The organism is Aquabacter spiritensis, from assembly GCF_004346185.1.
Taxonomy (GTDB): Bacteria; Pseudomonadota; Alphaproteobacteria; order Rhizobiales; family Xanthobacteraceae; genus Aquabacter; species Aquabacter spiritensis.
This window is the reverse complement of sequence record NZ_SMAI01000001.1, coordinates 1-113,848: the sequence shown is the minus strand read 5'-3', so window position 1 is coordinate 113,848 and position 113,848 is coordinate 1. Positions and strand designations below refer to the sequence as shown.

Annotated in this window: 104 protein-coding genes and 4 tRNA genes (1 of these 108 cut by a window edge); 46 read left to right on the top strand and 62 right to left on the bottom strand. The window is 67.2% G+C overall.

Translation table 11 applies throughout. From position 1 onward, the window contains the following. The 3 genes from pepN to EDC64_RS00525 form a co-directional block, all read right to left on the bottom strand. Positions 1–672, bottom strand: the 5' end (the start) of a protein-coding gene (gene pepN, locus EDC64_RS00535; protein ID WP_132028488.1) for an aminopeptidase N. 1,956 nt of this gene lie to the left of the window's left edge; 672 of the gene's 2,628 nt are visible here — the first part of the coding sequence; it begins with the start codon at positions 670–672; the stop codon falls past the left edge of the window. A 130-nt stretch (positions 673–802) separates the two neighbouring features. Continuing rightward, complete coding sequence (gene hisG / locus EDC64_RS00530; RefSeq protein ID WP_132028485.1) at positions 803–1,783, bottom strand: ATP phosphoribosyltransferase; 981 nt, start codon at positions 1,781–1,783, stop codon at positions 803–805. Then, positions 1,783–2,931 (bottom strand): ATP phosphoribosyltransferase regulatory subunit, encoded by a 1,149-nt coding sequence (locus EDC64_RS00525; RefSeq protein WP_132028482.1) that lies wholly within the window; start codon positions 2,929–2,931, stop codon positions 1,783–1,785. Before EDC64_RS00525 ends, hisG begins: the two co-directional genes overlap by 1 nt. 158 nt (positions 2,932–3,089) lie before the next feature. Here EDC64_RS00525 and EDC64_RS00520 point away from each other — a divergent pair, with 158 nt between their 5' ends. Beyond that, positions 3,090–3,386, top strand: coding sequence for an exodeoxyribonuclease VII small subunit (locus tag EDC64_RS00520; protein WP_132028479.1), 297 nt, complete (start codon positions 3,090–3,092; stop codon positions 3,384–3,386). Positions 3,387–3,914: 528 nt separating this feature from the next. Here EDC64_RS00520 and EDC64_RS00515 read toward each other — a convergent pair. Beyond that, positions 3,915–4,505 (bottom strand): protein-S-isoprenylcysteine O-methyltransferase, encoded by a 591-nt coding sequence (locus EDC64_RS00515; RefSeq protein ID WP_132028476.1) that lies wholly within the window; start codon positions 4,503–4,505, stop codon positions 3,915–3,917. Further along, complete coding sequence (locus EDC64_RS00510; protein ID WP_132028473.1) at positions 4,502–5,734, bottom strand: hypothetical protein; 1,233 nt, start codon at positions 5,732–5,734, stop codon at positions 4,502–4,504. Before EDC64_RS00510 ends, EDC64_RS00515 begins: the two co-directional genes overlap by 4 nt. 141 nt (positions 5,735–5,875) lie before the next feature. Here EDC64_RS00510 and EDC64_RS00505 point away from each other — a divergent pair, with 141 nt between their 5' ends. Both EDC64_RS00505 and dxs read left to right on the top strand, forming a co-directional pair. Further along, positions 5,876–6,778: a glycosyltransferase family 2 protein gene (locus tag EDC64_RS00505; protein ID WP_132028470.1), complete on the top strand. Its 903-nt coding sequence runs from the start codon at positions 5,876–5,878 to the stop codon at positions 6,776–6,778. Between the two features lie 79 nt (positions 6,779–6,857). Continuing rightward, positions 6,858–8,780 carry a 1-deoxy-D-xylulose-5-phosphate synthase gene (dxs, locus tag EDC64_RS00500; protein ID WP_132028467.1) on the top strand — a complete coding sequence of 641 codons (1,923 nt, stop codon included), beginning with the start codon at positions 6,858–6,860 and terminating at the stop codon, positions 8,778–8,780. A 30-nt stretch (positions 8,781–8,810) separates the two neighbouring features. Here the strand turns inward: dxs and EDC64_RS00495 are convergent, their stop codons facing one another. Next, on the bottom strand, positions 8,811–9,296 hold the full coding sequence (locus tag EDC64_RS00495) for a hypothetical protein (RefSeq protein ID WP_132028464.1): 486 nt from the start codon (positions 9,294–9,296) through the stop codon (positions 8,811–8,813). A gap of 157 nt (positions 9,297–9,453) precedes the next feature. After that, complete coding sequence (locus tag EDC64_RS00490; protein ID WP_132028461.1) at positions 9,454–9,978, bottom strand: hypothetical protein; 525 nt, start codon at positions 9,976–9,978, stop codon at positions 9,454–9,456. Between the two features lie 241 nt (positions 9,979–10,219). Here EDC64_RS00490 and EDC64_RS00485 point away from each other — a divergent pair, with 241 nt between their 5' ends. Both EDC64_RS00485 and EDC64_RS00480 read left to right on the top strand, forming a co-directional pair. Beyond that, entirely contained in the window at positions 10,220–10,948 is a 729-nt protein-coding gene (locus EDC64_RS00485) for a TlyA family RNA methyltransferase (protein WP_132028458.1), read from the top strand. After that, entirely contained in the window at positions 10,945–12,168 is a 1,224-nt protein-coding gene (locus tag EDC64_RS00480; protein ID WP_132028455.1) for a class I SAM-dependent RNA methyltransferase, read from the top strand. Before EDC64_RS00485 ends, EDC64_RS00480 begins: the two co-directional genes overlap by 4 nt. 53 nt (positions 12,169–12,221) lie before the next feature. Here EDC64_RS00480 and EDC64_RS00475 read toward each other — a convergent pair whose 3' ends face one another. The 3 genes from EDC64_RS00475 to aroC all read right to left on the bottom strand — a co-directional run bounded on the left by EDC64_RS00475 (position 12,222) and on the right by aroC (position 15,783). Next, positions 12,222–13,040: a DUF1194 domain-containing protein gene (locus EDC64_RS00475; protein WP_132028452.1), complete on the bottom strand. Its 819-nt coding sequence runs from the start codon at positions 13,038–13,040 to the stop codon at positions 12,222–12,224. A 251-nt stretch (positions 13,041–13,291) separates the two neighbouring features. Further along, the gene (ribB, locus tag EDC64_RS00470; protein ID WP_132028449.1) at positions 13,292–14,602 is read right to left on the bottom strand and encodes a 3,4-dihydroxy-2-butanone-4-phosphate synthase; all 1,311 of its coding nucleotides are present in this window, start codon (positions 14,600–14,602) and stop codon (positions 13,292–13,294) included. 68 nt (positions 14,603–14,670) lie between these two features. Beyond that, a complete protein-coding gene (gene aroC / locus EDC64_RS00465; protein WP_132028446.1) occupies positions 14,671–15,783 on the bottom strand; it encodes a chorismate synthase in 1,113 nt (370 codons plus the stop codon). Between the two features lie 144 nt (positions 15,784–15,927). Between aroC and EDC64_RS00460 the strand changes: the two genes are divergently transcribed. Next, positions 15,928–17,241 (top strand): hemolysin family protein, encoded by a 1,314-nt coding sequence (locus tag EDC64_RS00460; protein WP_132028443.1) that lies wholly within the window; start codon positions 15,928–15,930, stop codon positions 17,239–17,241. Positions 17,242–17,248: 7 nt separating this feature from the next. On the opposite strand, the gene EDC64_RS00455 is transcribed toward EDC64_RS00460, so the two are convergent. Genes EDC64_RS00455 through fabI form a run of 4 tightly spaced genes read right to left on the bottom strand, consistent with a single transcriptional unit; the run spans position 17,249 to position 19,686 of the window. Then, positions 17,249–17,830: a histidine phosphatase family protein gene (locus tag EDC64_RS00455; RefSeq protein ID WP_132028440.1), complete on the bottom strand. Its 582-nt coding sequence runs from the start codon at positions 17,828–17,830 to the stop codon at positions 17,249–17,251. Then, a complete protein-coding gene (locus EDC64_RS00450; RefSeq protein ID WP_132028437.1) occupies positions 17,827–18,270 on the bottom strand; it encodes a hypothetical protein in 444 nt (147 codons plus the stop codon). The genes EDC64_RS00455 and EDC64_RS00450 overlap by 4 nt, the downstream gene beginning before the upstream one ends. 28 nt (positions 18,271–18,298) lie before the next feature. After that, complete coding sequence (locus tag EDC64_RS00445; RefSeq protein ID WP_132028434.1) at positions 18,299–18,847, bottom strand: hypothetical protein; 549 nt, start codon at positions 18,845–18,847, stop codon at positions 18,299–18,301. A gap of 11 nt (positions 18,848–18,858) precedes the next feature. Continuing rightward, positions 18,859–19,686: an enoyl-ACP reductase FabI gene (gene fabI / locus EDC64_RS00440; protein ID WP_207915850.1), complete on the bottom strand. Its 828-nt coding sequence runs from the start codon at positions 19,684–19,686 to the stop codon at positions 18,859–18,861. Positions 19,687–19,827: 141 nt separating this feature from the next. Between fabI and EDC64_RS00435 the strand changes: the two genes are divergently transcribed. Beyond that, positions 19,828–19,904: transfer RNA gene (locus EDC64_RS00435), tRNA-Pro, on the top strand. A 486-nt stretch (positions 19,905–20,390) separates the two neighbouring features. Here EDC64_RS00435 and EDC64_RS00430 read toward each other — a convergent pair. The 4 genes from EDC64_RS00430 to EDC64_RS00415 form a co-directional block, all read right to left on the bottom strand. Then, the gene (locus tag EDC64_RS00430; RefSeq protein ID WP_132028431.1) at positions 20,391–20,744 is read right to left on the bottom strand and encodes a hypothetical protein; all 354 of its coding nucleotides are present in this window, start codon (positions 20,742–20,744) and stop codon (positions 20,391–20,393) included. 96 nt (positions 20,745–20,840) lie between these two features. Then, entirely contained in the window at positions 20,841–21,353 is a 513-nt protein-coding gene (locus tag EDC64_RS00425; RefSeq protein WP_132028428.1) for a hypothetical protein, read from the bottom strand. A 104-nt stretch (positions 21,354–21,457) separates the two neighbouring features. Beyond that, positions 21,458–22,606, bottom strand: a complete 1,149-nt coding sequence (locus EDC64_RS00420) for an MFS transporter (protein WP_132028425.1) — start codon at positions 22,604–22,606, stop codon at positions 21,458–21,460. Further along, the gene (locus EDC64_RS00415) at positions 22,603–23,961 is read right to left on the bottom strand and encodes an HdeD family acid-resistance protein (RefSeq protein ID WP_207915848.1); all 1,359 of its coding nucleotides are present in this window, start codon (positions 23,959–23,961) and stop codon (positions 22,603–22,605) included. Before EDC64_RS00415 ends, EDC64_RS00420 begins: the two co-directional genes overlap by 4 nt. 199 nt (positions 23,962–24,160) lie before the next feature. Here EDC64_RS00415 and EDC64_RS00410 point away from each other — a divergent pair, with 199 nt between their 5' ends. Then, complete coding sequence (locus tag EDC64_RS00410) at positions 24,161–24,412, top strand: hypothetical protein (protein ID WP_132028422.1); 252 nt, start codon at positions 24,161–24,163, stop codon at positions 24,410–24,412. A 36-nt stretch (positions 24,413–24,448) separates the two neighbouring features. On the opposite strand, the gene mgtE is transcribed toward EDC64_RS00410, so the two are convergent. Together mgtE and EDC64_RS00400 are read right to left on the bottom strand one after the other, a co-directional pair. Continuing rightward, positions 24,449–25,813 (bottom strand): magnesium transporter, encoded by a 1,365-nt coding sequence (gene mgtE, locus EDC64_RS00405; RefSeq protein ID WP_132028419.1) that lies wholly within the window; start codon positions 25,811–25,813, stop codon positions 24,449–24,451. 182 nt (positions 25,814–25,995) lie between these two features. Beyond that, a complete protein-coding gene (locus EDC64_RS00400; RefSeq protein WP_132028416.1) occupies positions 25,996–26,607 on the bottom strand; it encodes a carbonic anhydrase in 612 nt (203 codons plus the stop codon). Between the two features lie 481 nt (positions 26,608–27,088). On the opposite strand from EDC64_RS00400, the gene urtA reads away from it, so the two are divergent. The 11 genes from urtA to ureG all read left to right on the top strand — a co-directional run bounded on the left by urtA (position 27,089) and on the right by ureG (position 38,621). Beyond that, positions 27,089–28,390 carry an urea ABC transporter substrate-binding protein gene (gene urtA / locus EDC64_RS00395; RefSeq protein WP_165933590.1) on the top strand — a complete coding sequence of 434 codons (1,302 nt, stop codon included), beginning with the start codon at positions 27,089–27,091 and terminating at the stop codon, positions 28,388–28,390. A 383-nt stretch (positions 28,391–28,773) separates the two neighbouring features. Next, entirely contained in the window at positions 28,774–30,381 is a 1,608-nt protein-coding gene (gene urtB, locus EDC64_RS00390; protein WP_420808940.1) for an urea ABC transporter permease subunit UrtB, read from the top strand. Next, the gene (urtC, locus tag EDC64_RS00385) at positions 30,378–31,514 is read left to right on the top strand and encodes an urea ABC transporter permease subunit UrtC (RefSeq protein ID WP_132028409.1); all 1,137 of its coding nucleotides are present in this window, start codon (positions 30,378–30,380) and stop codon (positions 31,512–31,514) included. The genes urtB and urtC overlap by 4 nt, the downstream gene beginning before the upstream one ends. A 5-nt stretch (positions 31,515–31,519) precedes the next feature. Further along, entirely contained in the window at positions 31,520–32,281 is a 762-nt protein-coding gene (gene urtD / locus EDC64_RS00380; protein WP_132028406.1) for an urea ABC transporter ATP-binding protein UrtD, read from the top strand. 3 nt (positions 32,282–32,284) lie between these two features. After that, positions 32,285–32,980: an urea ABC transporter ATP-binding subunit UrtE gene (gene urtE, locus EDC64_RS00375; protein WP_132028403.1), complete on the top strand. Its 696-nt coding sequence runs from the start codon at positions 32,285–32,287 to the stop codon at positions 32,978–32,980. 37 nt (positions 32,981–33,017) lie between these two features. Further along, the gene (locus tag EDC64_RS00370) at positions 33,018–33,788 is read left to right on the top strand and encodes an urease accessory protein UreD (RefSeq protein ID WP_338023376.1); all 771 of its coding nucleotides are present in this window, start codon (positions 33,018–33,020) and stop codon (positions 33,786–33,788) included. Between the two features lie 10 nt (positions 33,789–33,798). Then, a complete protein-coding gene (locus EDC64_RS00365; RefSeq protein ID WP_132028397.1) occupies positions 33,799–34,419 on the top strand; it encodes an urease subunit gamma in 621 nt (206 codons plus the stop codon). Between the two features lie 115 nt (positions 34,420–34,534). Beyond that, positions 34,535–36,250, top strand: a complete 1,716-nt coding sequence (gene ureC / locus EDC64_RS00360) for an urease subunit alpha (RefSeq protein ID WP_132028394.1) — start codon at positions 34,535–34,537, stop codon at positions 36,248–36,250. Between the two features lie 160 nt (positions 36,251–36,410). Next, complete coding sequence (locus EDC64_RS00355) at positions 36,411–37,127, top strand: urease accessory protein UreE (protein ID WP_132028391.1); 717 nt, start codon at positions 36,411–36,413, stop codon at positions 37,125–37,127. Beyond that, positions 37,120–38,001 (top strand): urease accessory protein UreF, encoded by an 882-nt coding sequence (locus tag EDC64_RS00350; RefSeq protein ID WP_338023375.1) that lies wholly within the window; start codon positions 37,120–37,122, stop codon positions 37,999–38,001. Before EDC64_RS00355 ends, EDC64_RS00350 begins: the two co-directional genes overlap by 8 nt. Further along, positions 37,998–38,621: an urease accessory protein UreG gene (ureG, locus tag EDC64_RS00345; RefSeq protein ID WP_132028388.1), complete on the top strand. Its 624-nt coding sequence runs from the start codon at positions 37,998–38,000 to the stop codon at positions 38,619–38,621. The genes EDC64_RS00350 and ureG overlap by 4 nt, the downstream gene beginning before the upstream one ends. Before the next feature lie 20 nt (positions 38,622–38,641). Here ureG and cydB read toward each other — a convergent pair whose 3' ends face one another. From cydB to efp, 4 genes are all read right to left on the bottom strand, one after another. Further along, positions 38,642–39,646: a cytochrome d ubiquinol oxidase subunit II gene (gene cydB, locus EDC64_RS00340; RefSeq protein ID WP_132028385.1), complete on the bottom strand. Its 1,005-nt coding sequence runs from the start codon at positions 39,644–39,646 to the stop codon at positions 38,642–38,644. Positions 39,647–39,658: 12 nt separating this feature from the next. Then, entirely contained in the window at positions 39,659–41,059 is a 1,401-nt protein-coding gene (locus EDC64_RS00335; protein WP_132028382.1) for a cytochrome ubiquinol oxidase subunit I, read from the bottom strand. Between the two features lie 184 nt (positions 41,060–41,243). Then, positions 41,244–41,663, bottom strand: coding sequence for a response regulator (locus EDC64_RS00330; protein ID WP_165933589.1), 420 nt, complete (start codon positions 41,661–41,663; stop codon positions 41,244–41,246). A 129-nt stretch (positions 41,664–41,792) separates the two neighbouring features. Beyond that, entirely contained in the window at positions 41,793–42,362 is a 570-nt protein-coding gene (gene efp, locus EDC64_RS00325; protein WP_132028376.1) for an elongation factor P, read from the bottom strand. A gap of 117 nt (positions 42,363–42,479) precedes the next feature. Here efp and epmA point away from each other — a divergent pair, with 117 nt between their 5' ends. Next, positions 42,480–43,532, top strand: coding sequence for an EF-P lysine aminoacylase EpmA (gene epmA, locus EDC64_RS00320; RefSeq protein ID WP_132028373.1), 1,053 nt, complete (start codon positions 42,480–42,482; stop codon positions 43,530–43,532). Positions 43,533–43,538: 6 nt separating this feature from the next. On the opposite strand, the gene EDC64_RS00315 is transcribed toward epmA, so the two are convergent. Continuing rightward, positions 43,539–44,759, bottom strand: a complete 1,221-nt coding sequence (locus EDC64_RS00315) for an alpha/beta hydrolase (protein ID WP_245504470.1) — start codon at positions 44,757–44,759, stop codon at positions 43,539–43,541. A 95-nt stretch (positions 44,760–44,854) separates the two neighbouring features. After that, positions 44,855–45,979: an aminomethyl transferase family protein gene (locus EDC64_RS00310; protein WP_132028370.1), complete on the bottom strand. Its 1,125-nt coding sequence runs from the start codon at positions 45,977–45,979 to the stop codon at positions 44,855–44,857. 254 nt (positions 45,980–46,233) lie between these two features. On the opposite strand from EDC64_RS00310, the gene EDC64_RS00305 reads away from it, so the two are divergent. From EDC64_RS00305 to EDC64_RS00285, 5 genes are read left to right on the top strand one after another with little or no spacing between them, the layout of a single operon-like run. After that, a complete protein-coding gene (locus EDC64_RS00305; RefSeq protein WP_132028367.1) occupies positions 46,234–47,637 on the top strand; it encodes an acyl-CoA dehydrogenase family protein in 1,404 nt (467 codons plus the stop codon). 46 nt (positions 47,638–47,683) lie between these two features. Further along, a complete protein-coding gene (locus EDC64_RS00300) occupies positions 47,684–49,993 on the top strand; it encodes a trimethylamine N-oxide demethylase (protein WP_132028364.1) in 2,310 nt (769 codons plus the stop codon). A gap of 31 nt (positions 49,994–50,024) precedes the next feature. Then, on the top strand, positions 50,025–50,612 hold the full coding sequence (locus EDC64_RS00295) for a dimethylamine monooxygenase subunit DmmA family protein (protein WP_132028361.1): 588 nt from the start codon (positions 50,025–50,027) through the stop codon (positions 50,610–50,612). After that, complete coding sequence (locus EDC64_RS00290; RefSeq protein ID WP_132028358.1) at positions 50,609–51,565, top strand: PDR/VanB family oxidoreductase; 957 nt, start codon at positions 50,609–50,611, stop codon at positions 51,563–51,565. Before EDC64_RS00295 ends, EDC64_RS00290 begins: the two co-directional genes overlap by 4 nt. A gap of 40 nt (positions 51,566–51,605) precedes the next feature. After that, entirely contained in the window at positions 51,606–52,661 is a 1,056-nt protein-coding gene (locus EDC64_RS00285) for a heme-dependent oxidative N-demethylase family protein (protein WP_132028355.1), read from the top strand. Positions 52,662–52,663: 2 nt separating this feature from the next. Here the strand turns inward: EDC64_RS00285 and EDC64_RS00280 are convergent, their stop codons facing one another. Further along, positions 52,664–53,947, bottom strand: a complete 1,284-nt coding sequence (locus EDC64_RS00280) for an MFS transporter (RefSeq protein WP_165933588.1) — start codon at positions 53,945–53,947, stop codon at positions 52,664–52,666. Between the two features lie 379 nt (positions 53,948–54,326). Here EDC64_RS00280 and EDC64_RS00275 point away from each other — a divergent pair, with 379 nt between their 5' ends. Next, complete coding sequence (locus EDC64_RS00275) at positions 54,327–54,821, top strand: NUDIX hydrolase (RefSeq protein WP_245504469.1); 495 nt, start codon at positions 54,327–54,329, stop codon at positions 54,819–54,821. A gap of 58 nt (positions 54,822–54,879) precedes the next feature. Here EDC64_RS00275 and EDC64_RS00270 read toward each other — a convergent pair whose 3' ends face one another. Further along, positions 54,880–56,133 (bottom strand): hypothetical protein, encoded by a 1,254-nt coding sequence (locus EDC64_RS00270; RefSeq protein WP_132028349.1) that lies wholly within the window; start codon positions 56,131–56,133, stop codon positions 54,880–54,882. 881 nt (positions 56,134–57,014) lie between these two features. Between EDC64_RS00270 and EDC64_RS00265 the strand changes: the two genes are divergently transcribed. Further along, on the top strand, positions 57,015–58,910 hold the full coding sequence (locus EDC64_RS00265) for an asparagine synthetase B family protein (protein ID WP_165933586.1): 1,896 nt from the start codon (positions 57,015–57,017) through the stop codon (positions 58,908–58,910). Positions 58,911–58,962: 52 nt separating this feature from the next. Here EDC64_RS00265 and gpmI read toward each other — a convergent pair whose 3' ends face one another. The 3 genes from gpmI to EDC64_RS00250 form a co-directional block, all read right to left on the bottom strand. Then, positions 58,963–60,486, bottom strand: coding sequence for a 2,3-bisphosphoglycerate-independent phosphoglycerate mutase (gpmI, locus tag EDC64_RS00260; protein ID WP_132028341.1), 1,524 nt, complete (start codon positions 60,484–60,486; stop codon positions 58,963–58,965). A 157-nt stretch (positions 60,487–60,643) separates the two neighbouring features. After that, positions 60,644–61,480: a factor-independent urate hydroxylase gene (pucL, locus tag EDC64_RS00255; protein ID WP_132028338.1), complete on the bottom strand. Its 837-nt coding sequence runs from the start codon at positions 61,478–61,480 to the stop codon at positions 60,644–60,646. 80 nt (positions 61,481–61,560) lie between these two features. After that, on the bottom strand, positions 61,561–62,790 hold the full coding sequence (locus tag EDC64_RS00250; RefSeq protein ID WP_132028335.1) for a M20/M25/M40 family metallo-hydrolase: 1,230 nt from the start codon (positions 62,788–62,790) through the stop codon (positions 61,561–61,563). Positions 62,791–63,154: 364 nt separating this feature from the next. Between EDC64_RS00250 and uraH the strand changes: the two genes are divergently transcribed. From uraH to EDC64_RS00235, 3 genes are read left to right on the top strand one after another with little or no spacing between them, the layout of a single operon-like run. Beyond that, positions 63,155–63,508 (top strand): hydroxyisourate hydrolase, encoded by a 354-nt coding sequence (gene uraH / locus EDC64_RS00245; RefSeq protein ID WP_132028332.1) that lies wholly within the window; start codon positions 63,155–63,157, stop codon positions 63,506–63,508. Between the two features lie 21 nt (positions 63,509–63,529). Beyond that, on the top strand, positions 63,530–64,951 hold the full coding sequence (puuE, locus tag EDC64_RS00240) for an allantoinase PuuE (RefSeq protein ID WP_132028329.1): 1,422 nt from the start codon (positions 63,530–63,532) through the stop codon (positions 64,949–64,951). 14 nt (positions 64,952–64,965) lie between these two features. Further along, entirely contained in the window at positions 64,966–66,240 is a 1,275-nt protein-coding gene (locus EDC64_RS00235) for a M20 family metallo-hydrolase (protein ID WP_132028326.1), read from the top strand. A 31-nt stretch (positions 66,241–66,271) separates the two neighbouring features. Here EDC64_RS00235 and EDC64_RS00230 read toward each other — a convergent pair whose 3' ends face one another. From EDC64_RS00230 to ribA, 3 genes are all read right to left on the bottom strand, one after another. Next, positions 66,272–66,727, bottom strand: coding sequence for an acyl-CoA thioesterase (locus EDC64_RS00230; protein WP_132028323.1), 456 nt, complete (start codon positions 66,725–66,727; stop codon positions 66,272–66,274). An 85-nt stretch (positions 66,728–66,812) separates the two neighbouring features. Next, entirely contained in the window at positions 66,813–67,556 is a 744-nt protein-coding gene (locus EDC64_RS00225; protein ID WP_132028319.1) for an SDR family oxidoreductase, read from the bottom strand. Between the two features lie 117 nt (positions 67,557–67,673). Next, entirely contained in the window at positions 67,674–68,798 is a 1,125-nt protein-coding gene (gene ribA, locus EDC64_RS00220; protein WP_132028316.1) for a GTP cyclohydrolase II RibA, read from the bottom strand. Between the two features lie 220 nt (positions 68,799–69,018). Here ribA and EDC64_RS00215 point away from each other — a divergent pair, with 220 nt between their 5' ends. Together EDC64_RS00215 and EDC64_RS00210 are read left to right on the top strand one after the other, a co-directional pair. After that, positions 69,019–69,720, top strand: a complete 702-nt coding sequence (locus tag EDC64_RS00215; protein WP_245504468.1) for a RibD family protein — start codon at positions 69,019–69,021, stop codon at positions 69,718–69,720. Continuing rightward, the gene (locus tag EDC64_RS00210) at positions 69,680–70,231 is read left to right on the top strand and encodes a cytochrome b (RefSeq protein ID WP_132028310.1); all 552 of its coding nucleotides are present in this window, start codon (positions 69,680–69,682) and stop codon (positions 70,229–70,231) included. The genes EDC64_RS00215 and EDC64_RS00210 overlap by 41 nt, the downstream gene beginning before the upstream one ends. Here the strand turns inward: EDC64_RS00210 and EDC64_RS00205 are convergent. Genes EDC64_RS00205 through EDC64_RS00190 form a run of 4 tightly spaced genes read right to left on the bottom strand, consistent with a single transcriptional unit; the run spans position 70,218 to position 73,572 of the window. Further along, positions 70,218–71,069 carry an SAM-dependent methyltransferase gene (locus EDC64_RS00205; RefSeq protein WP_132028307.1) on the bottom strand — a complete coding sequence of 284 codons (852 nt, stop codon included), beginning with the start codon at positions 71,067–71,069 and terminating at the stop codon, positions 70,218–70,220. The two genes, EDC64_RS00210 and EDC64_RS00205, sit on opposite strands and share 14 nt — an antisense overlap. After that, entirely contained in the window at positions 71,066–72,130 is a 1,065-nt protein-coding gene (locus tag EDC64_RS00200; RefSeq protein ID WP_132028304.1) for a glycosyltransferase family 4 protein, read from the bottom strand. The genes EDC64_RS00205 and EDC64_RS00200 overlap by 4 nt, the downstream gene beginning before the upstream one ends. After that, the gene (locus EDC64_RS00195) at positions 72,130–72,525 is read right to left on the bottom strand and encodes a 6-pyruvoyl trahydropterin synthase family protein (RefSeq protein WP_132028301.1); all 396 of its coding nucleotides are present in this window, start codon (positions 72,523–72,525) and stop codon (positions 72,130–72,132) included. The genes EDC64_RS00200 and EDC64_RS00195 overlap by 1 nt, the downstream gene beginning before the upstream one ends. 24 nt (positions 72,526–72,549) lie before the next feature. Continuing rightward, positions 72,550–73,572, bottom strand: a complete 1,023-nt coding sequence (locus EDC64_RS00190) for a zinc-dependent alcohol dehydrogenase (protein WP_245504467.1) — start codon at positions 73,570–73,572, stop codon at positions 72,550–72,552. Positions 73,573–73,649: 77 nt separating this feature from the next. On the opposite strand from EDC64_RS00190, the gene mdoH reads away from it, so the two are divergent. Then, positions 73,650–75,443 carry a glucans biosynthesis glucosyltransferase MdoH gene (gene mdoH / locus EDC64_RS00185; protein WP_132028295.1) on the top strand — a complete coding sequence of 598 codons (1,794 nt, stop codon included), beginning with the start codon at positions 73,650–73,652 and terminating at the stop codon, positions 75,441–75,443. Positions 75,444–75,554: 111 nt separating this feature from the next. Here the strand turns inward: mdoH and EDC64_RS00180 are convergent, their stop codons facing one another. After that, positions 75,555–77,048 carry a CoA-acylating methylmalonate-semialdehyde dehydrogenase gene (locus tag EDC64_RS00180; RefSeq protein WP_132028292.1) on the bottom strand — a complete coding sequence of 498 codons (1,494 nt, stop codon included), beginning with the start codon at positions 77,046–77,048 and terminating at the stop codon, positions 75,555–75,557. A gap of 165 nt (positions 77,049–77,213) precedes the next feature. On the opposite strand from EDC64_RS00180, the gene EDC64_RS00175 reads away from it, so the two are divergent. Then, positions 77,214–78,143, top strand: coding sequence for a LysR family transcriptional regulator (locus EDC64_RS00175; RefSeq protein WP_132028289.1), 930 nt, complete (start codon positions 77,214–77,216; stop codon positions 78,141–78,143). Here EDC64_RS00175 and EDC64_RS00170 read toward each other — a convergent pair. The 13 genes from EDC64_RS00170 to EDC64_RS00110 form a co-directional block, all read right to left on the bottom strand. Next, positions 78,120–78,650: a lasso peptide biosynthesis B2 protein gene (locus EDC64_RS00170; RefSeq protein ID WP_132028286.1), complete on the bottom strand. Its 531-nt coding sequence runs from the start codon at positions 78,648–78,650 to the stop codon at positions 78,120–78,122. The two genes, EDC64_RS00175 and EDC64_RS00170, sit on opposite strands and share 24 nt — an antisense overlap. A gap of 127 nt (positions 78,651–78,777) precedes the next feature. Beyond that, positions 78,778–78,852, bottom strand: a tRNA-Thr gene (locus EDC64_RS00165). Positions 78,853–79,005: 153 nt separating this feature from the next. Then, positions 79,006–79,707, bottom strand: a complete 702-nt coding sequence (locus EDC64_RS00160) for a tetratricopeptide repeat protein (RefSeq protein WP_132028283.1) — start codon at positions 79,705–79,707, stop codon at positions 79,006–79,008. Between the two features lie 154 nt (positions 79,708–79,861). Next, entirely contained in the window at positions 79,862–80,461 is a 600-nt protein-coding gene (locus EDC64_RS00155) for a TadE/TadG family type IV pilus assembly protein (protein ID WP_132028280.1), read from the bottom strand. Position 80,462: 1 nt separating this feature from the next. Then, positions 80,463–81,377 carry a type II secretion system F family protein gene (locus EDC64_RS00150; protein ID WP_132028277.1) on the bottom strand — a complete coding sequence of 305 codons (915 nt, stop codon included), beginning with the start codon at positions 81,375–81,377 and terminating at the stop codon, positions 80,463–80,465. A 4-nt stretch (positions 81,378–81,381) separates the two neighbouring features. Next, positions 81,382–82,338, bottom strand: coding sequence for a type II secretion system F family protein (locus EDC64_RS00145; protein ID WP_132028274.1), 957 nt, complete (start codon positions 82,336–82,338; stop codon positions 81,382–81,384). Beyond that, complete coding sequence (locus EDC64_RS00140; protein WP_132028271.1) at positions 82,335–83,711, bottom strand: TadA family conjugal transfer-associated ATPase; 1,377 nt, start codon at positions 83,709–83,711, stop codon at positions 82,335–82,337. Before EDC64_RS00140 ends, EDC64_RS00145 begins: the two co-directional genes overlap by 4 nt. Before the next feature lie 11 nt (positions 83,712–83,722). Continuing rightward, positions 83,723–85,012 (bottom strand): CpaE/TadZ family protein, encoded by a 1,290-nt coding sequence (locus tag EDC64_RS00135; protein WP_132028268.1) that lies wholly within the window; start codon positions 85,010–85,012, stop codon positions 83,723–83,725. Between the two features lie 8 nt (positions 85,013–85,020). Continuing rightward, positions 85,021–85,728: a CpaD family pilus assembly protein gene (locus EDC64_RS00130; RefSeq protein WP_165933584.1), complete on the bottom strand. Its 708-nt coding sequence runs from the start codon at positions 85,726–85,728 to the stop codon at positions 85,021–85,023. Positions 85,729–85,735: 7 nt separating this feature from the next. After that, on the bottom strand, positions 85,736–87,244 hold the full coding sequence (locus EDC64_RS00125) for a type II and III secretion system protein family protein (protein WP_132028262.1): 1,509 nt from the start codon (positions 87,242–87,244) through the stop codon (positions 85,736–85,738). Next, positions 87,234–88,022 carry a Flp pilus assembly protein CpaB gene (gene cpaB, locus EDC64_RS00120; RefSeq protein WP_165933583.1) on the bottom strand — a complete coding sequence of 263 codons (789 nt, stop codon included), beginning with the start codon at positions 88,020–88,022 and terminating at the stop codon, positions 87,234–87,236. The genes EDC64_RS00125 and cpaB overlap by 11 nt, the downstream gene beginning before the upstream one ends. A 10-nt stretch (positions 88,023–88,032) precedes the next feature. Beyond that, positions 88,033–88,539, bottom strand: a complete 507-nt coding sequence (locus tag EDC64_RS00115) for an A24 family peptidase (protein ID WP_165933582.1) — start codon at positions 88,537–88,539, stop codon at positions 88,033–88,035. Between the two features lie 82 nt (positions 88,540–88,621). Then, positions 88,622–88,813 (bottom strand): Flp family type IVb pilin, encoded by a 192-nt coding sequence (locus EDC64_RS00110; protein ID WP_132028253.1) that lies wholly within the window; start codon positions 88,811–88,813, stop codon positions 88,622–88,624. 265 nt (positions 88,814–89,078) lie between these two features. Between EDC64_RS00110 and EDC64_RS00105 the strand changes: the two genes are divergently transcribed. From EDC64_RS00105 to EDC64_RS00095, 3 genes are read left to right on the top strand one after another with little or no spacing between them, the layout of a single operon-like run. Beyond that, the gene (locus tag EDC64_RS00105; RefSeq protein WP_165933581.1) at positions 89,079–89,639 is read left to right on the top strand and encodes a pilus assembly protein N-terminal domain-containing protein; all 561 of its coding nucleotides are present in this window, start codon (positions 89,079–89,081) and stop codon (positions 89,637–89,639) included. Positions 89,640–89,648: 9 nt separating this feature from the next. Continuing rightward, positions 89,649–90,197 (top strand): TadE/TadG family type IV pilus assembly protein, encoded by a 549-nt coding sequence (locus EDC64_RS00100; RefSeq protein ID WP_245504520.1) that lies wholly within the window; start codon positions 89,649–89,651, stop codon positions 90,195–90,197. Next, complete coding sequence (locus EDC64_RS00095; protein WP_132028244.1) at positions 90,194–90,835, top strand: hypothetical protein; 642 nt, start codon at positions 90,194–90,196, stop codon at positions 90,833–90,835. Before EDC64_RS00100 ends, EDC64_RS00095 begins: the two co-directional genes overlap by 4 nt. 268 nt (positions 90,836–91,103) lie before the next feature. Here EDC64_RS00095 and EDC64_RS00090 read toward each other — a convergent pair whose 3' ends face one another. Then, positions 91,104–91,355, bottom strand: a complete 252-nt coding sequence (locus EDC64_RS00090; protein ID WP_132028241.1) for a GlsB/YeaQ/YmgE family stress response membrane protein — start codon at positions 91,353–91,355, stop codon at positions 91,104–91,106. Positions 91,356–91,743: 388 nt separating this feature from the next. Here EDC64_RS00090 and EDC64_RS00085 point away from each other — a divergent pair, with 388 nt between their 5' ends. From EDC64_RS00085 to EDC64_RS00065, 5 genes are all read left to right on the top strand, one after another. Then, the gene (locus tag EDC64_RS00085; protein ID WP_132028238.1) at positions 91,744–92,730 is read left to right on the top strand and encodes a Bug family tripartite tricarboxylate transporter substrate binding protein; all 987 of its coding nucleotides are present in this window, start codon (positions 91,744–91,746) and stop codon (positions 92,728–92,730) included. A 113-nt stretch (positions 92,731–92,843) separates the two neighbouring features. Continuing rightward, the gene (locus EDC64_RS00080) at positions 92,844–94,334 is read left to right on the top strand and encodes an aldehyde dehydrogenase family protein (RefSeq protein ID WP_132028235.1); all 1,491 of its coding nucleotides are present in this window, start codon (positions 92,844–92,846) and stop codon (positions 94,332–94,334) included. A gap of 65 nt (positions 94,335–94,399) precedes the next feature. Continuing rightward, the gene (locus tag EDC64_RS00075) at positions 94,400–95,392 is read left to right on the top strand and encodes an NAD-dependent epimerase/dehydratase family protein (protein ID WP_132028232.1); all 993 of its coding nucleotides are present in this window, start codon (positions 94,400–94,402) and stop codon (positions 95,390–95,392) included. A 37-nt stretch (positions 95,393–95,429) separates the two neighbouring features. Further along, the gene (locus EDC64_RS00070) at positions 95,430–96,149 is read left to right on the top strand and encodes a 4-carboxy-4-hydroxy-2-oxoadipate aldolase/oxaloacetate decarboxylase (RefSeq protein ID WP_132028229.1); all 720 of its coding nucleotides are present in this window, start codon (positions 95,430–95,432) and stop codon (positions 96,147–96,149) included. 27 nt (positions 96,150–96,176) lie between these two features. Next, a complete protein-coding gene (locus EDC64_RS00065; RefSeq protein WP_132028226.1) occupies positions 96,177–97,655 on the top strand; it encodes an aldehyde dehydrogenase in 1,479 nt (492 codons plus the stop codon). Positions 97,656–97,724: 69 nt separating this feature from the next. On the opposite strand, the gene acnA is transcribed toward EDC64_RS00065, so the two are convergent. The 7 genes from acnA to tcuA form a co-directional block, all read right to left on the bottom strand. Further along, entirely contained in the window at positions 97,725–100,418 is a 2,694-nt protein-coding gene (gene acnA, locus EDC64_RS00060; RefSeq protein WP_132028223.1) for an aconitate hydratase AcnA, read from the bottom strand. Then, positions 100,411–101,820 carry an MmgE/PrpD family protein gene (locus EDC64_RS00055; protein ID WP_132028220.1) on the bottom strand — a complete coding sequence of 470 codons (1,410 nt, stop codon included), beginning with the start codon at positions 101,818–101,820 and terminating at the stop codon, positions 100,411–100,413. Before EDC64_RS00055 ends, acnA begins: the two co-directional genes overlap by 8 nt. Before the next feature lie 55 nt (positions 101,821–101,875). Beyond that, a complete protein-coding gene (locus EDC64_RS00050; protein WP_132028217.1) occupies positions 101,876–102,472 on the bottom strand; it encodes a thiamine pyrophosphate-dependent enzyme in 597 nt (198 codons plus the stop codon). A gap of 2 nt (positions 102,473–102,474) precedes the next feature. After that, a complete protein-coding gene (locus tag EDC64_RS00045; protein WP_245504466.1) occupies positions 102,475–103,005 on the bottom strand; it encodes a thiamine pyrophosphate-binding protein in 531 nt (176 codons plus the stop codon). Between the two features lie 46 nt (positions 103,006–103,051). Beyond that, positions 103,052–103,972, bottom strand: coding sequence for a Bug family tripartite tricarboxylate transporter substrate binding protein (locus EDC64_RS00040; RefSeq protein WP_165933580.1), 921 nt, complete (start codon positions 103,970–103,972; stop codon positions 103,052–103,054). Between the two features lie 281 nt (positions 103,973–104,253). Then, positions 104,254–105,180, bottom strand: coding sequence for a LysR substrate-binding domain-containing protein (locus EDC64_RS00035; RefSeq protein ID WP_132028209.1), 927 nt, complete (start codon positions 105,178–105,180; stop codon positions 104,254–104,256). Positions 105,181–105,338: 158 nt separating this feature from the next. Further along, the gene (gene tcuA, locus EDC64_RS00030) at positions 105,339–106,865 is read right to left on the bottom strand and encodes an FAD-dependent tricarballylate dehydrogenase TcuA (protein WP_207915847.1); all 1,527 of its coding nucleotides are present in this window, start codon (positions 106,863–106,865) and stop codon (positions 105,339–105,341) included. A 452-nt stretch (positions 106,866–107,317) separates the two neighbouring features. Between tcuA and EDC64_RS00025 the strand changes: the two genes are divergently transcribed. After that, a complete protein-coding gene (locus EDC64_RS00025) occupies positions 107,318–110,083 on the top strand; it encodes a S8 family peptidase (RefSeq protein WP_132028206.1) in 2,766 nt (921 codons plus the stop codon). A gap of 119 nt (positions 110,084–110,202) precedes the next feature. Here the strand turns inward: EDC64_RS00025 and EDC64_RS00020 are convergent, their stop codons facing one another. Further along, on the bottom strand, positions 110,203–111,873 hold the full coding sequence (locus EDC64_RS00020) for an MFS transporter (protein ID WP_132028203.1): 1,671 nt from the start codon (positions 111,871–111,873) through the stop codon (positions 110,203–110,205). Between the two features lie 296 nt (positions 111,874–112,169). After that, positions 112,170–113,012 (bottom strand): TrmH family RNA methyltransferase, encoded by an 843-nt coding sequence (locus EDC64_RS00015; protein WP_132028200.1) that lies wholly within the window; start codon positions 113,010–113,012, stop codon positions 112,170–112,172. 270 nt (positions 113,013–113,282) lie between these two features. On the opposite strand from EDC64_RS00015, the gene EDC64_RS00010 reads away from it, so the two are divergent. From EDC64_RS00010 to EDC64_RS23680, 3 genes are all read left to right on the top strand, one after another. Continuing rightward, positions 113,283–113,367, top strand: a tRNA-Tyr gene (locus EDC64_RS00010). 31 nt (positions 113,368–113,398) lie between these two features. Continuing rightward, positions 113,399–113,472, top strand: a tRNA-Gly gene (locus EDC64_RS00005). 281 nt (positions 113,473–113,753) lie between these two features. Further along, positions 113,754–113,848, top strand: a 95-nt coding sequence (locus EDC64_RS23680) for a GTP-binding protein (RefSeq protein WP_132034170.1), incomplete at its 3' end; no start/stop codon positions are given.

Below are 113,848 nucleotides of genomic sequence, written 5' to 3'. Positions count from 1 at the left end.
GCCCTCCTCGACATAGATTCCGAGATCCACCGGCCGACCCGAGGCGGTGACGAAATGGCCCGGAACCTTGGCGAGCCGCCCGCCCACGAGCGCGAACAGATAGCTCGGCTTCGGCCAGGGATCGTGCCAGACCGCATAATGCCGGCCGGTGCCCGCGATCGGGCCGTTGCGCAGGAGATTTCCGTTGCCGAGCAGGACCGGCGCCGCGTCCCGATCGGCTTCGATCCGCGTCGTGTAGACCGCAAGCACGTCGGACCGGTCGGGAAAATAGGTGATGCGGCGGAAGCCTTCCGGCTCGCATTGGGTGCAATAGGTTCCGCCGGTCCGGTACAGCCCCATGAGCTGGGTATTGGCGGTGGGATCGAGCAGCGTTTCCACTTCCAGGAGGAAACGGTCGGCCGATGGTGTGAGTGTCAGGCGGTCCGGGCTCGCGTCAAAGGCACCGCCGGCGGCCGGCTTGCCGTCGAGGGCGAGCCGCACCAGGACCAGCCCGTCCCCGTCGAGCACCACCGGCGCGCCGGCTTCGCCTTCGGGGTTTCGGCGCAGGGCAAGGCGGGCGACCACCCGTGTCGCACTGGGATGGAGCGAGATGTCGAGGTCGACCGTGTCCACCAGCCAGTCGGGCGGGCGATAGTCCGCCAGGCGCACGGGTTGGGGCTCGGCATCACGCATTTTCGACTCCGGACGGCTGACGGGTCCGGGGCGGTGGACCCGGCCGGAGAGTAAGCCGCCCTCCGGGCGAGGGAAAGGGCGGTACGGTGCGCTTCAGCGTCCCTGAGACCTTTCGGTCTCGACGCTGCGCTTACCGGCCCGCCAGGCGCGCCTCGAGGGCCTCATAGAGCGGGTTGTCGGACGCGAAGACGTATTCGATCGGCCCGACCGTCACCATATTGGCGCCCTGGGCGCGGAGGAAGGTCGCGAGCGGGTGCAACGTGTCCGGCGGGCAATGCAGCGTCAGCATGCCCGAGGAGGTCGGCCCGCCGAACGGCGCGACGCAGCGGAAGTCGCGCACCGCGCGGTCGACCAGCGAGGCATCGGCGCGGGTGAAGCGGGTGCGCACCTCGCGCATGGTGCGGGCGCGCTTCTCCGCCGCCATCCTGTCGAACATGGCGCGCGCCGCGGTGCGGGCCGCGATCGTCCAGGGCGCGGTGAGCGAGGCCACGAGATTGGCCTCCGAACGCAGAATGACGCCGTCCTCCACCACCTTCAGCGCGTTGGCCGTCAGGGTGGCGCCGGTGGTGGTGATGTCGACGATCAGCTCCGCGCTGCCGGCGGCCGGCGTGCCCTCCGTCGCCCCCGCGCTCTCGACGATGCGATAATCGACGATGCCGTGGCTGGCGAAGAAGCTGCGCGTGAGATTGACATATTTGGTCGCGACGCGGATCCGGCGCGCATTGCGGCCATGGAAATGGCCCGCCACGTCGTCGAGATCTTCCATCGTGCGCACGTCGATCCACGCCTGCGGCACGGCGACCACGACATTGGCGTGGCCGAATCCGAGCTTCTCCAGCAGCGCCACGCGGCTGTCGGCATGGGGGATGCTCTCGCGCACCAGATCCTCGCCGGTGACGCCGACATGGACCGCGCCAGAGGCGAGCGCGGCGGCGATTTCGGAGGCGGAGAGATAGGCGACCTCCACCCCCTCTACGCCGCCGAGCGCGCCGCGATAGTCACGCGCGCCGCGCGCCTGAAGAAGCGGCATGCCGGCGCGGCCGAAGAAGGCATGGACGTTTTCCTGAAGGCGTCCCTTGGAGGGGACGGCGAGGATCAATTTCTCGCTCATCACGCGCTCTCCACCACGGCGAGCCGCTCCAGCCAGGCGGCGAGCCCGACCGCCGGGATCGGCTGGGCCGCGCCGAGGCGCGACATCAAGGGATCGTAGCGTCCGCCGGCCACCAGCGGGCCGCTGACCCGCCCTTGCGGATCGTGCAGCTCGAACACCATGCCGCTGTAATAATCGAGCGGCCGGCCGAAGGCCGTGGAGAAGAGAACGTCCGACAGAACGATGCCCTGCGTCGTGAGGAAGCCGGTGCGCCGGTCGAACACGTCGAGCGCGGCACCGAGATCGAGACCGGCGTCGCGGGTCAGATCGCGCAATTGTCCCGACACGGTGTCCGGATCGCCGGCGATGGCGAGGTAGCGGGACAACAGGACGCTGGTCTCGGCGGGCAGGCTGTTGCCGGCATCGAGCGCCGCCTGCTCCAGGAAGCGGGCGGCAATCTCCGGGACCGTGCGCCCGCCGACCGTCGTGATACCCGCGATCGACAAAAGGTCGGCGATCAAAGCGCGCGCGCCTTCCGGATCGCTGCCGGCGAGCGCATTGAGCACCCCGGCATGGCGCGCGCTGTCGCCGGTGGACGTCGGCGACAGCCGGGAGAGATCGGCGTCGAGCCGGCCCTGCCCGAAATCCTTCAGAAGGCGTCGGCGCCAGGCGGGCGGCAACGGCAGCGCATCGAGCAGGGCGGCGAACAGGCCGACATCGCCGAGCCGGATCTCTGGGCTGGGAAGATTGTAGATCGCGCAGGTTTCGAGGCCGAGGGCGAGGATTTCGGCATCGGCGGCGGCGATGTCGGGGCGGCCGAAGGATTCGATCCCGGCCTGCCGGAATTCGCCGGTGCCTTCGCCGCGAAACCGGAAGACCGAGCCGAGATAGCTCACCGTCGTCGGCAGCGCACGGCCGGTCGCGAGCACCTCGCGCGCCACCGGAATGGTCAGGTCCGGCCGCAGGCACAGCTCCGCGCCTTCGGCATCGGTGGTGAGATAGAGGCGGCGCCGGATCGATTCGCCGGACAGATCGAGGAACACGTCCGCCGGCTGCAGGATCGGCGGATCGAGGCGCACGAAACCGGCATCCTCGAAGCGAGCGAGGAGGGCGTCGTCCAATGCGCGGGTGTCGCGCCGGGGGAGGGGGCTCTGCGCCGCGGAGGGCATAAGATGGTCCGAAGGGTCGTTGGCTCGTGGCCGATTGGCGCGGCCTTCTAGCAAAGGCTGCGCCGCACGGCCACCCCGCCGGGTTCGGCTTCGCGGCCGAGTGCGCTATCCTTACCCCGGAATCGGCAGCATGCCGCAGACGAAATAAGGAAATCGCCATGGCCGAGCCCGCACGCAGCGCCCCGAAGGAGACCGCGAAGGACACCGCGCCGGCGCGGCCGGACGTCACGTCCCTGAGCTTCGAAGCGGCGCTCGCGGAACTCGAGGCGATCGTCCAGCGGCTGGAGCGGGGCGACGTGCCGCTCGAGGAATCGATTGCGATCTACGAGCGCGGCGAGGCGCTGAAGGCGCGCTGCGAGACGTTGCTGAAGGATGCCGAGGCGCGGGTCGAAATGATCACCCGCGACGCCGACGGGCGGCCCACCGGCACCGCTCCGCTCGACCCGGCCGGCTGAACGTCCCGCATCGGGACGCGGTCCCGTCCTCGGAGCACGGGGCGGGAACGCACCGGGAGCGAATCGCGGATATCCACAGGGACGCGTGCGGATTCTCGATCCGGACGGGCTCCGCCCTGTGTCCGGCAGACAGGAATGTGAGCAAGCGGCCACTCGGGATGTGACACGGGGTCGGGCCGTGGCGGAGTGTCCCAATTCGGGACGGGCCGCTGCCACAGGGATACAGGTGTGGAACGCACCGGGCGCGAATCGCGGATATCCACAGGGGCGGGGCCGGGGATCCTTCGGGTCGGCGCCGATCGGCGGGCATGTTGACGCGGAGTTCGAACACGCGCCGATCTGCCCGTATCGCACGTCGATCGGATCACGCGTTCTCTGACAAATGTTCAGCGAATGATTCACCGATCATCTTATTCAACATGATCGCATCGTGCACTCGCCGCCGGAAACCAGAGGATCATGCCGCTGCCATGCCTCGGCCTCGTCGTCGGCCGCAATAAGGGACGTCGGCGCTCCGGCCGTCGATCCTCAATACAGGTAGGGCACGACCCGTTTGGTGCGCGCGCAATACGCATCGTATTCGGCTCCGAACGCCTCGCGCATCATCGCCTCCTCCTCGCCGACGCGCAGGAAGAAGAGGATGCCGAAGCCGATCAGGCCGGAGAAACCGGCCAGCAGATTGGGCAGCAGCAGCGCCTGGGCGAGCGCCCACAGGAAGAAGGCGCTGTACATGGGATGACGCACGCGCGCATAGACGCCGCTCGTAATCAGCCGGTGGGCGTCGCGCAGCTCCAGCGTCACCGACCATTGCCGGCCGAGCGCCTTGTGGGTGCGCCAGAACAGCCAGAGCGCGGCGAGGAACACCAGGACACCGGCACCCACCTGGAGCGGGGAGGGCGCGTAGGACAAAGTGCGCGGAAACCCGGTCGCGACATAGAGTGCGGGAACGAGCCCGAGGCCGAGCGTCGAGATCGACAGCAGAACCGTCTCCCGGGCGGTGCGCCGCCGGGCATCGGCGACCCGGGTGCGCCGGGCCTTGAGCTGGAACGGGAGGCGGATCAGGAACCAGGCGAGCACGCCGATGGTCCATGCGATCTGGGTGAAGGCGAGGAGGCTCATGCGGCGCCGCGCTCCATGGTGGCACTGATCGCGCCGTCTGGTCCGAAGACGGCCATCGGCCCCGCCATCTCCGCCGCCAGCACCTCGAACCGCACCGGCGCGAAGATGAAAGCGTAGAAGTCGTAGGTCGCGCGGCGGTCGTTCGCGAGGAAGAACTGGCAATGCAGGCGCATGATGTCCAATCGGAATCTCGAAAAGGTCTCGGGGGTCATCATGTCGCGGATCCGGACCTGACGCACGAAGGGGCGCAGCAGGCCGTTCGCATTGCCGGCATGGCGCAGGGTGACCGGATTGACCTTGTAGAAGCTGACGATGTCGTCGCGGGCCTGGAACTCCACCCAATAGATCGGCTCGGCTTCGAACACCCGCCATGCCGCGCGGCGCAAGCGGGCGCCGGCCGGGTGAAGCGCGAACTTGGCCGCGGTCGAGCCGACGGTCAGTAGCCGCAGCGGCACTTTCTGCGGCAAATCGGGGTCGTTCTCCAGGGCGCAGGCGAGGAGACTGACCGCATGCATGGCACCGAGGCTGTGCCCCGCCACCACGATCTCGTCGACGCCGCCGGCCGCCGCGATCGCCTGCAGGCGCGCCGCGAACGCCGCCATCCGCGTTTCGATGGCCGGGTGGCGGCCGCGGACGAAATCCACCGAGAATTCCGCGAGGTCGAGCGACTGCTTCAGCCGCACCCGGGCGCCGAGCGTGCGCATCAAGCCGAGGAACACGATGGCCGCGGCGAGAAGTCCCAGTCCCAAAGCCGGGAGTGTCGACACCGGCGCGGCGGCGAACGCGACCCAGCCGGCCGAGACCGCGGCGGTCAGCATGACGAAGAGGACGAAATAAGTCAGCAGGAAGAAGATGCCGTAGCGGTGGCTGAACCGGAAATAACGCAGGATCGTGCCGGTCGCGATCATGTCGGCGATGGCGCGCAGGCCGCCGCGCAGATGCGACCAGCGGCTGCGCCGCATGTCGGCACGCACCAGATCGTCCCAGGCGAACATTTCGAAGCAGGTTTCGGTGGCCCAGCCCGGACCGGAGGCGCAAGCGGTCCAAAGCGCCCCGGTCGGGGTGCGGCGGGGATGTGCGTCGCAGCTCGCCGATGCCTGCCAAACCGTCCCGAAACGCGCCATCTCGCGCTGGAAGATGCGGTGATGGCCTTCGACGTCCATGGGGTCGTAGCCCGCCACGAACACGAAATGGCGGCGGAAGGGCGGGTCCTGGTCGCGCAGCGGCATGGTGCGCAGCCTTCTAGCGGAGGCGGCGGGGGGAGGAAAGGCCCGCCTGCGTCGCGCGCAGACGGCGGAGTGGATTGACCGAAGCCCGGCGGCTGCTACCTATCGGGCGATGCGCTTCCGCCGCCTGGCAGGGGATCCGACGTGAGGGGACACGACGTGCCGGACCTGGACGATGTGTCGGTGATCCTCGTGTCCTATGACAGCGGCGCTGTGATCGGCACGGCGGTGGCTTCGGTGCCGGCGCCCTGCGAGGTGGTGATCGTCGACAATGCAAGTCCCGGCGGGACCGGCTTTATGGATCATTTCGCCCGGCCGGCGCGGCTCGTCGCGATGCCGCGCAATGCCGGCTTCGGCGCGGCCTGCAATGCCGGAGCGCGGGTGGCCGGCGGCCGCTTTGTCCTGTTCCTCAATCCCGACGCCGTCCTCGCTCCCGGGGCGCTCGAACGCCTCTGCGCGGCCGTGGCGCGATACGGGACGGGCCTCTTCATGCCGGCCATCGAAGGCGAGAACGGCCGGTTGATGCGCAAGGAGGGGGCGATCTTCCAGCCCGTCGCGCGGCGCCGCCGGTTGAGAGAAGAGGAAATCGCAGGCGATTATTGCACGCATTTCGTGCATGGCGCTGCATTTCTCGTCGAGCGAGCGACTTTCCTCGAAATGGGCGGCTTCGACGAGCGGATCTTTCTCTATCACGAGGATGACGACCTCGCGCTGCGGGCGCAGGCGCGGCATCTGCCGATCATCGTCGTTCCCGATGCGCGGGTGGTGCATGCGGGCGGAAAGTCGACGTCCCCGGGCTGGCGGCGCACCTTCTGGATCAACCGCGAGAAACAGCGCTCCGAGCGCTATCTGCGTCACAAATATAGGCGACCTTCCTCATTTTCGGGGGATCTCGCACGGCTCCTCGGCGGTTGTCTTCTGGCCGCGCTGACCCTCGATGGCCACCGGCTGATGATCCGGGCCGGCAAGCTTGCCGGGCTTCTCGAAAGGACCCCTCCGGGGCAGGGCGCAGGCGCCTCCGTTGCACCGCGCGGGCCGGGCGTGTAAGCCTGAACGGCCATGAGCGCGGGAAAATCCGGCCCCGGCCGGCAATATCGGCGCTCGTGTCGCACAGGCGGAGTATGTCGTGTCGGCTTCCAGGACCCCGCTTCTCGATCAGGTGACGTCGCCGGCCGAACTGCGCGCGCTTCCTGACGACAAGCTGCAGCAGCTCGCGGACGAATTGCGCGCCGAGACAATCGATGCGGTGTCGGTGACCGGAGGCCATCTCGGCGCCGGGCTCGGCGTCGTCGAGCTGACGGTCGCTCTGCATCACGTCTTCGAGACTCCCAACGACCGGCTGATCTGGGATGTCGGCCATCAATGCTACCCGCACAAGATCCTCACCGGCCGGCGCGACCGCATCCGCACCCTGCGGCAGGGCGGGGGTCTTTCCGGATTCACCCGGCGGGTGGAGAGCGAATATGACCCGTTCGGCGCGGCGCACTCCTCGACCTCGATCTCGGCCGGGCTCGGCATGGCGGTGGCCCGCGACCTTTCGGGCGACCAGCGCAACATCGTCTGCGTGATCGGCGACGGCGCCATGTCCGCCGGCATGGCTTACGAGGCGATGAACAATGCCGGGGCCATGGACAGCCGGCTGATCGTCATTCTCAACGACAACGACATGTCGATCGCCCCCCCGACCGGGGCGATGTCGGCCTATCTCGCCCGGCTGATTTCAGGGCGCACCTATCTGTCGCTGCGCGAACTCGGCAAGCAGCTCTCGCGCCACATGCCGAAATTCGTCGAGCGCGGCGCCCAACGGGCCGAGGAGTTCGCGCGCGGCTTCTGGACCGGCGGCACGCTGTTCGAGGAGATGGGCTTCTATTATGTCGGCCCGATCGACGGCCACAATCTGGAGCATCTGCTTCCGGTTCTGCGCAATGTGCGGGACGCGAAAGCGGGGCCGATCCTTGTCCATGTGGTGACCCAGAAGGGCAAGGGTTACGCGCCGGCCGAGCGCTCGGCGGACAAATATCACGGCGTGGTCAAGTTCGACGTGGTGACCGGGACACAGGTGAAGGCCAAGTCCAACGCGCCGTCTTATACGCGCGTCTTCGCCGAGAGCCTGATCAGCGAGGCGCGCCGCGATCCCAAGGTGGTGGCGATCACCGCCGCCATGCCCTCCGGCACTGGTCTCGATCTGTTCGGTCAGGCCTATCCGGAGCGGACCTTCGATGTCGGCATCGCGGAGCAGCATGCCGTGACATTCGCCGCCGGACTTGCGGCGGAGGGCTACAAGCCGTTCTGCGCGCTCTATTCGACCTTTCTCCAGCGGGCCTACGATCAGGTCGTGCACGACGTCGCCATTCAGGGGCTGCCGGTGCGTTTCGCCATCGACCGTGCGGGGCTCGTGGGCGCGGATGGCGCGACCCATGCCGGCGCCTTCGACGTGGCGTTTCTCGCCTGCATTCCCGGCCTGACGATCATGGCGCCGTCCGACGAGGCGGAGCTGACCCATATGGTGGCGACCGCCGTCGCCCATGACGAGGGGCCGATCGCCTTCCGCTTTCCCCGTGGGGAAGGCGTCGGCGTCGAGCGGCCCGACCGGGGTGAAATTCTTCCCATCGGGCGCGGCCGCGTGGTGCGCGAAGGCTCGGACGTCGCCTTGGTCTCGCTCGGGACGCGGCTTGCGCCCTGTCTCGCCGCGGCTGACCGGCTCGCAGCGCTCGGCCGTTCGGCGACGGTTGTCGATGCGCGCTTCGCGAAGCCGCTGGACCGGGATCTCCTGCTTCGTCTCGCCCGTGAGCACGGCGTGCTGATCACGGTCGAAGAGGGCTCGATCGGCGGGTTCGGCAGTCAGGTCCTGCATCTGCTGAGCGAGGCCGGCGCCCTCGACCGGGGCCTGAAGGTTCGGTCCATGGTGCTGCCGGATCTGTTTCTCGACCAGGACACGCCGGATCGCCAGATCGCTCTGGCCGGGCTCAACGCCGACGCCATCGCCGCGAAGGCTCTCGCGCTGCTCGGCATGACCGAGGCGCGCACGCCGGTTCCGCGGCGCGCCTGACGGGCCTGCGCCGCGGCGCTCCGCGCGCGGCTACTGGCAGCTCGCCTCGAACTGGGCGAAGGCGTCCGGGGCGCCGTCGAGCACGATCTGCTGCTTGACGCCTTTCACCTCGACCGCCAGCACCTTGGCGCCGCCCAGCACGGCCTTGATGTCGGCCAGCTTTCCGCCGGCATCGACGTCGACGGCGGATCCTTCTCCGGCGATCGCCGTGCCGGAAAACTCCTTCTTCACCTTGCCTGCGGAGAGGATGATCTTGGCGGGGTCGCTGACCTTCAACCCCTTCGAGCCGACATGCGAGGAGACCAGAACGGTTGGATTTCCGCGCTCGCAGGTAAAGGAGAGCAACGAGGAATCGGCTTCCGGCACGCCGAAGGCCAGCACGGCGCCTTTGTCCGTATCGACGGCGCCCCATGTCATCTTGACCTGGGCCGTGGCCGGCAGCACCGAAGCGGCAAGAACAGTGAGGGCAAGAGCCGCACGTATCATGTCCTGATCCTTGTCTAGGGCCGCGTCCATCAGGTTCGATCCAGCTGATCCGCGGATACGCCCGAAAAATCTCAGAGGGAGACCGTTTTTCGATCCGGGGCGTAATCCTCCCGACCGGGACGTGCTCCAGGTTGGCGCGATCATACCCAGCCGCCGGGAAAGGGGAAGCCTCTCGCGACCGGCTTGGTTAGCGGGCGAAGCAGGCGGCCTCGAAATCGGCGAGACGCCCCCTGGCGGTTGCCAGCGGATAGGTCTGGGTCGCGGTCGGCATCTTCACGGTCAGCACGTCTCCGGCGCGGAACAGGTCGAAGACCCGGCGGTCGAGCGCCACCGCCGCCTCGACGACCAGCGTCCCGTCGCTCGCCCCGAGAAATGCCGTCGCCGCGAGTTCCAGCCGCCGCTTGCCGATGCTCAACGCGAGCGGCACCCCGTCGCCGGACGAGAAGGGCCGGCCGTCGACTTCGACGGCGAACTGGAGGAGGCGGGCGGAGGGCTGGCACGTGGCGGCGAAAACCGGGTCCGGATCGCGCGGTATACCGAAGCGCAGGACGAAGGTATCCTCCCCGCGCACGAGGCTCCAGACCCGCGGGTCTGGCGGCTCGGAGCGTTGGCGCGGCTTGAGCGGCGCCGCTTCGCCGATCCCCGCCGGGGGGAACAGTGCGACCAGCGCGAGAAGCGGGAGCGCGAACACGAGCGCGGGAACCGAAGGCATCGGGGCTCCGATCGGAAGGCGGGACAGGGGCGGCGGCCCCGAGGCGACACCGGTTCAACGGCACAGGTTGGGTAAAGGTTCGCGACGGAAGCGTCACAAAGGCGCGGGTGTTTTCGGATGGCGATGGCGTGCCGGCGGGCTTTCTCGCCACGCCGGCTTCCTTTAGAGAGGACACCATGGCGACATGGTGGCGGCGCCGCGCGGGCGAAGGCTTGGCGGGGCGCGGGAATTGACGAAAGAGATGGCGCGCGCGCGCATCGACAAGCTGCTGGTTGCCCGCGGGTTCTTCGAGAGCCGCGCGCGCGCGCAGACGGCGATCGAGAGCGGCCTGGTCACGGTCGACGGCGCCGTGATCTCGCGCGCCTCGGAAGCGGTGCCGACGGATGCCGCGATCGTGGCGCAGGCGCCCCATCCCTTCGTTTCACGCGGCGGCGTCAAGCTCGACGCAGCACTCGACGCCTTCGGCTTCGCTGTCGAAGGCCGTGTGGCGCTCGATGTCGGCGCCTCGACGGGCGGCTTCACCGACGTCCTGCTCCGGCGCGGCGCCCGGCGCGTCTACGCCGTCGATGTCGGGCGTGAACAATTTCACGCTTCGCTGCGTGATCACCCCTCCGTCAGGCTGTTGGAGAGCACGGATGCGCGGACCCTCTCCGCCGATCTGGTGCCGGATCCGATCGACCTCGTGGTCGCGGACGTGAGCTTCATTTCCCTCGCTTTGGTTCTCCCGGCGGCCTTGAGTCTGGTGCAACCCGGTGCGGGGTTGGTGGCGCTCGTCAAGCCGCAATTCGAGGCCGGGCCGGGCCGCGTGCGCAAGGGCATCGTGCGCGACCCGGCGGTCCATGAGGAAGTCTGCGCCCGCATCGCGGCGCATGTCGTCGACCTCGGCTGGCAGGTCAAAGGCCTCATTCCGTCCCCGATCACGGGTGGGGACGGCAATCGCGAATTTCTTCTCGGAGCCGTAAAGACATGATCGAAGCCGTCATCGCGCGCGTGGGCGCTCAGGGCGACGGCATCGCCGAGACCGAGGACGGACCGCTCTTCGCGCCCTTTACCCTACCCGGGGAAAGGGTGGAGGGCCGCCGCGACAAGGACATGCTGCGGGTGGAACGGATCCTCGCGGCGAGTGACGCCCGGGTAACGCCGGAATGCGGCCATTTCGGCCGCTGCGGGGGCTGTCTGCTCCAGCATTGGGGAGCCGACCCCTATCTCAGATGGAAGCGCGATCTCGTGGTCTTCGCCCTCGCGCGGGAGGGGGTGGAGACGGAGGTGAGGCCACTCGTCGATGCGCATGGCGCGGGGCGGCGGCGTGCCATCTTTCACGCCCGCCAAGCCGGCGCGCAGACCATCGTGGGCTTTGCCGAACGAAAATCCCACACCATGATCCCGATCGTCGCCTGTCCGGTGCTGGCCCCGGCGCTGGCGAACGCGCTTCCGGCAGCACGCGCGCTCGCCGAGGCGCTCGCGCCCCTGAAGAAGCCGCTCGACCTTCACGTCACCGCGACCGATGCGGGGATGGATGTCGACGTCCGCGGGTCCGGCCCAGTGCCGCCGATGATCGCCATGGATCTCGCGGCGATCGCCGCGCGCTTCGGGCTCGCGCGGCTGACGCGGCATGGCGAACTCGTCGCCCAGCGCGAGCCTCCTTTCGTCATGATGGGAGGGGCGCGCGTCACGCTTCCGCCCGCCTCCTTTCTCCAGGCGACGCAGGCGGGAGAGGACGCGCTCGCGGGTCTGGTGGCGGAAGCGCTCGCGGGCGCAAGCCATGTGGCGGATCTGTTCTGCGGCGTCGGCACCTTCGCGCTGCGTCTCGCCGCGCGCGCCCGGGTCGCGGCGTTCGAGAGCAATGGCGGGGCGATTGCGGCGCTCGCGCGGGCGGGCGCAGCGACCGCGGGCCTCAAGCGCATCGATGCGGAGGTGCGAGACCTGTTCCGGCGCCCGCTTCTGGCCGAGGAGCTGGCGCGGTACGACGCCGTGGCGATCGATCCTCCGCGCCAGGGCGCCGAGGCGCAGGCCCGGGAACTCGGCCGCGCGCGGCTGGCGCGGGTGGCTTATGTCTCATGTAGCGTCGCGACCTTTGCCCGCGACGCCAAGATCTTGACCGCGGCGGGGTTTGACCTGCGCCACGTGGTTCCGATCGATCAATTCCGCTATTCGCCCCATGTCGAACTGGTGGGGGTGTTCGAGCGGTAAGCCTGAGCGGAAGAAGGGCGCGCCCCGGATCGGATCGGGGAGAAGGGTGCGGCCTAATTGTTCCAATGTTCCTGCCACATCCGCTCGCCGATGAGACAGGAGACACGGGGCGGTTCGGCGGCGGGGATGATGCGCGAAGGCGCCGGTTGGGGCCGGACGCCGGCCACTTCGAGCACCAACTTGGTCTTGATGGCACGGGCGAATTCGCTCGGCGCGCGGACCGGAATGACGAAGGCACCGGGGCCGCCGATCACGCAGTCCTCGTAATAGAGGTCGAGTTCCGGCACATCCATCGCGGCATTTGTACTGCGCTTGAGCAGCAGCGGAAGGCCGTTGATGGTGATGCCGCGGGTCACCAGATCGTCGCGGACCCGGGTCACGGGTGGCCCTTGATTGTTGACCCCGTCTCCAGACACGTCGATCACGTTGCGCAGACCACGATACCCGCTGGTCTTGAAGAGATCGGCGGAGAATTTCAGCGCCCCGGAGATCGACGTTCGATAGGCCCGCCGCAGCGGCGTGGCGCGGACGGCATCGGAAAACGCCTTGGCACTGTCCGGTCCGTCGACGATCTGCCAGCCGATGACCAGACGCTGTTCCTGTTCGCCGGCCCATTCGACATAGGACAAAGCGATCCGCCCGCGCGGTCCGAGGCGCAAGGCGTCCAGGAACTCGCGCGAGACGAGCGCATCGGCATAGCCGTCGCGCTGCAAGGCCTGCTCTTCCGGATCCATGGAATAGGAAATGTCCACCGCGAGGACGAGCTGGACATCGACATAATTGTCGACCTTCTGCGCCGCCGCCGGGGCAGCGCACAGGAGGCCGGCGAGGACCGCGAACACGGACGCGACGCTGAACTTCCGCTGTGCCATGGCTCCTCCAGAGGAACGGCCGCAGGAATTGTGCGTCGCATCATGCTGCCACCAAGTGGCGCGGCCGGGAAGAGGTTAGCCGACACTTTCTTTCGATCCGGCGCGGCCGAGGCCGTTGCGCGGTGCTCCGCTGCCGTCCCGGCTTCCGCCTCCCGGTGTGGGGCGGGTCGATGCCTCGGGCCAAAGGAATGGCGGCTGTTGACGGGGAGGCGCGACATTCCGTGTCGCGCCCCTGGGGATCGGCGCGCCCGTCAGGATTCGAGCGTCTCGGTCTCGACGATTTCGATCCCGAAACCGGCGAGGCCGACATAAGTCCGGGTTTTCGAGGCGAGGATGCGGATCGAGACCACGCCGAGATCGCGCAGGATTTGCGCGCCGAGGCCCACTTCCCGCCAATGCTGGTCCCGCTCCGCTTCGCTGGCGCTCTTGTCATTGTGGCCCATCGCGGTCGGCGGGACGCCCGAGGTGCCGTCGCGCAGATAGACCAGCACGCCGCGCCCCTCGGCCTTGATCCGCTCCAGCGCCTTTTGCACCGCCTTAGCGCCGCCGAAAGCGTCGGCGATCGGATCGGCGCGGTGCAGCCGGACCAACACATTCTCGCCGTCGCCGATGCGGCCCAGCACCACGGCGAGATGGTTCACGTTCTCGAACGGCGTCATGAAGGAATAGCCCTTCATATCGCCGATCGAGGTGGGCACGGAGAATTCCGCCGACCGGTTGACCAGCTTCTCGCGCGCCTGGCGATAGGCGATGAGATCGGCGACCGAGATCCGCAGGAGCCCGTGGCGCTCGGCAAAGGCGGTAACCTGGGGGCCGCGCTGCACGGTGCCGTCGTCATTGACGAGTTCGGCGATGACGCCGATCGGCGGCAGCCCCGCCAGTCGGCAGAGATCGACCGCCGCTTCGGTATGGCCGGAGCGCATCAGCACGCCGCCTTCCTTGGCGATCAGGGGAAAGACATGGCCGGGCCGCACGAAATCGGCCGCGCCCATGTTGGGGTTGGCCAGCGCGCGCACGGTGTTGGTGCGCTCTTCGGCGGAAATTCCGGTCGTAGTGCCATGGCGGACGTCGACCGAGACCGTGAAGGCGGTTCCCATCGGCGCGTCATTGTTGGCCACCATCGGCTCCAGCCGAAGCCTCTTGGCCTCCGACGGGGGGAGGGGGGTGCAGACGATGCCGGATGTGTTGCGAATGACGAACGCCATCTTCTCCGGTGTGGTCAGCGAGGCGGCGAGGATGAGGTCGCCCTCATTTTCCCGGTCGTCATCGTCGGTGACGACGACGATGTCGCCCCGCGCGATGGCCTCGATGGCGGATTGGACGCGAGACTGGACGCTGTCGATCACGGGAACACCTCGAATGCGCGGCGGCTGAAGGCCGAGAATGTCGTTGGGGGTTACGGCCTGTCCGGTGGCGGCAGCGATCCGCTCCGCGGTCTCGCGGGAGACCCAGGGACGGGCGTCGTTGCACAGGGACGTCACGCTGGCGGGCGACAATCCGATCAAGCGCGCAAAGGCGCTGCGACTCGTCCCCGTGCTTTCCAGCCATTCCGTCAGCTTCATGACGGGACGTTAGCAAACCTCGATTTCAGCAGCAATGAAATTCGAAAAATTTTCAGTGTCACTGAAATCTAGCGCGGGAAAGGCCAGAGGGGGGTGTCGCCGACCTGACCGCGATGTCGCAGAAAATGATCCGCCAGGACGCATGCAAGCATGGCTTCGCCGACCGGCACGGCCCGGATTCCGACGCAGGGATCGTGCCGGCCCTTGGTGACGAGGTCGGTCTCCTCCCCGAATTTGTCGACCGTCCGGCGCGGTGTGAGGATTGAGGAGGTCGGCTTGACGGCGAAACGGGCCACGATCGGGGCCCCGGTGGAAATGCCACCGAGAATGCCGCCGGCATGGTTGGCGAGAAAGACCGGCCGCCCCTCGTTTCCCCGCCGCATCTCGTCGGCATTCTCCTCGCCGCTGAGGCTTGCGGCGGCGAAGCCGTCGCCGATCTCCACGCCCTTGACCGCATTGATGCCCATCAGGGCCGCCGCGATATCGGCATCGAGCTTACCGTAGATCGGCGCTCCGAGCCCCGGCGGGACCCCCTCGGCCACGAGTTCCACCACGGCGCCCACCGACGAGCCGGACTTGCGGATCCCGTCGAGATATTCGGTCCAGAGCGGTACGGTGCCGGGATCGGGGCAGAAGAACGGGTTGTTCGGCACCTCGTCCCAATCCCAGCGGCTGCGGTCGACCTCGATCGTTCCAATGCGCACCAGCGCGCCACGCACCGTGACCTGGGGCAGAAGCTTCGCCGCGAGCGCGCCCGCGGCGACCCGCATGGCGGTCTCACGTGCCGACGACCGGCCGCCACCGCGGTGATCGCGCAGCCCGTACTTTGCGTCATAGGTATAATCCGCATGGCCGGGGCGGTAACTTCCTGCGATCTCAGAATAATCCTTCGAGCGCTGATCGACATTGTCGATCTGCATCGCCACCGGCGTTCCCGTCGTGACGAGCCCGCCGTCGGGATGGTCCATCGTGCCGGAGAGAATGCGGACCGTGTCCGGCTCGCGCCGCTGCGTTGTGAAGCGGGACTGGCCCGGCCGGCGCCGGTCGAGTGCGCTCTGGATATCCGCGACGCTGAAGCGCAGGCCGGGCGGACACCCATCGACGACGCAGCCGATCGCCGGGCCGTGGCTTTCGCCATAGGTGGTGACCCGGAACAGATGCCCGAACGTGTTGAACGACATGCGTCTCGCTTCCCAATCGATGCCGCTGTCTAGATGAGTTTGCGCCAAAGATGAAGGCGCGGGCACCCATGCGCGGGATCGCACACCCCTGACCGATTTCCGATATGCTATAGAGGCTCTGCGAAAGGTTCCCAGCGCCTCCCCATGCCTATCATCGAAATCCTGATCGTTCTCCTGCTCGTGCTGCTCAATGCGGTGCTCGCGGCAGCCGAACTGTCCATCGTTTCCGCCCGTCCCGCGCGCTTGCGGTCCCTGGCGGACCGCGGCACCAAGGGCGCCCATACCGCGATGACCCTCGCCGCCGACCCCGGGCGATTTCTGTCGACGGTTCAGATCGGAATCACCCTCATCGGGATTCTCGCAGGCGCGTTTTCGGGTGCGAGCCTGGGGCAGTATCTGGGCATCAGTCTTGCCGATTGGGGCATGCCGCAGCGGATCGCGGAGCCGATCGGATACACCGTCGCCGTTGCCGGCATCACATATATCTCGCTCGTGATCGGCGAACTCATCCCGAAGCGAATGGCGTTGCGCAACCCGGAGCGCCTCGCCTGTGTGCTCGCACCTATTATGAATACGTTGTCACGGGTCGCCGCTCCGGCGGTGTGGCTGCTCGATCTCTCGACCCAGTTGGTTCTGCGCCTGCTGGGAGAAAGCACGCATCAGAACGGCAGCGTCACCGACGAGGAGATCCGCGCGATCATCAAGGAGGCCGAGGGGGCGGGGGTCATCGATCCGGCCGAGCGGCGGATGATTTCGGGCGTCATGCGGCTTGCGGATCGTCCCGTGACCGCGATCATGACGGCGCGCCCCGATGTCGAATGGGTCGACATTTCCGGGGACGCGGACGAGGTGCGTCAGACTCTCCTCAGCGTGCCGCACAGCCGCCTCCCGGCCTGCGACAAGTCGCCCGAAGAGACGTTGGGCGTCATTCAAGCCAAGCGCCTGCTCAATGCCTATCTGAGAGGCGAGACGCCCGATCCCCGCGCCTTCGTGGAGCCTGTCCCCTTCATCGTCGAAACGGTGGGAGCGCTGGAAGCGATGCGCGTGCTGCGCAGCGCGGAAGTGCCGATGGGCATCGTCGTGGACGAATATGGCGACATGGTCGGCGTCGTCACCGGCTACGACCTCCTCATCGCCATTACAGGTTCGATTCCGGAGACTGATCATGTTCACGAGCGGCATGTCGTCGTTCGCCAGGACGGCTCGCTTCTGATTTCGGGCGAGACCCCGGTGGACGAATTGCGCGAGGTGCTCGACGCCGAACTTCCGGTGGATCGCGGCTTCCACACAGTCGCCGGCTTCGCGCTCTCGCAGATCAAGGAATTGCCCGAAGTGGGGGCGGTCTTCGACGCCTATGGCTGGCGCTTCGAGATCGTCGATATGGACGGCCGGCGCATCGACAAGCTGCTCGCCTTCCGCCCTCCGGTCCTGCACCGCCAGAAGACCGAGGGCGCCTGATCGCGGGCTATTCGGCGACCCGGAACCGGCCGCCGGCGAGGACATAGACCGCGCCCTGTCGGACGGGGACGAGGGTCGCTTCGCTCTGCGGCATGCCTGCGTGCGCGTGGAGCAAGGCGCGGATCACCCCGCCATGTGTCACCACCACCGCCTCGCCGGGCAGCCGCGCCACCGCCGCCGCCGCCCGCGCGCTCAGATCGGCGTAGCTCTCGCCCTCCGGCGGCACGAAGGTCCAGGGCTCGCGATCGCGCGCCCGCACATGGGTGGGAAAGCGATGCCGGACTTCCGGCCAGGTCAAGCCCTCCCAGCGGCCGAACGAGAGTTCGGCGAGATCGCCGTCCTGGGCGAATTCGGCGGCCGGCAGGTCGAGCGTGGTGCGCAGGATGCGCATGGTCTCGATCGCGCGCAGAAGGGGGCTCGACACGAAGGAGAAGCCGCGCACATCCCCGGCGAGCTGGCTCAGGACCCTTCCAACTTGGGCCGCCTGCGACCTCCCGAGCGCATTGAGCGCGATGTCGCGGCGGCCCTGGAGGCGGCCTGCGATGTTCCAATCGGTTTCGCCGTGGCGAACCAGGAACAGCCGTGTCATCGCCCTGAGAGAACCAGTATGTGCTCGTACCATTGGCCGAGCGGAGGATAGGTCACGCGGATCGTCGCCTCACCGGTTCCGGTGCCGGTGACGAGGGTTCCCTGGACCATCTTGCCGAGGCAGACGAGATAGCCGTAATCCGTCCCCGTGACCGCGAAGGCTCCGGGCTGGACCGTCAGCTGGACGCCGGGCGAGGTCCTGATCACCGAAATCGCCGCCGGGCCGAGGCTGGTACATTGCTGATTTGCGGTGCCTGCCGCGAACAGGACGCCGTCAGCCCCCCCGCCGGTATAATAATTCACGACATAGGCGTCGGGGTCGTTGTCCATCCAGGCGCGCACGGGATCGGCGCCGGCGAGGGCGAGGCAGACCAGCGCCGCGCCAAATGCCGCGGAGCGGGCCATCGCGGGTGGCAGCTTCTTGGCGACCGCTCCGATCATCTGCGCATCCGAGCCGGATCCTTCAGCCTCACCGGGAGGGCACTTCTACCACATGGTCGTACCAGGCGCCGAGATGGGGGTAGGTCACGCGGAGAGCGATCTTTACTCCTCCCTTCGGCGGGCGGCCGACGAAGCGCACCACCGCCCCCTCGACACGGCGGCCGAGGCAGAAGGTGGACCCGGCATCGGTGGCGGTTGCAACGAAGGCGCCGGGCGTCACCACCACCTTGCCCCGCGGCGGCGCGCTCAGAATGGTAATGGTTGGGCGCTGCTCGGTCTGGCACAGGAAATCGACGGTGGCGGCGCCGAAGGCGATGCCCTTCGGTCCGCCGGCCGCTCCGGTCAGATAGGCGATGCTGGATTCCGACGGCGTCACATAATTCGGAAAAACCGCGCCGCCGGGGCCGAGGATGCGGTCGCGCAGCGGATATTCCTGGAAGCTGGGTGGGCTCTGGGCGAAGGCGGGAGAGGGTATGCCGAGAAGAAAGGCGACCAGCGCCGCGCCCATGCCGCAGAGAAGGCGCGACGCCTCGCGCCAGCGGAACAGGGCTGCGACAGAACTGCGCGACCGGCCCATCCGAGCCTCCCTCATTCGCGGACCAGCGCCAGATCCGGCGCGTCCGGGTGCTTCATGCCGACGATATGATAGCCCGCATCGACGTGGTGTACCTCCCCCGTTACGCCCCGCGACAGGTCGGAGAGGAGATAAACGCCGGCGTCGCCCACCTCGTCCGTGCTTACAGTCCGGCGGAGCGGCGAGTTCAACTCGTTCCATTTCAGGATATAGCGGAAGTCGCCGATCCCCGAAGCCGCCAGGGTCTTGATCGGCCCGGCGGAGATGGCGTTGACGCGGATATTCTTTGGTCCGAGGTCCGCGGCGAGATAACGCACGCTGGCCTCGAGCGCCGCCTTCGCGACCCCCATGACGTTGTAGTGCGGCATCCATTTCTCCGCCCCGTAATAGGTGAGGGTGAGAAGCGATCCACCGTTCGTCATCAGCTTCTCCGCACGCTGGGCGATGGCGGTGAAGGAGTAGCAGGAAATGAACATGGTCTTGCTGAAATTGTCCGCCGTGGTGTCGACATAGCGGCCGTCCAGTTCATCCTTGTTGGAAAAGGCGATGGCGTGCACCAGGAAATCGAGGCGGCCGAACAGCCGTTCGGTTTCCGCGAAGACCGCGTCCAGACTTGCGGGTTCTGTGACGTCGCAATGCCCGACCACATGGCCGCCCAGCTCGGCGGCCAACGGCGCAACCCGCTTCTTCAACGCTTCACCCTGATAGGTCAGCGCCACCTCGGCGCCGTGCGCGCGCGCGGCCTTGGCGATTCCATAGGCGATGGACCGATTGTTGGCGACGCCGAGGATCAGCCCACGCTTTCCCGCCATGAGACCGCTCGCGTCGCCATCCTTCGCCATTTTCGGTTACTCCCTTGAACCGCCTATCACCCGTGACGGGCGGCTTCGTATGACATGGGGGCGTGGGGGGTTCAAGCGAAGCGGCGCGCGTTCGGCCTTGCCTCCCGGCCACAGCGCATGCTAGAGGCAGCCTCCTTACTTCGGAGTGTAGCGCAGTCCGGTAGCGCACCACGTTCGGGACGTGGGGGTCGCAGGTTCAAATCCTGCCACTCCGACCAGTAAATCCAGGGCCTCTCTGTTCCCGACAGATCCCTTCCTTCAAACGTTTTCGCAGAACCGCTGGGTGAACAGGCGCGTGACCGCGCGGCATCCCTTCTGCGTCGCCGGATCCCGGCGCCTCATGGCGAATCGCTGGAGCCCGACTGATCGGGGCAAGCGATCCCGCCGGGGAATTTGCCTTAAGAGGTTGAGAAAGGACGTTTTCCGTCAAGCGGCCGGGCCGATCGAGGCGTGCCTCGGCCGCCTCGCGCAAAACGAATCGCAGGTCATCGGGAGGCCGGGTCGGCCGGCGCGGCGGCGATTCGCGTCTCACGCCGCCACGGCCCGGGCCCGCGGCTCTTTTCGGTCTCAAAGGAGGCGACCGGCTTGAAGCGACGCCGGTCGGTTCACGCCGATTCTGCGCAGGAAAGGAACCTTTGAGCGAATCGGAATCGGTACTCCCGGCACCGGCCGGCGGGTGCGCCGGCCGGCCGCGGGGGAGAGGGTCAGGCCGCCGGCTCGACGGCAGATCCCCGGAGAGCGGCTTCGATCGCCTCCACCTGGCGCGCAAAGTCCTCCGGCGCCGTGGCGACTCGGCGCAGTTCCATCGCCCAGGTGGGGTGGCGCAGCGTATAGGTGGTGAAGCGCGACGCGGCGCCGGTCTTCCGCAGCAGATGGTCCGACACTTTCGCCGGCAGCGCCTCGAGGACGAAGAACATGAGGCCGGGATGGGCCTTGGCGAAGTCCGCCATCGCCGCCCCCGCCGCCGTGAACCGGTCTTCGCCGATGAGGGCCGTCAGCGTCTCGATGAAACCCACCACTTCCGGCTTCTTTGCACCCGACGTTTCGACGCTCGTCATGGCCCGCTCCTCTCTCCCAATTTTCTCGGCCGCCCGCGGCGGCTGGCTGACATTTAGGATCGGGGCCCGCCGCCTTGAACGGGCCCCGCTCAAAAACTACCAGCCGCAGTGCAGGCCGCCATAGGGGCCGCGCCAGCAATGGCCGGGGCCGGCATACCACCAGTCGATGAACAGGCTCGCGGTCTGGCCGGACACCGGCTTGGCGTCGCTCAGAACCTTGATGGTGTACGTCAGCGTATCCCCCGACAGGACGGGGTCGGTGAGTTCGAGGACCGAGACCTGCGACTTGCCATCCGCTCCGGTCACCGAGAGCGTGGCGTTGGGCGGGTCCTTCTGGAAACTGTCCTTGCCGTCGGTCCAGAGCTTCACGAAGCTCGTGGTGGCGACGTCACCGGTCATTCGGTCCGGACGGTCGGCGAACATGATGGTCTGCGGCGCGACACCCTTCAGGACCAGCTTTGACCCGTCGACGGTGGCGGAATCCGCCGCCTGGACGAACAGCCAGTTCGCTGCCGGCATCTTTTCCTGCGCGCTCACGCCGATGATCGATGCAATGCCGGCGACCATCAAGGTGCCGGCGAACAGTGCCGACTTCACCCAATTCGTCATCGTACCCTCCCAATAAAGGATGGTCGGAGACTACCACTCCGCTTCCGGAATGGAACGGGTTTTCCTTCTGTTACAGTAATTTAACATCAGCCGGCAAAGACGGTTCAGGATGTCCGCTTCAGCAGGATTGCCGCCAGGGCGAATGCCGCGCACGCAATGGCCGCGAAATAAGCAAGCCCGTGCGCGAACACTTGCATCGAGAGGCCCGCGGCCAAAGGCCCGACAAGGGCGCCGCCGCCCCAAACTAGACCCATCACCGCGTAGATGCCGACCAATTCGCCGCCTTTGAACCGGCTGCCGACCACCGTCAGCATGATGGTCGCGACGCCGACGAACGCGCCGCCGAAAACGAACAGGAGGGCGTAAGCGGCCCATTCGTGGCCCATGGTCAGCGGCCAGACCAGGGCGCCCAAGGTGGCGATCAAGGCCAGAATGATGACGAGGCGCCGACGGTCCATCTTGTCGCCGAGCCAGCCGATCGGGAGCTGAAGCAGGATCGCCCCCACCATCATGCAGGTGATGAGCCGCGTCGCATCGCTCTCCGCCCAGCCGACATTGACGGCATAGATGGCCAAGAAAGAGAGGCCTGCGGCCTCAAGGGCGGCGTTGAGGAGGGTCGCGGAGAGCGCGAGGGGCGCCAGCCGCATGTAATGGATAGGATTGGAATGGGTCGGCGCATCGAAGGTCGGTGCCGGCACTTTGGGCGAGGCGACGAACAGGGCCGAAAACAGAGCGAGCCCCGCGCCGATCACGTAGGGCAGCGCGCCCGCCGTGCCGATGATCGACAGGATCAGGGGGCCGAGCGCGAAACCCACCGACAAGGCCGCGGTGTAGCTCGCCATCGCCCGCGCCCGCGTCGCCTCCGTGCTCAGGCTGTTGATCCAGGTCTCGGACAGGACGAACAGGGTTTCCGAGGCGACGCCCAGGATGAAGCGCAGCGGAAACCACAGCCAGATGAAGGGCGCGAGCGGAAAGCCGACCAGCGTGACGGCAGCCAGCACGAGCGCGCCGAGGATCAGCGGCCGCACACCGACCTTTGCCACAACGCGCGGCAGCACCATGGCAGTCGCGAGGATACCGACGGCATGCATGGCGGCATTGGCGCCGATGACGGCCTCGTCGAGGCCCCGCTCGGCCAGATCCAGCGCGATCAGCGTGGCGCTGAGGCTGTAGGTCAGGCCGAACATCATGGCGGTTGCGATCACCGCTCCGCGCGAGAGCAGGTTCGACGATCCGGGAGCGAGCGCGGTCATGCGGCGGATTCCGTGTTGGGGGCGGCCGGCGGGGCGGCCTTCTTTTCGGTGCTGCGGACGCGGCGGAAGAGGTGGAGCGCGCCGCGCAGCCGCTCGCCCCAGGTGAGCGTCGTGGGTTCGACCAGCCGCTGCATGACGCGCGCATAATCGAGGGCGTAACCCGGGGTCCACGTCATGGTCTCGGCACGCTGGCGCAGCATGACCGCGACCCAGAGATCGGGGTTGCACAGAAGCCGCAGCAGGCGCAGCCAGGGGTGCCGCGTGGCGAGCGCACCCTCGAGGGCGGCATCGAGCGCCGAGGCGACTGCGACAGAACAATTGCGGTTGGTGAGGTTATAGGTGTTGTCCTGGCGATAGCCGGCCCAGAAGGCGCGCAGACGGCGCAGGCTGTAATTGCGGAATGCGACATTGGAATCCGCCTCGCACCAGCCGCCTGCCTCTTCGGCATAAGAGGGTTGGAAGCGGCCGGGCATGTCGTTCTCCTTGGTGGCCCGGAACATGGCCATGAAATCCCCGGAGCTGCGGTCGATCTCCACCGCGGGATAATGGCTGATATAGACGCCCGGTGCCTCGAGGGCGGCATGGCCGGTGGAGATCACCCCGTTTCGGTCCACCGCAGCGATATAACGGTCGAGAATGAGGCGACGCTGCGCGACGTCTGCCGAACCGACCGGGGTCCAGACCCGCACGGTCATCGGCTGGTCTGGGGCGGGCTCGTCGCCGATCCCGATGAGGACCGGCGCGTTGTCGTACCACGCGCGCTGCGCGAACATCGGCAAAGCGAGGATGGCCACTTCGGGTTCGAGGCGCCGCAGCAGCAGCCCCATCCGCACCAGAACCCAGCCGGAGAACAAGAGGCTGAGGCTCACGCACACAGGAATGTTCTTCTCGTGGGGAACCGGCCAGTCGGTGATGAGCAAGCCGGCAAGCACGAATTCGGCCAGAGCGAACGCGATCACCGCCTTCCAAGCAGAATAGCGCAGCGCGTTCGCCGTGAGGATGCGCAGGACGCCGTCGACTACGAAGGCGGCGGCAAACAGCATGCCGACCGCGGCCTGGTTGCGTACCGGAAAGTCGAGGATCAGGCAGGCGAGGACAATCAGTAGCAGCCCACGGGCGAGGGTGAGGTAACGGCCCGTGTCCCGTGGCGCCGTGAGGAGGCTGAACAGAGCGAGGATGCCCTGCAGCAGAAACACCAGCCCGAACACTTCGACGGCCACGACGGTCACGCCGTCGAGGGAATCGAAGGCAATCAGCAGGCCGATCGTGATGAGAAACGCGCCGAATGCGGCAATGACATACCAGCGTCGGCGTATGGAATCCGAGCCGATCAGGAGAAGCGCCAATTGCCCCACTTTAGTCCCCGCAAATAAAGACCGAACGCATATAGCACAGGGTTGAAAATCGGGTACTTCCTACCGCACAAAGAACGGGCGGCCAAGTCTTCGCCCCCGCCGCGCACTGTGCGCGAGCTGCAGGCATCCGCGCACTTCGCGGCCCGCGGGAACTCCGGCGGCTGCTCTTCGTTGTTCCGGAACAGCCAAGGAGACCGGAATGAGCGCGCAGGATATCGAACGGCTGAAGTCGGACGCCTCGGGGAACACCGCCCTGAGCGAAGTTCTGGCCGAGGCGATCCCGAGCTTTTCCACCACGGACGACGCCATCAACTTCCTCGAAAGTCGTGGATTCGAGATCACCGCCGTCGAACTCGCCCGTGCCGCCTCCGACGAGGCGCGAAACGAAATCCCGGTCGGCGAAGGCGAGGGCGGATACGGGGCGTTGATGCGTTTCGTGGTTGAACATTGAGGCGGGGCGCGGTCTCGAACCGCGCCCCGGGGCCGGTCACAGAATGGTGCCGTGCAGGAACAGCCACGCCACGCTGAAATAAATGACGATGCCGGTGACGTCGACCAGGGTCGCGACAAACGGCGCCGAGGCGGTGGCGGGGTCGAAGCCGAGCCGCTTCAAGATGAAGGGCAGCATCGATCCCGAAAGCGAGCCGAACGTGACGATGCCGATCAGCGCGACGCCGATGGTGATCGAGAGCAGCACCCAGTGCTCGCCATAGTCGAAAATGCCGAGTTCCTGCCAGAGGGCGATGCGGACGATGCCGATCACCCCGAGGATGGCGCCGAGCACGATGCCGGTCGGCAGTTCGCGCATCGCAACCTTGAACCAATCCCGCAGCCGCACTTGCTGGAGCGCGAGCGCGCGGATGATGAGGGAGGTCGCCTGCGACCCCGAATTTCCACCCGAACTCATCACCAGCGGGATGAACAGAGCCAGCACGATCGCCTTCTCCAGTTCGTCGGAAAAGACCTGCATGGCACTCGTGGTCAGCATCTCCGAGAGAAACAGCACGCACAGCCACCCGCCGCGCTTCTTGATCATCTCCATGAAGCCGATCTGCATGTAGGGCTCGTGGATATGTTCCATCCCGCCCATGCGCTGTACGTCTTCGGTCTGCTCGTCGATCATGGCGTCGATCATGTCGTCGAAGGTGCAGATGCCGATGATATGGCCGGTGGTGTCGACGACGGGCACCGCCAGAAGATCGTATTTGGCGATCATGCGTGCCACGTCTTCGCGATCGGCCAGCGCATTGGCGGTGATCGGCGCATAGGTCGGCGCGATCGAGAGGATCGAAGCCTTGGGGTCGGCGATGATCAAGGCGCGGAGTTTGACGACATTGACGAGGCGCTTGGAGCCGGGGTCGAGCAGAAAGATCGCGTAGATCGTTTCGCGCGAGGCTTCGACCTCTCGAAGGTAGGTCAAGGTCTGCTCGACGGTCCAGTCGGCGGGCACGCTGACGAATTCCGTCGTCATGATGCTGCCGGCACTGTTGTGGGGATAGGTCAGGAGCCGATCGATTCCGGTGCGGGTATCGGGCTTCAGGAGGTCCTTCAACTCGGTGCGTTTGGGCTCCGGGATCCAGCGCAGCAGATCGGCGACGCGATCGCTGGACATGTGTTCCATCAGATGGGCCGACTTCTCCGCCGGCAATTCCTCCATCACCTCGCAGGCCCAGACGAAGTCCGGCTGATCCATGATTTCGACCGCCCAATCGTCCGGCAATCGGTCGATGAACTGCACTGCCTCCTCGAGCCCCTTATGGTTCAACAGTTCGACGATATCGGCCACATGGTGCGATGAGAGCGTATGTGGTGCAGCAGAAATTGCCGCGGCGTCGATGGTGTCCTGTTTCATCACTGTCCCCCCGAAAGCGCCCGCGACCCACCGCGGGAAATGAGCCTGACCCGAAACGTGCGAGGCGCCCATGGACGCCGGGCGTCGCGATTCCCGAGCGCCACATCCGCCTCTAGTCACACAATCGCAAACGTCGTGTGACGTTGGGGCGGAGGCGGGTGCGGTTCGGCACGCGGTGAAGTTCAGACCGCGCGGAATTCGCCGTCCTCGTCCATCACCTCCAGCCGTCCGGTCGCAACGCCGAAATAGGCGCCGTTCAACGACAGCTCGCCGGTTGCGACCCGCTCCGCCACCCAGGGGAAAGTGGCGAGATTGCCCAGCGACAGGCGCACGCAGCACAGCTCGCAAAAGCGTTGGCGCTCTTCCGAGGGGAGATCCGAGGCCAGGGTCTGACGTCGCGCCTCTTCGGCGATCTCGATCCAGTGCGCCACGAAGTCCTGTGCCCCGGGAGGAGCGCCCTGAAGCAAAGCATGGACACCGCCGCACTGGGCGTGACCCATCACCACGATCTTGCGCACCTTCAAAACCCGCACCGCAAATTCCAGCGCTGCGCTGGTGCCGTGATAGCGGCTGTCGGGCTGATAGGGCGGAACGAGATTGGCGACGTTCCGCGCGACGAACAGTTCGCCGGGGCCGGAATTGAAGATCATCTGCGGGTCGACCCGGCTGTCGGAGCAGGCGACGACGAAGGTATGCGGGGTCTGCCCGCGTGCTGCGAGACGCTCGAAAAGGGCCTTGTGGTCTGGCCAGGCCAATTCGCGAAAGCGCCTGTAGCCGTCGATAAGTTCATCCATGTTGGGTTCTCGCGGGTCTCCATTTCTAAAAGCGGGGGCACGCGCCCTTAGGTCAAGCGGCCGAAGCGCTTTTCCCCTCCCCGATGCCGCATTGCGACATTTCCAAGCCGGAACGCCATGGCCCGCGAGGCGTTGACAGACCGAGGCTCTGTTAAGAGGAGAGAGAGATGCCTGGCTTGATTTTGTGGTTTCTGGGTGTGCCCTTCACGGTGATCATCCTGCTTTATCTGTTCAACGTGCTTTGACGGCAGACGCGATGATGGCGGCGGCGGAAAGGTCGCCCCGCCTCTCGCTCCGCCTACCGACGGAGCAGATGATTAAATATTGAGCAATGCCACAATCGGGTCGGGAAAAAGTCGCGTGCGGGCCGCGTTGCGTTGCACCGACTGCACGCTCCGGAACGTGAGCTTAGGGGAATGGCATGCCGCTTGCTGTGTCATCGTGCTGGCCTGGGTCAGCCGACGAACACGGAGAGGAGCGCATGCTCGAATTGTTGGGAAGAGCCGCCAAGGGGCTGGGAGTTCTGGCGGCAACCGCGGCATTGGCGGGAACCATCGGCACCGCTTCCGCGCAGGAGACCATCAAGGTCGGCATCCTGCATTCGCTTTCGGGCACCATGGCGATCAGCGAGACGACGCTGAAGAACGTGATGCTCATGCTCATCGAGGAGCAGAACAAGAAGGGCGGCCTGCTCGGCAAGAAGCTGGAAGCGGTCGTCGTCGATCCCGCGTCCAATTGGCCGCTCTTTGCGGAAAAGGCACGCGAACTCATCACCAAGGACAAGGTTGCGGCGGTCTTCGGCTGCTGGACGTCGGTCAGCCGGAAATCCGTGCTGCCGGTGTTCAAGGAGCTGAACTCGATCCTCTTCTATCCCGTCCAATATGAGGGCGAGGAAAGCGAGCGGAACGTGTTCTACACCGGCGCCGCGCCGAACCAGCAGGCCATCCCTGCCGTCGACTATCTCGCGAAGGAAGAGAAGGTCGAACGCTGGGTGCTCGCGGGAACGGACTACGTCTATCCGCGGACGACCAACAAGATCCTCGAGGCTTACCTTAAATATAAGGGTGTAAAGCCCGAGGACATCATGATCAACTACACGCCCTTCGGACAGTCCGATTGGCAGACGATCGTCGCGGACATCAAGAAGTTTGGATCAGCCGGGAAGAAGACCGCGGTGGTCTCCACGATCAACGGCGATGCCAACGTCCCCTTCTACAAAGAGCTGGCGAACCAAGGCATCAAGGCCACCGACATTCCCGTCGTCGCCTTCTCGGTCGGCGAAGAAGAGCTCGCCGGTATGGATACGAAGCCCCTGGTCGGCCATCTCGCCGCCTGGAACTATTTCGAATCCATCAAGACCCCTGAGAACGATGCCTTCATCAAGCAGTGGCAAGCCTTCATGAAGAACCCGAAAGCGGTCACCAACGATCCCATGGAAGCCCATTATATCGGCTTCAACATGTGGGTTCAGGCGGTGACCAAGGCGGGCACCACCGACCCCGACAAGGTGATCGCGACGCTCCCCGGCACCAAGCAGCCGAACCTCACGGGCGGCGTCTCGGAAATGCTGGCCAACCATCACATCACCAAGCCGGTCTATATCGGCGAGATCGAAGAGAACGGTCAGTTCGACGTGGTGTGGAAAACCGAGAACCTGATCCCGGGCGAGGCCTGGTCCAAGCAGCTCGAAGGATCCAAGGATCTGGTGGCCGATTGGGTCCAGCTGAACTGCGGCAATTACGACAGCGTCAAGAAAACCTGCCTCGGCAGCGTCACCAAGTGAGGCTGGAGCGGCCCGCCGCCTAGAGCGCATTCCGGCCGGCCGCATCGCGCTTTCGGCCGGAAAAGCGTCCTCTAGAACGAGTTGGAGGCTATCGACCGATCGGGCCGTTTCGACCCGATCGGATCAGCCTCTAGGATCGGCCGCGTGCGTTGCGGGTCAATGCGCGGGGACCGATGCCGGGAGCGGGGGCCGATCTTGCCAGCTCCGTTTCGCTGGTCGCACGCATGCGGCCCCTTTTCTCGGCAGCGCTGGAAGTTCGGACCGATATGAACGATCAAGCATCACAGCCGTTCTCGCGGACTCATTGCGAAAAACCAAAGGATTGCGCACGCACGGCGCGATCAGCCCGCCGACTTCTCGGATACGTTTTTCTCCTGGCTGCGCTGACGTTTCTCTCCGGCGTCCAGCCGGCCGCCATCGGCGCGGCCTCGGCTCAGCCCGCATCGGCTCCATTGGCGGGAGCCGACCTCGCGCCGGCTCTCGCGCTGCTCGGGACCGACAGCTATGGCGACACCGATGCCGCCCTGGGTCGGCTCGCAGTGTCCACGAACACACGGGCTGCGGACATCGTCGAAGCGATCCGCGATGGGCGGCTTTTGTTCGATCCTCAATCCAAGGCCGTTTTCCTCCGCATGCCGGACGGCGCTGTGACCGATGCTGCGACCGGCGCCGCGGTCGGCGCGCCGCCGGCCGGGCTGCGCCCGGTGCGGGTGAACAATCGCGTGCGGCGCGCCATCGATGCCGCAGCCGGCGCGCTTGCGCTCTTGAGCCCGGACAATCAGAAGCGGCTTGCCGCTGCCGCAGCGGTCTTCAAATCGCGCGATGTCTCCGCCCTTCCCATTCTCGACGCCGCGCTGGCCAAGGAGGGCGATCCCAAGGTCAAGACCGCGCTTGAGCAGGCCCGCGCCGCGATCATCGTGGCGAGCCAAAGCGTGTCCGAGCCGGAGCGGGTCTCGGCCGCACGCCTGATCGCCGCGCGCGGCGATCAGGACGCCCTCGCCATCCTCTCCAGCCTGCCGCCGAACTCTCCGGATGCGGTCAAGGCAGCCGCCGCCGACGGGATCGAAGCCATCAACCGCAGCCTTGCCATGTGGGCGGTCGCGCAGAATGTCTGGTACGGCCTCTCGCTCGGCTCGGTGCTCCTTCTGGCCGCCATCGGCCTCGCCATCACATTCGGGGTGATGGGCGTCATCAACATGGCGCATGGCGAGATGGTGATGCTGGGGGCCTACACCACCTATGTCGTGCAGGAAATCATCCGCACCAGTGCGCCCTTCCTGTTCGGCTGGTCGCTCGCGATCGCCTTGCCGCTCGCCTTCCTTTTCACGGCGATCGTCGGAATCATCATCGAGCGAACGGTGATCCGCTTCCTGTACGGGCGCCCGCTCGAAACGCTGCTCGCCACCTGGGGCATTTCGCTGATCCTCCAGCAGGCGGTGCGCTCGGTGTTTGGTCCGACCAACAAGGAAGTCGGTGCTCCGTCCTGGATGTCCGGCGCCTTCGACATCGGGCAGATGTCGATCACCTATAACCGGCTGTGGATCATCGTCTTCTCGCTGCTGGTCTTCTTCGCGCTTCTCCTGGTTCTGAAGCGCACGGCGCTCGGCCTCTATGTTCGGGCGGTGACGCAGAACCGGCGCATGGCCGGCGCCATGGGCATTCGCACCGGCCGGATCGACGCACTCACGTTCGGTCTCGGGTCGGGCATTGCCGGGATCGCTGGCGTCGCGCTCTCTCAGATCGACAATGTCAGCCCGAACCTTGGCCAGGGCTACATCATCGACAGCTTCATGGTCGTGGTGTTCGGCGGGGTCGGCAATCTCTGGGGGACGCTGGTGGCGGCCTTCGGCCTCGGCGTCGCGAACAAGCTTCTGGAGCCTTTCGCGGGGGCGGTCTTGGGCAAGATCCTGATCCTGGTCCTCATCATCCTGTTCATTCAGAAGCGCCCGCGCGGCCTGTTCGCGCTCAAGGGCCGGGCGGTGGAAGCATGAGGGGGCTCGGCATCATCGACCGCAAAGGGGCGGTCTTCCTCGCCATCGTGCTCGGCGCCGCCGTGCTGGTCCCGGCCTCCAATCTCGGCTTGGCCGAGACCAACCCGCTGCACGTATCGGACTATCTCGTTCCGCTGCTCGGCAAATATGTCTGCTACGCCCTTCTGGCGGTGGCCGTGGACCTGGTCTGGGGCTATTGCGGGGTGCTCTCGCTCGGCCACGGCGCCTTCTTCGCCCTCGGCGGCTATGCGATGGGCATGTATCTGATGCGTCAGATCGGTCCGCGCGGCGTCTATGGCAATCCGGTCCTGCCGGATTTCATGGTGTTCTTGAACTACAAGGAACTGCCCTGGTTCTGGTGGGGATTCGACGTTTTCCCCTTCGCGCTTCTCATGGTGTTCCTGGTGCCGGGCGCGCTCGCCTTCCTCTTCGGCTGGTTCGCTTTCCGCTCGCGGGTGACCGGGGTCTATCTCTCGATCATCACCCAGGCGATGACGTTCGCCCTGATGCTGGCGTTCTTCCGCAACGACATGGGTTTCGGCGGGAATAACGGCCTGACCGATTTCAAGGACATTCTGGGCTTTTCGATTTCCGCCGACGGCACGCGCACCGCGCTGTTCGCCGCCTCGGCGCTCGCCCTGGCGGGCGGATATCTCGTCTGCCGGGCGCTCGTGACCTCCAAATACGGCAAGGTCCTGGTGGCGGTGCGCGATGCCGAGAGCCGCACGCGGTTCCTCGGCTATCGGGTTGAGAATTACAAACTGCTCTGCTGGGTGGTTTCCGCGATGCTCGCCGGCCTCGCCGGTGCGCTTTACGTGCCGCAAGTCGGCATCATCAATCCCGGCGAATTCGCCCCTGCGAACTCGATCGAAATGGTGATCTGGGTGGCGGTCGGCGGGCGCGGCACGCTGGTGGGGGCCGCCCTGGGGGCGCTCATCGTCAATGCCGGCAAGACCTGGTTCACCGGCATGCTACCGGAGGCCTGGCTGTTCGCGCTCGGTGCCCTCTTCGTCCTCGTCACCCTGTTCCTGCCGCGCGGCGTGCTCGGCCTCTGGGCCAGCCTCACCGAAGGCCGGCGCAAGACCACCGCGCCGGCCCCGCCGGCGATGCCCGCCGCCAAGCCCGCGGAGTGAGGATCATGGACTCCCAATCCCAGGCCCTGACGCAATCTCTGCTTTATCTGGACAATGTCTCGGTCGTGTTCGACGGCTTTCGGGCGCTCAACGCTTTGTCGCTGACGATCGAAGAGGCCGAGATGCGGGCGATCATCGGCCCGAACGGCGCCGGCAAGACGACCATGATGGACGTCATCACCGGCAAGACCCGCCCCACCAAGGGCGAGGCGGTGTTCGCCGGCGTGCACGACCTCACCAAGATGGACGAGGCCGCGATCGCCCAGCTCGGGATCGGCCGCAAGTTCCAGACCCCGACGGTGTTCGACATGCACACCGTGGAGGACAATCTGCTGCTGGCTCTGAAGGAGGATCGGCGGGCCTTCTCGAACATCTATTGGCGCCGCACTCCCCATGAAAAGGAACGGATCGACGCGCTGCTGGAGCGCATCCGCCTCAAGGATCACCGCTTGCGCAAGGCGGCCGAACTGTCCCACGGCCAGAAACAATGGCTGGAGATCGGCATGTTGCTGGCACAGGAGCCCCGCCTGCTCCTGGTCGACGAGCCGGCCGCCGGCATGACCGATCAGGAGACCGCCGACACGGCCGACTTGCTCCGGGACATCGCCAAGACCCAGTCGGTCGTCGTCGTGGAGCACGATATGCAGTTCGTGCGGGACCTCGACGTCAAGGTGACGGTGCTGCACGAGGGCTCGGTGCTCGCCGAAGGATCGCTCGACCATGTCAGCGCGAACGAGCGCGTCATCGAAGTTTATCTCGGGAGGTGAGGGATGCTGAAGGTCGAGAATCTCGATCTCTATTATGGCGCTGCCCACACGCTCCGGAAGGTCTCGGTGGAGGCGATGCCGGGGCAGGTGACGTGCGTGCTGGGCCGCAACGGCGTCGGCAAGACGTCGCTGCTGCGGGCGATTGTCGGCCAGAGGCCGATTGCCGGCGGCAGCATCACGTTCGACGGCCGCGACATAACGCGCCTGCCGACGCCGGAGCGCGCGGCGCTCGGGATCGGCTTCGTGCCGCAGGGCCGGGAGGTCTTTCCGCTCCTCACCGTGAAGGAGAATCTGGAGACCGGCTATGCCCGGCTTGCCCGGAAGGACAAATTCGTTCCGGACGAGATTTTCGAGCTCTTCCCGGTGCTGAAATCCATGATGGGCCGGCGGGGCGGGGATCTTTCCGGCGGACAGCAGCAGCAGCTCGCGATCGGCCGGGCGCTCGTCACGCGGCCGAAGCTGCTCGTGCTCGACGAGCCGACCGAGGGCATCCAGCCCTCCATCATCAAGGATATCGGCCGCGCCATTGCCTATTTGCGCGACAAGGGAGATATGGCGATCATCCTGGTCGAACAATATTTCGAGTTCGCCAAGGAGCTCGCCGACCGCTTCATTCTGATGGAGCGCGGCGAGGTGGCGGCGCAGGGCGACCGGAGCGGGCTCGATGGGGATGATGTCCGCCGCCTCATGGCGATCTGAGAGGGGCCAGCGCCAGCGCAGCGAGGGCCGGATCCGGTTGAGCGTTGCGGCGGCGCGCGGCCGGACCCATCTCGTGGGGCTCTCGGAAAGCGGGGCCTTGCGCGCCCGGCTGCCGCGGGTCGAGGGGAGCGGGCTCGAGGCGGTTCTGGTCAATACGGCAGGCGGTGTGGCGTGCGGAGATGTCTTCTCGATCGCCGCTGAGGCGGGGGAGGGGGCATCCCTGACGATCGCGACTCCCGCCGCCGAGAAGGTCTACCGCTCCGATGGCGCGATGGCCGAGGTGACGGTGCGCCTTACGGTCGGCGCGGGCGGCAACCTGCATTGGTTGCCGCAGGAGACCATTCTGTTCGACCAAGCCCGCCTCACGCGGCGATACGCGGTCGACCTGTCGTCCGCTGCACGCTTTCTGTCCTTCGAGGCGGTGATGTTCGGCCGCGCCGCGCGGGGCGAGGCCATGGTATCGGGGCATCTCAGCGATCACTGGCGGATCCGGCGGGACGGGGACCTCGTGTTCGCCGACGCCTTCCGCCTGTCGGGGTCAGTCGCAGCGCTGCTGGCGCGGCCGACGGTTGCCGCAGGGCGGGGCGCGCTCGCCACCTGCCTCTATGTGGCACCCGATGCCGAGGCGCGGCTCGAGGAGGCGCGCGCTTTGCTGAACGACGCACGCAGCGAATGCGGGGCGAGCGCCTGGAACGGCCTTTTGGCGGTTCGCTGGCTCGCCCAGGACATCGAGACGTTGCGGCGGGACGCAGGCTCGTTTCTCATAAGGTTCCGGGGCACCCCGCTGCCCCGTGTCTGGGGTTCTTGAGGAGGAAGCCGTGCTGCTCACGCCGCGGGAAAAAGACAAGCTGCTCGTCGCCATGGCCGCCGAAGTTGCCCGCAAGCGCCTTGCGCGCGGGGTGAAACTCAACCATCCGGAGGCGATCGCCCTCATCACCGATTTCGTGGTGGAAGGCGCACGCGACGGGCGGACCGTCGCCGAATTGATGGAGGCTGGCGCCCATGTCCTGACAACCGATCAGGTGATGGCGGGCATTTCCGAGATGATCCACGACATCCAGGTGGAAGCGACCTTTCCGGACGGGACGAAGCTCGTCACCGTCCACCATCCGATCCGCGGCGCCGCCTCCGACGACGTGCCGGGCGAGGTGATCACCAAAGCGGGCGACATCGTCTTAAATGAAGGCGCAGAACGGGTGCTCGTCACGGTTGCGAATACCGGAGACCGGCCGATCCAAGTCGGCAGCCACTATCATTTCTTCGAGACGAATCCGGCGCTCGCCTTCGAGCGCGAGAAGGCGCGCGGGATGCGTCTGGATATCGCCGCCGGCACCGCCGTGCGCTTCGAGCCCGGGGCAACCAGAGAGGTTGGCTTGGTGCCGCTGGGCGGCAAACGCGAGGTCTACGGCTTCCGGGGCGAGGTGATGGGGACCTTGTGACTTCGGACTTTCTGATCGCCGAGATGGCCGCCGCGGGGTGCGGCGCGACGTTCACCCTCGGCAAGGCCGCCACCGGCCCAGGCCATTACACCCTCCTTCGCTGAGGATCACATCGATGTCCGCGCCCGCTCACCTTCCTCGATCCACTTATGCCCACATGTTCGGGCCCACTGCGGGCGACAAGATCCGCCTCGCAGATACCTCGCTCGTGATCGAGGTGGAGAAGGATTTCACCATTTACGGCGAGGAGGTGAAGTTCGGCGGCGGCAAGGTGATCCGCGACGGCATGGGCCAAAGCCAGGTGACGAACGCCGCCGGGGCCGTCGACACCGTCATCACCAATGCGGTCGTGCTGGACCACTGGGGCGTCGTGAAGTGCGACGTGGGGCTCGCCGGAGGGCGCATCGTCAGGCTTGGCAAGGCGGGCAACCCGGATGTGCAGCCGGGCGTCGACATCATCATCGGCCCCGGTACCGAGGTGATTGCGGGGGAGGGCAAGATCCTCACGGCCGGCGGCTTCGACAGCCATATCCATTTCATCTGCCCCCAGCAGATCGAGGAGGCGCTGTCCTCCGGCATCACCACAATGCTCGGCGGGGGGACCGGCCCGGCCACCGGCACCTTCGCCACCACCTGCACGCCCGGGCCCTGGCACATCGCCCGCATGATCGAGGCGGCGGACGCCTTTCCGATGAATCTCGCTTTTGCAGGTAAGGGCAATGCCTCGCGGCCAGCGGCGCTCGAGGAGATGGTGCGGGCGGGCGCGTGCGCGCTGAAGCTTCACGAGGATTGGGGAACGACTCCGGCCGCCATCGATTGCTGCCTTTCGGTGGCCGACGCCTTCGACGTTCAGGTGATGATCCATACCGACACGCTGAACGAGAGCGGCTTTGTCGAGGATACGATCGCCGCCTTCAAGGGCCGTACGATCCATGCTTTCCACACGGAAGGGGCGGGCGGTGGTCACGCGCCGGACATCATCAAAGTGGCCGGGCTCGCCAATGTCCTTCCCTCCTCCACGAACCCGACCCGGCCTTACACCCGCAACACCATCGACGAGCATCTCGACATGCTCATGGTGTGCCATCATCTCGACCCCTCGATCGCCGAGGATCTCGCCTTCGCCGAAAGCCGCATCCGCAAGGAGACGATCGCGGCCGAGGACATCCTGCACGATCTCGGCGCGCTCTCCATGATGAGCTCGGACAGCCAGGCGATGGGGCGGGTGGGCGAGGTGATCATCCGCACCTGGCAGACCGCGGACAAGATGAAGCGCCAGCGTGGCGGGCTCCCCGGTGAGGGCGACAACGACAATCTGCGGGCCCGTCGCTATATCGCGAAATACACCATCAACCCTGCCATCGCCCACGGCATGTCGAAGCACATCGGTTCGGTGGAAGCCGGCAAGCTGGCGGATCTGGTCCTCTGGACCCCCGCTTTCTTCGGCGTGAAGCCGGACCTCGTCATCAAGGGCGGCGCCATCGCCATGGCGCAGATGGGCGACCCCAACGCCTCCATCCCGACGCCCCAGCCGGTGCATTATCGCTATCAGTTCGGCGCTTTCGGCCGGGCGCGCTCGGCGACCTCGATGACCTTCGTTTCCAAAGCCGCGGTGGAGGATGGGCTCGCGGCCCGGCTCCAGACCGCCAAGGCGCTGGTTGCGGTGGAGAATGTGCGCGGCGGCATTTCCAAGAAGAGCATGATCCTGAACGATGCCACGCCGCATATCGAGGTGGATTCGGAGACTTACGACGTGCGCGCCGACGGCGAGCTGCTGGTTTGCGAGCCCGCCGAGGTGCTGCCGATGGCGCAGCGCTATTTCTTGTTCTGAGCTATGCTGCCCGACGACAGGCACGCTCCTCCGGGCCGCCGAGGGGAGAGGCCTGGATTTCACGCTGTTTCCCAAGGGCTCCCCGTCACGATCAGTCAGACGCGGCGGATGGCTTTCCGCCGCACGGGCCGAGCCTGATCGATCAAGCCTGAGGTTTCCTATGATTCGCGCCACCGCCATCGTCCGCCGCGCCGCCGTCAAGGCGGAGCGGGTGACGGATATCGTCACCCTCGACCACCAGGCGCGCCACCGCCGTCGCATCGTCATGACCGGCGAGAAGGGCACCCAATTCTTGCTGGACCTCGAGAAGGCCACGGTGCTGGACCATGGCGACGCCCTGAAGCTGGAGGACGGCCGGCTGGTGCGCGTCGAGGCGGCGCCGGAACGGCTCGTCGAGGTGAAGACCACGAGCCCGCTGCGGCTCCTGAAGGCGGCGTGGCACCTCGGCAACCGGCATGTGCCGGCGGAGATCACCGAGGAGGCGATCTATTTCGCCGAGGACCATGTGCTGCTGGAGATGGTGCGCGGCCTCGGCGCCAGTGCGACCTCTGTGGAGCGGCCATTCCGCCCCGAGAAGGGGGCCTATGAGGCGGCCGAGGCGCATGGCGCGCATGGGCATCATGATCATCATGGGCACGCCCACGGCCATGGCCACGCCCATGCCCACGGCCATGACCATGACTCGGACGCTCATGTGCACGGACCCGGCTGCGGGCACGCCCACGGCCAGGCGCAGTCCGGGCACGGACATCATGGGCACGCCCATTCGGAGGCCGAGTCTCACGCCCACGCGCACGCTGAGGCGCACCCGCAGGGTCATGACCATGACCATGGCGAGGGGTGCGGCTGCGACCCCAGGCCTCATCCGCATGGCTGATGCCGTCACGCACGGGTCAGGTGCGGTCGAGGACGCGGCGCCCCCGCTTTCGAGCTTCTCCGTCGGGCGCGGGACGCCGGATCCTGCTTCGCCGCGGCTGGACGGTGATCCGGAGGGCCACGCGCCCGCCATGCCGGCCGGTTCGCTCCATGACGGCGAGGATGGATTGTCTGCGCCGGCTGTGCACCGCGCGGACCCGGAAACCGCACCGAGCCTCCTGCCGCTCTTCGCCTGGCTGTCCCCCAGCTTTCCCGTCGGCGGCTATGCCTATTCCCACGCTTTGGAATGGGCGGTTGAGACGGGTGATGTCGTGCGGGAGGACAGCCTCCTCTCTTGGCTTTCCGATCTTCTGATGCACGGTTTCGCCCGCAGCGACGCCATTCTCTTGTCGCATGCTTATGACGCGGCGGGGGACGCGGCCATGCTCGGCGAGGTCAACGCGCTGGCCGTCGCCCTCGCCCCCTCGGCGGAATTACGATTGGAGACCTGCCAGCAGGGCCGCAGCTTCCTGGATGCCGTCTTGGCGGCCTGGCCCTGCGCCGATCTGTCGGCGCGTGCGCCGGCGCTGACAGGGGAGGTCGCCTATCCCGTCGCGCTCGGGCTCGCCGCGGCCGCTCACCGCCTGCCGAAGCCCGTCGTGATCGAGGCTTTCCTGCTCGCGCTCGTGCAGATGCTCGTCTCTGCCGGCATTCGTCTCGCGCCGGTTGGCCAGACCGGCGGAACGCGGATCGTTGCCGCCCTCGCTCCCGACGTGCGTAGGCTGGCACAGACGATTCCCGATCTCACCTTAGATGATCTGGGGACGGCGACCTTTCGCGCCGATCTCGGCTCGTTCCGGCACGAAACCCAATATACGAGGCTGTTCCGCTCATGAGCGCATCCAAGAATGGACCCCTCCGGGTCGGCATCGGCGGGCCGGTCGGCTCAGGCAAGACGGCGCTCATGGAAGCGCTCTGCAAGCGGTTCCGCAGCCGTTACGACATTTGCGCCATAACCAACGACATCTATACCAAAGAGGATGCGCGCCTCCTCACCGTCGCGGGCGCGCTGGAGCCGGAGCGGATCCTCGGCGTCGAGACCGGCGGCTGTCCGCACACGGCAATCCGGGAGGACGCCTCGATCAATCTGCGCGCCGTCGCCGACATGCAGGCCAAGTTTCCCAAGCTCGACATTGTGCTGATCGAATCCGGCGGCGACAATCTCGCCGCGACCTTCTCGCCGGAACTGGCCGATCTGACGATCTATGTGATCGATGTCGCGGGCGGCGAGAAGATCCCGCGCAAGGGCGGACCGGGGATCACCCGCTCGGACCTTTTGGTGGTCAACAAGACGGATCTCGCCCCGATGGTGGGGGCCGATCTTTCGATCATGGAGGCGGACACGCAGCGCATGCGGGCGGGCCGGCCTTATGTGTTCGCCGCGATCCGCAACGGCGTCGGCGTGGACGTCGTTGCGGCCTTTATCGAGGAGGCGGGCGGGCTCCCTGCGGCGTGACGCCGACGGGGAAACGGCCTTCAGTGATAGCCTTCGCCTTCGCGCACCTTTCCGCGGAAGATCCAGTAGACGAAGACGATGTAGCCGAGCACGACGGGCAGGAGGAAAATCACGCCGAACAGCATCAGGATCTGGCTCGGCGCCGCCGCGGCGGTCTGCCAGACCGTCAGGTGAGGCGGCACCAGATAGGGGAAGGTGGAGATACCGAGCCCGATGAAGCCCAGCACGAACAGCGCGATGCAGCCGAGGAAGGGCGACACCTCCGCCGTTCCCTTCAGCCCCCGCCAGACATAATAGGCGATGGCGGCGGTAATGATCGGCACCGGCGCGAGATAGAAGATGTTGGGCACGGTGAACCAGCGCTGCGCGATCCGGTCGATCGCGATTGGCGTCCACAGGCTGACGATGCCCATGAATACGATCACGACCGGCAAGAGCAGCGTCGCCGTGCGACGCGCCCGGGCCGCCACGGAGCCGTCGGTCTTCATGATCAGCCATGTGCTGCCCAGCAGCGCATAGCCGATCACCACGCCGATGCCGCACATGAAGCTGAAGGGCGTCGCCCAATCGAACGATCCGCCGGCAAAGGCACCGTTCTGCACATCGATGCCCTGGACAAGTCCGCCCAGCACCACCCCTTGCGCGAAGGCGGCGACCGTGGAGCCGCCGGCGAATGCGACGTTCCACCATCTCCGGCTCCCGGCGGCGACCCAGCGGAATTCGAATGCGACGCCTCGGAAGACCAGAGCGAGCAGCATGATGATGATCGGCAGGTACAGGGCCGGCATGATCACGCCATAAGCGCGGGGAAAGGCGACCCAGAGGCCGCCGCCGCCGAGGACGAGCCAGGTTTCGTTGCCGTCCCAGAACGGCGCGACCGTATTCATCATCTGGTCGCGCTCACGCTCCTCCTTGGCGAAGGGGAAGAGAATGCCGATGCCGAGATCGAACCCGTCCATGACGACATACATGATGACCGCGACGGCGATGATCAGCGACCAGATGACCGGAAGATACCATTCCACGGCGCGTCCTCCTCATTCCCCCTGAGCGATGGCATCGCGGCCTGCCCCATGGGCGGCCGCGATGGGACGAGTCGGACGTTCCCGGCTGGGCGGGTCGATGGCGGAGCCGCCGGGACCCTTCACGATCAGGCGGTTGATGTAATAGATGCCCATCGAGAAGACGATGCCGTAGACGATGACGAAGAGGGCCAGGGTGAACGCCACCGCCTCGCCGCTCACCGGCGAGATCGCGTCGGCGGTGCGCAGAATATTGTAGGCGACCCAAGGCTGGCGTCCCTGCTCGGTGACGATCCAGCCGGCCAGCACCGCGATGAAGCCGAGGGGCCAGCAGAGCGAAGCTGCGAACAGGTACCAGCGCGTCCCCTCGAGCCGTCGTTTGAACAGCAGATAGGCGCCGGTCCAGCCCATGAGGATCATGATGACGCCGATCCCCACCATGATGCGGAAGCCGAAAAACGGGCCGATGAGCGGCGGGCGGTCCTCGGGTGCGAATTGCTTCAGCCCGGGGAAAAGGCCGTCCCAGGAATGGGTGATGAGCAGCGAGGAGGCGTGCGGGATCGAAATTTCGAAAAGGTTGCGTTCCTGCGCCGCATCCGGCCATGCGAACAGAACCAGGGCGCCGGGCTTGGTGCCGTCCCAATGGGCCTCGATTGCCGCGATCTTGGCCGGCTGGTGCTCCGCAGCGACCAAGCCGGACGTATCGCCCACATAGGCCTGGATCGGCGCGAAGATGGCGAGCATGCCGATCGCCATGCGCAGCATCACCCGCGACTCCTCGTGGAACCGATCCGCGAGCAAATAACGCGCGCCCACCGCAAGCACCACGAGCGACGTGGTGAGATAAGCGGCGAGCAGCATATGGGCGAGGCGGATGGGGAAGCTGGGATTGAAGATGATCTCCAGCCAGTCGAGCGGGTAAGCGAGCCCGTCGCGCATCTCATAGCCGGTCGGTGTCTGCATCCAGCTGTTGGCAGAGAGGATCCAGAAGGCCGACATGGCCGTGCCAGCCGCGACCATCACGCATGACAGGACGTGCAGCCAGGTCGGCACGCGGTTCCAGCCGAACAGCATGATGCCGAGAAACGTCGCCTCCAGAAAGAAAGCGGTGAGCACCTCGAAGCCGATCAGCGGGCCGATCACGCTGCCCACGACTTCCGAGAAGCGGGACCAATTGGTGCCGAATTGGTAGGACAAGACGATACCGGAGACGACGCCCATGGCGAAGCTCACGGCAAAGATCTTGGTCCAGTACCGTGCGAGGCGGTGGTAGACCTCGCGCCCGGTCTTGAGCCAAAGAAGCTCCAAGGTCGCGATGAAAGCGGAAAGCCCGATCGTGAAGCTTGGAAAGATGATGTGGAACGAGACCGTGAACGCGAACTGTATGCGCGCCAGCAGCACCGGATCGAAATCCATTGCGCCTCCCTCCGGCGGCCGGGTCCGGGCATGACGCCCCTCCCTTCGTGACCGCGCGTGTCGGATGGCGCGACTTTAGACCAGTTTTCAGCTGCGCTCTAGGTGTTGCGCGTCCCGTGGCTATGTCAACTTGCCGCCCGGCCAAACGCCGCGCGACACCGTCACACACGGAGGGGAGCCGACATCAAATGTGTGCGTCGTTGCGCCCCGAGGGCGGGTGAAACGCCGGCTCCATCTCGGGCGAGCCCGCAAGCGTGGCCGCGAGCGTCTGCGCAATCGCGCGGCTGGTATAGGGTTTGGGGACACGCGCGGATTCCGAAAAGCGCTCCGGCAGCGGCATCGTGCCGACGAAGCCGCTACAGAAGATTAGGGGAATGCCGCGATCCGCCAGAATTTCGGCGGCGGGATAGACGTATTCGCCGCGCAGATTGACGTCCAAGATCGCCGCGTCCGCCTCGGTCGCCTCGGCTATGTCCATCGCTTCACCGAGGCTGGCCACCGGGCCTATGACCACGCAGCCGAGGGATCTGAGATTGTCTTCGAGCCCGAGGGCCACGAGCCACTCGTCTTCGACGATCAGAATTCGCTTTCCTGAAAGGTCCATCACCGCCTTGCCCCGCCACCCCATCCGGGTCAACAACCGTTCATGATGCGGTTTGTTCCCGGAGGGACAACGCAGAGGGTGAACGAATGGGATGGAGACGCGCCCCGTCCCGACCCCGGTGGACCGTCCTCAATCCTTGGCGCGCTCGACGTAAGAGGCGTCGGAGGTCATGATTACGACCCGAGTCCCGGCGCTGACATGCGGGGGAACCATGGTCCGCACGCCATTGGAGAGCATCGCCGGCTTGTAGGAGGAGGAGGCGGTCTGGCCCTTCACCGTCGGCTCGGTGTCGACGATCTCGAGCGTCACGCGCTGCGGCAGTTCGATCGCGATCGCCACGCCATTATGCATGGAAATCATGCATTCCATGCCCTCCTGGAGGTAGACCTTCTGGTCACCGAGCACGTCGTCCGGCACAGCGACCTGATCGTAAGTCTCCGGGTTCATGAAGGTGTAGCCGTCGCTGTCCTGGTAGAGATAGGTGTGCGGACGGTCTTCGACATACGCGCGCTCCACCTGCTCGGTGGTGCGATAGCGCTCGGAAATCTTCACCCCGTCCGAAATGCGGCGCATGTCCATCTGGGTGACGGGGGTTCCCTTGCCGGGATGGATGTTCTCGGCGCTGAGAATGACGTAGAGCTTGTCGTCGATTTCGACCACGTTGCCTTTGCGCAGAGAGCTTGCGATTACCTTGACCACGTCGTGTCTTCCTCAAGAAAGGGGCGGCGCCGCACCGCCATGTGTCGGCGCGCACCATAACCATCCTGGCGCATTTCGCCAGTCCCGGGGCCCATTTCGCACGCGGGAGATCCCTCGATGACCCGTGTATCGGCACCGAGCCCGTGGTGGGCGCCGGCGGTCTATCGCGACCGCCGCCCCTTTCTCCTCGCCCGCGGGCGGATCGTGGCGGCGGTACGCGCCCTTTTTGCCGCCGACGGCTTTCTGGAAGTCGAGACGCCGGTGCTCCAGATCTCGCCCGGCAACGAGGCGCATCTGCATGCCTTCGCAACATGTTGGCATGCGCCCGACGGTGCCGCCACGCCCTATTATCTGCGCACGTCGCCGGAATTCGCAGCCAAGAAGCTTCTGGCCGCCGGAGAGCCCCGGATCTTCGAGTTGGCGCGGGTGTTCCGAGATCGCGAGCGGGGCCAGGTCCATCATCCCGAATTCACCATGCTGGAATGGTACCGGGCCGATGCCTCCTATGAAGACCTCATGCTGGATTGCGCGCGGCTTCTGGCGTGCGCGGCGGAGGCGGGGGGCGCGCGGACATTTCTTTATCGCGGCATCGCCTGCGATCCATTCGCGCCGCCCGCGCGGCTGACCCTCTGCGCGGCGTTTGCCGATTATGCCGGAATCGATCTCCCGCGTTATGTCGCGCCGGCGGGCTGCGAGCCAGAGGTCGGGCCGTTCGCGGCCGCCGCCCGCGCGGCCGGGATCCGCGTGGCGCAGGACGATACGTGGGCCGATGTGTTTTCCCGCGTCCTGGTGGAGCGGATCGAGCCGCGGCTTGGCGCCGGACGGGCGACCATTTTGTGCGATTACCCGAGCAGCGAGGCGGCGCTCGCCAGGCCCAAGCCGGCGGACCCGCGCTTCGCGGAACGCTTCGAACTGTATGTCTGCGGCCTCGAACTCGCGAACGCATTCGGCGAGCTTACGGATCCCGGGGAGCAGCGGCGCCGCTTTGCTGTGGAGATGGCGGAGAAGGAGCGGCTCTACGGCGAGCGCTATCCGATCGACGAAGGCTTCCTCGACGCGCTCGCAGCCATGCCTCCGGCAAGCGGCTGCGCCTTAGGCCTCGACCGGCTGGTCATGCTCGCGGCGGGCGCGCGCCGCGTCGCGGACGTGCTCTGGGCGCCGGTAGAATAGCCGGGTTCACTCGGCTGGTGGACCGACGGCGCGGGAGAGGCCGGTGATCTGGATCTCGCCGACCGAGACTGTGCCGGGCAGCTTTCCCCCGTCGGATTGGGCCTGATTCATGACCTGGTCGCGGATTTTCGGACCAAGACCGGCGAGTTGCGCGAACTTTCCATGGTTCAGTCCATCACCTTCGGACTTCATCGAGGTGAGGTCGACGACGATCGCGCCGAGTGCAACCAAGTCCTTGTCGTTCGAATAATTCCCGAGGCGCTGTTTGTTGCCGGCGAGAAAATCCGAGATGCCGAGGGCCTTGTCGTCGTGCGACACCATAACGATGAATGGGCGCTGCGGCGTGCCGAACCGCTTCAATTGCGACTTGAACACGTCCACGTCGATGTCCGGTGCGGCCAGAATGACGTTTCCGACGCGGTTTGGCGGCAGCATCGTGCCGGCGATCTTCATCTGGCGCAGGGCCTCCACCGTGACCCAATTCCCCATGGAATGGGCCATGATGGTCACTTGATCGGCCTTGCTTTGATTGACCAGCGTGAGCGTCCGCTCAAGGCTGTCCCGGGCCGCCGTGGCGCTGTTGTTGTCGTAGACATAGTCCTCTGTTTTGCCGCGCGACGCCCAGGTGAAGAGAATGGGGACGGCGGTGGCATTGGCATCGTGCGCCATTTGCGTCAGGCGCAGCAGTGCTTCCGAGAATTGCGTGTTGTAGCCGTGGACAAAGACGAACACGCGTCGCTCCCCCTTGGGAAGGCGCGAAAGCTGGGCGTTCAGATCGTCAAGGAACGCGGCTTCGGTGTCGCGATAGACGGCTTCGTGAACGACCATTTCTGTGTTCGGGTTACCCGGCGCCTGCTTGGGATATTCGATCGCGCCCGGCTTGTGGGTCGGCGGCACCGTGAGGGTGACGGTGGCGAAATCGAGCTTGTCCGAGCGCTCGCCGGTGAACAGCGTGCCGGGGCGGGGGTCGCGGGTCCGGGTGGTGGCGACGAGGATAGTCCGCGGCACCGCCCCCGGTGCTTCGACCCGGCTCGGGATCAGGACGTCCGGACCTGGCCGCGACGCGCAACCGGCCAAGACGGTTGCACATATACCCAGCACCAGAAACAGCCCGGCCCTCCGTTCAGCCTTCGGCCCGGCACCCCTGTGGGACCGTGCGCGTCGATGCGCTTCGGTTCGCGCACATCCGGGCCTTTCGCCACCGCTTGTCCCCACCCGCACGTTCACGCCCTCGAATTCCCGTTCTCCGTCAGTTTCTAGCAGCTTTGATTAAGGTTGGGAAAATGGGGCGTGCGATGCCTGGCGCCCGCGGCCGTGCGGATTCAGCCGCGCTCGTCCGGAGGATGGGTGCGCAACCGCATCGGATCATAGAACGGCGTGCGCACGACGGTTGCGGCGAAGGTCTGGTCGCCGTCCACCACGCTGAGTTCGGTGCCGTATGCGGTGAGAGGTGGCGCGATCGACACCATGGCGAGCGATTTCATCAAATGTTGGCTGAACACGGTCGAATTCACGACGCCGACTTGGGCACCATCCGACATGATTTTCGCGCCGGGAGTGACGGCCGCGTGATGGAGCACTTCCAGGCCCGCCTGGAGCGTGCGCTCGCTTCCGCGCCGGTCGATCAGGGCCTGCTTCCCGACAAAGTCCGGCTTGGAGAGGTCGACTGTCCAGTCCATCAAAACTTCCCAGGGCGTCGTATCCTTGTGGGGCATGTCGAACGGGAAGAAGAGCAGGGCGCCCTCCACGCGGACGATGTCGAGACAGTCCCACGACACCGGCATGACGCCGAACGGCGCACCCCGCTCCAGGATCCGATCCCAAATCGAGATCGCGTCTTTCGCGGCGCAGAACACTTCGTAGCCGCGTTCGGCGGAATAGCCGCCGCGGGCGATCGAGACCGGGAGATCGTACAGCGTCGTGCGTGCGTGACCGAAATAGGGGATGGCCGACACATCGAGCGGGGTATCCAAGGCTAGGAGATCAAGCGCCTTGGGGCCCTGAAGCGACAATATGTGGACATCCGCGTCGCGGGCGACGGTCACGGATTTGCCGGCGGTCAATCCGGCGAGTGCCTCCTCGGTCGCGCCGCCGCCATGAGAGAGGCGGTAGGCGTCGGGCCCGTCGCAATAGATCAGGATATCGTCGATCAACCCGCCGTTTTGATCGACGATGGAGGCGATCCGGGAGCGGCCGGGTGCGATCTTTGCGACGTCGCTGGTGACGAGCTGGTTCAGGACGGCCAACGCGTCGGGACCGGTGACTTCGACGATCTTCAGCGCAGAGACGTCGATCAGCCCGGCGCGCGTGCGCACGGCCGTCGTCTCCGCATAGGGATCGGTCGCGTAATGCTGCGGAATCGACATGTCGTTCCAGGATTCTTCGAGTTTCGATCCGAGCGCTCTGTGGCGCTCGTTGAGGATCGATTGCCGCAGCACCTCCGCCATCCCATCCCCCGTTCCCGTCGTCTTCTCCCGCTATCGTGGGTTGCTGGAAATTATTGTCAATTGTTTTTCTTCACAGGAATAAATGGGATGTTGCTATAATCCGAGGCGTGCCGACGAAATGGGCGGTCCGGCCGCATTTTGGGCTTGCGCGTGTTCGAGGCCATGGCAGATTAGTTTCTGCGGCATCAAAAATTTTCACTGTGAAGAACGGTGAGCAGGCAGGGCCAGCGTTATCGACCGCCGGAGCAGAGCGCATGTCCGACGTAAAAATGTGGGGGACGGAAGAGTTCTGGGGGCTCGGGTTCGAATGGGACCCGCAATGGCTCCTGACGCCGAGCCAGATGGATCTGCAGTCCCGCCTCATGGCCCTCTGCGAGAGCACGCTCCGCGCGAACGCCGTCGAGAGCGATGCCGATTATGTCTATCCCCGGCGGAATTTCGAGGCTCTCGCCTCTCTCGGCCTGCTGTCGCTGATCGTCCCGAAGGACCTCGGCGGGCTCGGCGAAAACCACACATGTGCCGCCATGGTGGTCGAGACCATTGCGCGCTACGGCTGCCCCTCCACCGCCATGTGCTACACGATGCATCTCGGCGCGGTGGCGGCGGCCCTGCTGCGGCACCATGACAATGCCCGGCTCACCGATATCCTCAAGCGGCTCGACGCCGAAGTGTTGATCGGGACGCTGTCTTATTCCGATCCGGAGACCGGCTCGCACTTCTGGTACCCGATTTCGTCCAAGGCCGAGGCTTACGGCGAAGGCTGGAAGGTGACCAAGAAGGCGTCCTGGACGACGTCCGGCGGTTTTGCCGACTGGTATATCGTCCAGACCACCAGCCCGGGCTTCGCCGGCGACTATTCCGACCTCTCCTGTTTCCTGGTCATGAAGGAGGAGGTGAAGGCGAACCCTTCCGAGTGGGATGGGCTCGGTCTGCGCGGCAACCAGTCGGGGCCGATCCAGATCGAAGGCGCATTCCTGCCGAAGGACGCGCTGGTCGGCCCGGTCGGCGATGGCGCGAAGTCCAATGACGAGGTGGTCGATCCGTTCTTTCTCCTGTGCTCTTCCGCCTGCTGGAACGGCATTTCGCTTGCCGTCATCGACATCGCCAAGCGCCATACGACCCGCAAGACGCACAATGACGTCGGCATGCGGGTTGCCGACTATCCGACCATCCAGGACTATGTCGGCGAGGCGATCATGGACACCAATGCGTGCCGCGCCTTCGACTTCCAGATGGCGAAGGCGCTGGATGAGGTGACCGGCAATTGCGACTGGTCGCGCCATGCCGACCTCGACGCCATGCCGCGCGCCTCTGTCCTGCACTGGTTCTGGCAGGTGAAGTTTGTCGCGGCAAAGAATGTCGCCCATGTCACCGACAAAATGCTCCACGCCTGCGGCGGCACGGGCTATCGGCCAGCGCTCCAGATCGAGCGCTATTTGCGCGACGGCAAGGCCGGCTGGGTGATGGGTCCGACGAACGAGGTGCTGCGCCAGTTCGTCGGCAAGGCCGCGCTGCTGGGCTTCGGTGCGCTGGATTACTGGAACAAATCGATCAACGAGCGGGTGCTCGCGAACGAGATCAAGAAGATGGACGATTCCGCCAAACGTGCTTTGGCGGAGCGGCTTCTCGCGGAGATCCAACCGGCCAAGGTGGCGTGACGCGGAGCCGTGGGGCGACGAGGCAGAGAAGACGAGACCGAGCGACATGCAGGGATTGGCCGTTGAGACGGATCGACAGCCAGGCCGGTCGTACCCTGAGGAGCGGCTGCGCGTGCCCGGCGGCGGATGCGCCTTCGTCGCGCTGAAGGCGGGCGATTGCCTCAGCGTCACCGACCCCGAAGGGCTGCAGGCCGCGCATCTCTTTGCTTTCGATTTGGCAGGACGTTCTGCACCGGCCGCTCTCGGTCTGTCCGACGCGGCCGAGGGCGTCGCGCTGGAGGACTTGATCGCGGGGGGCGGGGAGGGGACGCGGGAAGCGGCGCGCCTGCTCGCAGCGCGTGGCATCGATGCCGCCGGGGCATCCGGGCGCATTCTGCTGTGTGCGGACGCTGCCCCCGGCGCGGCGGTGGCTCTGGCGGCCATGACCGATCTCTTGGCGATCGTCGCCGCCCCCGGCGCGGACATGGAACCCGGCTGTCAGGATCCGCCCACCGACCTCGCCATCGGCGTCAGCCGGGCGGCAGGCGGGCGGCCGGACCTCCCCCCGCCGCTGGCAGAGGTGAAGCTCGATCTCCGGATTCCGGCGGCGCAGGCGCGGGCCTATCGGGTGAAGAAGGGCGACTATATCCAGATCATCGACGTGGAAGGTCGGCAATGCGCCGACTTCCTCGCCTTCGATGCGGCCGCCCTCGACCGCGGAGAGGAGTTCGGCCTCGATGCGACGACCACCCGCACCCTCATGGGGGCGGCCTTTCCCGGACCGGGGCTGCACTCTAAATATTATGACGCGCGCCAGATCGCCCTCGTGGAGGTGGTGCAGGATACGGTCGGCCGTCACGACACGTTCGCGCTCGCCTGCACGGCCAAATATTACGAGGATATGGGCTATCCCGGTCATGCCAATTGTTCGGACAATTTCAATGCGGCGCTCAAGCCGTACGCGATTGCCGGGAGAAACGGCTGGCCGGCGATCAATTTCTTCTACAACACAGCGATTTCCGGCTCGAACGCGCTGACCATGGACGAACCCTGGTCTCGGTCCGGCGATTATGTGCTGCTCCAGGCCCTCACCGATCTCGTCTGCGCCACCTCGTCCTGCGCCGACGATATCGACCCGGCCAATGGCTGGGAGCCGACCGATATCCATGTCCGCGTCTATGATTCCGCCGAGGCCTTCTCCAAAGGGACCGCATTTCGCATGAGCCCCGAAGCTGCGCCGCGCCTCACGCGCGAGAGCGCCTTCCACCCCCGAACTTCGGCCCTCACGCGCGACTTCGTCGAGTATCGCGGCTTCTGGCTACCGCGCTGCTTTTCCGGAGAAGGGCCGATCGCCGAATATTGGGCCTGCCGCGAAAGGGCGGCCGTGATGGACCTCTCGGCACTGCGCAAGTTCGAGGTGATCGGTCCGGACGCCGAACTCCTGCTCCAGCGCACCGTGACACGCGACATGCGCAAGCTCGCTGTCGGGCAGGTGGTCTATACCGCGCTCTGTTACGCGCATGGCGGCATGATCGACGATGCGACCGTGTTCCGCCTCGGATCGGCCAATTTTCGCTTGGTATGCGGCGAGGAGTTTACCGGTGCTTGGTTGCGCGCCCGGGCGGCGGAATGGGGGCTGAAGGTCTGGGTGAAATCCTCCACGGACCAGCTCCACAACATTGCCGTTCAGGGCCCGCTGAGTTGCGATATCCTGGAGGAGGTGATCTGGACGGCGCCGGTCCAGCCCGCACTCGGGGAGCTGAAATGGTTCCGGTTCGCCGTTGCCCGGCTCGGCGGGCCGCTGGGCGCCGCTCTGGTGGTGTCGCGAACCGGCTATACCGGCGAGCGCGGCTATGAAATCTGGTGCCATCCGAAGGACGCGCCCGCCGTGTGGGACGCCGTCTGGGCAGCTGGCGCGCCGAAAGGCTTGAAGCCGCTCGGTCTCGATGCACTCGATACGCTGCGGGTGGAGGCGGGCCTCGTCTTTGCCGGTTTCGACTTCTGCGATCAGACTGACCCGTTCGAGGCGGGGATCGGGTTTGCGGTGGCGGAGAAGGACGAGGATTTCATCGGCCGTGCCGCGCTCGCGCGCCGCAAGGCCAATCCGGCGCGACGCATGGTTGGATTGGTGGTCCATTCCAACGAAGTGGTGGGCCATGGCGATCCGATTATGGTCGGACGCGCCCAAGTCGGCGTTGTGACAAGCGCCGCGAAATCGCCGCTGCTGAAGCAGACTATCGCGCTCGCCCGCATGGACATCGCCCTGACGGAGAGCGAGGTGGAGATCGGCAAATTGGACGGCCACCGCAAGCGCCTTCCTGCGGAGGTGGTGCCCTTCCCCCATTTCGACCCCAAGAAGACGCGGGTGCGGGCATGAGCGGACGAGACCGGAACGGGGCGGAGGGGAGATGACGGACCAGGGCATCAAGAGCCGGCCGAAATATCAGCGCCTGGCGCTCGACCCGTCGGGCCGGCATCATCTTCTCCTGATCGACGGCCCCGCCTTGAGTTCCGAAGCGGCTGATGCGGGGTTCGACATCGCAGCCTGCGAGACCTGGATCGTGATCCGCCGCAGTGCCGTGCCGCCCGAGCCGATCCTCGCCGAGGCGCCGGGGGCGATCCGGCCTTTCCGCTCCACGGCCCATCTCTTTTCGGCGCTTCAGGATCGGCTGGCGCGCGAGACCATGGGGCTGAGGATCTATGCGGCGGGCACCGAGGACTTTCTCTGGGATATCCACGGTATTGCTGATCAGGCCGGAATGAGTCGCCAGGAATTGCGCTTCTGTCACGTCGGGAGCAAGGCGCGGCGAATCTTCTGCGTTCATTGCCGAACCATCACCGCGGGGGTGAAGACCTCGATCGTCGCGTGTTCCGGCTGCGGGGCGAGCCTGTTCGTGCGCGATCATTTCTCGCGGCGCCTGGCGGCTTTCATGGGGGTTCAGGTCGACGCAGAGGCCCCGGGCGAGGTGCCTGACGCGGAGGAGATCTACGCATGATCGCCGATGGCCCCATCCCGCTCCGGGTGCACGACATCGAGTCGCTTTCGCCGAGCCTGAAACGCTTCAGTCTGACGGCGCTGCACGGCGGCGAACTGCCGACCGCAGCGCCCGGCGCCCATATCATGCTGACCTTGCGCGGACCCGACCGTGTGATGAAGAACGCTTACTCCCTCGTCTCGCCGGCGGCGTGCCGCGACCGCTACCAGATCATCGTCCGGCACGTCGCGCAGTCGCGCGGCGGGTCTGCTTTCCTCCACCAAGGCATCCGACCCGGCGACGTCATCGAGGCCGCCCCCCCGGTCAACCTGTTCCCCCTGTCCCAGTCGGCCCGAAAGCATCTCCTGATCGGCGGCGGCATCGGCATCACCCCTCTTCTCTCCTATTTGCCATTGCTGAAGGCGCGGGGGGCGCGCTTCGAACTCCACCAGATCTCCTCGGCTGAGGACGTTGGCGTTTTCGAACGCCTGCTCGCGCCGTTCGCCCCCGGCCAGGAAATCCGCATTCACGGCGGGGGGCGCGGGGCCTTCGATCTCGCCGGGATCCTTTCGCGTCAGCCGCTGGGCACCCATCTCTATGTCTGCGGTCCCCGGCCATTGATGGATGCCGCCGCGTCGACTGCCGCGGCGCTCGGCTGGCCGCCCGGCAAGGTGCACAAAGAGAGCTTCGGCGAAGCCGCGGGCGGTTTGCCGTTCAAGGCGATCCTTGCGCGGCGCGGCATTGAGATCGATGTCGGCGAGACCCAGACCCTGCTCGAAGCGATCGAGGCGACCGGGATCGCCGCGCCCTGCCTGTGCCGGGGCGGCGCCTGCGGGGAATGCCGCTTGCCGGTGATCGAGGGCGAGGTGGAGCACCGCGACGATTTTCTTTCGGCGGAGGAAAAGGCGGCTCAGAGCGCCGTTATGACCTGCGTCTCCCGTGCCCGGAGCGCGCGGCTTGTGATCGATTTCTGAGCCCGGCTTGCCGGGCCGAGCTGTTCCGGAAGGACGCGACATGACCCTTCAGTTCAAGCCGAACGAGACGTTCCGCAGTGATTTCGCTTACGGCAAGTCCGACGCCGATCTTCTGCGCTTTCCGTTTCCCTTCCCTGAGGACGCCTACATGTACTCGGTGAACATCGAGCCGCATGTGCGGGGCGGGCCGACCGCGGCTTTTGCGCATGTCTTCGACATTGACGAGCATTATGTCGCCGAATGCCGGGAGCGGGCGCTGGTTTTGGCCGAGGACCCCAAGCGTTGCCAAGTGCTTCCGCACATGGAAATGGCCGAGTGGGACACGCTCGAACTCATCATGGAGAGTCTGGCGGCGGATTATCCGGACCATTTTTCGCTCACAAAAGCGGGCGACCTCTGGACCTGGGTGAACCGGCCATTGGGGATCCAGCAGAGCTTCACCTTCGGCGAGGCCCACACGCTGCCCTACGGGCCGTTCGAATACATCACGCGCCAGGCGCAGGGCGACTTCACCCTGCAGGATCAGCGCGACGACAATCTCTATGTCGATGGCGGGATGGTCACGACCCAGGCGGACTGGTCGCTCGAATTCAATATCGGAATGACATTTCACGAATGGCACGGCCCGGTGCCGCTCGCCCACGAGAAGGGGGTGTTCGACCGCGCGTTGAAATATCTCCTGCGGCTGCAATACGGCCGCCCGGTGCGGCGGCTCAACTGGACCATCACCATCAATCCCCGCCTCGACACATCGCCGGAGAATTACCCGGTCTGGGGTCCGGACCGCACGACGGTCACGTCAGAGAACGTTGGCGAGAAGGTCCATTTGCGGGTCGAGCTTCAGACGCTCTTCCGGCTGCCGCGCTCCAATGCGATCCTGTTCGGCATACGCTGCTATCTCGCCAGCGTCGCGGACCTCGCCCGTGTTCCCAAATGGCGCCGACGGCTGCACCGGGTGCTGCGCGACCTGCATCCCGAGATCCAGGCCTATAAAGGGCTTCCGCGCTACCGCCAAATGGTGCTGGACCATCTGGCGCCCTTCGACGACGGCGCGCCGACCTCGCCCGGTATTCAGAGCGACCTCGACGCCCTCTGAGGTCACGCGGCGAGCGCCGCGGCCACCTCCTTGTGGCTGCGGACCTCGGTGAGCATCATCGCGGCGAAAAAGCCGACGACGGAAATCGCCGGGAGCAGCCCGATCGCCATTCGAAACGCCGCCGTGCTCGGCACGTCGGCACCGCCGCTGAACGCGTCGAGCAAGGCGCCGAAGCCCCATTCGGCGATTCCGCCGAGCAGCATGATGATCATATTCGTGGAGGCGATCGCCGTGCCCATGACATTCGGTGGGTTGTGCTCCACCGCCGCGGCGAAGCACACGACCTCGGACGTCGACGCGAAACCGAGCAGCAGGAGCAGGACATACATCGTCGGCAGTGAGGCCGACGGCAGGAGCGCGATCACGATCGTCACGATGAGCGTGGCGAGGCTCGCCCCCATCAAGAGGCCGCGGCGTATCTTGAACCGGTCCGAGACGTAGCCGGCGATCGGGCCGCCGATGAGCCAGCCGACATACATCATGGAGACCGCCCCTGCGGCCCCGACCTTGTCTGCACCGGTTACGGCGGAGATATATTCTTCGCCCCACAATGCGCCGAGGATCGACAGCGGCATGTACAAGGCCGCCCCGACAATGCCGATATACCAGCTCTGAGGATTCGCGTAGACGACCTTCAATGCCTTGATTACGTTCGGCTTTTTCGCAGTCACGGCGCGCAGTTCGACAGGCGGGCGGTTCGGCACCACGAGTGCGATCAGCGCGGTGATGCCAAGGCCGACGCCGCCGGCGATGAGCAGGGCCGGCTGCCATCCGAGGCTCTGCACGATCGCCGCGATGCCGGAATTGCCGATGATCGCGCCCGCCATGCCAAGCGAGGTGGTGAGGCCGGCGAGCAGCGCCAGCATGCGGTGGGGAAACCACTCGGCCGCCAGATACATGGTGCCGACAAAGGCGAAGGCGGAGCCGAGCCCTTGGCAGAAGCGGGCCGCCACGAGGAGCATCGAGGAACTTCCCGCAACCTCCAGAAAGGCGCCCAAGGTGCAGATCAGGACCGACACCAGCAGCACGTGACGTGGCCCGAAACGGTCGATGATGGTGCCCGAGAGAAGTTGCATGGGCGAATAGACGAGATAATAGGTCCCGGCGGCCGCCCCGAGGGCGGCGGCGCTCAGTCCAAAATGCGCCTGCAGTTCGGGCTCCATGGCCGATGGCGCGACGCGAACGAAGAATTCATAGAGGTAGAACAAGGCCGCGGTGCCCCAGATCATCCAGCCCCGCAGCGAAGTTGTCTCAACCTCCGGTGTGTCACGCTCCTCGATGATCATATCAGTCCCCCGACCGGCCGCCTGCGGCACCTTCTTGCGAGAATGCAGCAATCCTTGCGACAGACAAGTCGTAACCCCTTGAAACAGCGCATTTCGGCGCGCTGTGCGACAATTTTCTAAAGTCCGCCGCGGTGAGCCGCCGGGCGCTGCGGCGAGGCGTTTCCGCCCGCGGGGCCGGATCCGTGGCCGGGCCCAAATTTCTGAGGGCCGAGGATGTGAGCGGCGGTGCAATTTTGTCGTCTTTGGTAGACAATTTTCCCAATTCGACATGGAGCGGACGTCTTCCTGCCGCATAATGCGAATCATGAAGCCCGAATCCTCTCCGCGCCGTCGCGTCCAATATGCTGCCCTGCCATACCGGCAGAGGCTGGGCGGAGAGGTGCAGATCCGGCTCGTGACCTCGCGGGAGACGCGTCGCTGGGTGCTGCCGAAGGGATGGCCGATGAAGGGCGTTCCGCCCCACAAGGCGGCGGCGCGGGAGGCCTATGAGGAGGCCGGTCTGCTGGGAACGATTTCACGCACCGCATTCGGCATGTACGGCTACGACAAGCGTCTCTCGACCGTCCGTAGCGTCGCCTGCGACGTCATGGTGTTTCCGCTGAAGGTGAAGCGCTATCTGAAGAAATGGCCCGAACGGTCGCAGAGGATCGGCTTCTGGTTCACCATCGAAAGCGCTGCGGCCGCCGTGCACGAAGAAGAGTTGCGCGCGCTCATCCTCCGCTTCGGGGAGGTGATGGCCGCGCGCCACGCGGCCAAGCTTGAAGCCGCGGCGCGGTCCTCGCTGGGCGAGGGGCCGGCCGTGAAGGCGAAGAAGCTCAAGAAATCCTCCGCATCACCAGCGTCTGCCGATCCGCCAGTCTACCCGACCCATTGACCGCGGCCCGGATGCGCGACGCTAGGAAGCGTCCCGATCGGCCGCTGCCCTGCTGCGGTCAGCGGCGGGTGGTATGATGGTCGTCGAAGGCGAGCGGAGAGCCGGCTGGCCCCTGGCGCGCCGCCGGCATTGCGTCCTTGGGCAGGACCCAGTCTGCGCCGAAATCCTTTTTCAAAGGCGCCATGCCGATCAGAGTGCGGTTCATCGACGATTCCAAGCGCGCCAATTGGTTCGCGCAGGCGTCGAGGGCGGTATTTGTGCTCCAGGCGGCTGTGGCGCGGATCGAGGCGACACTGCCGTGATAGGACTGCGTCGCCGCCTCCCAGATCGGCTCGATGTCGGTTTGGCTGGAAAGTTGCCGCTCGATTTCCGCCAGTCCGACCTTCACCGCCGTCATTTTCCCGGGGGAGATCGGCGTCAGAAGGCTGTCACGGAAGGCTTCGTTGCAGGCGAGGATCCGCGAATATTGGAAATAGAGCTTGCGGAGCAGCGCGATCTGGCGGGCCAATGCCGCTTCGCGCTCGGCGTGCGCGAGGCTCGGCAAATCGGCCACCTGCCATTCCGATCTGAGGCGCCGATAGACGTCCTCATCGAGGGCGATCCTCCCGGCCGCGGCGATGAAGGCGGCATAGTCGAATGTGGCGGTCGCCTCCGCGGCCTCGAGGCTCGCTTTGGCAAGGTCGAGCTTTGATCGCTTATGAGGCGTAAAGCAGTCTGCGCGTTCACCCGTCGGATAGCGGATCTCCGATCCGAAAGCGATCCGCTCGGGCTCGCCGAACGACGCCGTCGCCCGCGCGAGGGCATCCGAATATTTGAACAATTCGACGCACAGGCCCTGCGCCTCGCGGGGACTGACAGGGGCATCGAGCAAGGTGCGAAGTCGATCCACTGCGGCGCGGTAGCCGGCATGCTCAAGACATGCCTGCCAGATAGCCGGCGTCAGAGACGCCGCATCGATCTCAACGACATATTTGCTGCCCGAAATCTCTGCGCCGACGAATTTGGAGGTTGCAACCTGAAGAAGAACGATCTGGATCTGGCTGACGAGATTGCGATGGCGCGCAACCACGCTTTGGGCCGCTTCTGCCGAGAGGTCTGAGATGGCGATAAAATAGCCCTGCTCGTTCTCAGTGCCGGCGGTGTATTCCCAGTTCGGGGGAAATGCGACCACACCGCTGTCTTCATTCATATCGAAGAAGTTCGACGCACGAATGAAGTCGGAATTGTTGAACAGCGTCACATGACCCTTGAATGCAGGACCGATCCGCGACGTGTTGATGAACGGGCCGATGGTCCCGTCGGTCCGGCACACAAGTTCAACTGAAATATTGCCGGCCTCTGATTTGGACAGAGGGATGGCGAGGCGATCATTTTCCGCATGCGCGGAGGCGCATCCAAGAAAAACGCTGAAAAGCGCGGCCCCAAGCTTCCGCATCGCCCGCACCCAAATTCCACTTCAAATTAACAGTCTATTAATAACCCCTCCATGTAAAAGTTTTGATGACGGTTTGCCGATGACGCTTCGGAACGGCGATCGTCCTCCACGTGGTCCGATCGCAAAGTGCTGTCGTGGATCAATATACAACTGGCGTCGGCGGAGATCGCCGAACACAGGGCGAGCGCGGACCGGGTCAGGACGTGCGCGTGACGCCGTCGTCGCGCCCTGTCGAAGAGTCGGCCTGCGTTGCGGGCTCCAGGCGGATTTCCGTACAAGTGGGGGCGTGCCATCGCCGCCGGCGTGACGGCCTTCGCCGCTCCTGGGCAGGATCTGTCGCTCGTGTGAGGTCTCGCTCGAAATCCATCGTCCCATTCTTTTTTTGGACCGGGCAGGTGCCGCGTCGCTCCCGCATCTTCACGGGGCGCCCGTGATACCGTCAAGCTTGCGGCATGTGGACCCTCGGCCCGGTATTCTCGCCGACGTCGAATGCAGGGGACGTGGTGCCAGTCGTGCAAAATTCGTCTTGGGTCAAGCCATCGGATTTTGCAGACTCATGCCGAGCGGCCTCCCGCGAGACAATGCCTGGTGTCGTCGAATCCAGCGCAGAACCCGGAGCGAAGCACGTCGAGAGTTCATGCTATGATCGCGTTTCGGTGCCGGTCAAGTTGAGAAGACGGTATTAGAAAGCCATGACGGCAATATGTGGGGCGTGGAATTTCGACCGGAGACCGGGGGCGGAGGAGCGGTGCGTCCGGATGCAGCGCGCGCTGGCGCCTTACGGCTCCGACCGGAGCGGCATCTGGGCCGAGGAGGAGATCGCATTCGGGATCGGCCTCTCCCGCCTGCTGCCCGAGGACGCGTTCGACCGCCAGCCACTCGCCGGCGCCGGCGGACGGTTTCGTCTGGTTGCCGACGTGCGGCTCGACAATCGCCCCGAACTTGCCGCCGCCCTCGGCCTCTCCCACCTTGCGGTTCGGCAAATGGCGGATTCCGACATCCTGCTCGCCGCCTGGGAGAAATGGCAGGAAGCCGCGCTCGGCCATCTGGTCGGCGACTTCGCGTTTGCTGTTTGGGACCGCGACCGCCGCTGCCTCCATCTGGTGCGCGACTTTCTCGGCCAACGGCCACTTTTCTTCAGCAAAGTCGCTGGCGGCTTCCTCTTCTCCTCCATGGCCAAGGGTCTGCACGCTTTGCCGGAGATTCCGGCGGAGCCCGACCTCGCCGTCATGCGCGACTATCTCGCCCTTGCGCCGATGCGCGGACCCGGGTGGTTCTTTGCCCATATGGAGCGGGTCGAGCCCGGTGCGATCGTCACGCTCCATGCCGATGGGCGGATCGCCGCGCGGGAATGGTACGACTGGGCACGCGCGGATCTGAAGCTCGGATCGGATGCGGACTATATCGAGGCCTATCTCGCCTGTTTCGACCGTGCCGTGTCCGACCGCCTGCGGACCAATGGTTCATGTGCAAGTCACCTGTCGGGCGGTTTCGACAGTTCCGCCGTCGCCGCGACCGCCGCCGCCCAGTTGGCGGCAAACGGCAAGCGCCTGACGGCCTATACCCATGTTCCGCTCGCCGGCGCACCGCTCGAAACGCCGCGCAACCGCTTCAGCGACGAGTGGCCGCTCGCCCATACCGTGGCGGAAAAATACCCCAATATCGACCATGTCGCGGTCGAGGCGGCCGACCGGATGATTGGCGGCGATCTCGATAACCACTTCCACTATTTCGAGTATCCTGCGCTCAATCTCTGCAATCTGGTGTGGGGACGGGAAATCTCCCGCCTTGCCGGGCGCCAGCGTCACGCCGTTCTGCTGACCGGAGCGATGGGGAATATGACGATCAGCCTCAGCGGGCTGGAGCTTCCGGCGCAGCTCTTCCGCTCGGGGCGGCTCATCGCCTGGTTCAAGGAAAGCCTCGCTTTGACCAGGACCGGACATTCCCTTGCCGGTGCCTTCGTCTGGCGCACCTTCTGCACCATGTTGCCCGGTCGGGTCGTGAACGCGTTGCAGAGCCTGCGGGGCAACCACCCCACCACCCTCGATACCTTTTGCGGTCTGAAGCGCGAGGTGCTGCACAGCACTGAATTCCACGCCCATCTGCGCGCGCTCGGTTACGATCACAACTTCCGACCCTGGTCGAGCAGCCGCGCCATGGCGCGCTTCGTTCTGCGCCGCACGGATCTGAGCGGGGTCGAGACTCTGGGCAATCTCGCCGCGTTCGGCGTCGATACGCGGGATCCGACCAGCGACCGGCGGCTGGTCGAGCTCACCCAGTCCATGCCGGCGTCGGTGTTCCTGCGGAACGGCCAGATGAAGTGGATCTACCATCAGGCATTCGCGGAGCGGGTGCCGGCGCAGATCCGGGCCGAACGCAAGAAGGGCTATCAGGCCGCCGATTGGGGGGAGCGCTTCCGGCGGGCGGCGCCCGGCCTCCAGGAGACGATGAAGCGGGCGGCACGCCATTCGACGGTTGCCGGGCTGATCGAGACCGACGATCTGCTCGCGGCCTTCGAGCGGGGGCTTCCGGAGGGCGTGCCCGACGAGGCGGCAACCAGCACCTATCGCCTGAAGCTCCTGCGGAGCCTCGCGGTTTCGCATTTCCTGACCAAAATAGACCGCGGCAACATGCCCCTCGACGAGGTCGCCTGACGTCGGGGGCGCACCATACGGGCTCGTTGCGGTTAAAGGGGGCAGTCCGCCCCTAACCCTTCCGCACCAGGGAGCGCCCGGTCATTTCGGCGGGCTGTTCCACTCCCATCAAAGTGAGCAGGGTCGGCGCGACATCGGCGAGCCGGCCCTCGGCAAGGACGAAACCGGGACGGCCGGCCAGTAGGATCGGCACGAGATTCGTTGTGTGCGCCGTGTGGGGCCCGCCGGTCGCGGGATCCCGCATCATTTCGCAATTGCCGTGGTCCGCCGTCACCAGCAGGGCACCGTCCTGCGCCAGAATCGCCTCGGCAATCCGGCCGAGGCCCGCATCCACCGTCTCCACCGCCTTGATCGCCGCCGAGAGGCTGCCGGTGTGGCCCACCATGTCCGGATTGGCGTAGTTGAGCACGATCAGGTCGTAATCCCCGCTCCCGATCGCGGCGACCGCCTTGTCTGTCAGTTCGGCGGCCGACATTTCCGGCTGGAGATCATAGGTTGCCACTTTGGGGGAGGGGACGAGGATGCGGTCCTCGCCCGGATAAGGGTCTTCTCGGCCTCCCGAGAAGAAATAGGTGACGTGGGGATATTTCTCGGTCTCGGCCATCCGAAGCTGTGTCTTCTTCGCCGCCTCCACCGTTTCGCCGAGCCCCATGTCGAGAGATTCGCGCGGGAACAGGGTCTTCATCACAGTGTCGAGTTCGGCGCTGTAGGAGGCCATTCCGGCGGCGGCGCAGAACGCGACCTCCCGGCTGCGCGGAAAGCCGCGGAAGCCGGGCAGAAGAAGCGCGTCGAGGATCTCACGCGCACGGTCGGCGCGGAAATTGGTGCAGAGGAGGGCATCGCCGTCCTGCATCCCCGTATAGGCGCCGATGACCGCCGGGTTGAGAAATTCGTCGGAGAAGCCCGCCGCATAGCTTGCTTCGACGGCCGCCGCAGCCGTTTCGAACCGGTCGCCCTTCGCCGCCACGAGCAGGTCGTAGGCGCGCGTGACGCGCTCCCAGCGCTGGTCGCGGTCCATGGCGTAATAGCGCCCGCAGACGGTCGCGATCGGCGCATCGGCGGGAAGAGCGGCGGCGAGCCGGGCCATGTCCTGGGCTGCCGAGCGGGGCGGGGTGTCGCGGCCGTCTGTGAAGGCGTGCACGTTCACCGGGATGCCGGCCTCACGGAGAATTCGCGCCACGGCGACCGCATGGTCCTGGTGGGCGTGGACGCCGCCGGGCGACATCAGGCCGAGGATGTGGCAGGTGCCGCCAGTGCGCTTCAAAGCGGCGACGAGACCGCTCTCCATGATGCGGCCGGCCAGCGTATTCTCTTCGATCGCGGCATCGATGCGTGGCAGGTCCTGCATCACAACGCGGCCGGCGCCGAGATTGAGGTGGCCGACCTCGGAATTGCCCATCTGTCCCTCCGGCAGGCCGACGTCGCGGCCGGAGGTGCGCAGGAAGGCGCGCGGCCCGTCGCTCCACAGCCGATCGAAATTCGGCGTGCGGGCGAGGCGGACCGCATTGTCCTCGGTCTCTTCGCGCCAGCCCCAGCCGTCGAGGATGACCAGCATGGTGGGAACGCGCTGCGACATGGACCGACCTCATCCGAACGGGCGCCGCGAGCGACGCGATGGGGGGTCATGACCCCTGCGGCGGGGGGACGTCAAGTCGGGTCCGCGCCGGAGGGCGCGGGGTGCCGCTCCGCTCAAGTCGGCGGGACGGCACGCGCTTCCTATGACGCGGCGGCGATCAGCGGCCGACCGTGCACTCGATCTGTCCGTGCGGTTCGTCGGTCGGCAGGAACACGACATTGTCGTTGTCGAGCCCGAACGGCTCCAGGTTGATCAGGAGATAATGCTTGTTCGGACAGGCCATGGAGATGTCGGCGATCTCCGGCACCTTGGCGAGTGCCGCCGTACCCATGCGGTAGAGGCTGTCCTGAACGCTTTCCGAGAACGTGGTGGCGAACACCTCGATCAGGGTCGCGAGGATGGTGGCATTGGCAGCGCTGTAATCGGCGGGCGCCGCGCTCCAGCGCCAACTCGCCTCCATCGCGGTGGCGCAGATGCGGTCGCGGGTCTCCTTGATCGTGGTGTAGGGATCGCGGGCATAATTGTCCCAGGCCGATTGCGTGGTCTTCATGAAGGTGAAGCCGGAAATTCCGGACGTTACCTCCATCCCGTCACGGGTGGCGAGGACGGTGGCGAAGGGCTTGCCATTGCCGTCGAGCGTGAAAGCGTGGGGATGGGCCTCGCCATCGAAGGACAGGCGGTCCCACTTGGTCTCCGAGCCGGTCACCGTGGTGGTCTCGACCTGCGGATAGGTCGCAAGGATCCGCTCTGCGACGGCCATACAGAACGCTTCGGTGTCGAGCCCGAGATTTTCCCGCGCCACCACATTGACCACGTTCTTGATCGTGTCGGTGGACACCATTTTGGAATTGTCGGCATCGACGAAGGCGCCGGCGAAATCGCCTGTGATCATCGCCTTCACCGTCAGTTCGCGGACCTCGTGCCGCGCCCCGTCTCTCTTGACCCGCATCACGCGGACGCGGTCTTTGCCGTAGGTCTTGCTCACCAGGCTCATCGTTTCACCTCTGGGTTCGAGTGTCGGTGGGGTCTATTTGCCCCATTATCCTTGGCGCCGCGGGGTGGCGCTGATGTCGATCAGGAAAGCAGCTCGGCCAGCGTGCGGGCGACCACCCGCGTCGCCAGCGAAAGGTCGGACAGGCGCAGCTTTTCATCCGCCCGGTGACCGTTCGCCTCCTCGATGGTGCGCGGACCCGCGCCGTAAAGCACGACGGGAAATCCCGCCTCCGCATAGAGCCGGGCGTCGGTATAAAGCGGGACGCCCTTGGCGGGGATCTCCTCCCCGATCAGGTCGGCGGCGTTGCGGCGGAGCGCATCGGCGAGGCGCTGCGTCGCCGCGCTCGGCACCAGCGGACGGGCGAGGAGGATGCGCCGCACCGTGACGCGGGCATCCGGAAAGGCGGCCGCCCCGGCCGCGATCGCCGCGCGGACGTCCGCCTCCACCGTCTCCGGCGCCTCCTCCGGAACGATGCGCCGGTCGAGGCGGAAGGTGACGCGGTCGGGAACGACATTCGTGTTGATGCCGCCCGAAATGAGCCCGACGGTGAGTTGCGGCGAACCGATTCCCGGCACGTGCGAGACCGTCGTCTTCAGCGTGTCGCGATAGGCATAGAGGGCGGTGAGAATGCCGGTCGCGGCTTCCAGTGCGTCGATGCCGGTAAAGGGCAAAGCGGCATGCGCGGACTTCCCCACCACCTCGATTTCGAGATGCAGGCAGCCATTGTGGGCCACCACGACGGCATAGGAGAAGCCGGCGGAGATGACATAATCCGGGCGTGTGAGCTTCTCCTCGATCAGGAAGCCCGGGCCGACCTCCCCGCCGATCTCCTCGTCATAGGTGAAGTGCAGTTCCACCGTGCCCTTCAGGGCGAGACCCGAACGCTTCAGCGCGTCGAGGGCGAAGGCGTAGGTCGCAAAGTCGGATTTCGAAACCGCGGCGCCCCGGCCGTACATCTCGCCGTCGACCACCGCCGCGCCGTAGGGATCCTGAGACCAGCCGGCCCCCGGCGGCACCACGTCGCCATGGGCATTCAGCGCGATCACCGGGCCGTCGCCGAAGCGGTGACGGACGATGAGGTTGACGGCCGAGACCATGCCGGCGGCCTGCGCGCGCGCGTCCGGCACCTTATGATGCTCGACCGTGAAGCCGAGCCCCTCCAGCAAGTTTGCGGCGCGCGCGGCATGCGGCGCGCAATCGCCCGGCGGATTGTCCGACGGGACCTTCACGAGTTCGGCCAGGAAGGCGACCGCGTCGCCGGTGCGCGCGGCGACCAAATCGTCCAGGCGACTCGCTTCTGTGGGGGTCATGTAGAAGATCCTTCGTGAATGCGGCCGCGGTGGGCCGGAACGCGGTGTCGGGCTTCCCAGCCAGATCGTAACGGTATGCTGCCTTTAGAGGGGAAACCGGGTGTTTCCGTCCAGTAGGATCGCGCTCTAATCTGACGACGCGGCAAGGTGGGGGCGGGCGGTGATGGAAACAGCGGGCCTGCGTCTCGGCGGCAGCCAGCGAAGGCTATCGGAGGGGGCGCGGCCTGTATCCTCGATGGGCCGACCCGCCAGATGGCGTCGCTGGAGGCGCATTCGGCTGCCGACTCCTCTAATATTTGGAGAATAATGGCGCGCGGTCCGGGCTATGCTGCCGGTCGGATGCGGAAGGAGCTGGGGGAAGACGATGGGACGCCTGTCGACACACGTTCTTGACATGGTGGACGGCGTGCCGGCGCTCGGGGTGGAGATCGAGCTGTTCCGCCTCGCCGAGGACGGCGTCCGCACCCTGGTGTCGCGCCATGTGACCAACGCCGACGGCCGCACGGAAGCCCCGCTTCTGGCTGGCGAAGGGTATGCGCCGGGGATTTACGAACTGATGTTCCATATCGGGCCTTACTTCCTGGCCCAGGGCGCCAAGGTCGCTGACCCCCCGTTTCTGGACGCGGTCCCGCTCCGCGTGCGGCTCGCCGAGGACGGGCATTATCATGTGCCGTTGCTGTGCTCCCCGTGGGGCTATTCGACCTATCGCGGCTCCTGACCTCTTTGTGGCGACACTGGAATGACCGACCCCTCTTATCCCCGCGACCTCGTCGGCTACGGCCGCACCCCGCCCCATCCCCGCTGGCCGGGCGACGCGCGCATTGCGGTCCAATTCGTGATGAATTTCGAGGAGGGCGGCGAGAATTCGATCCTCCACGGCGATCCGTCTTCCGAAGCCTTCCTCTCCGAGATCGTCGGCGCCGCGCCCTGGCCGAACCAGCGGCATATGAACATGGAGAGCATCTACGAATACGGGGCGCGCGTCGGCTTCTGGCGGCTGCATCGGCTGTTCACCGAACGCGGCCTGCCGCTCACCGTCTTCGCGGTCGCCACCGCCATGATGCGCAATCCCGACGCGGTCAAGGCGATGGACGAAGCCGGCTGGGAGATCGCCAGCCATGGCTATAAATGGATCGAGTACAAGGATTTTTCCCGCGCCGAGGAGCGTGCGCACATCGCCGAGGCGGTGCGCCTCCATACTGCGGTCGCCGGCGCGCGGCCACGCGGCTTCTATCAGGGCCGATCGAGCGAGCACACGATCCCCTTGGTGATGGAGGAGGGCGGCTTCCTCTATTCCGCCGACACCTATGCCGACGAACTGCCCTATTGGGTCGCGGGGCCGAAAGGCCCGTTCCTCATGGTCCCCTATACGCTCGACGCCAACGACATGCGCTTCGCCGTGCCCGCCGGCTTCAGCACCGGGGACGACTTCTTCACCTATCTCAAGGACAGCTTCGACCTCCTCTATGCCGAGGGGGCGCACGCCCCGCGCATGCTTTCGATCGGTCTGCACAACCGCCTCGTGGGGCGGCCGGGACGGGCGGCGGCGCTGGCGCGCTTTCTCGATTACATCACGGGGCACGAGAAGGTCTGGGTGGCGCGGCGCATCGATATTGCGCGGCACTGGATCGCCCATCATCCGCCCCCCGGCGGCCACGTGCCGAGCCGGATGAGCCGGGCGGTATTTATCGAGCGCTTCGGAGACGTGTTTGAGCATTCGCCGTGGATCGCCGAGAGCGCGTATGATGCCGGTGTCTCGCGCGCCGAGGACCGTGCCGCCGGCCTGTGCGCAGCGATGTCGCGGGTGCTGCGGGCGGCGCCACCGGCGCGTCAGATGAGCGTGATCCACGCCCATCCTGACCTTGCCGGCAGGCTCGCCCAAGCCAAGCGTCTGACCCAGGAGAGCGCGTGGGAACAGGCGTCTGCCGGCCTCGATCAGTTGACCGAGGACGAGAAGGACCTGTTCACCGCCCTTAACGCCGCTTATGTCGCCAAATTCGGCTTCGTCTTCATTATGGCGATCCGCGGCCGCACGAAGGACGAGATCACCGCCGCCTTCGAGCGTCGGCTCGAAAACAGCCCGGAAGCGGAGCGGGAGGAAGCGATCGCCCAGATCGAGCGCATCGCCTTGCTCCGTCTCGAGCAATTGCTTCCGGCCTGAGGCGGAGCACGCCGATGATGGCCACGCCCCGCCCGACATCGCGAGAGCCGTCGCCCCTCGATGGCGCAACCATCGAAGCGCGATTGAAGGCGCTTGCCGCCTTTACCGACGTTCCCGGCGAGATGACCCGCCTCACGCTCTCCCCGGCCCACAAGCAGGCCGCGGCGCAGGTCGCCGACTGGTTCCGCGCCGCCGGGATGGAGCAGGTCCACATGGATGCGACAGGCAGCATCGTCGGCCGCTATGCCGCCGACCGGGCGGATGCGAGGACGTTGATCGTCGGCTCCCATATCGACACGGTGCGCAACGCCGGCATTTACGACGGCACGCTCGGCGTCCTCGTGGGGGTCGCCGCGGTCCACGAACTGCACCGGACCGGCCGGCGTCTGCCGGTCGCGATCGAGGTCGCGGCCTTCGCCGACGAGGAGGGGGCGAGGTTTCTCTCCACTCTCTCCTCGTCGCGCGCGATGGCCGGCCGGTTCGATCCGGCTTGCCTCGGCGACGTCGATTCCCATGGAATATCCCGCGCCGAAGCCTTGCGGGCGTTCGGCGCGCCGGTCGAGGCGCTCGCCGCCTGCGTTCGCGATCCCACAGAAACGCTCGGCTATGTCGAGGTGCATATCGAGCAGGGACCGGTCCTCGCGGCCGCCGGGCTTCCCCTCGGCATCGTCACGGGGATCGCCGGCGCTTCGCGGGCGAATGTGCGGCTCACCGGGGAAGCGGCGCATTCGGGAACGATGCCGATGACCATGCGGCGCGATGCGCTCGCGGCGGCGGCGGAGATCGTGCTCGCCATCGAGGCGCGGGGCGCCCGGGACGTCGCACCGGCCTCTCTTGTCGCTACGGTCGGAACGCTCGGGATCGCCGATAGTGCGGTCAATGTGGTGCCGGGCGAGGTGCATTTTTCGATCGATGTGCGGGCGTCCGACGATGAGGTGCGCCGGGCTGCGGTCGCCGACATTTCGCAGGCGATCCTCGCGATCTGCGCGCGGCGGCGGGTGACGCCGGTCGTCACTTTCGGCCACGAGGCGCCGGCCGCGCTGTGCGATCCCGGCCTGCGCGACCGTCTGGCCGCGGCGGTGGAGCGGGTCGGCGTCGCCCCGCATTTTCTGCCTTCGGGCGCGGGACACGACGCGATGGTGTTCGCCGGCGTGCTGCCCATGGCCATGCTGTTCGTCCGCTCGCAGAACGGCAGCCACAATCCCCGAGAATATGCCGCGCCCGGCGATATCGGCCGTGCGGCGGCTGCGTTGCACGCCTTCCTTCTCGCCCTCGCGGACGACGCGTGAGGCGGGACTGCAGCGTGGAGCCCGCCCCGCGTCAGGAGGCCGGCGGCGCGAGGAGGGCGGCGAGCTTCTCGCTCGCGGCTTCCGACAGCGCCCGCGAGCGGCGCGTCGCTTCGTCGATCTGGACGATCACCGTCTCGGCGTTCGCCACCCGACGGCCGTCCTGGAAGATCGCCTGCTCCAGCTTCAACGAGCTCGTGCCGATGGCGGCGACGCGGGTGCCGATCCACACTTCGCCCGGCCAGTTCACCTCGGCGCGAAATTCCAGCAGCAGCCGGGCGATGACGAAGGCGCAGCCCGGCTCGCGGATGCCGCGTTCGCGGGAATAGAGGATTTCCGCCCGCCCGGTCTCCAGGAAGGTGGAGAAGACGGCGTTGTTGATATGGCCCTGACGGTCGGTGTCGGCATAGCGCAGCTTGTCGAACGCGCGCAGCGGAAAATCTTCGAGAACCTGCTCGCGCACCACATCGGCCTCCGTCGCGTCATCCATCCCGGTGGGAAGCATCTGAGGAGGGTGGAATCAAGCGCAAACAGGCCTCAGCGAGCGGTGGGCGCTGAGGCCGAGCGTCGCGGACTCAGCCCCGGCCGACGAACGGCATCTTGGTCGCCATCACCGTCATGAACTGAACGTTGGCGTCGAGCGGCAGGCCCGCCATATAGACCACGGCGGCGCCGACGTGGCGCGGGTCCATCACCGGCTCCACGCGGATCGACAGATCCGCCTGCGGTACGCCGCTTTTCATCTTCTGCGCCATCTCCGTATCGGCATTGCCGATGTCGATCTGGCCGCAAGCTATGTCATGGACGCGGCCGTCGAGCGACGTCGCTTTGGTCAGGCCGGTGATCGCGTGCTTGGTCGCGGTGTACGGCGCCGAATAGGGGCGGGGTGCGGAGGCGGAGATCGAGCCGTTATTGATGATGCGGCCACCGCGCGGCGTCTGATCCTTCATGATCCGGATCGCCTCCTGGGTGCACAGGAAGGGGCCGGTCAGGTTCGTGTCGACCACCCGCTTCCATTCCTCGAACGCCAGATCCTCCATCGGCACCGCACGCGCGCCGGTGCCGGCATTGTTGAACAGCAGATCGAGCCGGCCGAAGCGGGCCTTCACGGCGGCGAACAAGGCTGCGACCGAGACGGGATCGGTGACGTCGGTCGGTATGCAGAAGAAATCGCCGGTGCCGGCCGCCGCAGTCGCCTCCAGGGCATCGGCGCGCCGGCCGGCCAAGGCGACCGAAAAGCCGGCGTCAGAGAGCGCGAGCGCGACCGCGCGGCCGATGCCGCTGCCCGCGCCGGTGACGAGGGCGATCTTCTTCTCCATGGGCGTCCTCCGCTATTCGTCCGCGCCTTCAGGCGCGCGTCCGCTTCCTGTAGCGGGAATGCGGCCGGATGCGAAGGGCGGGGAGCAGCCCTGTCGCGGTGCAGCCGAAGATTGCGGCTAGTCCGTGCCGTTCGCAGCGCTCTCGGCTTCGATGAAATGCCCCGCACGGTCGCGCTTGGACGCGAGATAGCGGGCATTCTCCTTGGTGTGGCGTCCCAGCACGCGTTGCTCGGCCGCCACCTCGAGCCCCGAAGCGCGGAGGGCGGCGATCTTTTCCGGATTGTTGGTGATGAGCTGGACCTTCGCGACCCCGAGCTGCCGCAGCATTTCGGCTGCGAAGTCGAAGCGCCGCTGGTCGAGGCCGAAGCCGAGGACCTCGTCGGCATCATAGGTGTCGTAGCCCTGGGCCTGGAGGCCGTAGGCGCGCATCTTGTTGGCGATGCCGTTCCCGCGGCCTTCCTGGTCGAGATAGAGCAGGATTCCGCCGGATCCTTCCGCCATGCGCGCGACTGTATCGCGCAATTGATCCCCGCAATCGCACTTGAGGCTGCCGAAAAGGTCGCCGGTGAGGCAGGCCGAATGCAGGCGCACCGGCACCGTCCCCGAAAGATCCGGCTTGCCGACGATGATCGCCACCTGATCCCTCAGGCCTTCGCCGCCGCGGAAAACGATGAATTCGGTCTCCGGCGCGCCTTCGAGCGGGACCGGAGCCCGCCCGACGATCCGCAAGGCCTTCGCCTGGCGGCCTCGAAACGCGAGAATGTCGCCGTCCGCGACGAACAAAAGGTCCGCGAACGTGGCATCGGGATCGACCGGCGCCACGACGGCGGCCGGAAGCAGGAGGGCGATGCGCAGCAATTCGAGCGCGGCAACGTCCAGCGGATCGGCCGGAGAGACCGGCGCATCGAGGCGCGCATCGATCTGGAGCGCCAGCATCGCCACTCGGGCGGGATCGATGCCCGGCAGAGCGAGCGTTCCCGGCAGCGGCCGGTGTGCCCCGATCCGCGAGAGTCGTGGCCCGGGCAGAGCAAGGCGGCCGCGCAAGGGGGAAGCGGCGGCAAGAACGGCCGCGCTCTCCGCATCGAGCGCCTCGGCGCCAATCACCAGACCGCGCGCACCGCCGGCTTCCAGCAGAATCGGACGGCCAGAACGGAGATCGGCGACCGCACGTTCCACAGCGATCAAGCCATTGCGCGCTTCGGAAGCTGACGAGGGGGGAACGGGAGGGCGCTCGGACGTCATGAAAGCCTCGTGATACGCGCTACGTGTGGGTTTCGGCCCGCATGTTCAAGCCCCCGCTCCGCGGCTTGTGACATGCCATTTTGGTTTTGTGCCCCCACACTGTGACTTAACAATTGACCCCAGCGTCGCGTTCCCGGCAGGCGGAAACGGAGCACCGGCGGCAAAGGCTACGTCCATGATAGAGTATGACCCATTTCAGGCGGCGGTGGCAGGCGGGAGCTTGGCAGATCGCTCGCTCGTGATCGGTCAGCTCGGCCAATCGCTCGACGGCCGTGTCGCGACGGTATCGGGCGAGTCGAAATATATCAGTGGTACTTACGCATTGGACCATCTGCATCGCCTCCGGGCGGCTGCGGATGCGGTGCTGGTGGGAATCGGCACGGTGCAGGCGGACGATCCGCTGCTCAATGTCCGGCGCGTGCCGGGCCGCAGTCCGGCTCGGGTGGTGATCGATCCGGCCGGGCGCCTGGACAATGGGGCGCTTTGCCTGCGGGACGACGGCGCCCGGCGCATCGTGGTGCGGCGACCCGGGGTGGGCCGGGAGCTTCCCGAGGGCGTGGAGATCGTCACCGTCGCCCCCGATCCCGGCGGCAGGCTGGCGCCGTCCGGCATCCTCTCGACCTTGCGCGAGGCGGGACTCGCGGCGATCCTGGTGGAAGGCGGGCCGGGCACCCTCGCGGGGTTTCTGGATGCCGGCGCCATCGATCGGCTGCACATCCTGGTCTCTCCGGTCATTCTCGGTTCCGGCCGCACCGGTCTTGATCTGCGGCCGATCGCCCGACTCGACGCGGCGTTGCGGCCGGCGAGCCGGGTCACCGTTTTTCCTGATGGCGATGTCCTGTTCGAATGCGATATGCGCCGGGCGGCAGGGGGGGTGGAGCATGGACAACGGCACGATCACGCCATATGCGCGGCCGGCTAGGTGGATCCATTGGATCAACGCGGCACTGGTCCTTCTGGTGATCCCGTTCGGTTTTGTCATGGTCCGCCTGCCGGCCGGAGCGGCGCAGAACCAGGTGTTCGACCTGCATCGCTCGATCGGTTTCGCGATTCTGTGCCTTGCCGTGGTCCGGGTGGCGGTACGCATCGCCTACGGCGCGCCGCCGCCCGCGCCCGGCTTGCCACACTGGCAGCGCGTCGCGTCGCAGGCGACCCACCATTTGCTCTATGTCCTGATTTTCCTCATGCCGCTGCTCGGCTGGGGAGCGTCCTCCGCCTTCGGCGCGCAAGTCAGCGTGTTCGGGCTGTTCACTTTGCCGGATCTGGTCCCGAAGGACGAAGCGCTCTCCCGCTTTTTCGGGGGCGCCCACGTCTATCTCGGCTTCTTCATGACGGCTTTGGTCGCGCTGCACATCGGCGCCGCGCTGATGCACGGCATCGTCCGGCGCGATGGCGTCCTCTCGCGGATGCTCCCGGGCCTCAGCCGGACCTGACCCGTTCCGGCCAAGCGAGAAGGTCGGTATGTCCGATCTCGCACTGCGCCGATGCGCGGGCCGTGGCCCAGGCCGAGGCTCGTGCGGCGGAGATGTGGCCGGTTTCCGACGCGGCTGCGGCTGTCCCGTCCGCAAGGGCCGCGATCAGCTTCCGACTTTCGGCACCGAGCCGCCAGGGCGTGTCGGCCAGCGCCGTCGCATATCCCTTTGCTCGGAACGCCGTTTCCAGGGCTGCCGAGGCGGCGTTGCCCAGCGCCGCGCCGAATCCCTTGTCGCGAACCTGGTGCGACCGGAAGGCCGCCGTGATCGACGGGTCGTCGGGATGCGGCGGGAGCCAGGCGTCGCGGCCGTTGCAGGTCAGCACGGTGTGGAACACCGCTTCCATTTCCGCCACCGCCTCGGCCAGCCGACCGACGAAGCCGGCCGAGGCGAGGTCGAAGAAGGCCGAGGCGGTGACGAGATGGGGACGGGGACGAGTGATTTCGTCAAGCGAGCCAGACAGATCTGCCGCCACGAAGCGCACGGTCAGATGCCGGTCCCCGCTCCGCAGGGCGAGGCCATCGTCCTCATCCCGGCTTTCGTCCGCCCAATCCCTCAGGCCGGCACGGGCGGCGGCGAGAAGAGCGGGATCATAGTCGAGGAGGGTCCAGTCTTGGCGCGGCCCGAGATCGGCCGACCCGGCCCGCAGGTTGGCGCCGGTCCCGGCACCGAGATCGACGACCCGCAGCACATCCACCGGGCCGACACGCGCAAGCGCGGCGCGGGCGAGGGCAGGATCGCGGGCCCGCGCGTCGGCAGGTTCGCGCAAAGCCAGCCAGTCCGCAGAGAAACCACTCATTGCGTTTCCTTTCTCGCCTGTGCGACGCGTCGCAGCACGGCGGCGATCCGGGCGGCGGTGTCGTCCCAGCCGGGCAGGCGTCGGCCGGCGGCGAAGGCCGCGTCGGCGAGGACCCGGCGTTCCCTCGGTGCCGAAAGCAGGCGCCGGAGTGCCGCGGCCAAAGCTGAGGGATCGCCCGGGGCGACCTTCAGGCCGGCGCCGTCCGGCACCGTTTCGCAGGCCGCACCGCCGGTGGTGCAGACCAGCGGCAGACCGTGCCGCAGCGCTTCGGCGAGGACCATGCCATAGCCTTCATAGAGCGAGGGATGAACGAAGAGGTCGCTGTCCCGATAGGCCGCGGCGAGCCTTTCGCGGTCGACCGCGCCGGAAAGGACGATCCGGTCGCCGAGGCCGGCCACTGCGATCGCCTGCCTCAAGGCGGCGCTCGCCGCGGGGTCGAGATCGAGGCTGCCGATCAAAGTCAGGGACCATGGCAGATCCTTCAGCCCCGCCAATGCGGCGACCAGAACGTCGTAACCCTTTCTGGGAATGACGGAACCGACGCAGAGCAGGCGCGGCGGCGCGCCGTCCGCGGGGGCGCGGTCGACGCGATCGGTGCCGGGTTCGGCGACGACGAGACGGTCGGCGGGGACGGCGAAGTCGGCTTCCAGGGTCCGGCGGGTGGCGGGGCTGGTGGTGATGACGGCCCGGGCCAGAGCGAGGGCGGCCGTTTCGCTGGCCAGCAAGCGGCGGCTTTGGCCGGGGTCCAGGCCCTCTTCCAGGGCGAGGGGATGGTGCACCAAGGCGACCAGGCGATCGGCGAATTGGGCGAGCCCGTCGGCCGGAAGGGCGCCGAGCGCGAGCCCGTCGACGAGGAGCAAGGCTTTGGAATCGCTGGATTTCAGGCGATCGAGGGCGGCCGCGACGTCGGTCGGGGCAGGGTGGGGGAACGCGCCGTCGAGCGACAAAGGCGCGGCCTCGACGCCATGGGCCGGCAGCCGGGCGAGGACCTCGCGATCATAGGCATAGCCGCCCGTCGGGGTCGACAGGCGGCCGGGAAAGACGAGCAATGCCAGGCACATCACGCGATGTCGGCCTCATACCAGGCGCGCGCGACATGGGATTCCTGCAGCGTCACCCGCAGCCGGCTGGGCGCCGGGTCGCCGAGGGTGCCGGCGCGCACGGCGTCCGCCATATGGTCGAAAATGTGCTTGCAGACCACTTCGGTGGTCGTGTTCCGGCCGGTAAATTCAGGCAGAACATCGAGATTACGGTACGATAAAGGGGCGAGTATCGCCTTCAAAGCGTCGTGTGCACGCCCGATGTCGACGACCACGCCGTCCGCCGTCAATTCGGCGCTGAAGAAGGCGACGTCGACCACGAAGGTCGCGCCGTGGAGCGCCTGCGCCGGACCGAACGCGGCGCCGGTGAAGCTGTGGGCGATCATGATGTGATCGCGCACTTCGACTGCGAACATGGGGATCCTCCCGGCTGCCTGGGGTCAGGCAGGATAGCGCACGACGGTGGCGACATCCGCGCTGCCGCCATCCAGAATACGGTCGATCGCCTCCGGCAGATCGGCGAAGGCGACGTCGCCGGTGATCACCGCGTCGAGCCGGGGGTCGGACAGAAGCTCGATCGCCTTGGCGAGGCGGCGCCGGTGGCTCCAGCGCGGGCGGCGCGCGGGCGCGACCGATCCGACCTGGGAGGAGACGAGGCGCAGCCGCCGGCAATGGAACGGCCCGCCGAGGCCGATCGTGACCGCCTCGTCGCCGTACCAGCTCACTTCGACGAGGCAGGCTTCGGTGCCGCAGCTTTCGATCGCCGCCTGCAGACCGTCCGAGGTGGCGCTGGCGTGGAACACCACATCGGCATCCGCGAGGCCGGCGACCTCGGACGCATAGCGGGCGCCGAAGCCCTCGACCAAAGCTTGGCGGGTGGGATTGGGATCCACCGCCGTCACCTCGGCGCCGGGCAGCCGCGCCGCAAGATAGGTGATGAGCAGGCCGACGAGTCCGGCGCCGACGACGATGATGCGGTCGCCCGCGCCGGCGCCGGAATCCCACAGCGCATTGAGCGCGGTCTCCATATTGGCGGCCAAAGTCGCGCGCCGCGCCGGCACCCCGTCCGGCAGGAGAATGGCGTCGGCGGCGGCGATCACGAACCGGTCCTGGTGGGGGTGCAGAACGAACACGTCGCGGCCGACGAGATCCGCCGCGCCGACTTCCACGCGCCCGACGCTGCAATAGCCGTATTTCACCGGGAACGGAAAATCGCCGACCTGCATCGGCGAGCGCATGCTGTCGCGGTGCGCCGGATCGGTCAGGCCGGCGAACACCAGCCGCTCGGTGCCGCGGCTGATCCCGCTATAGGCGGCCCGCACGCAAATCTCGCCCGGCTTCGGCGCCGGCAGGTCCTCCGCCGCGATCCGGGCGGTGCGCGGCCCCACATACCAGAGGGCGCGGGCGCGGCCGTCTTGGGGGGAAACGTCAGCGTGGCGTTTTGCCACAGCGTTCATGTTCATCAGTCCCGACCTCGTGATTCCGGCGTTCCAGTGCAGATGACTAACGTCCTCGCCGCGCGGTCCGCGCCGGAGTTTTCATGACCCTTCGCATCGATCCCGTCGCCCTCGCCCCCGACGAACCGAGAGACCCGTTCACCGTCCCCGGACCGCTGCGCTGGCGGCGCCGTCTGGTTCTGGGGCTGGTGCTCGCCACCGTCGCGTCCGTCGCCCTCTGCGCCGGGCTGATCGCGGCGGCCGGGGGCTGGACGCTGCCCGGTATCCTCCTCATGCTTTGCGTCGTTGCGGTAACGCCCTGGAACGCGATTGGGTTCTGGAATGCCGCAATCGGTCTCGCGCTGCTGCACCTGTTCCCCCGCGCGCTGCAGCGCGCCGTCCCCGTGCTCGCCGCGCCGGAGACCGACGGTCCGATTCTGCTGCGCACCGCTATTCTTATGACGCTCCGCAACGAAGATCCCGCGCGGGCTTTGTCACGTCTTCGTGCGGTCAAGGCGGCGCTCGACGCGACGCCGGCAGCGGACCGCTTCGATTATTTCGTTCTCAGCGACACGTCGTGCCCCGACGTCGCGGCGCAGGAGGAGGCGGCCATCGCCCGCTGGCAGGCGCAGGACGGCGCGCGGCGGATCCATTATCGCCGCCGCGCCGACAATATCGGCTTCAAGGCCGGCAATGTGCGCGATTTCTGCAAGCGCTGGGGCGCCGGCTACGATGTCATGCTGCCGCTCGACGCCGACAGCCTGATGGGGCCGGCGATGATCCTGCGCATGGTGCGCATCCTTCAGAACGCGCCGCAGATCGGCATCCTCCAGTCCCTGGTCGTCGGCCTGCCGAGTGCGAGCGCCTTCGCCCGGATCTTCCAGTTCGGCATGCGCGCCGGCATGCGCTGCTACACCGTCGGCGCGACCTGGTGGGCGGGGGATTGCGGGCCGTTCTGGGGGCACAATGCGCTGATCCGCATCGCGCCCTTCGCCGCCCATTGCGACCTGCCGGTGCTGCCCGGACGGCCGCCTCTGGGCGGCCCGATCCTCTCGCACGATCAGGTCGAGGCGGTGCTGATGCGCCGCGCCGGCTACGAGGTGTGGGCGCTGCCCGTCGAGGGGGAGAGCTTCGAGGAGAACCCGCCGACCCTGCCGGACTTCCTCGCCCGCGATGCCCGATGGTGCCTCGGAAATCTGCAATATCTGAAACTGATCGGTCGCCCCGGTCTGCATCCGATGGGGCGGTTCCAGCTCGCCTGGGCGGTCCTGATGTTCGCGACCGTGCCCGGCGTGCCCCTGGCGCTGCTGCTTCTGCCGTTCGCCGCGCCCGCGATGCCCGCGGCCGCCGCGCTACCGGCGGCCGCGCTCTATCTCGCCATCCTGCTGCTCGGCCTCTTCCCCAAGATCGCCGGCTATCTCGACGTCGCCCTCACGCCCGGCCTGATGCGGCGCTATGGCGGTGGGACGCGCTTCGCGGCCTCCGCGGCGATCGAGATCGGGTTTTCCTTCCTGCTCGGGGCGATCAGCGCGCTCGCCACCTGCGGCGTGCTGCTGCGGCTCTTGACTGGACGGGCGCGCGGCTCCTGGGGCGGCCAGGCGCGCGATGCCCATCGCGTGTCCTGGCGCGCGGCGGCGCGCGGCCTCGCGCCGACCATGGCCTATGGCTGCGCCGTCGCCGGGCTTCTGCTCGCCTTCGCGCCGGGGCTCCTGATCTGGGTGGCGCCGCTCCTGGCCGGCTGCTGGCTGGCCATTCCCTTCGCGGTGCTCACGGCGGATCCGCGGCTCGGCGCCGTCATGGCGCGGCGCCGCCTGTGCGCGACGCCCGAGGAAGGCGATCCGCCGGCCATTCTCGCGGCGCTGTCCGGCCCGGTCGATCCGGTCCGATACGCCGCCTGATCCCAAGCGGCGGGGTGCGGGGATGGGCGATCCGAGGCGGCCGAGATGCCCTGCCGTACGGGTGGTCGCGCCCGGGCCGGGGCCCGGGCGCGCGGATGTCGGAAGACGCGCTCAGCGCAGGACCGGCATCACGAATTCGGCGCCCGAGCGCACGCCCGAGGGCCAGCGCGCGGTCGTGGTCTTGACCCGGGTGTAGAAGCCGACGCCTTCCAGGCCGTAGACGTTGCGATCGCCGAAGATCGACCGCTTCCAGCCGCCGAACGAGTGATAGGCGATCGGAACCGGGATCGGCACATTGATGCCGACCATGCCCGCCACGACGCCGTAATCGAACGCCCGCGCGGTGCCGCCGTCATTGGTGAAGATGGCGGCGCCGTTGCCGTATTCGTGGGTGTTCACGAGGTTCAGCGCCTCGTCGAACGTGTCGGTGCGCACCACCGAGAGGACCGGGCCGAAAATCTCTTCCTTGTAGATCTTCATGTCCGGGGTGACGTTGTCGAACAGGCAGCCGCCGAGGAAATAGCCGTTCTCGTGGCCCTGCAGCTTGAGGCCGCGGCCGTCGACGACGAGGTCCGCGCCCTCGGCGAGGCCGGCTTCGACATAAGAGGTCACCTTGGCGAGATGCTCCTTGGTGACGAGCGGGCCCATCTCGCTGTCGGGATCGATGCCCGGACCGACTTTCAGCGCCTGGACGCGGGGCACCAGCTTCTCCATCAGCGCGTCGCCGACGCCGCCGACCGCGACCGCGACCGACACCGCCATGCAGCGCTCACCCGCCGAGCCGTAGCCGGCGCCCATCAAAGCGTCGACGGTCTTGTCGAGGTCGGCATCCGGCATCACGACGAGATGGTTCTTGGCGCCGCACAGCGCCTGGGCGCGCTTTCCGTGCGCGGTGGCGGTGCGGTAGACATATTCGCCGACCGCGGTGGAGCCGACGAAGCTCACCGCCGCGACGTCGGGATGGACGAGGAGGGCGTCCACCGCCTCCTTGTCGCCGTTCACGACATTGAACACGCCCGCCGGCAGGCCGGCCTCGGCGAGCAGCTCGGCGAGGCGCACGCCGCAGGATGGATCCTTCTCGGACGGCTTCAGCACGAAGGTGTTGCCGCAGGCGAGGGCGACCGGGAACATCCAGAGCGGCACCATGGCCGGGAAGTTGAACGGGGTGATGCCGGCGCACACCCCGACCGGGTGGCGCATCGAGAAGGTGTCGATGCCACGGCCGACCTGATCGGAATATTCGCCCTTCAGAAGGTGCGGGATGCCGCACGCGAATTCGACGACTTCGATGCCGCGCGCGAGTTCACCCTTGGCGTCCTCGAAGGTCTTGCCGTGCTCGCGGGTGATGATCGCCGCGAGTTCGTCGATGTGGCGTTCCAGCAGATCCTTGAAGCGGAACATCACGCGCGCGCGCGCGGGGGCCGGCATCGCGGCCCAGGCCGGGAAGGCGCGGGCGGCGGCGGCGACCGCGCTGTCGACCAAGGCGGTGTCGGCGAGCAGCAGCGTGCCGATCTGCTCGCCGGTCGCCGGATTGAAGGTGGCGGCGGTGCGCGCCGCGGGCGCGGCCGAAGCCGCGCCGCCGATGAAATGTCCGATGGTCCGCATGGCGTGTCTCCCCTGGGGCTCGGTCCGGCCGGTCGTTCGCGGGCGGACTCCGGCTGGAATGGCAAGTGCGATGGCAAGTTCGAATGGCAACACACCAAAGCTCTGGTACGCGCGCGGATCAACGCCTATGAAGCCGCATTCATTCCGCGGAAATAGGCTTCCCTTGTGAATTGGGACCATGCGCGCATCTTCCTCGCCGTCGCCCGCGCCGGCCAGATCCTGGCGGCAGCGCAGCGGCTCGGCCTCGACCACGCGACCGTGACGCGCCGGCTCACCGCGCTCGAGGCGGATTTCGCCGCCAAAGTGTTCGAGCGCCGGCCCACCGGCTGCACCCTGACGGCGGTAGGCGAGGCGCTGCTGCCGATCGCCGAGCGGGTGGAAAGCGAAATGCTGCGGGCGCAGGCGCTGCTCGGCGGGGCCGATCTGCGGCTCGAAGGCACGGTGCGGATCGGCGCGCCCGATGCCTTCGGCACCTATTTCCTCGCCCCGCGCCTCGGCCGGCTCGCCGAACGCCACCCCGATCTGCTGCTCCAGCTCGTGCCGCTGCCGCGCACCTTCTCGCTCTCGAAGCGCGAGGCGGATCTCGCGATCGTGCTGGAGCGCCCGCAGCACGGGCGCCTCGTCGGGCGCAAGCTGTCGGACTATTCGCTCAGCGTCTATGCCGCGCGGGCCTATCTCGCGCGCACCGGCCCGATCGCGGGTCGGGCGGATCTGAAGGACCGCACCCTCGTCACCTATGTCCAGGATCTCGCCTACAGTTCGGGGCTCGATTACATGGACGCGCTGGCCGAGGCGGCGGGCCGGCGGTTCGAATGCGCGAGCGCGGTCGGCCAGCTCGAGGCGGTGAAAGCGGGGGCGGGGATCGGCATCCTGCACGATTATGCCGCCGCGACCCATCCGGACCTGGTGCGCATCCTCCCCGACGTCCGGTTCCGGCGCACCTATTGGCTGGCGGTCCATGCCGACATGCGCGACCTGCGGCGCATCGCCGAGACCGACCGCTTTATCGCCGAGGAGGTCCGCGCCTGCCGCGCGCAGTTTCTGGTCGCCGACCCCGCGCCGGGTGCGCGCTCAGGGCGCGTCGCCCGCCGCTGAGGCGCGCGGGGGCGGGTGTGCCGCGTCGGGCGCCGGGGGCGGCCAGGGCGTGCGGCCGGTGAAGCAGCCGATCTCGGCGATGTGCGGCGCGACTGGATGGCCGGTGACCGCGACGCCGGCGGCGTCGACCCAGGCGTGCGCGTCGAGCGGCTTCGCATCGCCGCGGCCGGCGCCGAACCGCACCACGCTCGGAATGCCGCGCCGGCGCAGCATGGCATGGGCCGCCAGAGCCTGCTGGAGGCACACCGCCTTGAACGGGGCGTGCGCGGCGACCGACCGGACCGCCCAGCCGATCTCCTGCGCGGCCCGCTTATGGTCCGCGCGCACAAACGGGGCCGGCGCCGCGGCGGGGGGGACGAACGGGCCGAGCCAGCCGGCGATGATCCGGAACGGCAGCAGGCCGGTCGCGACGCGCGCCGCGGCGAGGCACGCCCCGGCCTCCAGCGCCATCATCTGGCGCCGCGGTCCGGCCCCGGCCAGGGTGCGCAGCTTGCGCGCGATCGCCATGTCGGTCCTCTCCCGTCCGCCGGCCGTGCGGCGCGGCGTCCGGCCGCGTGACGATACGGCGACAGCCGGGGCGCGTCGAGTGTCTGCCGCTGTGCCCTCGCCCCCCGCTGATCCTCGGAGCGGAAGCTGGTGCCGGGTGAGGGGATCGAACCCCCGACCTTCGGTTTACAAAACCGCTGCACTACCGCTGTGCTAACCCGGCGTCGGGCTGCGGCGGTGCGCCTGTGGGCGCGATCCGCCGGGTCCCGTCTCGGCTCTACCAAAGCGGGGCGCGGGCGGCAAGGCGGGCCGAGCGGGCGGGACGCCGCCGGGGCGGGTCCGGAGGGGATGGGAGACCGCGCGCGGGACGCCGGCGTCAGGAGCCGTGGCGGCGCAGATAGTCGATATTGGCGCGCGCCTGGTCGGGCGGCAGGTCCTGCAGGAAGAGGAGTTCGGCCTCGCGGTCCTTGCCGTCCATCGCGAGCAGGGTGGCGAGGCTCTGGCGCACCCGGGCGTCGGCATCGGGACGGGCGGCGGCCTCCCGCAGCGTCTTCAGCGCCGCCGCGCGGTCGCCGCTCATGGCATAGGACAGAGCGAGATTGGTCAGAACGCCGGGATTGCCGGGATTGAGGTTCAGCGCGCGCTGGTAGAAGGCCCGCGCGCTGCGGTGGTCGCCGAGATTGTCGGCGACGACGCCCTGCGCGGAGAGCACCGACCAGTCCGGATTGTCCGGCGTGTGGGCCTGGGCCAGCACGTCGCCGGCCTCCCGGTAGCGGCCGAGCGCGATCAGGCTCTTGCCGTAGGCGGCGCGCAGCGGCCGGTCGTCGGGATTGCGCAGCGTCGCGATCCGCAGGACGGCGGCGGCCTGTTCGCGCTGGCCCCGGTCGGCGAGGGATTTGCTGTAGGCGATGGTCTCGGCCGGGCTTCCGGTCTCGGCGGGGGAGAGGCCGGCCTCGGGCTGGCCGGCGCAGGCGGCGAGGACGAGGCCGAGCAGGCAGGCGAGCGCGATCCCGCGCCGTCCGGCGCCGCGGCCGGGGGCAGGTCCGTCGTCGAATGCCCGCTTGTCCTGGCCCGCCATGCCGTCTGTTTCGCAATCCCGGGGTGCCGTTGGCAAGCCCGCGCCCCATCCTCCGCGCCAAAGGGTTAATGGCGCGGACGGCGGATCATCCGGCCACTCTATTGTCGCGAACGATGACAGCGCGGTGTCGTGCGCCGCGCGCGCGACCCGGACCTCAGCCGTCCGCGCAGCTGCTGGCATAGTTCTGAACGGTGCCGGTTTCGGCCCAGTCCGGTTCGGAGGTCGGAGACGGGCAGGTCAGCCGCTCTTCCCGGTCGAACGTGACCATCCCGCTCTGGCCGGCGGGGCAGGCCTGGCTGACCGGGACCCAGCGCGTGCCGGAGGCCGTGCAGAAGGCCCGCTGCGTCGCGGAGACGGTCATGGTCGGCGGCTGCCCGGCCGCCGCGCGGAACACACCGAACGGGGTCTGGTAGGTCGCGGAAATCTGCACCGACGCCGCGGCCGTCCCGGTGCCGGTCACCAGGATTGTCGGGCTGTCGGCCGCACCGCCGCCGGTGCGCGCGAGCGCGGGGGCGAGGACCGCCTGCACATAGGCCGTGATCTGCGCCGCGTCGGCGCCGCGCACGACTTCCCGCACCGCGCCGTCGGCGGCGGTCTGCATCCGCTCGCGCAGGGCGGCCGCGCGGGTGAAATCCGCCGCGAGCCCCGCCACGATCAGGAGCGCGGGGACGGTGAGGCCGACCAGCACCGAGACGCCGCCGCGCTCGCAGGCCAAGGCGGCCGTCACCCCAGCGGCGATGCGGCGCGGCGCCATGCTATTTCCACTTCATATAGGTGATCAGCATCGGCATGACCGCCATGACGACGAGCGGCGCGAGGAAGAAGACGAAGACGGGAACGGGGAGCATGGACGTGACTTCCGCCGCCCGCTTCTCGGCCTGGTGCATGCGCAGCTCGCGGCTGTGCTTGGCGAGGACGCGGAACGCCTCGCCGAGCGAGGTGCCCTGTTCGTGGGTCTGGATCAGCGCGGCGCAGGTCGCCTTGATCTCGTCGATATTCGTGCGGGTGCTGAAATTCTCGTAGGCCTGCCGGCGGTCGAGCAATTGGAGTTCGGCCAAAGTGAGCGACAATTCGATCGCCAGTTCGCGGCAGCGCGGCGCGATGTCGTCGGCGACGCGCCGGAACGCCTGATCGGCCGAGCGCCCGGCCTCCACCTGGATCAGCATGAGATCGAGGGCCTCGGGCCAGGCCCGCTGGATCTCCTCCTGCCGCCGCGTGATGCGCCGCTTCAGCAGCCGGCCGGGCAGCCGCAGGCCGGCATAGACGGCGAGAAGCACGATCAGGCCCTTCCAGGAGGCATGGACGTTGGGGAGGTTCAGACCGAAGGTGCAAAATCCGGCGAGCCCGCCGAGCGCGGCGGGATAGAGGATGTAGGAGACGATATGAATCGCCTCGTCCGAGGCGCGGCGCAGCCCGGCCTGGGCGAGGTGCGCACGGACATTTTCCAGCCGCAGCCGCTTGCGCAGATCGAGCGTGTCGGCGAGCAGCCGCGCGCCGCGCTCGCGCAGCGACCGCGGCGGCACCGGCCGGTGCACGCCTTTTCCAGCGATCAGCGCGACGACCCGCCGCTCGCGATCCGAATCCGGCTCGAGGGCCGTGAAGGCCGCGATCACGGCCCCCGCCGCGGCGCAGGCGGCGAGCAGGCCGAACAAAAGCTGCGCGCTGTCCATGGCGCTAGACCCGCACGCGCGTCATGCGCGCCAGGACCAGGAAGCCGAGAAGGACCCAGAGGCACACCCCGACCAGGGTCGCCTGTCCGGCGAAGGTGGTGAACATGAGCTTCGCCTGTTCCCGGTTGAGGGCGATGGTGAAGCCCAGCATGGCGAACGGCAGCAAAGCGAGGAATTTGGCGGAAGCGGTCTGCTCGGCCATCATCGAGGAGATCTTTTTCGCCAGGCGCCGCCGCTCGCGCAGCGTGTGCGAGAGGTTCATCAAGGTCTCGGCGATGGCGCCGCCCTCCGCGCTCTGCACCGCGATCGCGATCGACAGGAAGCGGGTCTCGTCGATCGGCACGCGCGTGGCCATGCGGTCCACCGCTTCGGAGAGCGAGGCGCCGAGTTGCTGCTCGTCCTCGACGATGCGGAATTCCCGCCGCACCGGGTCGCGGGTCTCGCGGGCGGCGGTGTGGATGCAGTCATTGATCGGCCGTCCCGCCCGCACCCCGCGGGCGATCAGGTCGAGCGCGTTCGGCAATTCTTCGGCGAAGCGCGCGAAGCGCCGGTCCCTGAGATGACGGAGCACCAGGATCGGGGCCAGGATAGCGGCTGCGACGCCGGCCAGAGGCGCGACGATGCGCGCCTCGAACACGGCGAGGCAGACCAGCGCCACCGCGGCGCCGAACGCCGCCGCCGCGAGCAGCACCTGGGCGCGGGTCCAGCCGATATCCGCCTGATCGATCAGCGCACCGAGCCGCAGGGTGCCGCGGGCGCCGCTCTTTGCGGCGTTCGCCTTCATGAGCTGCGCCACCTCCTCCTGCGCGCTGCCGCGGGGGGCGGCGTCGGGCGCGCGCGCGGCCAGCGCCCGGATCCGGCGGGTCACCGCCGCCTCCTGCGCCACGTCGGGCAGGAACAGCGTGTAGATCAGGGCGACGACCGAAAGGCCGGCCAGGGCGGCGACGAGGAGGGGCGTCATGGCGCCCCCGCCGGGTGCAGCGCCTGGACCAAGCGGGCCTCTTCGCCGATCCGTTCGGCATGGGCGAAGAAAGCGGGCTTGGTGGCGAGGTTCACCTTCAGTTTCTGATCCTTGAAATCATAGACGAAAATGTCCGACAGGAGGGTCTGGCCGCCGTCGAGGCCGAGGACTTCCGAGATGTGCGTCACGACCCGGCGGCCGCTCGGCAATTGCTGGGTCTGGATGATGATGTCGAGCGAATCCGCGATCGCCTTCTGGATGTTGATGGACGGCGTCGCCTGCTGGGAGGCGTTCTCGCGGATGCAGGTTTCCAGCCGTCCGAGGGCCCCGCGCGGATTGTTGGCGTGGATCGTCCCCATCGAGCCGGCATGGCCGGTGCTCATGGCCTGGACGAGGTCGAGGGCCTCCGCGCCGCGCACCTCGCCGACGATGATGCGGTTCGGCTTCATGCGCAGCGCGTTGCGCAGGATGTCGCGCATGGTGATCTCGGCCGTGCCCTCGGCCGAGGCCGGCCGGGTTTCGAGCCGCACCACATGGCGCTGCTGGAGCTGGAGTTCGGCCGTGTCCTCGCAGGTGATGATGCGCTCGCGCGGATCGATCGATCCGGTCACGCAATTGAGGAGCGTGGTCTTTCCCGAGCCCGTGCCGCCGCTGATCAGCACGTTCAGCGGGCATTTGCCGATGATCCGCAGGACCTCCGCCGCCTCCGGCGTCACGGATCCGAGCGCCACGAGGTCGGGCATGCGCAGCTTTTCCCGCCGGAACTTGCGGATCGTCAGATGGGTGCCGTCGAGCGCGATGGGCGGCACGACGATGTTGATGCGCGAACCGTCCGGCAGCCGCGCGTCGCAGGTCGGGGTAAAGGAATCGACCCGCCGGCCGACGCCTTCCGCCATCTTCCGGCAGACGCGCAGCAGCGCCTCCTCGTCGCGGAACTGGATGTCGGTTTCGTAGGTCTGACCGCGCTTCTCGATATAGACGGTGCGGTGGGAGTTCACCATGATCTCGCTGATCTCGTCATCGGCGAGCAGCGGTTCGAGCGGGCCGTAGCCGTCCATCTCGGCGACCATCTCGACCAGCAGGCGGTCGCGCTCCGCCCGGGTGAGGATGATGCCGCCATCGGTGGTGAGGATGCCGAGGATCGCATCGCGGATCCGCTGTCGGGCCTCGCCCGGCCGCTCCACCTTGGCGGTGGCGAGGAAGTCGACCATCTCCATCAGATGGCCGCGGACCTTCTCGCACGCCGCGTCGTAGCGCAGCCGCTCGTCCGCGGGCGGGGCGGGGGCCACCGGCAGGAACGGGACCGAAGAGCGGGGCAGGGGATCGACGGCGTCGGCGCCCCATCCGAACAATCTGCGCCGCGGATGCTCCATGCCGGCCTCCCTCAGCCGAACAGCTTGCGGACGGCGGGAAGCCGTTCCGCGAGGCTGCGCAGGATCCGCACCCGGGACGGCGGCGTCTCGCGGCCGGCGACCCGCGCGGCCAGGGCGCGGAACACCCGCGCGGCGTCGTGGGTCGGCGCCCGCTCGCTCAGCACGCGGCCGTTCTGTTCGCTGATGCTGAAGGCGCGCGGGTCGTGGGCGATGGTTAAGAGCTCCCGGGCCGGCCGGCCGAAGATCTCCGCCAACTCGGTCACCTTCAATTCCTGCCTTTGGGCGACGCCCATCTGATTGAGCACGACGATCGGCCGGCTTTCCGCGCCGCGCAGCGCGCGCATCTGGCGCATCACCGCCTGGGCATTGGCGGCGGCGGCGAAATCCGGCGTCACCACGAGCACGATCTGGGTGGCCTGGGTGAGATGGGCGATGGCGGCCGGCGACCAGATCAAAGGCGTGTCGCTGATCGTCATGGCGTGCGCGCCCATCAGCAGCGGAACGAGCCGCTCGAACGCGAGGCCGGCATCCCCCCGCGCGCAGGCCTCGAGATTGGGGGCGGCGGTGAGGAGCTTCAGGCGCGCGCCCTTCGGCACGAGCAATTGTTCGAGCGCCGGGCCGTCGAGGAGGGCGGGGGAATAGAGATAGACCGAATGTTCGAGGCTCGGCGTGACGTCGAACTGGCTGGCGACGGCGCCGAACGGCAGCTTGAGGTCGGCGAGCACGGTGTCGAGCGCCAGCTCCTCCGCCAGCACATAAGCCAGATTGCAGGCCACGGTGGTGGCGCCGACCCCGCCGCGGCTGCCGAGCACCACGACGGAGGCGCCGAGCGTCTCGGTTTCCGCCTCGGCGGCGAGGACCCGGGCCAAAGCGGCGACGAAGTCGCCGGGCGCGAGCGGCGCGAGCAGATAATCGGAGGCGCCCTCGCGCAGCAGGCGCTGATAGAGCTTCATGTCGTTGGAATGGCCGATCACGAACACCCGGGTATGGCCGCTGCACACCCCCGCGAGCCGTTCGAGGTCGGCCATCAGGGTGGTGGTCTCGGGCAGCACCTCGACCACGATCACCTGCGGCGCGCGCTGCATCCCGCGGATCGCCTGAACCGCCCCGTCTATGCCGCCGCCGCCGACCCGGGAGTCGACCCGCACCATGCGCTCGTGGGCGCACGCCTCGGTCATGCTCTCCATCACCGCGTGCGAGCGGCAGAAGGCGTGCAGCGTCAGGCGCGGCAGCAGAAAGGGGCCGTCTTCCGCCTGCGGCTGCGGCTGCGGCTGCGTCTGCGTCGGTGTCTGCACGCGCATCGCCGCCCTCACGAGCCGGAGGCGCTGGCGGCGGTCGGGCCGTAATCCGTCGAGGGATCGTTTCCGGTGCGCAATTGCTGAATGTCGTTGACGCGCTTCACGGTGTCGGCCGGCCCCTCGACGCGGGGGCGCACCAGATCGAGCGGATCGGCTGCCTGGAGCGCGAGGTTGGTCTGGCTGGCGCAGCCGAGATTCCAATAGGGCTCGTTCTGGAAGCTCTCGAACCCGGCCCCGGCCGCGAGGTCATAGGGCCAGTCGTTGCACGGGTGCGGCACGGTCGCGGTCAGCTTGGCGAAGGACAGGTTGAGCGGGCTCTGCGGGCCGAGGCCGGTGGCGTCGTATTCGCTCCAGCGGATGTTGCGCGCATCGATGCCGGTCCCGACCAAAGCCGTGCGCACCGCCCGCGCATTGGTCTTCACCAGCGGCGTCGGCCGGCCGGCGACCACGGGGACCGAGACCTGGATGACCCCCATCGTCTCCGTGCGGAAGGCGTGGCCGAAGGCGCGGACGTCGTCGGCCTGGCGGGGGTCGAGGCCATAAGCCCAGCGCGGGATCACCGCGAGGCGGGCCGGCTGCTGCGACAGCAGGATGGGGTGACGGACGCGATAGTCCTGCGGATAGGTGGTGCCGTCGAACGGCAGGGGCTCCCCGGCACAGCCGCAGAGCACCGCCGCGAGGCCCAGGGGGATCAAAGCGAGGGCGGAGCGACGCGGCATCGGGGCCTCAATCGATGATGAAGCCGGTATGGCCGTAGAAGGCGGCCGGCGGCGGCGGGGCATTGGGCAGCGCAGGCGTCGCGGTCTCGCGCAGCACGGCCGGCGCGTCCCGGCCGGTGACGCGGTTCACCTGGCCGAGGAAATTGCCCCGGATGTCGGGGGCGTCGGCAAATCCGTCGGTCGGGCGGGCGGCCTGCGGCGCGGCCACCGCGCGGGCGAGGATCGGCGTCACCAGGATCATCAGCTCGGTTTCCTGGCGCATATAGTCCCGGCTGCGGAACAGCGTGCCGAGGACCGGGATCTCCATCGCGCCGGGAATGCCGGTGATCGCCTGCCGGCCGTTCTCCTGGATCAGCCCGGCGGTGACGAGGGTGCCGCCCGAGGGCAGTTCGACCGTGGTCTCCGACTTGCGCAGGCGGAAGCCGGGGATCGTCAAGCTCTGATTGCCGGCGGCGGGCACCACCAGCCGGCTGTTGGGATCGACCTCGGAGACCTCGGTCGCGACCCGCAGGCTGATGCGTCCCGCCGAGAGCACGACCGGGCTGAAGGTGAGGGACACGCCGAATTTCTTGAACTCGATCGAGGGCTGGCAGACATTCGTGGTGGAACAGGTGATGCCGGTGGGGATCGGCACCTCGCCCCCGGCCATGAAGGTGGCGGTCTCGCCCGATATCGCGGTGAGATTGGGCTCGGCGAGCGTGCGGGCGACGCCGGCCTGCTCCATCGCCCGCAGCGTCGCGACGCCGTCGCTATTGCCGATGCTGACGAAGGAATTGGTCAGGGCCTGGCCGGCGACGCCATAGGGATTGTTCATCAGCGCGGCCACCGCCACGTCGCCGATCTTCCATGCGCCGTCGGCATTGATGCCGAGCTGCTTCAGCACGTTGCGCTGGATTTCCGCGACCGTGACGCGCAGCATCACCTGTTCCTTGCCGCGCAGCGCGAGGGCGTTGACCACCTTGCCCTCGGGGGGCAGGAAGCCGCCGGCGATATCGGCCGCAAGCGTCGCTTCCAGCGCCGAGGCGACGACGCCCGACAGCACGACATTGGCGCCGCTGAAGCGCGCCGTGACCTTCGCTTCCGGCAAGGCCGCGCGCAGCGCATCGGAGAGCGCGCCGGTGTCGCGGGCGACGCGCACCTCGATCAAAGCGATCTGCTGGCCCTGGGCATTGGAGACGATGATGGTGGTGGCGCCTTCGCCGATGCCGGTGACGTAGAGCCGCCGCGCCGTCTGCACCACGGCATTGGCGATGCCGGGATTGGCGACATAAGCGTCGCGCGCGGCGCTCGGCAGGTCGACGACGGTCGAGCGGCCGAACGCGACGTCGACCCGGCGCACCTGTGCCGGGGCGGGCGCCGGTGCCGGCGGGCTGGCGGCGAGGCCTTCGAAGCCGGTGCTGGCGGTGGAGGCCGTGCTGAACAGGCTGCGGTCCTGCGCCTGCGCCGCCGGCGCGGCGAGAACGAGCAGGCACGCCGCGAGCCAAGCGGCGCGGGCCGGGCGCAGGCTATTGGTCACGCGCCTGCCCGTATCTGACGATGGTGAGGGCCTTGGTGGCGGCGAGGCGGGCTTCCTCCTGCTCCACGACCAGCGGCTCGTTGACCGGGCGCAGCGTGAGCCAGAGATTGGCGTCGCCGGTGCGCATCACCGCGATCAGCTCCTCGGCCTGGGCGGGGGTGACTTCGAGGGTCGCGGTCTCCCCGGTAATGACCTTCTGGCCGATATTTTCGGACAATTGCTGGCCCACGGCGAGCACCCGAATGCCGGACATCAGCGTGCGGGCGGTGAGGTCGGGACGGGCGCCGCGCACGTCGGGGCGGGCGAGGATCACGTCGACGCGGTCCTGGGGGAAGATGAAGCCGCCGACCGAGCGGCCGCCGCGCGCATCGATCGCGACCGCCACCGCCCGCATGCCCTCGCGCAGATTGCTGGCGAGGAAGCCGGCTTCCAGCGGGGCGATCCGGGCGGTGGTGACGATGTCGCCTTTGGTGAGAAACTGCCGTGCGGTGGCGTTGACCATCGTCTTCGGCGCGTCCGGCCTGTCCTTGCGGCGCAGCGCACCCGAGGGAATGCCGTCCGCCAGCATCGCCTGCCAGCGCACGTCGGCGGCGGCGAGCCGCTCGCCGGGCTTGAGGTCGCGGGCGGCGACGAGCACCTCTTCGAGCTTGACCTGGCCGGTCTCCGCCGCGGTGCCCTGCGCGCGCGGCGGCTGGGGCGCGTTGGCCATCACGGCGAGAAAGGCCAGAAGGCCGCCAATGGCCGCCGCGCTGCCGACGATGAGGCGTTTGGGGCGCATGGCGGCTTGCCTATTGGGTCCAGATCGCCACCGCGGCAGCGATGGCGAGGGGCACGCCGTACGGGCCTTCCAGCTTGCGGATCGGCGTCGTGCCATAGGCCGCCTCGCCGAGCCAGCCGATCGACAGCAGGCGCGCGGGCAGCGCGACCGGGGCGATGCGCAGCAGCACCATGGCGAGCATGAAGGCGACCGAGCAGAGAATGCCGGTGGTCAGGAATTGCAGCAGCGCCGGGCCGAAGCCGAGCCACAGGCCGATGCCGGAGATCAGCTTGACGTCGCCGCCGCCGAGCTGGCCGACCAGAGCGAGGGCGAGGCAGATGGCGAACAAGGCCGCGGCCGCCCCGGCATGGGACACCAGAGCCTCGGCCGACAGGCCGGTCAGCGCCGCGACCGGAACGAAGGCGGCGAAAATCAAAAGGTTCAGGCGGTTCGGGATACGCAGGGTCAGAAGATCATGGATGGCGGCCCATGCCACCAGACAGGTGAAGACCAGTTTTCCCGCGATTTCGACTGTCACACCACGCTCCGCGTACCGGCGGACGCTCGCGTGCGAGCGTCCGCGTTGAAACCGGGCCGGCCGCAACGGCCGGCGACTGCGATCACTGCGGCATTTCGATCTCGGCGTTGACGCCGGTGAACAGGCCCGTCAGCGTGGTCTCGGTCGCGGTCAGGCCAGCGATCACGGCCATGCCGACGCCGACGATGCCGGTCAGGATGAGGCCGTATTCCACCGACAGGGCGCCGCGGTCGGAGCGCAGGACGGCAGCAATCTTGCTCAGAACGGTAGTCATCTGAAAACCCCTTTGACTGACACGTCGCGTCTGCGACAGGCGCCATATGCCCATCCGTTAATGAATTGTTAATGACGGAAAAATCTAGATTAGACACAATATTATATCAGTTTGATGACCGAGTTTAACAGTAGTCGACGAATAAACCTAAGTTTCGTTAACTATTCGCGGATTGCGCTGGGGCGGGCGAAAAACTACAGTCGCCGCGGTCTTTCCGAACCCCCGGGCGCAGATGGCAGTTTTACGTGGCAGATGGCGGCGCGCCGTGGCCCTGGCGGGCGCCCTCCTTCTCGCGGTCCCAGCCGCGACGCCGGCTGTTCAGGCGGAGCCGGTGCCGGCCTTGACCGGCGCGGTCGCGGTGACGCTGGACGCCGCCGCGATCTTCAGCCTGCCGTCCGAGGCCGAGATCGTGATCGTCGGAAATCCCGCCATCGCCGACGTGTCCAAGCCGCCCAAGAGCGCGAATTTCGTCGTGGTGACCGGCAAATCCTTCGGTCAGACCAACATCATCCTGATGGACAAAGCCGGCCTGCAGATCGCCGCCGCGGACGTGCGGGTGGTGCCGCCATCGGCGGCGACGGTCACGGTGCAGCGCGGGACGGACAGCCGGGTGACCTATTCCTGCGCGCCGGTCTGCGTCCAGGCCTTCACGCTCGGCGACAGCATGGAGGCGTCCCAGGCTTTGGCCGGCCAGATCCAGCAGCGCCAGATTATCGCCTTGCCGCCCCAGCCGGCGGGGACGGTCCTGCCGCCCTATCCGGCGCCCGGCGCCGCGCTTCCCTCGGTCGGGAACGTGATCGGCGCGGGCGTGTTCGGGCCGAGATAGGCCGTGAGCATGGCGAACCTGCGGTTGCGCCTGCGGGGGAGCGGGGGCGCGCTGTCCGTCGATTTCGCTCTGGTGGTGGTGCCGGTCCTTTTCCTCATCCTCGCTTTGTTCGAAATCTGCACCACGCTTCTCGCGCAGAACACGCTCGACCGCGCGGTGAGTGCCGCCGCGCGCGGGCTGGCGGACGGCACGCTCGCGGCCTCCGGGACGGCATCCGCGCTCCGGACGCGGATCTGCGGCGCCTTCGTCCTGATCCCGCAATCCGCGTGCGAAGCCCATCTGCGGGTGGACCTGCGCGCGCTCACGAGCGATGCCGCCGTTCCGAGTGCGGTTGCCGGCGGCGCGATCAACGACGCGGCCTTCGGCGACGCCCCGGCCGCCGCCGCCGATGACGTGATCCTGGTCCGGGCGGCGCTGCCGCTGCCGCCGCTGACGCCGTTTTCCCTGAATTGGTGGCCGCGCGTCGCCGACGGGGAGGGGACAGTGCATCTGCTGATCGCGACCGCCGCCGTGCGGCGCGACCCCTATGCCGCCTATCAGTCCGCGGGTGCACCGTGAGACGGCGTGTCGCCCGCCTGCGCGCCCGGCTCGCGGACATGCTGCGGGACGAGCGGGGCGTCGGCGCCGTCGAACTCGGCCTGATCCTGCCCGGGCTTCTCGGGGTCTATCTCGGCCTGCTCCATTATGCCGAGCGGATCACGGTTCAGACCAAGGTGTCGCGCGCCGCCGCGACCCTGGCGGCTCTCGCCGCCGGCACGTCCGAGATTTCCGATGCGCAGATGGCGGCGATGATGAACGCCGCCCGCGCGGTGCTCGATCCGGCGGACGGCACCGTCGCCTTGGTCCTGTCCAGCGTCGCGGCACAGGAGGAGGGCGCATCCGTGCGCTGGAGCGACGCCTCCGGCGCGGCGCCGCTGGAGCGGGGCGCGCTCTTCGTGTTCGAGGGGGACGCCGCTGGGCTCGCGCGGGCGGGCAAGGTCGTGCTGGTCGCCGAGGCCGCGCTGACTCACCCCTCGCGCCTCGCCCTTGCCTGGAACGCGTTCGCGCCGGCGCCGCTCCATGCCGCGCCGGTGACGGTGTTCCGGGACCGTGTGCATGCCTTCCCGTTGCCGGTGACGGCGGGCGCCGAGGCGGATGCGCCCCCGGCCGCCGTCGCGCCGGCGCGGGTTCTCGGCTCGGGCGAGGTGCTGCAGTGAAGCGTGGCGCGCTGCGACGTAGCCCCTGGTGGGATGGGGGCCGACGCTGCGGGGGAGAAAAAGCGGTTGGGCACCCCGGCGTGCACCAAATTGGCCGCGGCGTTCGCCAAATCGGCCCGATTGACCGGTCTTGCCGGTTCACCAGGAGCGGGTCCGCTCAGGGTTCAGACCACCCGGGAGACGAGGCCGCCGCCCGACGGTGCGATGCCCGGCCCGCTCGGAACTGCCGAGCGAGCCGGGGTGTTTCATGCGCCGGTCGGATCAGGCTCTAACGCCGGACCGCCCGGACGATGGCGATCAGGATACAGGCGCCCACGATGCCGGCGATGAGATAGCCGAGCCAGCCGCCGAAGCTGACGCCGAGCAGGCCGAACAGGAAGCTCGCCACGGCTGCGCCGATGATGCCGAGCACGATGTTGAGAAGTAGTCCGGTCGAACTTCCCATGAAGCTGGAAGCGATCCAGCCCGCGAGCCCGCCGATGATGATGGCCGCGATCCAGCCGATCTGTGCGTCTTCCATGTCCGTGCCCCTTGTGCCGGTTCAAATCGAGCGTCGCCCGCTGGCCGAAGCGACCGTGCGGGGTCAGCCCCCGCTGTCTGAACCCCGAGGTGCCGGGGTTGTTCCGCTCCGCCGTGGCGACGGTCCCGAAGATGTCGCCGCTGCGGACGTTCTGTCCGGCGAGATGCGGCGGCGCCGGGATTTCCCGCCGCTTCCGCGGCTTGAGGCAGGGTCAAATCCACCTTCAGTATGCCCGGGCTTTATACTTCTATCGTAATTTCCCCAATTGCGTTCTCAAGGGAACAAACTTACCATCAAACTTATGCCTTCTTCTAATAGAAGAACAAAAATCAATAAATAAAAAACAGTATAATCAAAATAAAAGAAAACAAAAAGGGAGGATTTTGCTATGAATTCGCGTCGTATGCTTGGATGGCTGCTCGTCGCGGCGGCGTGCGCGCTGCTGGGGCCGGCCGGGGCGGGCGCCGAGACGTTTCCTGCGCGCTACATCAAGATCGTGGTGCCCACCGGAGCCGGCGGGGCCGCCGACATTGTTTCCCGTCTCGTCGCGGACAAGGTTCAGACCTCCATCGGCAAGCCGGTCGTGGTCGAAAACCGTCCGGGCGCGAACGGCAATACCGGAGCCGAGGCCGTCATCGCGGCACCCGCCGACGGCTATACGATCATGATGGGTCATATCGGCCTGATGTCGGTGAACCGGCACATCTACAACAAGATGACCTTCAACCCGCTCGACGAGTTCACGCCCATCGTGGCGGCGACCACCTATCCGATCGTGCTGGTGGTGAATCCCAAGCTGCCGATCCATAACCTCAAAGACCTGATCGCTTATGCCAAGGCCAATCCCGGAAAGCTGAACTATTCATCCAGCGGCTTCGGCAGTTCGTTCCACATGGCGACCGCCATGCTGGGCAGACAAGGCGGGATCGAACTCACCCACATCCCCTTCGCCGCGACGGCGCAGGCTTTGGCGGCGGTGATGGCCGGGCAGGTGGACATGACCTTCACCGACATCATCGTCGGCGTGCCGCAGATCAATGCGGGCAATGTCCGGGCGATCGCCGTCAGCGGCAGCCAGCGCATTCCCTCGCTGCCGAACGTGCCCACCGCATCGGAATCCGGCCTGCCGAATTTCGACATCGTCGGGTGGAACGGCTTCGTCGCGAAGACCGGCACGCCGCAAGACCGGATCCTGTTTCTCAATGAGCACATCAACATGGCGCTGAAGTCGCCCGAGGTCCAGGCGCGGATCGCGCAGCTGGGGGCGGACGTGGCCGGCGGGAGCCCGGAAAAGTTCGGCAAATTCATCGCCAGCGAAGACAAGAAGTGGGGCGATCTGGTGGCGAGCGGCCAGGTGAAGCTGGCGGTTCAATAGCGGCGGAACGGCCCGCCGGCGCCGGGCGAAGGTCCGGCGCCGGCCTCCCTCGATCCCAGACGCCTCTCCCGGACCGGGGACGGGCGCGACGCAATCTCGGAGACACGCGACCCATGTCCAATGCCAATTCGGCGCTCGATGCGGCCAGCCGGGCGATCGGCACCTCCCCCATGACAGGACGGATGCTGCTCGGCGGCGATCTGGTGGAAAGCCTGGGGGGCGGGTGGATGGACTGCGTCAACCCGGCCAACGAGGATTATATCGGGCGCGTGCCGCGCGGAACCGCGGCGGACGTGGAGCGCGCCGTGGCGGCGGCGGAGACGGCGCAGGCGGACTGGGCGGCCCTGTCGGTGGCGCAGCGCTCCGACTATCTGATGCGCCTCGGCGACGCCATCATGAAGCGGGCCGAGGACATCCTGCAGGTGGAGGTCTCCGACACCGGGAACCCGATCACGGCCATGCGCAACGACATCGCCTCGGGGGTGGATCGGCTGCGCTATTTCGCCGGCCTCGGATACGAGCTGCAGGGCAAGAGCATTCCCGCCACGCCGGACAATCTGCACTTCACCGTCCGCGAGCCCTATGGTGTGGTCGGGCGCATTCTCGCCTTCAACCATCCGATCAATTTCGCCATCGTGGGCATGGCCTCGCCGCTCATGGCGGGCAATGCGGTGATCCTGAAGCCCTCCGAGCAGAGCCCGCTCTCGGCCTCCCTTCTGGCGGAGATCGCGCGCGACATCCTGCCGCCGGGCGTGCTCAACATCCTCTCGGGCGACGCCGAGGTGGGCAATGCCCTCGTGCGCCATCCCCGCGTGAAGCGCCTGTCCTTCGTCGGCTCCGCGCGCACCGGCATGGCGATCCAGCGCTCCGCCGCCGAGGTCGCGGTCAAGCACGTCTCGCTGGAACTCGGCGGCAAGAACCCCTTCATCGTGTTCCCCGACGTGGACGTCGACAAGGTGGCCACGGCCGCCGTCGCAGGCATGAATTTCACCTGGCAGGGCCAGTCCTGCGCCTCCACCAGCCGCCTCTTCGTCCATGACGACATTTATGACGCGGTTCTCGACCGGGTGACGCAGAAGGTCGCCGCCATTCGGGTCGGCGATCCGTTCGACCCCGCGACCCAGATGGGGGCGATCAATTCCGCGCACCAGCTCCGCAAGGTCGAGCATTATGTGGCGGCCGGCCGGGAAGACGGCGGCCGCCTGGTGGCGGGGGGCAAGCGGCCGCCCGGCGACGCGTTCCGGACGGGCTATTGGATCGAGCCCACGGTGTTCGCCGATGTCGCGCCCGACGCCCGCATCGCCCGCGAGGAGATTTTCGGCCCCGTCCTCTCGGTCCTGCGCTGGTCGGACGTGGATGCGGTGGTGAAGCAGGCGAACGCGGTGGAATACGGCCTCACCGCGGCAGTCTGGACCCGCGACATCTCGGTCGCTTTGCGCACCGCCCAGAAGATCCAGGCCGGATACATCTGGATCAACGGCATCAACGCCCATGTCCGTGCCGTGCCCTATGGCGGGTACAAGAACAGTGGTGTCGGCCGGGAGCGTGGAATCGAAGAAATGTTCTCCTACACGGAAGAAAAATCCATTCACATCATGCTGTGACACGCAGTTCCGAAGGCGGACGTGGCGGCGCGCCGGGATGCGCGCCGAAGGAGAGAGGGCGGAAAATGAAGATCGAGGGCGGAAAATTCCTGATCACCGGCGGAGCCAGCCAGATCGGGGCCCATATCACGCTGCAATTGCTGCAGGCGAACGTGGGTGAAGTGGTGCTGTTCGACAATTACGCGCTCGGCTCGCCGGAGGCCATCGAAGACCTGCTCGCGGATCCCCGGGTCAGACTGGTGAAGGGCGACATCCTGCGCACCCACGAACTCTACGACCAGCTCGAGGGCGTCAGCGGCGTCTTCGCCACCGCAGGCTTCCTCACCCTGCCTTTGTCGCTCAACCCGCATCTCGGCGTCGCCGTCAACGTGCAGGGCATGCTCAACGTCTATGACGCCTGCCGGTATCGCGGCGTCGAGAAGGTGATCTTCTCCTCCTCCGTGGCGGCCTATGGCGAGCCCTCGGCCGACCTCATCGACGAGGCGACGCCCTGGACCTGGGCGAACCTGCAGCCCGGCGCCGCGCTCTACGCGGCCTCGAAGATCATGGGCGAGAATTTCGGCCGGCTCTACCACGACCGCTACGGCGTGAAGTCGGTGAATCTGCGCTATTCCTCGGTCTATGGCGAGCGCCAGCATTTGCGGGCGGTGAATTCCGTCTACATCATCGACACCTATGAGCGCCTGCGCCGCGGCGAACGGCCGATCATCCCCGACGACGGCCGGGAAGTGCACGATTACATCCATGTCACGGACGTCGCCCGCGCCAATGTCATGGCGATGGCGAGCGACGTCTCGCGCGAGAGCTTCAACGTCGCGACCGGCACCGCCACCACCCTCAACCGGCTGGTCGAGATCGTGCAGGCGATCACCGGCACCAATCTCGAGCCGGACTACCGGACCCCGCCCGGCAAGATCCGCGCGGCGGTGTCGACCCAGCTCGATTTCTCGGTCGAGAAGATCGAACGCATGGTCGGGTGGAAGGCGGAAATCTCGTTCGAGGAGGGCATCCGCCGCATGATCGCCTGGCGCGAGCAGGAGCAGCGGCGGGCGGCGTGAGCCGCCGAAGGCCCGAACCAAGCGAGGAAGGACAGCCATGTACGGCCACATCTACACCACCTTTGCGCGTGCCGACCCGGACCTTCTCCGCCGCTTCGAAGGCGTGCCGACCGCGACCCTCAGCGACGCCATGGGGCGCCACGGCGCCATGCGGTCGCAGATCCGGCCGATCTTCGAGGATGTCCGCATGGTCGGCTCGGCCTTCACCGTGCTCTGTTTCCCCGGGGACAATCTCATGACGCACAAAGCGTTGCAGATGGTGGGGCCGGGCGATGTCCTGGTCATCGACGACGGCGATCACGACACCGGCTGCTTCGGCCACCGCAGCGCCGTCCAGGCGCGTTCGCGCGGCGGCGTCGGCGTGGTCGCGAGCGGGTCGATCCGCGACCTCGCTCTGCTGCGCCGCGAGCGCTTCCCGGTGTTCTGCCGCAGCGTCTCCCCGCGGGCGCCGCAGAAGAACACGCCGGGATCCATCAACGTGCCGGTGCATGTGGGCGGGCTGGTGGTCTATCCCGGCGACATCGTGGTGGGCGACGACGACGGCGTCGTCGTCGTGCCGCTGGCGCAGGCCGCGCAGATCCTGGAGACGGCGCTCCGCCGCGACACGCTCGAAGCGGACGCCATGGCGCGGGGGAAGACCGGCGAATTGCCGCTCGATCCCAATCAAGGCGCGCTCGACCTCGCCGCGCTTTTGCGCGGCAAGGTGATCGAGCATGACGAGCCGTTTCCCCGCCCGGCCGCGCCGCTTTCGCGTTAATTCGGCGCCCGGCGCCCGGAGGACGACATGCAGGACTACCAGCATTATATCGGCGGCGCGTGGGTCGATCCTGCCGGCGGCGAATGGTTCGACACCGTCAATCCCTATACCGCCAAGCCGTGGGCCCGGATCGCCCGCGGCAATGCGGTGGATGTCGGGCGGGCGGTGGACGCGGCATATGACGCCTTCGTCGGCGGGCCGTGGGGCAAGAGCACCGCGAGCGAACGCGGCGCCATGCTCCGCAAGATCGGCGATCTCCTCACCCGCGAGGCCGAGCGGCTCGCCGCCGTCGAGGTGCAGGACAACGGGAAGCTCATGGCGGAGATGCTGGCCCAGCTCCGCTACATCCCCAATTGGTACTATTATTATGGCGGGCTCGCCGACAAGATCGAGGGCTCCGTCATCCCGCTCGATAAGCGCGGCTATCTCAACTATACGCGCTATGAACCGCTCGGCGTGGTGGGCCTTATCACGCCGTGGAATTCCCCGCTGATGCTCACCTCGTGGAAGCTCGCGCCCGCGCTCGCGGCCGGCAATACGGCGGTGCTGAAGCCCTCCGAATTCACCTCCGCCTCCGCCCTGGAATTCGTCAAGGTGCTGGAGGAGGCCGGCCTGCCGCCCGGCGTCGTCAATGTGGTCACCGGCTTCGGGGCCGAAGTCGGCACGCCGCTCGTCGAACACCCGAAGGTGGCAAAGATCGCCTTCACCGGCTCGGACGCGACCGGCAAGCGCATCTATGCCGCCGCCGCCCAGACCATGAAGCACGTGACCATGGAACTCGGCGGCAAGTCGCCGAACATCGTGTTCGCCGACGCCAATCTCGACGATGCGGTGAACGGCGCCATTTCCGGAATTTTCGCGGCGACGGGGCAGACCTGCCTCGCCGGCTCGCGTCTGCTACTCGACGACAAGATCCACGACAGCTTTCTCGAAAAGCTCGTGGCGCGCGCGCGGACCGCCCGCATGGGAGACCCCGCCAGCCTCGACACCCAGGTCGGGCCGATCACCACCCCGCCGCAGTTTCAGAAGGTGCTCGACTATATCGACATCGCGCGCTCCGAGGGGGCGACCCTGGTGACCGGCGGCGGCCGCGGCACCGCCCCGGAATGCGGCAACGGATGGTTCGTGGAGCCCACCATCTTCAAGGACGTGCAGAACGGCATGCGGATCGCCCAGGAGGAGGTGTTCGGGCCGGTCCTTTCCGTCATCCGTTTCAAGGACGAGGAGGATGCCCTGCGGATCGCCAACGATACGCTGTACGGCCTCGCCTCCGGCGTGTGGACCAACGATATCGGCCGCGCCATCCGCATGAGCGAGGGCATCCGCGCCGGCACGGTCTGGGTCAATACCTATCGCGCGGTCAGCTATATGTCGCCGTTCGGCGGCTACCGGCAGAGCGGCATCGGCCGCGAGAACGGGGCCGAGATGATCAAGGAATATCTCCAGACCAAGAGCGTCTGGATGAATTTCGGCGCGCCTTCGGCCAATCCCTTCGTGCAGAGATGAGCGGCGCGGGGCAGGGCGGAGAGCGCTGCCCCGCGGCGGCGCGGGCCGCGGCCGGTCTCGCGGCCTCGATCAGGCGATCGGGTCCACCTGGGCGAGGACCTCGGAGAGGATGAAGGGCATGATGCCGCCGCTGCGGACATAGTCCAGCTCGGCCGGGGTATCGAGCCGCAGGATCAGCGGCGCCTCGGCGGTGGCGCCGTCGGCGCGGGTGATCTTGAGGGTCAGCGGCATGCGCGTCGCGATCTCGCCTGAAAGGCCGACAATGTCGAAGCGCTCGGAGCCGTCCAGGCCGAGATCGGCGGCGCAGGATCCTCCGGCGAACTGGCACGGCAGGACGCCCATGCCGACCAGATTGGAGCGATGGATGCGCTCGAAGCTGGCGGCGATTACGGCCCGCACGCCGAGCAGCCGGGTCGCCTTCGCGGCCCAGTCCCGCGCGCTGCCGGTGCCGTATTCCTGGCCCGCGACGATCACCAGCGGCACGGCCTCGTCCCGGTAGCGCATCGCGGCGTCGTAGATGCTCATCTGCGCGCCGTCCGGCTGATGGGCGGTCACCCCGCCTTCCACGCCCGGCACCATGAGGTTGCGCAGCCGGACATTGCCGAAGCCGCCGCGCACCATGACTTCATGGTTCATGCGGCGCGCGCCGAAATTGTTGAAGTCCTTCGGCGAGACGCCGTGCGCCGTCAGATAGGCGCCGGCGGGGGAGGTGCTCTTGATGGTGCCGATCGGGCTGATGTGGTCGGTGGTGACGCTGTCGCCGAGGATCGCCAGAGCCCGCGCGCCCACGATGTCGCCGAGCGGGGATTGCAGGAATTCCGGCGCCAGGAAGGGCGGCTCCGTGATGTAGGTGGAGGCGGGATCCCACGGATAGATTTCGCCCGTCACCTGCGGGATCTTGCCCCAATGCGGGTCTTCGGCCGCGATGTCGCGGTCATAGACGGCGCGATAGAAAGCCGGGTTCGCGGCAATCTCGTACGCCGCGCGCAGCTCCTCGGGCGTCGGCCAGAGATCGCGCAGGAAGACGGGGGCGCCGTCGCTGCCGATCCCGAGGGGATCCTGCTCGACGTCGAGCCCGATCGTTCCGGCCAGGGCATAGGCCACGACCAGAGGCGGGCTGGCCAGATAGGCCGCGCGCACCGCCGGATGGATGCGCGCCTCGAAATTGCGGTTGCCGGACAAGACCGCGCAGGCCACCACGTCGCCCGCGCCGATCGCCGCCTCCAGCTCCGCGTCGATCGGGCCGGAGGCGCCGACGCAGGTGGTGCAGCTATTGCCCACGACAGCGAAGCCGAGGGCGTCCAGCGGCTGCTGCAGGCCGGCGGCCTCCAGATAGCGGCTGACCACCATCGAGCCCGGTGCCAGCGAGGTCTTCACCCAGGGCTTGGTGGACAGGCCCCGCGCCACCGCCTTGCGGGCGAGCAGGCCGGCGGCCAGCATCACGCCGGGATTTGAGGTGTTGGTGCAGGAGGTGATGGCGGCGATGACCACGTCGCCGTCGCGCGGCGCCGGCTTGCCCGCGGCCGCCGGAGCCGCGGTCTCCGCCTTGCCGTAGCCGCCGGCGTCCGGGGGCGCGCGCAGCACCTCCGCGAACCGGGTCTTCATCTCGCTGAGCGGCACGCGGTCCTGCGGGCGTTTCGGGCCGGCGAGGCTCGGGACGATGGCGCCGAGGTCGAGGTCGACGATGGCGCTATAGTCCACCTCGCCCAGGCGCGGCGCGCCGAAGAAGCCTTGGGTGCGGTAATACTGCTCCACCGCCGCGATCCGCGCCTCGGGACGGCCGGTCTCCCGGAGATAGCGGCAGGTCTGCGCGTCGACGGGGAAATAGCCGATCGTGGCGCCATATTCGACCGCCATATTGGCGATGGTGGCGCGGTCGGGCAGGGACAGGGTCTCGGTGCCCGGGCCGAAGAATTCGACGAACTTGCCGACCACCTTCGCCTTTCGCATCAGCTCGGTGACGGAGAGCACGAGATCGGTCGCGGTGACGCCCGGCGCCAGCACCCCGGTCACGTGCACGCCCACAACGTCCGGCGTCAGGAAGAAGACCGGCTGGCCCAGCACCGCCGCCTGGGCCTCGATGCCGCCGACGCCCCATCCCACCGCGCCCAAGCCGGCGATCATGCAGGTGTGCGAATCCGTCCCGACCAGCGTGTCGGGCATGCACAGACCGTCCTTGATGAGGAGGCCGGGCGCCAGCACTTCGAGATTGAGCTGATGCAGGATGCCGGCGCCGGGCGGGAACAGGCGGATGCCGCCATAGGCCTGCATCGCCCATTTCACGAAGCGGTAGCGCTCGGCGTTGCGCTGGATGTCGAGTTCGGTGTTGAGGCGCAGCGCATCCGGCGTGCCGTAATGATCGACGCTCAAAGTATGGTCGAGCGCCATGTCCACCGGCACCCGGGGGCCGATCGAAGCGGCCGGCCGGCCGAGGCGCAGCACGGCGCCGCGCATCGCGGTGAGATCGCCCAGAAGCGGAATGCCCGCGGCACAGTTCAGCACCACCCGGCCGACGGTGAACGGGATCTCCTCCTCCCGGGCCGCGTGCGGCTGCCAGGTGGCGAGATTGATCGCGTGCCCGGGCAAGACCTTGCGGCCGTCGATGCAGCGCAGGACGGATTCGAGCACGATGCGCAGCACCTTCGGAAGGCGCGAGACCCTGCCGATGCCTTCTTCTTCCAAGGCGGGGACGGAGACGTAATCGTGCGTCGTGCCGCCGCCGAAATCGATCGTGCGGCGGGTCAAAGCGGGCAGGTCACGCATGCGCATCTCGATCGGACAGAATGTGCATCAGGGCTCGGATCGCGGGCAGTTCGGCGATGCCGCCCACGGCTGCGATCAAGGCGTCGGCCTGGGTTTGGGACAGGGTTTGCCGCGTGAGCAGCCGGAACTTTTCGCGGCTTTCCGTTTCCGTGCAGGGATCGGACGGGGTGCCGTGGCAGTCGAGCACGAGGCCGTCCGCCGTGCGGCCATCGGCGAGGCGCAGCCCCACGCTCGATCCGAACTGACCGGGATAAACCGCCTCGATACGCGGATCGACCACCACCTCCACCCGCCGGGCCAGCGCGCGCCGGGCCGGGTCGTCCAGGGCCGCCGGCGCGTACAGGGCGGGATCGCGCGGGTCGCCGGTGAGTGCGAGGGCGGCGCAATAGGGAATCGAATACTGGGCGCCCATCGTGTCGACGGGCGCGGGCGCGCCATTGTTCTGGGCGGCATAGGCGCTGACGCCCACCCGCACGCCGGCAACGTCCTCCGGACGGAGCGGCCCCGCGCCGCGCAGCTCCAGGCAGAGCTGCACCACCGACTGGATCCAGCCGCAAATGGGGAAGACCTTGAACCAGACCTGCTCGATGGCCCAGCGCTCGCTCAGGCCCGCGCGCAGCGCCTCCGGCTGCGTCCCGGCGCCGCCGAACACGTCGAGAAGTCCGAAGCGGCCGTCGATGGCGAAGGGCGGGCCGAGGAAGCCGCGGGCGGCAAGCTGGCAGGCGCGCACCCCCGCCTCGGCGGCGCGGCCGAGATGCAGGCGCTTGACCATGCCGCCGCCCTGGCCGGTGGCGAAGCTCTTGATGCCGGAGGCGGCGGAACAGGCGATGCCGATGGCGGAAAGAAGCTGGTCCTTCGAGAGGTTCATCACCAGGCCGGCGGAGACCGCGCAGGCCACCGGGCCGGTGACGGCGGTGACGTGGAAGCCTTTCTTGGAGGGATCGTGGCCGATGGCGAGGCCGAGCCGGTGCATGGTCTCATAGCCGGCGACGATCGCCTCCAGCACCCGCGCGCCCGAGGCGTTCGCCGCCTCTCCGGCCGCCAAAGCCGCCGGGATGACGCAGGCGCCGGGATGCACCACGGAGGCGGCGATCAGATCGTCCAGTTCGTAGCCGTGGATGGCCGTGCCGTTGCACAAAGCGGCACCCGGCGCGCTGGTGCGCGCGGCATGGCCGATGATCGTGGCGACGTCCTTCGCGCCGTCCGACAGGACCTCCTCGACCAGGATGCGCGACCAGACCTGGCCGGCACCGAACACCCCGCAGCCCAGAGCTTCGATCAGGCAGACGCGGGCGCGTTCCGCGACGCGCGCGGGCAGGCGGGCGAGGGAGATGTCGAACAGGACATCGACGAGGTCGTGGGCGGGGCTGCGCGGGGCGGGGCTGCGAGGCGTGTCGAGCATATGTCACCGGAAAGCGGCGCCACCGCCGGAGGGCGGTGGCGGGAGGAGGCCGTGCTCAGTCGAAGGCGCGCGCGCCGAGCAGATGGTGGCGGAACCGGTCCTTGATGGTGGCCCCGTCGCGCAGGCGGATCGACATCGGATAGCGCTGCGTGTTGACCTTGATGTCGAAGAAGAGCGGGCCTTCGCCGCCGAACATGGACGGCAAAGCGGCCGCCAGATCGTCCTCGCTATAGATCGTCTGCGCCTGCGCGAAGCTACAGGCGGTCGCGATGCCGGTCAGGCTCACGCCGCGCCCGGTATGGGTCGGCTGCATGCCGGTCTCGCTGTAATGCTCGTTGTCGATCACGGCGAAGGCGAGGTTCTTAGGCCGCTCGGCGCCGATGGTGGCGAAGGCGCCGAGGCCCATCAGCGCCTCGCCGTCGCCGGTCAGGACCAGCACGCGGCGGTCCGGCTGCGCCAAAGCCAGCCCGAGGCCGGCCATCGCGGCGGCGCCCATGGCGCCCCAGAAATAGAAGGTCTCCGGGCGGTCGGAGAGACCGGCATCGTAGGTGGTCGAGCCGAGGCCGGTGACGATGAGCGTGTCCCCGGCGGCGCCGAGAACGGTGCTCATGACCTTACGCCGATCCAGGGTGGGGGTGCGGGGGGCGGTCATGCTCACTTGCTCCAGTCCTTGAAACCCAGAAGGCGCTGGCTCAGCAGCACCGCGACCGGGGTGTTGGAACTGAAGGCGAGCTGCGCCGCGGCATAGGTGACCTGCGCCACCTCGTCGGCGGCGTCGGCGCGCTGCACGAACACGCCCGCTGCCTCCAGCACTTTCGGCGTGCTCTGGCCCATATGGAGCTGCCAGGGATTGAACTCGCCCCACTCGCCCCGCATGGTCACCAGCATCAGAAGCGGAATGCGGCAATGGGTGACGATGCTCAGCATGTTGATGCAATTGCCGACGCCGGAGGACTGCATCAGCAGCACGCCGCGGTCGCCGCCCAGCCAGGCGCCGGAGAGCATGGCGATGCCCTCCTCCTCGGTGGTGAGCGAGACCGCCTTCATGTCGGGATCGGCATGGCAGCTGGAGATCAGCTGGGTGTGGCCGGCATCCGGGACGAAAGCGACTTGTCTGACGCCGACCGATTTGAGGGTGTCGTAGATTTCGCCGGGCCAAAGGCGCGGTGGCGGTTCAGGTTTCACGGCAACGTCCCTGTTTTGGTGTCTGAAATCGGTCGCGGCAGCGGCGTTACTGCGCATCCATGATCTTGGCGCGGGCGATGACGTCCGCCCATTTTTTGAGGTCGGTCTGGATGCGGGCGGCGAATTCCTTCGGCGTGTCGCCGACCAGGATCGCGCCGGTGGCTTCGAGGCGCGTGCGCACGGTGGGGTCCGCGATCATCTCGCGCACCTCCGCATAGAGCCGCTGGACGATGGCCGGACTGGTGCCGGCCGGTGCCAGAAGGCCGTACCAGAGGTCGGATTCGAAGCCCTCGAAACCGGGAAATTCCGCCACGGTCGGCAAGTCCGGCATCGCGGAATTGCGCTCGAGGCTGCTGATCGCCAGGGCGCGCAGCCGGCCCTGCTTCACCATCGGCACGACGGTGAGCATGGACACGAAGAGGCAGTCGACGTGCCCACCGAGCAGCGCCGTCAAAGATTGCCCGCTGCCCCTGTACGTCACATGGGTGATGTCGAGACCGGCCATCAGCTTGAGCTGTTCCAGGGCCAGGTGGGCGCTGCCGCCGACCCCGGACGAGCCGCAATTCATCACCCCGGGATGCGCCTTGGCATAAGCGACGAACCCCTCGAACGTGTCGGCCGGAAATGCCGCCGGCACCACCAGCGCGAGCGGCACCGATGCCAGAAGGCTGATCGGCGTCAGATCCTTGACCGGATCGTAGCGCGTCTGCGAGCCGGGCAATTGCGGGTTGATGACGATGGTGGCGTTGGTGGTGACCAGCAAAGTGTGGCCGTCCGGCCGGGCGCGGGCCACCATTTCGGTGCCGATATTGCCGCCGCCGCCCGCCTTCACCTCGACGATCGCGTTGGTCTTCCAGTCCGCCTGCAGGCGCTGGGCGAAGAGCCGCGCCATGATGTCGGTCCCCCCGCCGGCCGCGAACGGCGAGACGATGCGGATCGTCTCCGCGGGGTAGGGAGTCTGCGCCATGGCCGGAAGCGTCGGCGCAAGCGATATCGCGGCTGCCACGGCAGCCCAGCGCGGGATCCTCAGCACGCAAACCTCCCGCATCCTCGTCGCCCGATGCCCGGGATTGGGGCGGAGCGCGAGCGTCTGTTTTGGAGGTCCGGGCGGCACATCGTTCAGAGAGAGATGCCCGCCCGGCCTCGAATTCAGGTGACGGTAGGAGCGCGCCGGGACGGGGTCAAAGCCCGTTTAAAGATAGTAGTATTCCGCTCGAAGCATGCTGTCGGTGACGGCTGCGCGGCGGGTCACGCGCGTTTGCGCAGGGCGGCGCGCACGGCTTCCGGGGTCAGCGCCGCGGACAGGCCGGAAATGAAATCGAAGATGAAGCGGCGCATATAGGTGTTGGTGCGCAGGGTGACATAGCTGGTGCTCGCTTCGAACAAATGGCTCGCATCCACCGCCCGCAAATCCCTGTCGTGGCGCGGGTCCACCGCCAGGGTGGCGAGGATGGCGATGCCGAGGCCGAGCTCGACATAGGTCTTGCTCACGTCCGCATCCACCGCGTCGAACAGGATGGTCGGCTTGATGCCCCGGCGTTCGAAGGCATCCAGAATCTTCCACCGTCCGCTGCGCTGCGGGTCGTGGGCGATCAGCGGATATTTGGCGATGGCCTCGAGGGTGAGGGGTTTGACCCTGAGGATGGGATGCCCCTTGCGGGCGATGAGGCTGCGGGTGATCTGGAACGCCGGCAGCATCAGGAGGCTGGGGAACTGGCGCAGCGGTTCGGTGCCGATGGCGAGATCCGCCTCGTTGGCGGCGACCGCCTCGCAGATTTCCGTAGGGTTGCCCTGGCGGAGCCCGATGCGCACGGCCGGATGACGCTCGACGAAGCGGGCGATGACCTTCGGCAGGATGTAGCGCGCGTGGGTATGCGTGGTGGCGATGGTGAGCGCGCCCTCTTCGCGGGCGCCGAAATCCTCGCGGACATTCTTGAGGCTGGCCGCGTCGTTGAGAATGCGCTGCGCGATCTCGAGCACTTCGCGGCCCGGCTCGGTGAGCCCGACCACGCGGTTGCGGCTGCGCTCGAAGATGGTGAAGCCGAGCTCGGCCTCAAGCTCCTGGATCTGCTTGCTCATCCCGGGCTGGGAGGTGTTGAGCGCTTCGGCCGCGGCGGAGATGTGGTTGCCGCGCCGGTAGACCTCGACGATGTATCGCAGCTGACGAAATTGCACGCGGACGCCTCCCTCGCGGCGTCTCGTTCCAACCGGCGGTCGCCAGCCCCCGCGCCGCGCGATCTGCCCAGCATAGGCAAACCCGCCGCCGCTTCATAGCGCCGGCGCGTCCCGGTCGTGCCCGTTCCCGACGGGCCGTGCCCCGTCCTTTCCGCCGCTCACGCCGCCGTCCCGGCGGCGCGTGGAACATGGGCTCGGGCCGCGCGGGCCGCCTGCGCCGCGCTGCGGCCGGCGAGACGGCCGAACACCGCGCCGCTGGTGAGGCCGGTCGCGCCCGGATAATTGAAGTAGAACAGGCCGCCGACCATTTCGCCGGCGGCATAGAGGCCGGCGATGGGCTGCGCATTGGTGTCGATCACCTGCCCCTCGGTGGAGATGCGCACGCCGCCGAAGGTGAAGGTGATGCCGCAGGTGACCGCATAGGCCTCGAACGGCGCGACCTCGATCGGGTTCGCCCAGTTGGATTTCGGGATGTCCAGACCTTCCGTCCGGCGCCCGTCCTTGACCGTGGGGTCGAAGGCCACCTCCCGGGTGACGGCGGCGTTGAAGGCGCGCATCGTCTTCAGGAATTGTTCGCGGTCCACGTCGCCCATCTTGTCCACCAGCTCCTCCAAAGTGTCGGCGGTGACCTTGGTGACGTGGCGCGTCTTGTATTCGGGGCGCAGCAGATGCGTCACCGTGGCATCGAAGATCTGCCAGGCGAACTGGTCCGGCTGGGCGAGGACGATGCGGCCATATTTGGCATAGGTGTAATTGCGGATGTCCGCGCCCTCGTCGAGGAAGCGCTTGCCTTCGGCATTCACCATGACCGACCAGGGATAGCTGTCGCGCTCGTAATCGCCGGTCACGGAGAAGTCGCCGAAATCCTCGGCATAACGCTCCCATCCCACCGCGTGGCAGCCGGACCAATTGCCCGCCGGCTGGGCGCCGATCTTCAGCGCCATGTCCAAACCGTCGCCGGTGTTGAACTTGCTGCCGCGCACCTTGGCGAGGTCCCAGCCCGGCCCGAGATATTTGCTGCGCCACTCGCGATTGGCCTCGAAGCCGCCGCAGGCGAGGATCACGGCGCCGCCGGAAATCTCGCGGGTCACGCCGTCCAGCTTCACGACCACGCCGGTCACACCGGCATCGCCCGCCACGAGTTCGCGCGCCCAGGCATTGTAGCGGATGTCGACCCCGGCTCTTTCCGCCGCTTTGTAGAGAAAATCCACCAGACCGGGGCCGCCGCCCCAGGCCGCCAGCGTCGCCCCGCCCCAGAATTTGAAGCGGCCGTCCACTTTGAAGGATTGGCGCCCGAACTGGGGGTAGAATTTGATGCCATGCTTCACCATCCAGTGCATGGTGGCATTGCTCTGCCGCACCAGGATCTCGCACAGATCCGGGTCGGTGCGGTTGCGGGTGATGCGGGCCATGTCGTCGAAGAAGGCGTCTTCGGAATAGGATCCGAAATCGCTGTCCTTCTCGTCCTCGTTGAGATCCGGCGAGAGCGCCAGGATGTCCTCTTTCCCCGCATAGGCGAAGCGCATCAGGCCTTCGGTATAGGCGCTGTTTCCGCCCCGCTCCTCCCGCGGCGCGCGTTCGAGCAAAAGCACGGACGCGCCGTCCTCGCGGGCGGACAAGGCCGCGCACAAGGCCGCATTGCCACCCCCCACAACGATGACGTCATACTCGTTCTCCCGGCTCATTACGCGCTCCATCGACACGGTCTCGTCCTCGCAACGGTCTTTCCTCCCTATCAAATGACGTCGTGTCATCGTCAGACTAACTTCTGCTGCTAGCATTCCGCGCTCGAATGCTGAGACGGCGCGCCCCTCGGCTGTTCGGTGGGTCGGAACCGTGGGCGGTTCGCCTTATTGCGGTTTGCGCAGGCTCAGCTGGGCCTTTTCAGCGCGCGCAGGGGAGGCGAAACGCCGCCCGGCGGCAGTGCCCGGCTGTGACCGGAGGACGCGACAGCGGTCCCGCCAGCTTGCGGACACGCTTGATCTTCCGCATTGAATGTAAGAATTCGTCAGAATATTCCGATGGTTGGAGCCGATTTTTTTGCGACAACCCGGGTGACGTGGTGCCAAAAATGTTTACGGATGTCTGCAATCCCGGTCGCTTCTTGAACAGGATTCCGTTTGAGGGGAGAGGTTAAATGGTAAGCAGGTATATTCCGTCCGATCCGTTGTTTGGGCAGCAGTGGCATCTTTGGAACACTGGCCAGGACATTTACGATCTGCCCCAGACGGACGGGGCCTATCGCAACGATATCAACGTCACGCCGGTCTGGACCGACTATACCGGCGCGGGCGTCATCGTCGGGGTCTATGACAACGGGTTCCAGGGGGATCACCCGGACTATGTCGCGAATTATCTCGCCGACAAGGCCTACGATTTCAGCAAGGATCGGCCCGGCCAGACGGCCGGCGATCACGGCACCGCGACCCTGGGGCTAATCGTCGCCACCCAGAACACGATCGGCGGCGTCGGCGTCGCCTTCGACGCGGACGCGATCGCCTATACCTGGGGCTCAGGCAACGACTTTCCGCGAGCGGTCGCACGCATGCTGCTGGACGGTGTGGCGGTCAGCAGCAACAGCTGGGGGCCAAACACCACCTTCGGCGGGCCGACCTTCGACCCCGTGCAGCAAAGCAATATGAACACGGCGCTCCTCAATCTGGCGCAGCTCGGCCGGGACGGCCTCGGCACGGTCAGCGTGTTCGCCGCCGGCAATGAGCGCACGCAGCATTACAATTCCACGTTCATGGAGACCAGCAACTCGCCGTTTGCGATCACGGTTGCGGCCGCCAATGCGGACGGCACGGTCTCTGCCTATTCGAATCCCGGCCCGAGCGTCCTCGTGGCCGCGCCGGGAAGCGGCTACAATCCGAACGGCACCGTGAGCGAACTCCCGAGCATCGTCACCACCGACCTGCTCGGGACGAACGGCTACAACACCCTGCCGGACGGCGATTACACCAACGTCCTCGACCGCACCGTGATCGATCCGGCGACCGGCAAGATCAAGGCGGGCGGCTTCAACGGCACCTCGGCGGCGACCCCCATCGTCTCCGGCGTGGCGGCGCTCATTCTCGAGGCCAATTCCGCTCTCGGCTATCGCGACGTCCAGGAGATCCTGGCCTACAGCGCCAAAACCCCCGACGGCGTCGCGACCTGGAGCGCCAATGGCGCGACCGACTGGAATGGCGGCGGCCATCTCTACAGCAACGATCTGGGCTTCGGGCATGTCGACGCCCTGGCGGCGGTGCGCCTTGCCGAGACCTGGCAGAAGCAGAGCACCTACGACAATGTCGCCCAGGCCGAGAGGATCTTCGCCGCTGCCCAGACCATCGTCGCGGCGGGCCAGACGCAACGGTTCACGGCCCAGTTCACGGAGGTCATCCGCGTCCAGCACGCCGTCGTCTCCGTCTCCCTCGACATGGGGATGGGCGCGGACACCCTCGCCAGCGTCACCATGACCTTGACCGGGCCGAACGGGCAGACCAGCAGCGTCTTTCTGGACCCGGCTGCCTATATTCCTGTCTTCCGGGACCCGGTCACGCAGAGTTACACCAGCGGATTGCCGCAGAAGATCACCTACTCCTTCGATACGGTGCACGATTGGGGTGAGCTGAGCAATTCGGGCGCGTGGACGCTGACCGTCACCAATGCGTCCACTGGCCAGGACCTGACCATGGGCGCGGAGCTGGCGCTGCTGGGCGACACCGCGACGGGCGGCCAGACGTTCGTCTACACCGACGATTATGCGCGCCTCGGCGCGGCGGAGGGGGACCGCACCATTCTCGGCGCCACCAGCGTCGGTCCCCACACCCTCAATGCGGCGGCGGTGACCTTCGACACCACCATCGACCTCGTCCAGCACACGGCCGAGATTGCCGGCGTCGCGACGACGATCGGCGGCAGCCTGCAATTCGCCAGCCTGATCACCGGTGACGGCAATGACAGTCTGACCGGCGACGCGTACGCGACCACCTTCTTCTCCGGCCGCGGCATCAATACGGTCGATGGCGGTGCCGGCACCGACACCCTCTGGGTGCTGAAGGGCGTGTCCGATTACGTCCAGGCCGGCTATGGCGACAAGACCGTCCTGTTCAGCGGCGCCAGCCAGGACACCCTCGCCGGCATCGAGACCCTCAAATTCGCCGACGGGTCCCTCACGCTCGGCACCGATCCGCTGGTGAACGAGGTGTTCTACGCCGCGCACAATGCGGACGTGTTCGCGGCGGGGGTCGATATCGACACCCATTATGCCACGTACGGCTGGATGGAGGGGCGCGACCCCAACGCCTGGTTCAGCACCACGGCCTATCTCGCCAACCATGCCGACGTGGCCGCAGCGGGCATCAATCCGCTCGATCATTACAACCAGACCGGGTGGCTGGCCGGATACGACCCGTCCGCCCAGTTCGACACGTCGCTCTATCTCCATTTCAACGCGGACGTGGCGGCCGCCGGCCTCGACCCGCTCATGCATTATCTGCAATACGGCATCGTCGAAGGCCGCCAGGCGTATGAGGTGGTCGACAGCGCCCATATCACGGACAGTTTCGATGCCACCTTCTACCTGCTCGCCAATGCGGACGTGGCCTCGGCGGGGGTGGATGCCGTCACGCATTACGATCAGTACGGCTGGAAGGAGGGGCGCAACCCCGACGCCTTCTTCTCCAGCACCTTCTATCTCGCCTACAATCCCGATGTCGCGGCGGCGGGGATCAACCCGCTGACCCATTACGATCAATATGGCTGGCGGGAGGGCCGCAACCCCTCCGCCGATTTCGACACGAACGCCTATCTCGAGGCTTATGCGGACGTGCGGGCGGCGGATATCGATCCGCTCCAGCATTATCTCCAGTATGGCCTCCTGGAAGGCCGCGCCGCTTTCGCCTGGGATCTGGCGTAGCGCGCGCGGTCGTTCCCGCGCACCGGCGGGATCCCCGAAACGCAAACGGCCCCGCCGAAGCAGGGCCGTCGCCGAATGCGGCCCGTTCGGATGGCGGGGCCATCCGAACGGAGACGGTGTCAGTGCCAGTCTTCGAGGTTTCGGTCCTTGGTCTCCGGCAGCAGGAAGAAGCCGATGACCACGGTCATGCAGGCGACCACGATCGGGTACCAGAGGCCGGCGAAGATGTTGCCGGAGGCCGCCACGATGGCGAAGGCGGTCGGAGGCAGGAAGCCGCCGAACCAGCCATTGCCGATATGGTAGGGCAGCGACATGCCGGTATAGCGGATCCGGGTCGGGAACAGCTCCACCAGCAGCGCGGCGATCGGGCCGTAGACCATGGTGACGTAGATCACCAGGATGAAGAGCAGCCCGATCAGGGTCAGCGAGCGGCCGTCCGTGAGCACGCCGCCGACGGTCGGCTGCTTCAGGATGGTGGGGTCTCCGACGCGGGGATAGCCCGCCCCCTGCGCCGCCGCGACCAGAGCCGCGCCGGTCTTGTCGGTCTCGGGCATCGCCACCGGCGCGCCGTTGATGGTCGCCGCGAGCGCGGAGCCCGCCGCGCCGGGTACCAGTTCGTAATGCATCGAATTGGTGGCGAGGGTGCGCCGCACCACATCGCACGGACGGGTGAAGACGCGCACGCCGACCGGATCGAACAGCGTGCCGCACTGGGCCGGATCGGCGGTCAAGACGATCTTCACGTTCTCGGTCGCCGCGATCAGCTTGGGATTGGCGGTCTGGGCGATGAGATGGAACAGCGGGAAATAGGTCGCCGCCGCGATCAGGCAGCCGAGCAGCAGGATCGGCTTGCGGCCGATCTTGTCCGACAGCCAGCCGAAGAAGATGAAGAAGGGCGTGCCGAGCAGCAGCGAGAAGGCGATCAGCAGATTGGCGGTGGTGCCGTCCACCTTCATCGCCTGGGTCAGGAAGAACAAGGCGTAGAACTGACCGGTGTACCAGACCACGGCCTGGCCGGCAGTGCCGCCGAGCAGCGCGACGAGGGCGATCTTGGCGTTGCTCCAGCGGCCGAAGGCCTCCTTCAGCGGCGCCTTGGAGCGCGTGCCCTCCTCCTTCATCTTCTGGAAGGCCGGGGATTCCTGGAGCTGGAGGCGGATCCAGATCGAGAAGCCGAGCAGGATGATCGACAGCAGGAACGGCACCCGCCAGCCCCAGGCCGCGAAGGCTTCCGGGCTCATGCTGAGGCGCAGGCTGAGGATCACCAGCAGCGACAGGAACAGGCCGACGGTCGCGGTGGTCTGGATCCAGGAGGTATAGAAGCCGCGCCGGCCGTGCGGCGCGTGTTCCGCCACATAGGTCGCCGCGCCGCCATATTCGCCGCCGAGCGCGAGGCCCTGGAGCAGCCGGCAGGCGATGAAGGCGGCGGGCGCGAGATAGCCGATCGTGTCGAAGCCGGGCAGGATGCCGACCACGAAAGTGGCGATGCCCATGATCACCATGGTGATCAGGAAGGTGTATTTGCGGCCGATCAGGTCGCCGAGGCGGCCGAAGAAGATGGCGCCGAACGGGCGGACGGCGAAGCCCGCCGCGAAGCCGAACAGAACGAAGATGAACTTCGCGGTGTCGTTGGTGCCCGGCACGAAGGTCGCCGCGATGTTCGCCGCGAGCGAGCCGGCCAGATAGAAGTCATACCATTCGAACACGGTGCCGGCGGAGGAGGCGACGATGACCTTTCGTTCCTCCTTCGTCATCGGCGCGTGTGCCGCGCCCGGGGCGGTCGTTACAGCCATCGCACTTTCCTCCACAGATGGACATGCCCGTCATGACGCGGCGCATGGGCCCGAGGGCCGGAAGGACGGATGTGGACATGTCGGTCGCCGACCCGCGCGGCGGCGGGTGAAGCGGGCCTTCCTCCAACTGGATCGTCGTTTCCGCGTCTCTTGCGCGCGGATTTCCGGCTCGGGCGCAGAGCGCCGCGGCCGCACCATGACCCAGCGCGCGCCGCAGCACGATTGGTCAATGGTCTATTGACACATGGTCTTAGGAGGAAAGGATTATGCTTGGCCGTTCAATGACTTACGTTAGGTCATGACGTTACGTTGCGGCGCAGCGCGCGGACCGCGATGCCGAGCGAGAGGGCGGCCGCGTTCGAGACGTTGAGGCTCTTGATGACCCCGGGAAGATCGATCCGGGCGAGCACGTCGCAGGTCTGCCGGGTGAGCTGGCGCAGCCCCTTGCCCTCGGCGCCGAGCACCAGAGCGAGCGGCGCGCGCAGCGGCGCGTCCTCGATGTCGGACGGGCCTTCGCTGTCGAGCCCGACCACCAGCATGCCGTTGTCCTTCAGATCGTTCAGCGCGCGGGCGAGGTTCTGCACCAGGCAGAAGGGCACGTGCTCGAGCCCGCCCGAGGCGCTCTTGGCGAGCACGCCGGTGGCGAGCGGGCTGTGGCGCGCGGTGGTGACGATCGCGCCGACCCCGAAGGCGGCGGCGGAGCGCACGATGGCGCCGACATTGTGCGGATCCGTGATCTGGTCGAGCACCAGGACGAGGTCGTGCTTGGCCACCTTCGCCAGAGGCGGGGAGGGGAGATGGTCGCACTGGGCGAGCAGGCCCTGATGCACCGCGTCGGGGCCGAGCAATTTATCGATCTCGCCGGGCCGGACGATCTCCGGCTCGACCGGCGGCGTGACGCCTTCTTCGGCGAGGCGGCGCAGGCCGTTCTCGGTGGCGAGGATGCGCCGGAAGCGGCGGCGCGGATTCTTCAGCGCCTCGGCGACCGTGTGCCAGCCATAGAGCAGCGCGACGTCGTCCTCGCCGCTCCAGACGGGCGGTGGGCCACCGCGGCGGGCGGGGCCGGACGGGCGCGCGCCCGGTTTGCCGAAGGGGCGGCGCGGACCGGAGCGGGCGGGACGATGTGGCGGTTCGGACATGGTGCTAGCCATTGTCAGAGCCGGCGCGCGGGCGCAAGCGCCGTGCGTCGTGTGCGCGGCGGTCAGCCGCGGCGCCGCTCCCTCCGGCAGCGGCGATCCGCGCAAGACGGCCTCGCCGCGGCCTCGGCACGGACGCGGGGACGCGGGGGATTTCCGGCGGATTTCCGGTTGACTTCGCCAAACCGCTTCCACATAAAACCGGGCCTTGAGGCGCCCGGGCGAACCGGGCGGCCGCGCCGAAAGCGCGGTGCCTCGGATGACGGGCGATGTGGAGGGGTGCCCGAGTGGTTAAAGGGGACGGACTGTAAATCCGTTGGCTCTGCCTACGTTGGTTCAAATCCAACCCCCTCCACCACCCGTCGTCGAGAGCCGGGAGTACGCCGCGCGCGGGTGTAGCTCAATGGTAGAGCAACAGCCTTCCAAGCTGATGACGAGGGTTCGATTCCCTTCACCCGCTCCAGCGGCCCGATGGACGGAAATGGCCGCGCGGTGCCGGATCCGCCTCGCCGTCGCCGCGACTCGCTCTGCACACCCCTGACCCGGGCCTGGCCGCGGGGGATCGCGACCGCGGCGCGCCGGATGCGACGGGGCGGGGCCGAGGCCGGCCCCGAAGGCCGGAACGCAAGGGTCGGGGCTTGCAGAGCGCGCGGAAACCCCCTATCCCACGGCGTCTTTTTTGCCCGCGCGGGCACAATCCGGACCGATCCGAGCACGCGAACCGAAGCACACCGAGAGAGAACGATGGCCAAAGTCAAATTTGAGCGCAACAAGCCGCACTGCAACATCGGGACCATCGGTCACGTGGACCATGGCAAGACGTCTTTGACGGCAGCGAT

Excerpts from the sequence above, each read along its gene's own strand:
- tcuA (WP_207915847.1), bottom strand. The coding sequence starts at position 106,865 with ATGAGCCGGGAGAACGAGTATGACGTCATCGTTGTGGGGGGTGGCAAT.
- EDC64_RS00445 (WP_132028434.1), bottom strand. The coding sequence starts at position 18,847 with ATGGGCCGGTCGCGCAGTTCTGTCGCAGCCCTGTTCCGCTGGCGCGAG.
- urtA (WP_165933590.1), top strand. The coding sequence starts at position 27,089 with ATGCTCGAATTGTTGGGAAGAGCCGCCAAGGGGCTGGGAGTTCTGGCG.
- EDC64_RS00350 (WP_338023375.1), top strand. The coding sequence starts at position 37,120 with ATGGCTGATGCCGTCACGCACGGGTCAGGTGCGGTCGAGGACGCGGCG.
- EDC64_RS00300 (WP_132028364.1), top strand. The coding sequence starts at position 47,684 with ATGCAGGGATTGGCCGTTGAGACGGATCGACAGCCAGGCCGGTCGTAC.
- EDC64_RS00135 (WP_132028268.1), bottom strand. The coding sequence starts at position 85,012 with ATGCGCGTGCAGACACCGACGCAGACGCAGCCGCAGCCGCAGCCGCAG.
- EDC64_RS00090 (WP_132028241.1), bottom strand. The coding sequence starts at position 91,355 with ATGGAAGACGCACAGATCGGCTGGATCGCGGCCATCATCATCGGCGGG.
- EDC64_RS00355 (WP_132028391.1), top strand. The coding sequence starts at position 36,411 with ATGATTCGCGCCACCGCCATCGTCCGCCGCGCCGCCGTCAAGGCGGAG.
- EDC64_RS00400 (WP_132028416.1), bottom strand. The coding sequence starts at position 26,607 with ATGGATGAACTTATCGACGGCTACAGGCGCTTTCGCGAATTGGCCTGG.
- ureG (WP_132028388.1), top strand. The coding sequence starts at position 37,998 with ATGAGCGCATCCAAGAATGGACCCCTCCGGGTCGGCATCGGCGGGCCG.
- EDC64_RS00425 (WP_132028428.1), bottom strand. The coding sequence starts at position 21,353 with ATGACGAATTGGGTGAAGTCGGCACTGTTCGCCGGCACCTTGATGGTC.
- EDC64_RS00150 (WP_132028277.1), bottom strand. The coding sequence starts at position 81,377 with ATGGACAGCGCGCAGCTTTTGTTCGGCCTGCTCGCCGCCTGCGCCGCG.
- EDC64_RS00205 (WP_132028307.1), bottom strand. The coding sequence starts at position 71,069 with ATGAGTGGTTTCTCTGCGGACTGGCTGGCTTTGCGCGAACCTGCCGAC.
- EDC64_RS00430 (WP_132028431.1), bottom strand. The coding sequence starts at position 20,744 with ATGACGAGCGTCGAAACGTCGGGTGCAAAGAAGCCGGAAGTGGTGGGT.
- EDC64_RS00080 (WP_132028235.1), top strand. The coding sequence starts at position 92,844 with ATGTCCAATGCCAATTCGGCGCTCGATGCGGCCAGCCGGGCGATCGGC.
- EDC64_RS00330 (WP_165933589.1), bottom strand. The coding sequence starts at position 41,663 with ATGGACCTTTCAGGAAAGCGAATTCTGATCGTCGAAGACGAGTGGCTC.
- EDC64_RS00050 (WP_132028217.1), bottom strand. The coding sequence starts at position 102,472 with ATGACCGCCCCCCGCACCCCCACCCTGGATCGGCGTAAGGTCATGAGC.
- mdoH (WP_132028295.1), top strand. The coding sequence starts at position 73,650 with ATGACCCTTCGCATCGATCCCGTCGCCCTCGCCCCCGACGAACCGAGA.
- EDC64_RS00190 (WP_245504467.1), bottom strand. The coding sequence starts at position 73,572 with ATGAACATGAACGCTGTGGCAAAACGCCACGCTGACGTTTCCCCCCAA.
- ribB (WP_132028449.1), bottom strand. The coding sequence starts at position 14,602 with ATGAAGCTGACGGAATGGCTGGAAAGCACGGGGACGAGTCGCAGCGCC.
- EDC64_RS00025 (WP_132028206.1), top strand. The coding sequence starts at position 107,318 with ATGGTAAGCAGGTATATTCCGTCCGATCCGTTGTTTGGGCAGCAGTGG.
- hisG (WP_132028485.1), bottom strand. The coding sequence starts at position 1,783 with ATGAGCGAGAAATTGATCCTCGCCGTCCCCTCCAAGGGACGCCTTCAG.
- EDC64_RS00130 (WP_165933584.1), bottom strand. The coding sequence starts at position 85,728 with ATGCCGCGTCGCTCCGCCCTCGCTTTGATCCCCCTGGGCCTCGCGGCG.
- EDC64_RS00285 (WP_132028355.1), top strand. The coding sequence starts at position 51,606 with ATGACCCTTCAGTTCAAGCCGAACGAGACGTTCCGCAGTGATTTCGCT.
- EDC64_RS00250 (WP_132028335.1), bottom strand. The coding sequence starts at position 62,790 with ATGACCCCCACAGAAGCGAGTCGCCTGGACGATTTGGTCGCCGCGCGC.
- EDC64_RS00310 (WP_132028370.1), bottom strand. The coding sequence starts at position 45,979 with ATGGCGGAGGTGCTGCGGCAATCGATCCTCAACGAGCGCCACAGAGCG.
- EDC64_RS00515 (WP_132028476.1), bottom strand. The coding sequence starts at position 4,505 with ATGAGCCTCCTCGCCTTCACCCAGATCGCATGGACCATCGGCGTGCTC.
- EDC64_RS00290 (WP_132028358.1), top strand. The coding sequence starts at position 50,609 with ATGATCGCCGATGGCCCCATCCCGCTCCGGGTGCACGACATCGAGTCG.
- EDC64_RS00070 (WP_132028229.1), top strand. The coding sequence starts at position 95,430 with ATGTACGGCCACATCTACACCACCTTTGCGCGTGCCGACCCGGACCTT.
- EDC64_RS00200 (WP_132028304.1), bottom strand. The coding sequence starts at position 72,130 with ATGTGCCTGGCATTGCTCGTCTTTCCCGGCCGCCTGTCGACCCCGACG.
- EDC64_RS00265 (WP_165933586.1), top strand. The coding sequence starts at position 57,015 with ATGCAGCGCGCGCTGGCGCCTTACGGCTCCGACCGGAGCGGCATCTGG.
- EDC64_RS00225 (WP_132028319.1), bottom strand. The coding sequence starts at position 67,556 with ATGGAGAAGAAGATCGCCCTCGTCACCGGCGCGGGCAGCGGCATCGGC.
- EDC64_RS00410 (WP_132028422.1), top strand. The coding sequence starts at position 24,161 with ATGAGCGCGCAGGATATCGAACGGCTGAAGTCGGACGCCTCGGGGAAC.
- EDC64_RS00280 (WP_165933588.1), bottom strand. The coding sequence starts at position 53,947 with ATGATCATCGAGGAGCGTGACACACCGGAGGTTGAGACAACTTCGCTG.
- EDC64_RS00455 (WP_132028440.1), bottom strand. The coding sequence starts at position 17,830 with ATGACACGGCTGTTCCTGGTTCGCCACGGCGAAACCGATTGGAACATC.
- EDC64_RS00155 (WP_132028280.1), bottom strand. The coding sequence starts at position 80,461 with ATGGCGCCGCGCCGCATCGCCGCTGGGGTGACGGCCGCCTTGGCCTGC.
- EDC64_RS00305 (WP_132028367.1), top strand. The coding sequence starts at position 46,234 with ATGTCCGACGTAAAAATGTGGGGGACGGAAGAGTTCTGGGGGCTCGGG.
- EDC64_RS00055 (WP_132028220.1), bottom strand. The coding sequence starts at position 101,820 with ATGCTCGACACGCCTCGCAGCCCCGCCCCGCGCAGCCCCGCCCACGAC.
- EDC64_RS00235 (WP_132028326.1), top strand. The coding sequence starts at position 64,966 with ATGATGGCCACGCCCCGCCCGACATCGCGAGAGCCGTCGCCCCTCGAT.
- EDC64_RS00510 (WP_132028473.1), bottom strand. The coding sequence starts at position 5,734 with ATGCCGCTGCGCGACCAGGACCCGCCCTTCCGCCGCCATTTCGTGTTC.
- EDC64_RS00460 (WP_132028443.1), top strand. The coding sequence starts at position 15,928 with ATGCCTATCATCGAAATCCTGATCGTTCTCCTGCTCGTGCTGCTCAAT.
- EDC64_RS00020 (WP_132028203.1), bottom strand. The coding sequence starts at position 111,873 with ATGGCTGTAACGACCGCCCCGGGCGCGGCACACGCGCCGATGACGAAG.
- EDC64_RS00520 (WP_132028479.1), top strand. The coding sequence starts at position 3,090 with ATGGCCGAGCCCGCACGCAGCGCCCCGAAGGAGACCGCGAAGGACACC.
- urtD (WP_132028406.1), top strand. The coding sequence starts at position 31,520 with ATGGACTCCCAATCCCAGGCCCTGACGCAATCTCTGCTTTATCTGGAC.
- EDC64_RS00480 (WP_132028455.1), top strand. The coding sequence starts at position 10,945 with ATGATCGAAGCCGTCATCGCGCGCGTGGGCGCTCAGGGCGACGGCATC.
- EDC64_RS00210 (WP_132028310.1), top strand. The coding sequence starts at position 69,680 with ATGGACAACGGCACGATCACGCCATATGCGCGGCCGGCTAGGTGGATC.
- EDC64_RS00230 (WP_132028323.1), bottom strand. The coding sequence starts at position 66,727 with ATGGATGACGCGACGGAGGCCGATGTGGTGCGCGAGCAGGTTCTCGAA.
- EDC64_RS00065 (WP_132028226.1), top strand. The coding sequence starts at position 96,177 with ATGCAGGACTACCAGCATTATATCGGCGGCGCGTGGGTCGATCCTGCC.
- ureC (WP_132028394.1), top strand. The coding sequence starts at position 34,535 with ATGTCCGCGCCCGCTCACCTTCCTCGATCCACTTATGCCCACATGTTC.
- EDC64_RS00145 (WP_132028274.1), bottom strand. The coding sequence starts at position 82,338 with ATGACGCCCCTCCTCGTCGCCGCCCTGGCCGGCCTTTCGGTCGTCGCC.
- EDC64_RS00040 (WP_165933580.1), bottom strand. The coding sequence starts at position 103,972 with ATGGCGCAGACTCCCTACCCCGCGGAGACGATCCGCATCGTCTCGCCG.
- EDC64_RS00140 (WP_132028271.1), bottom strand. The coding sequence starts at position 83,711 with ATGGAGCATCCGCGGCGCAGATTGTTCGGATGGGGCGCCGACGCCGTC.
- epmA (WP_132028373.1), top strand. The coding sequence starts at position 42,480 with ATGACCCGTGTATCGGCACCGAGCCCGTGGTGGGCGCCGGCGGTCTAT.
- uraH (WP_132028332.1), top strand. The coding sequence starts at position 63,155 with ATGGGACGCCTGTCGACACACGTTCTTGACATGGTGGACGGCGTGCCG.
- gpmI (WP_132028341.1), bottom strand. The coding sequence starts at position 60,486 with ATGTCGCAGCGCGTTCCCACCATGCTGGTCATCCTCGACGGCTGGGGC.
- EDC64_RS00475 (WP_132028452.1), bottom strand. The coding sequence starts at position 13,040 with ATGGCACAGCGGAAGTTCAGCGTCGCGTCCGTGTTCGCGGTCCTCGCC.
- aroC (WP_132028446.1), bottom strand. The coding sequence starts at position 15,783 with ATGTCGTTCAACACGTTCGGGCATCTGTTCCGGGTCACCACCTATGGC.
- puuE (WP_132028329.1), top strand. The coding sequence starts at position 63,530 with ATGACCGACCCCTCTTATCCCCGCGACCTCGTCGGCTACGGCCGCACC.
- EDC64_RS00180 (WP_132028292.1), bottom strand. The coding sequence starts at position 77,048 with ATGCGGACCATCGGACATTTCATCGGCGGCGCGGCTTCGGCCGCGCCC.
- EDC64_RS00450 (WP_132028437.1), bottom strand. The coding sequence starts at position 18,270 with ATGATCGGAGCGGTCGCCAAGAAGCTGCCACCCGCGATGGCCCGCTCC.
- ribA (WP_132028316.1), bottom strand. The coding sequence starts at position 68,798 with ATGACGTCCGAGCGCCCTCCCGTTCCCCCCTCGTCAGCTTCCGAAGCG.
- urtC (WP_132028409.1), top strand. The coding sequence starts at position 30,378 with ATGAGGGGGCTCGGCATCATCGACCGCAAAGGGGCGGTCTTCCTCGCC.
- EDC64_RS00160 (WP_132028283.1), bottom strand. The coding sequence starts at position 79,707 with ATGGCGGGCCAGGACAAGCGGGCATTCGACGACGGACCTGCCCCCGGC.
- EDC64_RS00085 (WP_132028238.1), top strand. The coding sequence starts at position 91,744 with ATGAATTCGCGTCGTATGCTTGGATGGCTGCTCGTCGCGGCGGCGTGC.
- EDC64_RS00295 (WP_132028361.1), top strand. The coding sequence starts at position 50,025 with ATGACGGACCAGGGCATCAAGAGCCGGCCGAAATATCAGCGCCTGGCG.
- EDC64_RS00485 (WP_132028458.1), top strand. The coding sequence starts at position 10,220 with ATGGCGCGCGCGCGCATCGACAAGCTGCTGGTTGCCCGCGGGTTCTTC.
- EDC64_RS00015 (WP_132028200.1), bottom strand. The coding sequence starts at position 113,012 with ATGTCCGAACCGCCACATCGTCCCGCCCGCTCCGGTCCGCGCCGCCCC.
- EDC64_RS00490 (WP_132028461.1), bottom strand. The coding sequence starts at position 9,978 with ATGCCTTCGGTTCCCGCGCTCGTGTTCGCGCTCCCGCTTCTCGCGCTG.
- EDC64_RS00075 (WP_132028232.1), top strand. The coding sequence starts at position 94,400 with ATGAAGATCGAGGGCGGAAAATTCCTGATCACCGGCGGAGCCAGCCAG.
- cpaB (WP_165933583.1), bottom strand. The coding sequence starts at position 88,022 with ATGCGCCCCAAACGCCTCATCGTCGGCAGCGCGGCGGCCATTGGCGGC.
- urtE (WP_132028403.1), top strand. The coding sequence starts at position 32,285 with ATGCTGAAGGTCGAGAATCTCGATCTCTATTATGGCGCTGCCCACACG.
- EDC64_RS00335 (WP_132028382.1), bottom strand. The coding sequence starts at position 41,059 with ATGGATTTCGATCCGGTGCTGCTGGCGCGCATACAGTTCGCGTTCACG.
- EDC64_RS00170 (WP_132028286.1), bottom strand. The coding sequence starts at position 78,650 with ATGGCGATCGCGCGCAAGCTGCGCACCCTGGCCGGGGCCGGACCGCGG.
- EDC64_RS00495 (WP_132028464.1), bottom strand. The coding sequence starts at position 9,296 with ATGGACGCGGCCCTAGACAAGGATCAGGACATGATACGTGCGGCTCTT.
- EDC64_RS00525 (WP_132028482.1), bottom strand. The coding sequence starts at position 2,931 with ATGCCCTCCGCGGCGCAGAGCCCCCTCCCCCGGCGCGACACCCGCGCA.
- mgtE (WP_132028419.1), bottom strand. The coding sequence starts at position 25,813 with ATGAAACAGGACACCATCGACGCCGCGGCAATTTCTGCTGCACCACAT.
- fabI (WP_207915850.1), bottom strand. The coding sequence starts at position 19,686 with ATGGCGAAGGATGGCGACGCGAGCGGTCTCATGGCGGGAAAGCGTGGG.
- EDC64_RS00100 (WP_245504520.1), top strand. The coding sequence starts at position 89,649 with ATGGCGAACCTGCGGTTGCGCCTGCGGGGGAGCGGGGGCGCGCTGTCC.
- EDC64_RS00420 (WP_132028425.1), bottom strand. The coding sequence starts at position 22,606 with ATGACCGCGCTCGCTCCCGGATCGTCGAACCTGCTCTCGCGCGGAGCG.
- EDC64_RS00110 (WP_132028253.1), bottom strand. The coding sequence starts at position 88,813 with ATGACTACCGTTCTGAGCAAGATTGCTGCCGTCCTGCGCTCCGACCGC.
- EDC64_RS00195 (WP_132028301.1), bottom strand. The coding sequence starts at position 72,525 with ATGTTCGCAGTCGAAGTGCGCGATCACATCATGATCGCCCACAGCTTC.
- acnA (WP_132028223.1), bottom strand. The coding sequence starts at position 100,418 with ATGCGTGACCTGCCCGCTTTGACCCGCCGCACGATCGATTTCGGCGGC.
- pucL (WP_132028338.1), bottom strand. The coding sequence starts at position 61,480 with ATGAGCCTGGTGAGCAAGACCTACGGCAAAGACCGCGTCCGCGTGATG.